This window comes from Streptococcus sp. LPB0220, from assembly GCF_008727815.1.
Taxonomy (GTDB): Bacteria; Bacillota; Bacilli; order Lactobacillales; family Streptococcaceae; genus Streptococcus.
Genome location: NZ_CP044230.1, coordinates 1,321,706 through 1,437,048, shown reverse-complemented (window position 1 = coordinate 1,437,048; position 115,343 = coordinate 1,321,706). Strand labels below are relative to the sequence as shown.

The 115,343-nt window shown below is 41.8% G+C and carries 103 protein-coding genes and 2 pseudogenes (2 of these 105 running past the window's edge); 87 read left to right on the top strand and 18 right to left on the bottom strand.

Annotated elements, in window-relative coordinates; genetic code table 11:
- From pheT to LPB220_RS07415, 14 genes are all read left to right on the top strand, one after another.
- Positions 1-2,153, top strand: the 3' portion of a protein-coding gene (gene pheT / locus LPB220_RS07495; RefSeq protein ID WP_150906833.1) for a phenylalanine--tRNA ligase subunit beta. The gene continues 253 nt to the left of window position 1, outside the view; only the last 2,153 of its 2,406 coding nucleotides appear in the window; its start codon lies off the left edge, out of view; it ends in the stop codon at positions 2,151-2,153.
- Positions 2,154-2,336: 183 nt separating this feature from the next.
- A complete protein-coding gene (locus tag LPB220_RS07490; protein WP_225305908.1) occupies positions 2,337-3,566 on the top strand; it encodes a hypothetical protein in 1,230 nt (409 codons plus the stop codon).
- Positions 3,553-5,034: a hypothetical protein gene (locus LPB220_RS07485; protein ID WP_150906352.1), complete on the top strand. Its 1,482-nt coding sequence runs from the start codon at positions 3,553-3,555 to the stop codon at positions 5,032-5,034. The genes LPB220_RS07490 and LPB220_RS07485 overlap by 14 nt, the downstream gene beginning before the upstream one ends.
- Positions 5,035-5,628: 594 nt before the next feature.
- A complete protein-coding gene (locus LPB220_RS07480) occupies positions 5,629-5,937 on the top strand; it encodes a hypothetical protein (RefSeq protein WP_150906830.1) in 309 nt (102 codons plus the stop codon).
- 13 nt (positions 5,938-5,950) lie between these two features.
- Positions 5,951-6,160, top strand: coding sequence for a helix-turn-helix transcriptional regulator (locus LPB220_RS07475; protein WP_023918610.1), 210 nt, complete (start codon positions 5,951-5,953; stop codon positions 6,158-6,160).
- A gap of 2 nt (positions 6,161-6,162) precedes the next feature.
- A complete protein-coding gene (locus LPB220_RS07470; protein ID WP_150906351.1) occupies positions 6,163-6,960 on the top strand; it encodes a DUF3169 family protein in 798 nt (265 codons plus the stop codon).
- An 11-nt stretch (positions 6,961-6,971) separates the two neighbouring features.
- Positions 6,972-7,865: an ABC transporter ATP-binding protein gene (locus LPB220_RS07465; RefSeq protein ID WP_049472352.1), complete on the top strand. Its 894-nt coding sequence runs from the start codon at positions 6,972-6,974 to the stop codon at positions 7,863-7,865.
- The gene (locus LPB220_RS07460; protein ID WP_150906350.1) at positions 7,862-9,076 is read left to right on the top strand and encodes an ABC transporter permease; all 1,215 of its coding nucleotides are present in this window, start codon (positions 7,862-7,864) and stop codon (positions 9,074-9,076) included. Before LPB220_RS07465 ends, LPB220_RS07460 begins: the two co-directional genes overlap by 4 nt.
- Positions 9,077-9,173: 97 nt before the next feature.
- Positions 9,174-10,097 carry an aldo/keto reductase gene (locus LPB220_RS07455; protein WP_150906349.1) on the top strand — a complete coding sequence of 308 codons (924 nt, stop codon included), beginning with the start codon at positions 9,174-9,176 and terminating at the stop codon, positions 10,095-10,097.
- A gap of 149 nt (positions 10,098-10,246) precedes the next feature.
- Positions 10,247-10,822, top strand: a complete 576-nt coding sequence (locus tag LPB220_RS07450) for a TetR/AcrR family transcriptional regulator (RefSeq protein WP_006597407.1) — start codon at positions 10,247-10,249, stop codon at positions 10,820-10,822.
- Positions 10,819-11,499: an ABC transporter ATP-binding protein gene (locus tag LPB220_RS07445; RefSeq protein ID WP_150906348.1), complete on the top strand. Its 681-nt coding sequence runs from the start codon at positions 10,819-10,821 to the stop codon at positions 11,497-11,499. Before LPB220_RS07450 ends, LPB220_RS07445 begins: the two co-directional genes overlap by 4 nt.
- A gap of 3 nt (positions 11,500-11,502) precedes the next feature.
- Positions 11,503-12,648, top strand: a complete 1,146-nt coding sequence (locus tag LPB220_RS07440) for an FtsX-like permease family protein (RefSeq protein WP_150906347.1) — start codon at positions 11,503-11,505, stop codon at positions 12,646-12,648.
- 386 nt (positions 12,649-13,034) lie between these two features.
- On the top strand, positions 13,035-14,780 hold the full coding sequence (locus LPB220_RS07420) for an ABC transporter ATP-binding protein (protein ID WP_150906346.1): 1,746 nt from the start codon (positions 13,035-13,037) through the stop codon (positions 14,778-14,780).
- On the top strand, positions 14,770-16,638 hold the full coding sequence (locus LPB220_RS07415; protein WP_150906345.1) for an ABC transporter ATP-binding protein: 1,869 nt from the start codon (positions 14,770-14,772) through the stop codon (positions 16,636-16,638). The genes LPB220_RS07420 and LPB220_RS07415 overlap by 11 nt, the downstream gene beginning before the upstream one ends.
- 299 nt (positions 16,639-16,937) lie before the next feature.
- On the opposite strand, the gene LPB220_RS07410 is transcribed toward LPB220_RS07415, so the two are convergent.
- Positions 16,938-17,420: a glutathione peroxidase gene (locus tag LPB220_RS07410; RefSeq protein WP_150906344.1), complete on the bottom strand. Its 483-nt coding sequence runs from the start codon at positions 17,418-17,420 to the stop codon at positions 16,938-16,940.
- A 159-nt stretch (positions 17,421-17,579) separates the two neighbouring features.
- On the opposite strand from LPB220_RS07410, the gene rexB reads away from it, so the two are divergent.
- From rexB to LPB220_RS07395, 3 genes are read left to right on the top strand one after another with little or no spacing between them, the layout of a single operon-like run.
- Entirely contained in the window at positions 17,580-20,846 is a 3,267-nt protein-coding gene (rexB, locus tag LPB220_RS07405) for an ATP-dependent nuclease subunit B (RefSeq protein WP_150906343.1), read from the top strand.
- Positions 20,843-24,508 (top strand): helicase-exonuclease AddAB subunit AddA, encoded by a 3,666-nt coding sequence (addA, locus tag LPB220_RS07400; RefSeq protein WP_150906342.1) that lies wholly within the window; start codon positions 20,843-20,845, stop codon positions 24,506-24,508. The genes rexB and addA overlap by 4 nt, the downstream gene beginning before the upstream one ends.
- Positions 24,509-24,511: 3 nt before the next feature.
- Positions 24,512-24,829: a DUF4298 domain-containing protein gene (locus LPB220_RS07395; RefSeq protein WP_150906341.1), complete on the top strand. Its 318-nt coding sequence runs from the start codon at positions 24,512-24,514 to the stop codon at positions 24,827-24,829.
- Positions 24,830-25,119: 290 nt separating this feature from the next.
- On the opposite strand, the gene LPB220_RS07390 is transcribed toward LPB220_RS07395, so the two are convergent.
- On the bottom strand, positions 25,120-25,290 hold the full coding sequence (locus LPB220_RS07390; protein WP_003002781.1) for a DUF3042 family protein: 171 nt from the start codon (positions 25,288-25,290) through the stop codon (positions 25,120-25,122).
- Between the two features lie 83 nt (positions 25,291-25,373).
- Between LPB220_RS07390 and miaA the strand changes: the two genes are divergently transcribed.
- The 9 genes from miaA to LPB220_RS10860 all read left to right on the top strand — a co-directional run bounded on the left by miaA (position 25,374) and on the right by LPB220_RS10860 (position 33,540).
- The gene (miaA, locus tag LPB220_RS07385; protein ID WP_150906340.1) at positions 25,374-26,261 is read left to right on the top strand and encodes a tRNA (adenosine(37)-N6)-dimethylallyltransferase MiaA; all 888 of its coding nucleotides are present in this window, start codon (positions 25,374-25,376) and stop codon (positions 26,259-26,261) included.
- Positions 26,254-27,501, top strand: coding sequence for a GTPase HflX (gene hflX, locus LPB220_RS07380; protein WP_049486547.1), 1,248 nt, complete (start codon positions 26,254-26,256; stop codon positions 27,499-27,501). The genes miaA and hflX overlap by 8 nt, the downstream gene beginning before the upstream one ends.
- Complete coding sequence (locus tag LPB220_RS07375; RefSeq protein ID WP_150906339.1) at positions 27,485-28,114, top strand: cystathionine beta-lyase; 630 nt, start codon at positions 27,485-27,487, stop codon at positions 28,112-28,114. The genes hflX and LPB220_RS07375 overlap by 17 nt, the downstream gene beginning before the upstream one ends.
- Positions 28,115-28,117: 3 nt before the next feature.
- Positions 28,118-29,047 carry a ribonuclease Z gene (gene rnz / locus LPB220_RS07370; RefSeq protein WP_049486549.1) on the top strand — a complete coding sequence of 310 codons (930 nt, stop codon included), beginning with the start codon at positions 28,118-28,120 and terminating at the stop codon, positions 29,045-29,047.
- Position 29,048: 1 nt separating this feature from the next.
- Positions 29,049-29,804 (top strand): SDR family NAD(P)-dependent oxidoreductase, encoded by a 756-nt coding sequence (locus LPB220_RS07365; RefSeq protein WP_150906338.1) that lies wholly within the window; start codon positions 29,049-29,051, stop codon positions 29,802-29,804.
- Positions 29,805-29,814: 10 nt separating this feature from the next.
- Entirely contained in the window at positions 29,815-30,525 is a 711-nt protein-coding gene (locus tag LPB220_RS07360) for a class I SAM-dependent methyltransferase (protein WP_150906337.1), read from the top strand.
- A gap of 1 nt (position 30,526) precedes the next feature.
- Positions 30,527-30,931, top strand: coding sequence for a GNAT family N-acetyltransferase (locus tag LPB220_RS07355; protein ID WP_150906336.1), 405 nt, complete (start codon positions 30,527-30,529; stop codon positions 30,929-30,931).
- Between the two features lie 242 nt (positions 30,932-31,173).
- On the top strand, positions 31,174-32,652 hold the full coding sequence (locus LPB220_RS07345; RefSeq protein ID WP_225305907.1) for a hypothetical protein: 1,479 nt from the start codon (positions 31,174-31,176) through the stop codon (positions 32,650-32,652).
- A 123-nt stretch (positions 32,653-32,775) separates the two neighbouring features.
- Entirely contained in the window at positions 32,776-33,540 is a 765-nt protein-coding gene (locus LPB220_RS10860) for a hypothetical protein (protein WP_225305906.1), read from the top strand.
- Positions 33,541-33,595: 55 nt separating this feature from the next.
- Here the strand turns inward: LPB220_RS10860 and LPB220_RS07335 are convergent, their stop codons facing one another.
- From LPB220_RS07335 to LPB220_RS07315, 5 genes are all read right to left on the bottom strand, one after another.
- On the bottom strand, positions 33,596-37,786 hold the full coding sequence (locus LPB220_RS07335; RefSeq protein WP_191904602.1) for a Spy0128 family protein: 4,191 nt from the start codon (positions 37,784-37,786) through the stop codon (positions 33,596-33,598).
- Positions 37,787-38,346: 560 nt separating this feature from the next.
- Positions 38,347-39,513, bottom strand: a complete 1,167-nt coding sequence (locus tag LPB220_RS07330; protein ID WP_150906334.1) for a tyrosine-type recombinase/integrase — start codon at positions 39,511-39,513, stop codon at positions 38,347-38,349.
- 315 nt (positions 39,514-39,828) lie between these two features.
- Positions 39,829-40,602: a type II toxin-antitoxin system PemK/MazF family toxin gene (locus LPB220_RS07325; RefSeq protein ID WP_061591454.1), complete on the bottom strand. Its 774-nt coding sequence runs from the start codon at positions 40,600-40,602 to the stop codon at positions 39,829-39,831.
- A gap of 354 nt (positions 40,603-40,956) precedes the next feature.
- Positions 40,957-41,772: an EbhA gene (locus tag LPB220_RS07320; RefSeq protein ID WP_150906333.1), complete on the bottom strand. Its 816-nt coding sequence runs from the start codon at positions 41,770-41,772 to the stop codon at positions 40,957-40,959.
- 128 nt (positions 41,773-41,900) lie between these two features.
- Positions 41,901-42,410, bottom strand: a complete 510-nt coding sequence (locus tag LPB220_RS07315; RefSeq protein WP_150906332.1) for a helix-turn-helix transcriptional regulator — start codon at positions 42,408-42,410, stop codon at positions 41,901-41,903.
- Between the two features lie 134 nt (positions 42,411-42,544).
- Here LPB220_RS07315 and LPB220_RS07310 point away from each other — a divergent pair, with 134 nt between their 5' ends.
- The 6 genes from LPB220_RS07310 (at position 42,545) to LPB220_RS07290 (ending at position 46,037) form a co-directional block, all read left to right on the top strand.
- The gene (locus LPB220_RS07310) at positions 42,545-42,730 is read left to right on the top strand and encodes a hypothetical protein (RefSeq protein WP_061591457.1); all 186 of its coding nucleotides are present in this window, start codon (positions 42,545-42,547) and stop codon (positions 42,728-42,730) included.
- A gap of 44 nt (positions 42,731-42,774) precedes the next feature.
- Positions 42,775-43,101, top strand: coding sequence for a hypothetical protein (locus LPB220_RS07305; protein ID WP_150906331.1), 327 nt, complete (start codon positions 42,775-42,777; stop codon positions 43,099-43,101).
- Positions 43,094-43,369, top strand: a complete 276-nt coding sequence (locus tag LPB220_RS07300) for a MerR family transcriptional regulator (protein ID WP_150906330.1) — start codon at positions 43,094-43,096, stop codon at positions 43,367-43,369. Before LPB220_RS07305 ends, LPB220_RS07300 begins: the two co-directional genes overlap by 8 nt.
- Positions 43,370-43,524: 155 nt before the next feature.
- Complete coding sequence (locus tag LPB220_RS07295; RefSeq protein ID WP_225305905.1) at positions 43,525-45,117, top strand: phage resistance protein; 1,593 nt, start codon at positions 43,525-43,527, stop codon at positions 45,115-45,117.
- Positions 45,118-45,417: 300 nt separating this feature from the next.
- Entirely contained in the window at positions 45,418-45,594 is a 177-nt protein-coding gene (locus tag LPB220_RS10790) for a hypothetical protein (RefSeq protein WP_191904601.1), read from the top strand.
- 32 nt (positions 45,595-45,626) lie between these two features.
- The gene (locus tag LPB220_RS07290) at positions 45,627-46,037 is read left to right on the top strand and encodes a DUF1492 domain-containing protein (protein WP_150906329.1); all 411 of its coding nucleotides are present in this window, start codon (positions 45,627-45,629) and stop codon (positions 46,035-46,037) included.
- A gap of 495 nt (positions 46,038-46,532) precedes the next feature.
- Here LPB220_RS07290 and LPB220_RS07285 read toward each other — a convergent pair whose 3' ends face one another.
- A complete protein-coding gene (locus LPB220_RS07285; RefSeq protein WP_150906328.1) occupies positions 46,533-47,282 on the bottom strand; it encodes an FxLYD domain-containing protein in 750 nt (249 codons plus the stop codon).
- Between the two features lie 1,069 nt (positions 47,283-48,351).
- Here LPB220_RS07285 and LPB220_RS07275 point away from each other — a divergent pair.
- The 13 genes from LPB220_RS07275 to LPB220_RS07220 all read left to right on the top strand — a co-directional run bounded on the left by LPB220_RS07275 (position 48,352) and on the right by LPB220_RS07220 (position 59,389).
- Positions 48,352-49,700 (top strand): IS3 family transposase gene (locus LPB220_RS07275; RefSeq protein ID WP_118398572.1). Its coding sequence is split into 2 segments (ribosomal slippage): positions 48,352-48,793 and positions 48,793-49,700, totalling 1,350 coding nucleotides; the frame shifts between segments, so codons are not numbered across the junction.
- Positions 49,701-49,853: 153 nt separating this feature from the next.
- Entirely contained in the window at positions 49,854-50,309 is a 456-nt protein-coding gene (locus LPB220_RS07270) for a Panacea domain-containing protein (protein WP_150906326.1), read from the top strand.
- Complete coding sequence (locus LPB220_RS07265) at positions 50,302-50,628, top strand: hypothetical protein (RefSeq protein ID WP_150906325.1); 327 nt, start codon at positions 50,302-50,304, stop codon at positions 50,626-50,628. Before LPB220_RS07270 ends, LPB220_RS07265 begins: the two co-directional genes overlap by 8 nt.
- 397 nt (positions 50,629-51,025) lie before the next feature.
- Positions 51,026-53,251, top strand: coding sequence for a single-stranded-DNA-specific exonuclease RecJ (gene recJ / locus LPB220_RS07260; RefSeq protein ID WP_150906324.1), 2,226 nt, complete (start codon positions 51,026-51,028; stop codon positions 53,249-53,251).
- Positions 53,248-53,844, top strand: coding sequence for a TipC family immunity protein (locus LPB220_RS07255; protein ID WP_031576842.1), 597 nt, complete (start codon positions 53,248-53,250; stop codon positions 53,842-53,844). The genes recJ and LPB220_RS07255 overlap by 4 nt, the downstream gene beginning before the upstream one ends.
- 205 nt (positions 53,845-54,049) lie before the next feature.
- Positions 54,050-54,322: a hypothetical protein gene (locus LPB220_RS07250; protein ID WP_009731321.1), complete on the top strand. Its 273-nt coding sequence runs from the start codon at positions 54,050-54,052 to the stop codon at positions 54,320-54,322.
- Positions 54,310-54,684 carry a hypothetical protein gene (locus LPB220_RS07245; RefSeq protein WP_031576840.1) on the top strand — a complete coding sequence of 125 codons (375 nt, stop codon included), beginning with the start codon at positions 54,310-54,312 and terminating at the stop codon, positions 54,682-54,684. Before LPB220_RS07250 ends, LPB220_RS07245 begins: the two co-directional genes overlap by 13 nt.
- A complete protein-coding gene (locus LPB220_RS07240; RefSeq protein ID WP_225305939.1) occupies positions 54,681-56,384 on the top strand; it encodes a hypothetical protein in 1,704 nt (567 codons plus the stop codon). The genes LPB220_RS07245 and LPB220_RS07240 overlap by 4 nt, the downstream gene beginning before the upstream one ends.
- A complete protein-coding gene (locus LPB220_RS07235; RefSeq protein WP_031576836.1) occupies positions 56,384-56,977 on the top strand; it encodes a TipC family immunity protein in 594 nt (197 codons plus the stop codon). Before LPB220_RS07240 ends, LPB220_RS07235 begins: the two co-directional genes overlap by 1 nt.
- Positions 56,978-56,982: 5 nt before the next feature.
- Complete coding sequence (locus LPB220_RS10785; RefSeq protein ID WP_191904600.1) at positions 56,983-57,135, top strand: hypothetical protein; 153 nt, start codon at positions 56,983-56,985, stop codon at positions 57,133-57,135.
- Positions 57,136-57,137: 2 nt separating this feature from the next.
- Positions 57,138-57,650, top strand: coding sequence for an adenine phosphoribosyltransferase (locus tag LPB220_RS07230; protein ID WP_003007878.1), 513 nt, complete (start codon positions 57,138-57,140; stop codon positions 57,648-57,650).
- 101 nt (positions 57,651-57,751) lie between these two features.
- The gene (gene metA, locus LPB220_RS07225; protein WP_021153511.1) at positions 57,752-58,696 is read left to right on the top strand and encodes a homoserine O-acetyltransferase MetA; all 945 of its coding nucleotides are present in this window, start codon (positions 57,752-57,754) and stop codon (positions 58,694-58,696) included.
- Positions 58,697-58,705: 9 nt separating this feature from the next.
- On the top strand, positions 58,706-59,389 hold the full coding sequence (locus tag LPB220_RS07220) for a DnaD domain-containing protein (protein ID WP_150906323.1): 684 nt from the start codon (positions 58,706-58,708) through the stop codon (positions 59,387-59,389).
- A gap of 317 nt (positions 59,390-59,706) precedes the next feature.
- On the opposite strand, the gene add is transcribed toward LPB220_RS07220, so the two are convergent.
- Positions 59,707-60,726, bottom strand: coding sequence for an adenosine deaminase (gene add, locus LPB220_RS07215; RefSeq protein ID WP_150906322.1), 1,020 nt, complete (start codon positions 60,724-60,726; stop codon positions 59,707-59,709).
- Between the two features lie 136 nt (positions 60,727-60,862).
- On the opposite strand from add, the gene yghU reads away from it, so the two are divergent.
- From yghU to rfbB, 9 genes and pseudogenes are all read left to right on the top strand, one after another.
- Positions 60,863-61,651, top strand: coding sequence for a glutathione-dependent disulfide-bond oxidoreductase (yghU, locus tag LPB220_RS07210; protein ID WP_150906321.1), 789 nt, complete (start codon positions 60,863-60,865; stop codon positions 61,649-61,651).
- A 270-nt stretch (positions 61,652-61,921) separates the two neighbouring features.
- A complete protein-coding gene (locus LPB220_RS07205; protein ID WP_150906320.1) occupies positions 61,922-62,611 on the top strand; it encodes a tRNA (adenine(22)-N(1))-methyltransferase in 690 nt (229 codons plus the stop codon).
- Positions 62,598-63,395: a Nif3-like dinuclear metal center hexameric protein gene (locus LPB220_RS07200; protein ID WP_049472310.1), complete on the top strand. Its 798-nt coding sequence runs from the start codon at positions 62,598-62,600 to the stop codon at positions 63,393-63,395. The genes LPB220_RS07205 and LPB220_RS07200 overlap by 14 nt, the downstream gene beginning before the upstream one ends.
- Before the next feature lie 6 nt (positions 63,396-63,401).
- Positions 63,402-64,493, top strand: coding sequence for an NAD(P)/FAD-dependent oxidoreductase (locus tag LPB220_RS07195; RefSeq protein WP_049472308.1), 1,092 nt, complete (start codon positions 63,402-63,404; stop codon positions 64,491-64,493).
- Between the two features lie 252 nt (positions 64,494-64,745).
- Positions 64,746-65,572: pseudogene (locus tag LPB220_RS07185) on the top strand (ZIP family metal transporter).
- Between the two features lie 118 nt (positions 65,573-65,690).
- Positions 65,691-66,125, top strand: a complete 435-nt coding sequence (locus LPB220_RS07180) for a hypothetical protein (RefSeq protein WP_049472464.1) — start codon at positions 65,691-65,693, stop codon at positions 66,123-66,125.
- A gap of 144 nt (positions 66,126-66,269) precedes the next feature.
- The gene (rfbA, locus tag LPB220_RS07175; RefSeq protein WP_003002772.1) at positions 66,270-67,139 is read left to right on the top strand and encodes a glucose-1-phosphate thymidylyltransferase RfbA; all 870 of its coding nucleotides are present in this window, start codon (positions 66,270-66,272) and stop codon (positions 67,137-67,139) included.
- On the top strand, positions 67,139-67,732 hold the full coding sequence (locus tag LPB220_RS07170; protein WP_049472463.1) for a dTDP-4-dehydrorhamnose 3,5-epimerase family protein: 594 nt from the start codon (positions 67,139-67,141) through the stop codon (positions 67,730-67,732). The genes rfbA and LPB220_RS07170 overlap by 1 nt, the downstream gene beginning before the upstream one ends.
- A 382-nt stretch (positions 67,733-68,114) precedes the next feature.
- Positions 68,115-69,161, top strand: a complete 1,047-nt coding sequence (gene rfbB, locus LPB220_RS07165) for a dTDP-glucose 4,6-dehydratase (RefSeq protein ID WP_150906319.1) — start codon at positions 68,115-68,117, stop codon at positions 69,159-69,161.
- A 52-nt stretch (positions 69,162-69,213) separates the two neighbouring features.
- Here rfbB and LPB220_RS07160 read toward each other — a convergent pair.
- Positions 69,214-70,562, bottom strand: a protein-coding gene (locus LPB220_RS07160) for an IS3 family transposase (protein WP_118398572.1) whose coding sequence is annotated in 2 segments (ribosomal slippage) — positions 69,214-70,121 and positions 70,121-70,562 — 1,350 coding nt in all. Because the reading frame shifts where the segments join, the coding sequence is not laid out codon by codon here.
- A 163-nt stretch (positions 70,563-70,725) separates the two neighbouring features.
- Between LPB220_RS07160 and LPB220_RS07155 the strand changes: the two genes are divergently transcribed.
- The 7 genes from LPB220_RS07155 (at position 70,726) to LPB220_RS07120 (ending at position 77,313) form a co-directional block, all read left to right on the top strand.
- Complete coding sequence (locus LPB220_RS07155; protein WP_150906318.1) at positions 70,726-71,805, top strand: hypothetical protein; 1,080 nt, start codon at positions 70,726-70,728, stop codon at positions 71,803-71,805.
- A gap of 112 nt (positions 71,806-71,917) precedes the next feature.
- Positions 71,918-73,009 (top strand): DUF1720 domain-containing protein, encoded by a 1,092-nt coding sequence (locus LPB220_RS07150; protein ID WP_150906826.1) that lies wholly within the window; start codon positions 71,918-71,920, stop codon positions 73,007-73,009.
- 141 nt (positions 73,010-73,150) lie between these two features.
- Positions 73,151-73,789 (top strand): uridine kinase, encoded by a 639-nt coding sequence (gene udk / locus LPB220_RS07145; RefSeq protein WP_003007856.1) that lies wholly within the window; start codon positions 73,151-73,153, stop codon positions 73,787-73,789.
- Positions 73,790-73,984: 195 nt separating this feature from the next.
- On the top strand, positions 73,985-74,665 hold the full coding sequence (locus tag LPB220_RS07140; RefSeq protein ID WP_049475292.1) for a YoaK family protein: 681 nt from the start codon (positions 73,985-73,987) through the stop codon (positions 74,663-74,665).
- Between the two features lie 238 nt (positions 74,666-74,903).
- A complete protein-coding gene (locus tag LPB220_RS07130; RefSeq protein WP_150906317.1) occupies positions 74,904-75,401 on the top strand; it encodes a GAF domain-containing protein in 498 nt (165 codons plus the stop codon).
- Complete coding sequence (dnaX, locus tag LPB220_RS07125; protein ID WP_150906316.1) at positions 75,401-77,077, top strand: DNA polymerase III subunit gamma/tau; 1,677 nt, start codon at positions 75,401-75,403, stop codon at positions 77,075-77,077. Before LPB220_RS07130 ends, dnaX begins: the two co-directional genes overlap by 1 nt.
- Before the next feature lie 38 nt (positions 77,078-77,115).
- Entirely contained in the window at positions 77,116-77,313 is a 198-nt protein-coding gene (locus LPB220_RS07120) for a DUF3272 family protein (protein WP_049518722.1), read from the top strand.
- Between the two features lie 43 nt (positions 77,314-77,356).
- Here the strand turns inward: LPB220_RS07120 and LPB220_RS07115 are convergent, their stop codons facing one another.
- Both LPB220_RS07115 and LPB220_RS07110 read right to left on the bottom strand, forming a co-directional pair.
- Positions 77,357-78,901 (bottom strand): helix-turn-helix domain-containing protein, encoded by a 1,545-nt coding sequence (locus LPB220_RS07115; protein WP_225305903.1) that lies wholly within the window; start codon positions 78,899-78,901, stop codon positions 77,357-77,359.
- Positions 78,882-80,549 carry a sensor histidine kinase gene (locus tag LPB220_RS07110; RefSeq protein WP_049491961.1) on the bottom strand — a complete coding sequence of 556 codons (1,668 nt, stop codon included), beginning with the start codon at positions 80,547-80,549 and terminating at the stop codon, positions 78,882-78,884. Before LPB220_RS07110 ends, LPB220_RS07115 begins: the two co-directional genes overlap by 20 nt.
- Positions 80,550-80,744: 195 nt before the next feature.
- On the opposite strand from LPB220_RS07110, the gene LPB220_RS07105 reads away from it, so the two are divergent.
- The 9 genes from LPB220_RS07105 (at position 80,745) to LPB220_RS07065 (ending at position 90,418) form a co-directional block, all read left to right on the top strand.
- Positions 80,745-81,662, top strand: coding sequence for an ABC transporter permease (locus LPB220_RS07105; protein ID WP_021153492.1), 918 nt, complete (start codon positions 80,745-80,747; stop codon positions 81,660-81,662).
- A gap of 15 nt (positions 81,663-81,677) precedes the next feature.
- Positions 81,678-82,574 carry a carbohydrate ABC transporter permease gene (locus LPB220_RS07100; RefSeq protein WP_014713543.1) on the top strand — a complete coding sequence of 299 codons (897 nt, stop codon included), beginning with the start codon at positions 81,678-81,680 and terminating at the stop codon, positions 82,572-82,574.
- A gap of 9 nt (positions 82,575-82,583) precedes the next feature.
- Complete coding sequence (locus LPB220_RS07095; RefSeq protein ID WP_150906314.1) at positions 82,584-84,146, top strand: extracellular solute-binding protein; 1,563 nt, start codon at positions 82,584-82,586, stop codon at positions 84,144-84,146.
- Positions 84,147-84,250: 104 nt separating this feature from the next.
- Positions 84,251-84,889 (top strand): YesL family protein, encoded by a 639-nt coding sequence (locus LPB220_RS07090; RefSeq protein ID WP_191904598.1) that lies wholly within the window; start codon positions 84,251-84,253, stop codon positions 84,887-84,889.
- Between the two features lie 181 nt (positions 84,890-85,070).
- Positions 85,071-86,333: an ABC transporter permease gene (locus tag LPB220_RS07085; protein WP_150906312.1), complete on the top strand. Its 1,263-nt coding sequence runs from the start codon at positions 85,071-85,073 to the stop codon at positions 86,331-86,333.
- 9 nt (positions 86,334-86,342) lie between these two features.
- On the top strand, positions 86,343-86,981 hold the full coding sequence (locus LPB220_RS07080; RefSeq protein ID WP_201037522.1) for an ABC transporter ATP-binding protein: 639 nt from the start codon (positions 86,343-86,345) through the stop codon (positions 86,979-86,981).
- Between the two features lie 12 nt (positions 86,982-86,993).
- Positions 86,994-88,370, top strand: coding sequence for an ABC transporter permease (locus tag LPB220_RS07075; protein ID WP_150906310.1), 1,377 nt, complete (start codon positions 86,994-86,996; stop codon positions 88,368-88,370).
- Positions 88,371-88,442: 72 nt separating this feature from the next.
- Positions 88,443-89,096, top strand: coding sequence for a response regulator transcription factor (locus tag LPB220_RS07070; RefSeq protein WP_013903782.1), 654 nt, complete (start codon positions 88,443-88,445; stop codon positions 89,094-89,096).
- Complete coding sequence (locus tag LPB220_RS07065) at positions 89,093-90,418, top strand: sensor histidine kinase (protein ID WP_150906309.1); 1,326 nt, start codon at positions 89,093-89,095, stop codon at positions 90,416-90,418. The genes LPB220_RS07070 and LPB220_RS07065 overlap by 4 nt, the downstream gene beginning before the upstream one ends.
- Positions 90,419-90,602: 184 nt before the next feature.
- On the opposite strand, the gene LPB220_RS07055 is transcribed toward LPB220_RS07065, so the two are convergent.
- Together LPB220_RS07055 and LPB220_RS07050 are read right to left on the bottom strand one after the other, a co-directional pair.
- The gene (locus LPB220_RS07055; protein WP_150906308.1) at positions 90,603-91,292 is read right to left on the bottom strand and encodes an ABC transporter ATP-binding protein; all 690 of its coding nucleotides are present in this window, start codon (positions 91,290-91,292) and stop codon (positions 90,603-90,605) included.
- A gap of 1 nt (position 91,293) precedes the next feature.
- Positions 91,294-92,397: an ABC transporter permease gene (locus tag LPB220_RS07050; RefSeq protein WP_150906307.1), complete on the bottom strand. Its 1,104-nt coding sequence runs from the start codon at positions 92,395-92,397 to the stop codon at positions 91,294-91,296.
- A gap of 523 nt (positions 92,398-92,920) precedes the next feature.
- Between LPB220_RS07050 and LPB220_RS07045 the strand changes: the two genes are divergently transcribed.
- The 3 genes from LPB220_RS07045 (at position 92,921) to LPB220_RS07035 (ending at position 96,063) form a co-directional block, all read left to right on the top strand.
- Entirely contained in the window at positions 92,921-93,868 is a 948-nt protein-coding gene (locus LPB220_RS07045; RefSeq protein WP_070449127.1) for an N-acetylmuramoyl-L-alanine amidase family protein, read from the top strand.
- Positions 93,869-94,249: 381 nt separating this feature from the next.
- Entirely contained in the window at positions 94,250-95,410 is a 1,161-nt protein-coding gene (locus LPB220_RS07040; protein WP_150906306.1) for an N-acetylmuramoyl-L-alanine amidase family protein, read from the top strand.
- Between the two features lie 140 nt (positions 95,411-95,550).
- A complete protein-coding gene (locus LPB220_RS07035; RefSeq protein ID WP_150906305.1) occupies positions 95,551-96,063 on the top strand; it encodes a hypothetical protein in 513 nt (170 codons plus the stop codon).
- 110 nt (positions 96,064-96,173) lie between these two features.
- On the opposite strand, the gene birA is transcribed toward LPB220_RS07035, so the two are convergent.
- From birA to LPB220_RS07020, 3 genes are all read right to left on the bottom strand, one after another.
- Positions 96,174-97,109 carry a bifunctional biotin--[acetyl-CoA-carboxylase] ligase/biotin operon repressor BirA gene (birA, locus tag LPB220_RS07030; protein ID WP_150906304.1) on the bottom strand — a complete coding sequence of 312 codons (936 nt, stop codon included), beginning with the start codon at positions 97,107-97,109 and terminating at the stop codon, positions 96,174-96,176.
- Positions 97,110-97,117: 8 nt separating this feature from the next.
- Entirely contained in the window at positions 97,118-98,125 is a 1,008-nt protein-coding gene (locus tag LPB220_RS07025; protein WP_150906303.1) for a LacI family DNA-binding transcriptional regulator, read from the bottom strand.
- Between the two features lie 67 nt (positions 98,126-98,192).
- Positions 98,193-99,026 (bottom strand): AraC family transcriptional regulator, encoded by an 834-nt coding sequence (locus LPB220_RS07020; RefSeq protein WP_150906302.1) that lies wholly within the window; start codon positions 99,024-99,026, stop codon positions 98,193-98,195.
- 161 nt (positions 99,027-99,187) lie between these two features.
- Here LPB220_RS07020 and LPB220_RS07015 point away from each other — a divergent pair, with 161 nt between their 5' ends.
- From LPB220_RS07015 to LPB220_RS06945, 14 genes and pseudogenes are all read left to right on the top strand, one after another.
- Positions 99,188-101,350 (top strand): alpha-galactosidase, encoded by a 2,163-nt coding sequence (locus LPB220_RS07015; protein WP_191904597.1) that lies wholly within the window; start codon positions 99,188-99,190, stop codon positions 101,348-101,350.
- 14 nt (positions 101,351-101,364) lie between these two features.
- Positions 101,365-102,624 carry an extracellular solute-binding protein gene (locus LPB220_RS07010; protein WP_150906301.1) on the top strand — a complete coding sequence of 420 codons (1,260 nt, stop codon included), beginning with the start codon at positions 101,365-101,367 and terminating at the stop codon, positions 102,622-102,624.
- A 13-nt stretch (positions 102,625-102,637) separates the two neighbouring features.
- Entirely contained in the window at positions 102,638-103,504 is an 867-nt protein-coding gene (locus LPB220_RS07005; RefSeq protein WP_021153464.1) for a carbohydrate ABC transporter permease, read from the top strand.
- A 13-nt stretch (positions 103,505-103,517) separates the two neighbouring features.
- Positions 103,518-104,351 (top strand): carbohydrate ABC transporter permease, encoded by an 834-nt coding sequence (locus LPB220_RS07000; protein WP_021153463.1) that lies wholly within the window; start codon positions 103,518-103,520, stop codon positions 104,349-104,351.
- 297 nt (positions 104,352-104,648) lie between these two features.
- The gene (gene gtfA / locus LPB220_RS06995) at positions 104,649-106,091 is read left to right on the top strand and encodes a sucrose phosphorylase (protein WP_150906300.1); all 1,443 of its coding nucleotides are present in this window, start codon (positions 104,649-104,651) and stop codon (positions 106,089-106,091) included.
- A gap of 241 nt (positions 106,092-106,332) precedes the next feature.
- Positions 106,333-107,511: a galactokinase gene (locus tag LPB220_RS06990; RefSeq protein WP_412180390.1), complete on the top strand. Its 1,179-nt coding sequence runs from the start codon at positions 106,333-106,335 to the stop codon at positions 107,509-107,511.
- 9 nt (positions 107,512-107,520) lie between these two features.
- Positions 107,521-108,180 carry an HAD family hydrolase gene (locus LPB220_RS06985; protein ID WP_003019011.1) on the top strand — a complete coding sequence of 220 codons (660 nt, stop codon included), beginning with the start codon at positions 107,521-107,523 and terminating at the stop codon, positions 108,178-108,180.
- Complete coding sequence (galT, locus tag LPB220_RS06980) at positions 108,177-109,649, top strand: UDP-glucose--hexose-1-phosphate uridylyltransferase (RefSeq protein ID WP_150906299.1); 1,473 nt, start codon at positions 108,177-108,179, stop codon at positions 109,647-109,649. The genes LPB220_RS06985 and galT overlap by 4 nt, the downstream gene beginning before the upstream one ends.
- A gap of 64 nt (positions 109,650-109,713) precedes the next feature.
- On the top strand, positions 109,714-110,712 hold the full coding sequence (gene galE, locus LPB220_RS06975) for a UDP-glucose 4-epimerase GalE (RefSeq protein ID WP_150906298.1): 999 nt from the start codon (positions 109,714-109,716) through the stop codon (positions 110,710-110,712).
- A gap of 127 nt (positions 110,713-110,839) precedes the next feature.
- Complete coding sequence (locus tag LPB220_RS06970; RefSeq protein WP_150906297.1) at positions 110,840-111,424, top strand: DUF1307 domain-containing protein; 585 nt, start codon at positions 110,840-110,842, stop codon at positions 111,422-111,424.
- Positions 111,425-111,581: 157 nt separating this feature from the next.
- A complete protein-coding gene (locus LPB220_RS06965; protein ID WP_150906296.1) occupies positions 111,582-111,890 on the top strand; it encodes an ABC transporter in 309 nt (102 codons plus the stop codon).
- A 104-nt stretch (positions 111,891-111,994) separates the two neighbouring features.
- Complete coding sequence (locus tag LPB220_RS06960) at positions 111,995-112,426, top strand: hypothetical protein (protein WP_150906295.1); 432 nt, start codon at positions 111,995-111,997, stop codon at positions 112,424-112,426.
- A 94-nt stretch (positions 112,427-112,520) separates the two neighbouring features.
- A complete protein-coding gene (locus LPB220_RS06955; protein WP_150906294.1) occupies positions 112,521-112,943 on the top strand; it encodes a hypothetical protein in 423 nt (140 codons plus the stop codon).
- 228 nt (positions 112,944-113,171) lie between these two features.
- Positions 113,172-113,555: pseudogene (locus LPB220_RS06945) on the top strand (ISL3 family transposase); the annotation flags it as partial.
- A 120-nt stretch (positions 113,556-113,675) separates the two neighbouring features.
- Here the strand turns inward: LPB220_RS06945 and gshAB are convergent.
- Positions 113,676-115,343, bottom strand: the 3' portion of a protein-coding gene (gshAB, locus tag LPB220_RS06940; RefSeq protein ID WP_150906293.1) for a bifunctional glutamate--cysteine ligase GshA/glutathione synthetase GshB. Its footprint extends 597 nt past the window's final position; only the last 1,668 of its 2,265 coding nucleotides appear in the window; its start codon lies beyond the right edge, outside the window; its stop codon occupies positions 113,676-113,678.

The following is a 115,343-nucleotide window of genomic DNA, read 5'->3' as shown; positions in this document are numbered from 1 at the left end:
CAGGCATCAAGGTCATGGTGGCTCTTCCAGGTGCTCGCATCGCGGACAACTACAAGATTAAAAAAGGGAAAATCCGTGGCTTGGAATCCCTTGGGATGATCTGTTCACTTGGTGAATTAGGGATTTCTGACTCTGTTGTACCAAAAGAATTCGCAGATGGCATCCAAATATTGCCTCAAGATGCTGTTCCAGGAGAAGAAGTCTTCTCTTACCTCGACTTGGATGATGAAATCATCGAACTTTCCATCACTCCAAACCGTGCAGACGCTCTTTCTATGCGTGGGGTGGCGCACGAAGTAGCAGCGATCTATGACAAGGCAGTCAATTTCAAAGACTTTACGTTGACTGAAACAGACCAAGCTGCAGCAGATGCTCTTTCTGTCAGCATTGACACTGATAAGGCACCTTACTATGCAGCCCGTATCTTGGACAATGTGACCATCGCCCCAAGTCCACAATGGTTGCAAAACCTCCTCATGAACGAAGGTATCCGTCCGATCAACAATGTGGTCGACGTGACCAACTATATCCTGCTCTACTTTGGTCAACCTATGCATGCCTTTGACTTGGATACCTTTGAAGGAACTGATATCCGTGTGCGTGAAGCGCGTGCTGGTGAAAAATTGGTAACCTTGGATGGGGAAGAGCGTGAGTTAGAAGCAAGTGACCTCGTGATTACGGTTGCGGACAAACCAGTAGCTCTTGCAGGTGTCATGGGTGGAGAAGCTACAGAAATCTCTGAAAAATCTACTCGTGTTGTTCTTGAAGCGGCTGTCTTCAATGGCAAATCGATCCGTAAGACTAGTGGTCGCCTCAACCTTCGTTCTGAATCATCTTCACGTTTTGAAAAAGGGATCAATGTGGCAACTGTCAATGAAGCCCTTGATGCGGCAGCGAGCATGATTGCAGAGCTTGCAGGTGCCACTGTTCGTAAGGGAATCGTTTCAGCAGGCCAGCTCGATACTTCTGATGTAGAAGTTTCTTCCACTCTTGCAGATGTTAACCGTGTCCTTGGCACTGATCTTACTTATGCCGATGTCGAAGATGTCTTCCGTCGCCTTGGATTTGGACTTTCTGGAAACGCTGAAGCCTTTACTGTTAGCGTACCACGTCGCCGTTGGGACATCACTATCGAAGCGGATCTTTTTGAAGAAATCGCTCGGATTTATGGTTATGATAAATTACCAGCAACCCTTCCAAAAGACGATGGGACAGCCGGTGAATTGACTGTTACTCAAAAATTGCGTCGTAAAGTTCGTACCATTGCTGAAGGGGCAGGACTGACTGAAATCATCACCTATGCTTTGACAACTCCTGAAAAAGCGATTGAATTTACGCCTACACCAAGCAACTTAACTGAGCTCATGTGGCCAATGACTGTGGATCGTTCAGTCCTCCGTCAAAATATGGTTTCAGGTATTTTAGATACAGTTGCCTACAACGTAGCGCGTAAGAACAAAGACTTGGCCCTCTACGAGATCGGAAAGGTCTTCGAGCAAACAGGAAATCCAAAAGAAGACTTGCCAAATGAAATCAACAGCTTTGCCTTTGCTTTGACTGGCTTAGTCGCTGAAAAAGACTTCCAAACACCAGCAGTCCCTGTTGACTTCTTCTATGCCAAGGGAATCTTGGAAGCCCTCTTTGCTCGCTTGGGTCTTAAAGCGACCTATACCGCAACGCAAGAGATCAAGAGTCTTCACCCAGGACGTACAGCTTTGATCTCACTCGGTGATCAAGTTATTGGTTTCCTCGGTCAAGTGCACCCGGTTACGGCTAAGGCTTATGATATTCCAGAGACTTATGTAGCTGAGCTCAACCTTTCAGCTATCGAAGCAGCCCTTCAACCAGCTGCTCCATTTGTGGAAATTACTAAGTTCCCAGCAGTGAGCCGTGATATCGCCCTTCTCCTCAAAGCAGAAGTGACTCACCAAGAGGTAGTCGATGCCATAAGAGCTGCGGGCGTGAAACGCTTGACAGACATCAAGCTATTTGACGTCTTCTCAGGCGAAAAACTGGGTGTCGGAATGAAGTCCATGGCTTATAGCTTGACCTTCCAAAATCCAGAAGATAGCTTGACAGACGAAGAAGTCGCACGCTACATGGAAAAAATTCAAGCTTCCCTTGAAGATAAAGTAGACGCAGAAGTGCGGTAAATCGTAAAAACAAGAAACAGTTGAGAATTTCTCAACTGTTTTTTTAAATCATATAATTATAATGACTATCTATTCTGAGTTTATTATTCTTTAATATATTGACTAAATAATTATTTTATTAGATAATTAGTTTATTAATAATTAGTGTTTCATAATTGATCACTACTATGAATGGAGTTTATTATGGATTTATTTAATCAAATTGGAAAGATGACATCTGATTTAGCTAATGGCATTGTTAAAGAAACAGGAAAAGTATTAAATGATGCAGGGAAAATTGCAGGTGATGTTACGAATAATGTTGCAGAAGTAACGAGTGATGTTGCTCGAAATACAGGGAAATTTGTTGGAGAAGTTTCTAATAATGTTATAAAAACATCTAGTGATGTAGTACAAAATACAGGAAAATTTGTAGGCGAGGTGACCGATAACGTGGTGAAAGTCACAGGTGATGTCGTCACTGAAACAGGAAAGATTGCAGGAAATGTAGTAAATCAAGTCGGAAAATCTGCAAATAATATAAAGGAGCAAGTTAACTCTGTTGATTTATTTAATGATAAATTACGAAGGAAAGCGGTAGATGAGTTTAATCAATCGGTTTCAAAATATGAATCAAGCTCAAAAGAGCTAATAAATTCATCGAATGAATTGTATAATGTTAGAGAAGAAGCTGTGGAAGTCGTTGGAATTCTTGAGAAGAGAATTAGTGAATTAGCTAACTCTCCGAAAGAATTTAAAACAAATTTACAAATGATAAAACATGAAATCCATAACTTTCAAGATAAGAAGGATCAGATAAAGAAAGCGGAGTTTGATGCTAAAGCTGCTGGCGGTAGTAGTGCTGCAACTGCGTCTTTAAGTGCGTTGGGAGTAGCTGTTGCAACATTAGGGCCAACTGCAGCAATGGGTATTGCAACTACTTTTGGAGTAGCTTCAACTGGTACAGCAATTTCTAGTTTATCAGGAGCGGCAGCAAGCAATGCAGCTTTAGCATGGCTAGGGGGAGGAGCATTAGCAGCTGGTGGAGGTGGAATGTCAGCAGGTAATGGTTTGCTTGCTCTAGCAGGACCAGTTGGATGGACAATTGCTGGACTAATGTTAACTGCGTCAATTGGAGCAGGTGTGTATGCAAATTTTAAAAATGATGAAGCGATTAAAGAGGCAACTGAACAAAGGAAGAAGGTTGAATTTTTAATTAAAAGCACTCAAAAATCTAATGAAGAAATAAAGAAAATGATAGAATTCACGAAAAAACAGATTTTAGAGTTAAGTGAATTAAATAAAAATTTTACTGGAAATGATTATAGTTTATTTACTGATAATGAAAAATATTTGGCAGGAATTCTAGTAAATTCAACACTTTCACTAGCCCAGTTAGTTAATAAGGAAATCGTTGTAGATGAAAATAAATAATGAATATATCCTGAATGAAGGGATAGCATATTATATTGATTTTTTAAATCATTTAAGATTAGAAGAATTATCGACATCTTTAGAAAAAATAATACAAGCCAATAAAGATGAATTATTAGAATTAGCAAAACATAATTTAAAAGCTAAAATTAGTCTAGATAAAGCTGAAGAAGAGATAAATAAGTTAATCCTCAATAATCGGGGAGGTAGTCGAGGATTACATGGATTCATTGCTGAGTTTGCGGAAGAAGGGGTCACAAATGCTTATAGAGCTTTTGAAGGAATGAGTAAATTAGCAAAAGTTTTAAATGATAATGGTCCAGCAGATTTAAATTTCGGAAAAAATCAAGTACAGATGAAATTCTACGATAATATTTGTAAAGAATTGAAACAGGCTGCAAATTATCGAAATATGAAAATGATGATTCCGAAAGATCATGTTGAATTGATAAATAAAATTATGAATGGTGATGAATATATTACTTTCAATGGTAACCGACTGACAAAAAACACTATTGATAGAATTAAACTCTTAATAAGTGAAGAAAATAAAGCTAGACATGTAACATCTCATACTAAATGGTTAAATGCATCAAAATTGGATTATAAGGAAGTGCAAACTAAAAGTATTCGAAAAACACTATCTGGAATTAGAAGAGACATTTCAAAAAAATCTGCCGAAAGAAGAGAATTAATTAATAACAATACCAATATAGGGAGAAAAAATGCCTATATAAAATCGTTGCCTAGTTTAAAAGAGGCAAATCGTGCCGCTACAATTTCTTCAATAGTACAGGGAGGATTTAGTCTAAGTTCTAAATTGATACAGAAGTATCAAGAAGGCAAAGATATTTTGACATTCACTGATGAAGATTGGATAGATTGTGGAATGAGTGCAGGGGATGGTATTATAAAAGGTGGCATCTCAGCTTATTCTATTTATGGATTAACAAATGTTTGTCGAATGTCGGCTTCTAGTGCAGGTGCTATTTCGGCTGGAACATTTGGAATCATTCGACTTATACTTGATTATAGGATAGGAAAGATTGATGATGATGACTTTATTAATTTAGCATTATTTAATGCGATTGATGCAACAGGAGCTGCTTTAGGAGCATGTTTAGGTCAAGCGATAATTCCGATTCCTGTGGTAGGACCTGTAATTGGATCTATTGCAACAAGCATTTTATTAGATATAGGTAAAAAATTTTTGAGTAATCGTGAACGTAAGATGATTGAAGAATATAACTCAAAAATGCAACTTTATCTAAATCAACTAGATTTAAAATATCAAGAAATTTTTAATGAGATAGTTGAAAAGTATAAAAAACTAGGTGAGTTACAGAACTATGCTTTCGATGTTCAATTAAATGCTTCCTTAAGACTTGAATATTCAGTTCAATTAGCGAGAGAATTGGATGTTGATGATAGTAATCTTTTACATAATATAAGTGAAATTGATGATTAGTTTTTGAGTTAGATTGTTTAATCTAATCATAAAATAGTAAGATTAACAAAGAAATTGTTTGTTTATGTTTGAAAGGTTAGTCAATGATAACTTCCATCAAGTTTTTTGAGGTTTCATACCCTGGCTTTGACAGTAGTGTAAGGCTCTCCTTTATAGTCATTCCAGAAATGGAGTATTAGGTTGTAGCAACCGATTTTCTTGGCATAGTTGACAGTGAATGAATACAATTGATTGCCAATCTTTTGCCTCGAGCTACTTGATCTACACAAAAGAGGTTTTAATCAGACGAAGAAGTCGCACGCTACATGGAGAAAATCCAAGCGTCTCTCGAAGAAAAAGTGAATGCAGAAGTGCGTTAAATCGTAAAAAGATGAAACAGTTGAGAATTTCTCAACTGTTTTTTTCTTATAGGATTTGCAAGTTATAGGGCTTGAAACCCTATTAAAATAGAGAAATTCCTTTAAGTACTCAAAATATCTATGTCAAGCATTCTTCTATTTTTGACAAATATTTTTATTTTTTTGACAAATATACTTGTCAAAAAGAAAAAGAAGTGTTACAATGATTTTAGTTGAAAGAAGAGGAGGTATTCTTATGGGAGCTATATGGATTCTATTTATCCCTTTTCTGCTTATCATTTATGGAAGCTCAGAAAAGAAGATAAAAAAGTTGAACAAACGCATTAGACGATTAGAAAAACAAGTGAAAGGAAATCAAGAAATGTCTAGACTTTTAGAAGAATTGAAGGGCCAAACGGTCACGGTCACAGTAAATGGATTTGGAACCGAGTATGAAATTATAGATATCGATGAAGATTGGGTCAAATTGAGTCGTGAGACCAATAAACAACAAAGAGAAACCAAATTAGTCCGTATCGAAGATATTCAAGATATTCAACTATAAGGGGGCGAAAGCCATGATCTTAAAAAATCGACTGAAAGAGCTGAGGGCGCGTGATGGTCTCAACCAATCTGAGCTAGCCAAGCTAGCTGGAGTCTCGCGCCAGTCTATCAGTCTCTTGGAGCGGGGTGAATACACCCCTTCGGTTATCATTGCCATCACCATCGCCCAGATTTTCAAGGAACCGGTGGAAAATGTTTTTAGTCTAGTAGAGGAAGAGGAATAACAATGAAAAAGCAACAAAAAGAACGAACCCCGCGTTACCGTTTTTGGAGAAATGTAGGGATCATTACCGTTTCTGGTTTGATCGGAGGAGTTATCGGATTTTTGACAGAAATGTTTGGATACGAAAAGCCCCTAGAAATCCAATCCTTCTTTAGTAAAGAAGTACTCCTTTTGGGCTCAGCAGTTTTATTCTTAGTCGCATTTATACTCACGATGGTCTTACTGATGTGCGCGAGAAAAGTCCATCAAAAGATGCTCCAAATAGAAGACGATGATGAAGCCTATCACTATGACATTCAAAAGAAAAAACTATATGGCTTAGCGACCATTTTTAAAGGCATCATGATCTTGCCCTACTTTTTAGTCGTCATTTTTTATAGTCAATTGGTCGACTTAGATAGACCTGGCGCTGGGGACATGGCTTTTATCTTTGGAGACTTTACCATGCTCTATCTCTTTCTTGTCTTGTTTGCCCTATTTTTCCTATCGGATATCTTCTTTCGCAATACTTTCCATCTGATTTATGGAAAACCAATTCCCCGCAATGCTAATGCCAAGGAAGTGCGTGAATTTATGATGAGTATGATGGATGAAGCAGAAAAGCAGATTAGCTACGAGGAAAACTATGAAATTATCATTAAGTTAAACAATTATATCTTGCCTTTTGCTTTAATTGGAATTTTCTTGATTGGTACCTTTTTCCATACCGATATCTTATTAGCCTTAGTAGTTGTATCACTGATTTATCTCTATATCTTGGTCTCACAATACAAGATTACCAAACGTTATTATAAAGAGTAAAGGAGTCATCCATGTTAGAAATTAGAAATTTAGAAAAAAGCTTTGGGAATAAGCAGGTTCTCTTCGGAGTAGATCTGACAGCACAACAAGGTCATATCCTTGGCTTAGTTGGGAAAAATGGTGCCGGGAAAACAACTATTTTCCACAGTATCTTGCGCTTTTTGGACTACAGTGGTGAGATTCGCCTAGGTGGCAAAGCGATTACCCAAGAAACCTACAAGGAAATTGGCTATTTGCCAGAAGAACGTAGTCTCATGCCTAAACTCACGATTTTTGAGCAGGTTCGTTATTTGGCTGCATTAAAAGGAATGAGCACTGCTGAGGTCAAGGAAAAATTACCGACCTGGATGGAAAAACTCCAAGTAAAAGGGAAATTGACCGATAAAATCAAGAGTCTCTCAAAAGGGAACCAACAGAAGGTGCAACTGATCATCACTTTGATCCATGAGCCTAAATTGATCATATTAGATGAACCCTTTAGTGGCTTGGATCCGGTCAATACAGAAGTGCTCAAGCAGGTCATCTTTGAAGAAAAAGAGCGTGGGGCAACTATTATCTTTTCTGACCACGTCATGACCAATGTCGAAGAGTTGTGTGATGATATCCTAATGATCCGTGATGGTTCAGTTGTCCTTTCAGGGCCTGTCCAAGAGGTCCGGAATAGCTATGGCAAGACTCGCCTCTTTGTCTCAAACGACTTTAGCAAAGAAGAGCTAGAAGCTCTGCCACACGTGACCAAGGTCAGCATGACCAAGCAAGGGACGTGGAAGTTGATCTTGGATGATGCATCAGCTGGTCCAGAATTATTTGACCGCTTGACCAATGGCCACTACCTAGCAACCTTTGACCACCAAGCCCCAACTATTGATGAGATCTTTAAACTTGAATCAGGAGTAGAAGTATGAAACAGATGTTTGTCGTAATGAAAGAAACCTATATCAGACAAGTGAAATCATGGAGTTTCCTCTTCATGGTCTTTGGCCCCTTCCTCTTTTTGGGATTGAGCATTGGAATCGGTTATCTGACAGGTTCTTCTACAGATGCCAAAAACCAAGTGGCCTTGGTGACAGAAGTGCCAGCTGTCAAAGAAAGCCTCAAAGGAACCGATGGCTTGACCTTGGACTACAAGGATGAAGCTGCAGCTAAAAAAGCCATCAAGGACGAGAAAGCAGCTGCTTACCTAATGGTCGATGAAAAAGATGGCCAGCTAGAAGCGACTTATGTGGGCGATCAAGCCATGAAAACAGATTTAAAATCGCTTGTCGCTGCGAAATTAAGCCAAGTCCAACAAGGGATCAATATGGCCCGTGCTAATCTAAGCAAAGAGCAACTGACAGCCTTGTCTCAACAGGTTTCTCTCAAAGAAAAAATTGACGAGAAAAAAGAAGGCTTGAAAATGGTGCAAACCATGGTTGCAGGTGGTCTGGGAATGCTGCTTTATATGATTTTGATCTTCTACTCTAGTATCACAGCCCAAGAAGTGGCCAGTGAAAAGGGAACTAAGATCATGGAAGTGGTCTTCTCTAGTATCAAAGCAACCGACTATTTCTTCGCACGCATGCTCGGACTCTTCGGAGTGATCTTTACCCATATTTTTGTCTATGTTGTTGGTCTAGTAGCGGTTTGGATCTTTAGAGCAGATATCCCAGTTGTCAAGGATTTTCTCGCTCCAAACTCTCCTATAACCCAACACCTAGCAGAAGCGATCTCGCTTAATACCGTCTTCTTCATTATCCTTGGGATCTTTATGTATGTGGTGCTCTCTGCCTTCTTAGGCTCTACAGTTGCACGACCAGAAGATTCAGGAAAAGCGATTTCACCACTGATGATGTTAGTTATCTTTAGCTTCCTTGGGGTAACCACCTTGGGAAGTGCCGGTGACGTCTTCTTATTGAAGATCGGTTCATATATTCCTTTCTTCTCAACCTTCTTCATGCCTTTCCGTACCATCAATGGCTATGCGACTGGTCTTGAATCTTGGGCTTCATTGGGAATTGCGGTTCTCTTTACCATTGTGGGAACAGTGCTCATTGCCCGTATCTATGCGAGCCTGATCCTTCAGACCGATGACCTCGGACCATGGAAGACCATCAAACGTGCTCTTAGCTATCGCTAATTAGATAGGCTCTCAGTTATCGCTGAGGGCTTTTTGATTGTAAATTGACTTTTGCAAGCCTTTTCAATACAATAGAACTACAGAAAAGGAGGCGGACATGAACTATATTGAGTTTGCTGAAAATGAGCGTCTGTCCACGATTGTCCTTGGGATGATGCGGATCAGTCAGATGAGTGAAGATGAGGTGGAGGCCTTGGTGGAGGCGGCCTTGTCGATTGGGATCAACACTTTTGATCTAGCAGATATCTATGGCGATGGCCAGTGTGAGGTCCTCCTGGGTAAGGTTCTCAAGCGTCGTCCGGATCTTCGGGACCAGATGTGGATCCAGTCCAAGTGCGGGATTCGCAAAGACGGCTTTACCTATTTTGACTTTTCTAAGGACTATATTTTGGACTCCGTCGACGGCATCCTCGAGCGTCTGCAGATCGAGCGCTTGGATAGTCTTCTCCTTCACCGACCGGATGCCCTCATGGAGCCTGAAGAAGTGGCGGCAGCTTTTGATCACTTGGAGCAAGCTGGCAAGGTCCGTCATTTTGGGGTGTCCAATCAAAATCCCATGATGATGGAATTGCTTAAGACGGCTGTCAAACAACCTCTCAAGGTCAACCAGTTGCAGTTGAGTGCAGCCTTTACACCGAGCTTTGAAGCTGGTTTTCATGTCAACATGGAAGGCCCTAAAGCAGCCGTGCGAGATGGCAGTGTCTTTGAGTATTGTCGCTTAACTGATACGGTGATTCAAGCTTGGTCTGTCCTCCAGCATGGCTATTTCAAGGGGAATTTTGTCGGCAAAGAAGAGTTTGCGGCTCTCAATCATGTCCTTACTGACTTGGCGAAGAAATATCAAGTTACACCGACAGCTATCGCCCTTGCTTGGGTCCTTCGCTATCCGGGTAAGATGCAGGCTGTCATCGGAACGACCAAGCCCCAGCATGTCCTTGAAGCAGGGAAAGCAGCAGAGGTGAATTTGACGCGCAAGGAATGGTACCAAATCTACTTAGCGGCGGGAAATGATTTGCCTTAGAATCTTGTTAGTAAACCAGATTCCACTCTTATCGGTGGACTGGTTTTTTGTTTTGTAGTATTCAGATTTATCTTGACAAGTCTTTCTATTTTATGGTATCCTTATATGCAACAAGTGTTGCGCAACGAATGTTGCGCGAAAGGAGTCTTATGCCACCAAAGGTTAAATTCAGTAAAGAGGCTATCATTGGGACAGCTTTACAATTGGTGAGAGAAGAGGGCATGGCTAGCTTGACAGCTCGAGCATTAGCGGAGAAGCTGGGAGCCACACCGAGAGTCATTTTTGGGCAATTTGCCAATATGGCTGAGTTACAAGCAGAGGTTATTGCTGCGGCGGAGATGGTCGTGGTGGAGTATATTCGCAAGGCCTTAGAAGATGAAAAGCCTTTTCGATCTGTCGGGGTTGCTTATATCCTTTTCGCCTCAAAAGAGCCCCAACTCTTTCAATTGCTTTTCCAAAATCCTAGCAAAGATCCGATTCGTCGCTTTCAAGATTTTCTTCCCATGAAGGATCATAGTTACCAATTGGTTCTGGATTCGATTGTTGCAGACTATCCTTTGACTGTAGAAGAGGCTAGTCGCTTGTACCAGCATCTATTTATCTACTCACACGGGATGGCCTCAATGGTTGCTTCTGGTATTTACCAGTTCAGCATGGAAGAAGTGATTGGATTACTGACAGAGGTTTGTCAATCTCTCATCAAAGAAATGGTAGGAAAGAAATGATTCAACTAGAAAATGTTCACAAAAGTTACGGCCAAACCAAGGTTTTAAAGGGGATTGATTTGCAGATTCAAGATCAGGATGATGTGGTTATCCTCGGTCCTTCTGGATCGGGGAAATCAACTCTCTTAAATGTGTTATCAGGCTTAGAAAAGGTAGACGAAGGGCATATTCTCATTCAAGGACAAGATTTATCACAACTCACGGATGCTCAATTGACAACTTTTAGACGGGAGAAGATTGCCTTTATTTTCCAGCAGTATTATCTATTGCCGAATCTAACGGTTAGACAAAATGTAAAGATGGGGGCAGACCTAGCAAACAATCATGATTTTTTGCAGATCATCGAGGATTTGGGGCTTGGCGATAAGCTGGACAAGTATCCGAGTGAATTGTCTGGTGGGGAACAGCAGAGAGTCTCCATTGCTCGGGCCTTGGCCAAAAAGCCAGAGATTCTTTTCTTAGATGAGCCGACGGGAGCCCTGGATGAAGAAACAGGGCGCAAGATTCTCGACTATATCTGGAAATTGAAGGAAAAGCTGGGCTTTACCCTCATCATGGTGACACACAACCAAAATATTGCGGATATGGCAAGAACCATCATTCGTGTCAATAGTGGCAAGATTATCGAAGTTGTGACCAATGATCAGCCTCAGACTGCCTATGAGATTGGATGGTAAGCTATGTTTTCAGTAAAAGATATTCGAAAATTAGTTGTCGTTAGTATCATTGGAGTCTGTGCGGTCTTTGTGGCCAATCTCTTCTTGAATTTTTACTTGGACATCGAGCAATTAGAGATTTCGAAAACCAATCCCATGATTCAGACCTACTATGATGCCCAGGTTTCGCTTTCTTGGATGGTGGCCATGGTCAGTGGGGTCGTCTTGTCCTTGACGTCGGTCCTTCTCATGTGTTTTTATATCAAACAATTTGTCGATGACCATAAGGAACAATTAGGAATTTTAAAGGCCTTGGGCTACAGCAATGGCCAGTTGGCGAAACGATTTTGGGCTTTTGGACTCAGTTTTGGGGCTGGAGCCCTTCTTGGCTATTTCGCTTCTTTTCTTATGATGGGACATTTTTACGACTTCCGTAATGAGAAGGGGATCCTGCCAGAAATCACCATTCATTTTCATTGGCAGCTCTTGCTTGCTTTGGTGATCCTGCCAACGACCTTCTTTATGCTTCTCGCGATTGGATATGCTAGAAGACAACTACAAACGCCTGCGCTTCGCTTATTGAAAAAGTCTCCAAGTCCGATCAAGGTCCAAAGGAGAAAGCGAGCTCCTAAGAAAGAGAAAGACTTCCTAAAAGAGCTATCCTCGTCACTGATATGGGGGAGAAAATCGATCTTGTTTTTTGTGGTCTTTGGCTCCATGTGTTTTGCGGCCATGGTTCAATTGTCCTTTGGCTTAAGAGATTACACAGATGACATCATCCAAACCATGATGATCATGATCGGCTTGATCCTTTCTTTCTCGATACTCTTTTTGTCATTGGGGATTGTTGTCTCAGAAAGTCGCGAAACTTTAGCTTTTATGAAGGCATTTGGCTACACCGATCGTGAATGTCAAGGTCATATTCTCGCTCCCTATCGTTTTTGGGCTTATTTAGGATTTGTTCTTGGGACGGCTTATCAATATGGTATCATGGAAATCTTGATCGGTGTGATCAAAGATACGGTTCCTGAAAAGATTGAGCATCACTTTGATGGGAATGTGTGCTTCTGGACCTTGATTGGCTTTGCTGTGGTTTACGAAAGCCTCTTTTATCTATCCAACAGAAAACTCCAAAAACAAACCATCAAAGAAGTGCTCTTAGCTGAATAAATAGAAAAGAGAGTGGGACAGAAATTGGTAATTCGTTAGAATTCGATTTCGTCGTCCCACCTCCGCACAGTTGAGTAGGGCTGTAAAAGCTGATAAAATCAGCGTAGTAGAGCCCACTCAGCCACTGCGTCTTGCTCGACAATTCAAAAACAATTGAGAGGCTAGGACTTTTGTCCCAGCCTCTTTTGCACTAGATCAACAGAAAAACGGATGCTGTCTAAAAATCTTGCATTTTTTTGTAATTTAGGTTACAATGAAGACTATAAAAAACGCGTAATCCCTAGGGTCTTTCCCTCAGGGAATTTTGTGTGTTTTGACCTATTTTTCAGTGGAAAAAAGCTTTGCTTCTACCGCAGAAAAAAGTATGAAAAACTATGGAGGTAATAATGATTCGATCCTTAATTTCCGAGATCAAAGAATTCAAGAAGCCATCGATTTTGGCTTCCTTGTTCATGGTCTTTGAAGTCATGTTTGAGATTTCGATTCCCTTTGTCATGGCGAGTCTTTTGGACCAAGGTGTTCAACAAAGAAACATGAACAATATTTTGTTTTACGGTGGGCTCATGCTGGTCTGTGCCTTTTGCTCCCTCTTTTGTGGGATGCAGTCTGCCCGTTATGGCGCCTATGCATCGGCTGGTTTTGCTAAAAACCTTCGTCGGGCCATTTTCAAAAAGGTTCAAACCTTCTCATTTGAGAATATTGATCAGTTCTCATCAGGTGGGTTAGTCACTCGGATGATGACGGACGTAACCAATGTGCAAAATGCCTATCAAATGGTCATTCGGATCTGTGTACGGGCACCGCTCAATTTGATCTTTGCCATTGTGGCTTGTTTCTTGATCAATCCAGAAATGGCCATGATCTTTGTCTATGTGACCATCTTTTTGGCAGCTGTCTTAAGCATCATCATGAAGATTGTGTATCCGCTCTTCACAGAAGTATTTGAAGCTTATGACAATCTCAACAACAGTATCCAAGAAAACATCACCAATATGCGGGTGGTCAAGTCTTACGTTAAGGAAGCAGATGAAACCGTTAAATTCAAGAAGGCTTCACGTTTGATTTATAACATGTTTATGAAGGCTATCCGTGTCGTTGTCTTGAGTAGCCCAGCTATGATGCTTTCCATGTATGCTTCTTTCCTTTTGATCTCTTGGATTGGGGCACATCTGATCGTTGGTGGCCAACTCTCTACTGGGAATTTGACCTCTATGTTTAGCTACACCATGACCATTCTCATGTCGCTCATGATGTTTATGATGATCTTTGTCATGCTGTCGATTTCTATGGCCTCTGTCGAGCGGATCAATGAAGTCTTAACGACCAAAACGACGATTGACTCTCCAGAAAATGGGATCAAAGAAGTCGCTGATGGATCCATCAACTTTGAGGATGTGACCTTTGCTTATACCGATGAAAATGGCGACAAGACCCATGTCTTACAAGGGATTAATCTTTCCATTCGTTCAGGGGAAGTGATTGGTATCTTGGGTGGAACAGGATCAGGGAAATCAAGCTTGGTTCAGTTGATTCCTCGTCTCTATGATGTTGAGTCTGGTCGAGTGACAGTAGCAGGCCACGATGTCAAAGAATACGATCTTGATTCCCTTCGTAAGCAAGTAGCCATGGTTCTTCAGACCAATGTCCTTTTCTCTGGTACGATTAAAGAAAATATGCGCTGGGGAAATAAAGATGCGACGGATGAAGAGATCATCGCAGCTTGTAAGATTGCCCAAGCCGATGAATTTATTCAAGATTTCAAAGAGGGTTATGACACTATGATTGAGCGTGGGGGATCCAATGTCTCTGGTGGTCAACGCCAGCGTCTCTGTATCGCGCGTGCCCTTCTCATGAATCCGAAGATCTTGATCTTGGATGATTCGACTTCGGCAGTCGATACCAAGACAGATAGTTTGATCCGTCAAGGATTGGCAACTAGCTTGAAAGACACTACCAAAATCATCATTGGTCAACGGATTTCCTCTATTCAAGATGCAGATCGCATCATTGTAATGAATGATGGCCAAATCGATGCGATCGGTCGTCACGAGGAATTGCTTGCGACCAATGCCATCTACCAAGAAGTATACGAAATGCAAACACAAGGGAAAGGAGAAGCAGATGAAAACTAAGAAAAAAGCAAATCTAGGCTCTATCCTTCGCCTGCTCGACTTCCTTTGGAAAAACTACAAGGTGTCCTTGATTGTTTCCTCTATCTTAATCATTCTATCGTCTCTTGCGACGGTCAATGTGACAGCTTCGATTCAGTCCCTGGTCGATGTCTATGTGGAGCCTATGCTAACGTCAAACAGCCATGATTTTGGACCGCTCTTGTCCTTCTTGACACGGGTTGGTTTGATCTGTTTGATCGGGGTACTTGCTAATTATGGCTTTACCTTGATTATGGCGACTGTTTCACAAGACTCACTTAGAAGTCTTCGAAATCAGTTGTTTGCTCGCATGCAAAAACTGCCGGTACGTTACTTTGACACCCACCAACATGGGGACATCATGTCTATCTATACCAATGATATTGATGCCCTTCGCCAAGCGATTGAACAATCCATTCCTCAACTTCTATCCTCAGCGATTACCATCCTTGGGGTAACGATTACCATGCTGACGGTTAGTCCGCTCTTGTTCTTGATTGTTCTTTTCATGGTCATCGTCATGGTCTTTATCATCAGGGATGTCTCTGGCAAGTCAGGTCGTTACTTCGGGGCCCAACAAAAGAACTTGGGGATTGAGAACGGCTTTATTGAAGAAATGATGTCTGGTCAAAAAGTGGTCAAGGCCTTTGTGCATGAAAGAGAAAGCATTGAGGATTTTGATCGGATCAATGACCAACTCTTTGAATCCTCTTACCAAGCCAACCGCTATGCCAATGTCCTCATGCCAATTCTTGGGAACTTGGGAAATGTTTCCTTTGTTCTAACAGCCTTGATCGGGGGACTCTTTGCGCTAAACGGCGTCGGTGGTTTAACCATTGGTGGTCTTATGGCCTTTCTGCAATTGAACCGTTCCTTCACAGGTCCGATTGCCCAGGTCTCTCAACAATTGAACTTTGTCCTTATGGCCTTGGCTGGTGGAGATCGTGTCTTTGATCTTTTGGATGAAGAAGAAGAAGTTGACCAAGGAAAAGTGACGTTGGTCAATTATGAACTGGTCGATGGAGAAATGGTCGAAACCGATCAGAAAACCAACAAATGGGCTTGGAAACACCCTCGTCCAAATGGGGATTACCAGCTTGTCAAGATGGTCGGAAATGTGGTCTTTGATGATGTTGATTTCTCTTATGATGGAAAAAAACAAATCCTTCATGGCATCAACTTGTATGCGGATAAGGGCCAAAAAGTGGCCTTTGTCGGAGCGACTGGTGCAGGAAAGACAACCATCACCAACTTGATCAACCGCTTCTATGACATCCAATCCGGAATGATTACTTATGATGGGATCGATATTAAATTGATTGAGAAAGATTCTCTGCGTCGTTCCCTCGGAATCGTTCTTCAAGATACCCACTTATTCACTGGTACGATTGCGGAAAACATCGCTTACGGCCGTGCTGATGCAACACGGGAAGAAATCCTTGAAGCGGCTCGGATTGCCAATGTGGATTCCTTTGTCAAGCACTTGGATCAGGGCTATGAGACAGTCTTGACAGATGATGGGGCTGGCCTATCAAATGGTCAACGACAATTGATCGCCATTGCCCGTGCAGCCCTTGCCAATGCGCCTGTCTTGATTCTGGACGAAGCGACATCTTCGATTGACTCACGGACAGAGAAGATGGTGCAAGAAGGGATGGACCGCTTGATGGAAGGTCGGACAGTCTTTGTTATCGCCCACCGTCTATCGACGATTGTCAATTCCGATGTCATCATGGTGATGGACCACGGACGTATCATCGAACGAGGCAACCATGCTTCCTTGATGGCAGAACGTGGCACCTATTACCGCTTGTACACCGGTGGACTTGAAATTGATTAATAATAAAAAAGCTTGAGCGTTGGCTCAGGCTTTTTTGGCTTATGGATAATGACTTCTTAGAAACTTTCCTTAGGTGAGTACGGACGTCAGCGAACTTCGAAGAAGTTCCATGACTAATTATTGAGCCCCTTCGCTCTTTAATTTCTGGGCTCAGGCTAAAACAGTTTCCCAAACTGTTTTACTCTCAAAATTCCTGAGTGCCTGAAACGTTATTGTTTCAGGCACTTTTCTCACAGCGGAAAGTCTCGAAAATAAATATTCATTCATCAGAAAGCTTGAGTTCACGCTCAGGCTTTTGCTTATTTCTCAAGTAATTCTTGGATCAAGTCTTCCATGGCAGCTGGTTCTGTTTTGGAGGAGAAGCGTTGGGCGACTTGGCCTTGTCGATCGATGACAAATTTTGCGAAGTTCCATTCGATGCGTTTGCCCAGTGGCCCAGCTGCTTGGCTTTTGAGCCAGTCATAAAGAGGAAGGGCTTCTTTACCATTGACCTTGGCTTTGGCGAATCGTGGGAAGGTGGTCTGGTAGTTGAGGCTGCAGAAGCTATTGATTTCTTCAGCAGTTCCTGGCGCCTGCCCCATGAATTGGTTGCAGGGGATGTCCAGGATTTCAAGCCCTTTTTCCTGGTAGCGCTGGTAGAGATCTTGCAGTCCTTGGTATTGCGGGGTCAAGCCACAGCCTGTTGCTGTATTGACTACGATGAGGACCTTACCTTGGTAGTGAGAAAGGGGAATCTCCTCCCCTTGCTGGTTTTCTAAAGAAAAATCATAAATGCTGGTCATAGGTGGTATCCTTTCTGTCTCTTCAGCTTTTATTGTAGCACAAATCTCCTAATATTGGGCCTAGAGGAGCATGACTTCTTGCTTTAGTCCCTCCTGTGAAAATGATATAATAAGAAGATAACAAGCTCTCAAGAAAATGCCAAAAGGAGAACGGATCGGATGAAATTACTCTATACGGATGTTCGGACCCCCTTGACCCAGGTCCTGACACAAGAAGCCGTAGGGTTAGTAGAACAGGGCAAGCGTGTGTTTTACATTGCGCCCAACTCTCTTTCCTTTGAAAAAGAAGCCAAGGTCTTGTCCTATTTAGAAGGTCAGGCTTCTTTTGCCATTACCGTCACGCGCTTTGCGCAAATGGCCCGTTATTTCATCCTGAATCAGGTTTTTGAGGAGCAACCCTTGGATGATATCGGTCTCGGCATGCTATTTTTTAAAGCTCTGTCCCAGATGAAGGAGCAGGATCTTAAAGTTTACGGGGCTCTGCGCAAGGATCCTCAGTTTATCCAGCAATTGGTCCAGCTCTATCATGAATTGCAGACAGCCCAGATGGATTTTACAGATTTGGAGTTGCTCGAGGAAGCTGAAAAAAGAGAGGACCTCTTGGCGATTTTTGAAGCGGTCTCTGAGATGCTGATCAAGCATCAGTATGAATCCCAGTCCAAGATGGCCTTTTTCCTCAATCAGGTCGAAGCAGGGCACTTAGAGGAGCAATTACAGGATGTAGCGATCGTCGTCGATGGCTTCACGCGTTTTTCTGCGGAAGAAGAGGCCTTGATTGGTCTCCTTCACCGAAAAGGAGTAGAGATTGTCATCGGGGTCTATGCCAGTGAAAAAGCTTATCGGGCAAGTTTTAGAGAGGGCAATCTTTACCAGGCCAGTGTTGACTTTCTCCTCCAGCTAGCAAAGACTTTTGAGGTACAGCCACAGTATTGTGGGCAAGCGATCGAAGACTCTTTTAGTCGTATTACCCGCATGTTAGAAGCGCGATACGATTTTTCACAAGTGGAAAATGAGCTGGAGGACCAAGATCGAACAGCTATCCAACTCTGGCAAACCAATACGCAAAAAGAAGAGTTGGAATTTGTTGCCAAATCCATCCGTCAGCGTCTTCATGATGGGGCACGCTATCGGGATATTCGGGTCTTGCTAGGCGATGTAGAAGCTTATCAACTGCAACTCAAGACCATTTTTGACCAGTATCAGATCCCCTTTTATTTGGGACGAAGTGAAGCTATGATTCACCATCCCTTGATTCAGGTCATTGAATCGCTAGGGCGGATCAAGCAGATCAATTACCAGACAGAAGACGTCATCAACTTGTTAAAAACGGGTCTGTATAGTGATCTGACGCAAGAAGAAGTCGATGCTTTTGAGCAATACCTTCGCTTTTCGGAAATTAAAGGTGCTACAAAATTTCATAAGCCTTTTACCAGCAATCGTCAGGGTAAGTTCAATCTGGAAGAGCTCAATACTCTCCGGGAACGCGTCGTCGAACCTCTAGTCCCTTTCTTTTCACAGCGCAAACAAAAGGTGACCCATCTCTTAACCGCCTTTACAGAATTTCTGCAAGGGGCTCAACTTTCTCAGAATCTACAAGCTTTTATCAAGGATCTAGCCTTGGAGGAGCAGGAGCGCTATGACCAGGTCTGGAAGGCCTTTCTCCATGTCTTAGAGGAGTTGAATCTGGTCTTTGAGGACCAAGAGGTGACCGTAGATGACTTTTTGGCCCTCCTCTTATCGGGGATGCAATTATCTCAATACCGGACAGTTCCTGCTACTGTCGATGCGGTGACGGTTCAGTCCTATGACTTGATTGAACCCTTGACAGCGCCTTATGTCTACGCGATCGGGCTGACCCAGGAGCGTTTTCCAAAAATTGCTCAGAACACCTCTCTGCTCAGTGAAGAAGAGCGCCAGCAGCTCAATGAGGCCACCCAAGAAGGAGCAGAACTCCAGGTGGTGACCAGCGAAAATCTCAAGAAAAATCGCTTTGTGGCAGTTTCGCTCCTCAATGCGGCGACCAACCAACTGGTCCTATCGGCCCCTAGTTTGGTCAATGAAATGGAAGATAGTGTCTCTCCTTACCTTGTCGAATTGACCAAGAAACCTATTGCCATCGAGTGGACGACCAAACAAGCCCAAGCCTCGAGTGATGATATCGGGACCTACCGAGCCCTTTTAGCGCGCGTAATCGAACTCCATCAAGAGGAGATCACGAGTGAGCTGTCTCCTGAAGAAGCCAGCTTTTGGGGTGTGGCCGTACGGGTCTTGCGCAAAAAATTAGCCGCTGAAGGCATTCAGATTCCTCAGATTTCAACGGAATTAAAGAGTCGTCAGCTTCAGTCGGATACGCTTCAAGCGCTCTATCCAGAGGGCAAAGCCTTGACCTTATCCGCTTCTGCCTTGAATGAATACTACAAGCACCAGTATGCCTTTTATCTGCGCTATGTCTTGGGCTTACAAGAGGATGAAACCATCCGGCCAGATGCTCGCAGTCATGGGAATTTCTTGCACCGGATCTTTGAAAGAGTTTTAAAAGACAGCTCCGATCAAGCGTTTGATCGGCGTTTAAACGAGGCGATTCGAGAAACCAGCCGAGAAGCAGAGTTCCAGCAATTGTATGGAGAAAGTGGAGAGACCGAGTTTATTCGTCAGTTGCTTCTTGATACCGCGAAAAAGACAGGGCGTGTCCTCGCCCAGCAAAATGGGATCGAGACCATCGGTGAGGAGACCCTCTTTGGCGGAAGCGCCCATACCTCTTATCCATTGTCCGATGGCCGTCTCCTGCAGCTACGTGGCAAGGTGGACCGGATTGATCAATTGAGGGATCGGGGAGCCCTCGGAGTCGTGGACTACAAGTCCAGTCTGACGCAGTTCCACTATGACAAGTTCTTTAATGGCCTGAATTCTCAATTGCCGACCTATCTCTCTGCGATTCAGGATTTGGAGGAATACCAAGAGGAGCAGGGGATTTTCGGGGCCATGTATTTGGAAATGGGAGATCCTGTAGTGGATCTGAAAAAGACCAAGACAGTAGAGGATGCCATTAACCAAACCATGAAAAGTCAACAGTACAAGGGACTCTTTATGGCAGATCAGGCGCCTTATCTGGGCGAGGCCTATGATAAAAACAAGGCCATGATGCTGAGTAAGGAAGAACTGGACTTGCTCCTCTTGTACAACGCTTATCTCTATAAAACAGCAGCAGAAGGGATTCTCAAGGGACAATTTGCCATCAATCCCTATAGTGAAAATGGGCGCAATATCGCACCATTCGTGGAGCAGTTTAAATCTATCACAGGATTTGAAGCCGATCGTCACCTAGGTCAGGCACGGTTCTTGACCAAACTAGACCAAAAAGGCATACGCGGTGAAAAAGTGAAAGCCGCTTGGATCGAGAAGATGAAGGAGGTCTTGAACAAATGATCAAACAAGCATTTTTGACAAGAGAAGAAATCAAGGCCCTTCAGGCCCAAGAGGCAGCTTCTACCAAAGAGCAAAAGCGAACACGAGAACAGATCGATGCCATCTATAGTTCGGGGACCAATATCCTGGTGTCAGCCTCTGCTGGATCAGGAAAGACCTTTGTCATGGTGCAAAGGATTTTGGATCAGATGCAGCGTGGCATTTCGATTAAGGAGCTCTTTATCTCGACCTTTACGGTCAAGGCAGCAGGGGAGCTCAAGGAGCGTTTGGAAAGTGAACTTGGAAAAGCCCTGCAAGCGAGTGATGATCCAGAGCTCAAGCAACACCTGGCCCGTCAAATCGCAGATGTCGCCACCAGCGATATCGGAACCATGGATTCCTTTACCCAAAAGGTCCTAACGCGCTATGGCTATTTGCTTGGGTTGGCGCCTCAGTTTCGCATTTTACAAAATGCTAGTGAGCAGCGCCTCTTACAAAATGAAGTCTTTCAAGCTGTTTTTGACCGCTATTACCAGGGGGAAAATCAAGAGGCCTTTGTCCAGATGGTCAAGAATTTCACGGGACAGCGCAAAAATTTATCCTTGTTTAAAGAACAGATCTACCAGATCTATGACTTTCTTCAGTCGACCAGTGATCCGGAGAAATGGCTGGAAGAGCATTTCCTAAAAGGTTATGAAGAGACCGATTTTGACCAGGTGGAAGCTACTCTGATGGAGAGCATCCAGCAGGCCCTTTATGAGGCAGAGAGCTTTTTTGCCTTTCATTTGTCCAATGAAGGTCAAGCATTTGGCAAGGCCAAATATTTGGAAGCTGTCGAAGAGGTGCTCGATCAGATTGGAAGCCTGACAGGTCGCACCAATAAAGAGCAATTGACCTCTGTCCTAAAGGCGGTCGTGGCGATTAGTCGGGCTTCAAATGGGGGAGCCTTGACCAACAGAGCCCGAAAAGAAGAGTTGAAAGAGTTAGTCACGGCTTATAACCAGGATAAAACCATACATATCAACCGCCTCAGAGACTTGGAAAATCAGCTCTATCAGCTGGAATTTCAACAAGCCTACCACCAAGAAGAAGGCCCCATGCTCTCCTTGCTCCGGGACTTTATCAGAGACTTTTCTCACGCTTATCTGGAACGAAAAATCCAAGAAAAAGCTTATGAATTTGGGGATATCAGTCATTTTGCGATTCAAATTTTAGAGCAATTTCCAGAGGTGAGACAAGCCTATCAAGAGCGCTATCATGAGGTCATGGTCGATGAGTACCAGGATACCAACCACACCCAAGAGCGGATGTTGGATTTGCTGTCAAATGGCCACAATCGCTTCATGGTGGGAGATATCAAGCAATCCATTTATCGCTTCCGTCAGGCAGATCCACAGATTTTCAATGATAAATTTAAAGCCTACCAAGAAGAAGGGGCGAAAGGGCGGTTGATCCTCCTCAAGGAAAATTTCCGGAGTCATGTGGAGGTATTGGACGCGACCAATGATGTCTTTCGCCATTTGATGGACGAAGAGGTAGGAGAGATTGACTACAATCAAACCCACTATCTGGTCGCAGGAAGCGACAAGCAACGGATGGCCTTGCCACAACATCGGGCAGAATTTTTGCTCTATGATGGCTCCCAAGATCAGGAAGAAAAGACCGAAGACGAGGAAGCTCCCCTTGGAGTCGAGACGATTTCCAAGGGAGAAATTCTCCTAGTCATCAAAGAAATTTTACGTCTCCATCGGGTGGAAAAAGTGCCCTTTAAAGAGATCACGCTCTTGACTGCGTCTCGAACGCGAAATGATGCGATACTGGAAGCCTTTGACCTGTACCATATTCCGATTGTGGCAGATAGCGGACAGGCGCATTATCTTGAGTCACTGGAAGTGATGGTCATGCTGGATACCTTGCGGACCATTAACAATCCCTTGCATGATTATCCCTTGGTTGCTCTCATGAAATCACCCATGTTTGACTTTGATGAAGATGAGTTAGCACGGATTTCCTTGCAGACCCTTCCAGAACAAAAGCAAATGGCCTTCTACCACAAGGTCCAGTTAGCCCTTGAAAAGACTGCAGAGCATGCAAATTTGATTGATGCCAAGCTCCTAGCTAAAATCGAGAACTTCCTCAAGGTTTTATCTACTTGGCGGGCTGCTGCCAAGACCTCTTCGCTCTATGATTTGCTGTGGAAAATCTATGAGGATCGCTATTACTATGACTATGTCGGCGCTCTTCCAAATGGGGCCCAGCGCCAGGCCAACCTCTACGCTTTGACGCTTCGGGCCAATGATTATGAGAAGGCCAGCTTCAAGGGCTTGTCGCGCTTCATTGCTATGATCGACAAGGTGATCGAAAATGAACACGATTTGGCTAGCGTCCCTCTTGTAGCACCAAAAGATGCCGTCCAGCTCATGACCGTCCATAAGAGTAAGGGGCTGGAATTCAAGTATGTCTTTATTCTCAATATGGACAAGGCCTTTAACCGTAAGGATCAATCGGGGCTGATTATCCTCAGTCGCCAAAAAGGGATTGGCTTTAAATATGTTGCGAGTCTTCCGGTTGAGACAGAGAATCCAGCTACTCCAGAAACCATTCGCCTGCAGATCGAAACGCCTTGCTACCAACGCAATGTGGAAGAAACAAAATTGGCTACAATCTCTGAGCAGATGCGTCTTCTTTATGTCGCCATGACACGGGCTGAGCTCAAGCTCTATCTGGTCGGAAAAGGCCGAGAGGACAAACTGCGTGATACCGATTGGGGGACCAGTCGCAATGGCAAGCTAGATCCAGAGAAGCGAAAAGAATGGACCTCTTATCAGGACTGGCTCTTTGCCATTCAAGATGTGTTTACCAAGAATACTCTGGCCTATGACACGCGTTTTGTGACAGACGAAGACCTGACACCAGACCAGCTGGAACCGCTAGAGAAGGAGAAGGATTCCCGCCTGGATCAGCTCAAGGATGTCCGTCAGTCCGAGGATATTCGTCGGGCCTTGGATATCTTGGAAAATGTTGATCGGATCAATCAGTTCTATGCTCCGGCCATTCATTTGCCAAGTGTCCGTACCCCTAGTCAGATCAAGAAATTCTACGAGCCAGTCATGGATGCCAATGGCGTCCAGATTATGGATGCAAAGACTGTGACGCCTGACTTTGAGCTTCCAACTTTTGGTCAAGAAAAAGCCGTGACAGGAGCCCAAGTCGGTAGTGCTGTCCATGAACTCATGCAGCGCATGCCGCTTGAAGAAGAAATCACGTTGGATACACTGCGTCAAGCCTTGGAGCAAGTTCAAGCAGAGCCAGCGGTCAAAGCCCGCATCAAGCTAGAGGCCATCCTTGCTTTCTATGAGACACCTTTGGGTACCTTGCTTCAAAAAGAAGCCCCACGAGTCCGTCGCGAAGCTCCCTTTGCCATGCTGAAGAAAGATCCAGCCAGTGGAGAGGACTTCGTCGTGCGGGGGATCTTGGATGGTTACTTGGTGCTAGAAGATCGGATCCTGCTCTTTGACTACAAGACAGATCACTACAAGGTTCCTAGCCAATTGGTCGTACGCTACCGGGATCAGCTCGATCTCTATGCAGAAGCTCTTCGTCGTTCTTATGGCAAAGAGCAAGTAGAAAAATACCTCGTGCTTCTAGGTGGCCCCCATCTAGAAGTGGTGAAAGTGGAGTAAATCATGGCAATTGCACAGGAAAACATCGAACGGATCCAAAGAATGGAAGGTTATTTGAATGACTATGCCAAAACTTTGGAAGAAACCAAAAAAGCAGTGGATCAGCTAAGAGAGCATCAAGAAAGCTATATCCAACTGCGCGATTATTATAGTAGTCAGGCCTATTTTGATGATTTAGACTTGTCCAATCAGGCTGACTTTCCAGAAGATCTTCCTTGTGGTGTCTTGTCCGAAGATGCCGTCTATGATTTGTTAGACGAGCATTTTCAGATGGGAGTGGAACTCTTGGAGATCGCAACGAAGATGATCAAAGAACGGTGAATTCATTCTTTATATTTTATCTTTCCTTAGGTGACGGCGGACGCTAGCGAACTTCTACGAAGTTCCATAGCTAATTATCGAGCCTAGGGTCTCAATAATTCCGAGTACCTGAAACAGCTCCTGTTTCAGGTACTTTTGTCACTGCGGAAAGAAAAATATATAAATGATGACATAGTGAATTGTAGGATTACTTGACTAATTCATTGGATATTTCGACTGACTTATTAAAATGTAAAAGCAACTAACAACCACACAAAAAAAGCTCCGGTTTCCCGGAGCTTTTTGAATGATTAGTGTGAGACACGGCGACGTGCTGCTTTTTTGCGGTTTTCTTCGATGAAAGCTGCTTTTTGTTCTTCTGGTTCGATTACTTTCTTCTTGAATGTGTAAACTGCACCTGCGACAGCAGCAACTGTACCAGCAACACCAGTAACAAAACCTTTACCAAATCCTTTAGCCATGAGAATTTCTCCTTTTCTGAACTTTAAATATTTATGTTATAATATATGGTAACGAAAAAACGTGAATTTTGCAAGGAAAAACGATGAAAACCAAGATAATTGTGATTGTGGGACCGACCGCGGTTGGAAAGACAGCTCTTGCGATCGATTTGGCGCAAGCCTTCAATGGTGAAATTATCAGTGGCGATAGTCAACAAGTCTATCGCAAGCTGGATATTGGAACAGCCAAGGCGACACCAGAAGAGCAAGCAGCAGCTCCCCATCATTTGATCGATGTGCGGGAGGTGACCGAGTCTTACTCGGCTTTTGATTTTGTAAGAGAAGCCAAGACTGCGATTGAAGAGATCACAGCCCGAGGCAAGCTTCCTATCATTGCAGGTGGGACAGGCCTTTACATCCAAAGTCTGCTCGAAGGTTATCATCTAGGTGGTGAAGTTCCTCATGAAGAGATTCTGGCCTATCGTGCTCAATTGGACGTGCTGTCGGACGAAGACTTGTACCAAAGGGTAGCGGAGCAAGGACTTGTGATTCCTCAGATCAATCGCCGTCGGTCCATGCGAGCTCTTGAAATTGCGCATTTTGGGCAGGACCTCGCAAACGAAGAAACCGATTATGAACCCTATCTCATCTGTCTAGATGATGACCGGTCCTTGATCTATGATCGCATCAATCGCCGAGTAGATCGCATGCTAGAGGATGGCTTGCTGAATGAAGCCCGGTGGCTCTATGATGACCATCCGGAGGTTCAGGCAGCTAAAGGCATTGGTTACAAGGAACTCTTTCCTTACTTTAAGGGAGAGCAGAGCCTTGAGGAATCCAGTGAGATCCTCAAGCGCAATACGCGGCGCTTTGCTAAACGGCAGCTGACCTGGTTTCGAAATCGAATGGAAGTGACCTTTTACGCCATTTCTGCCCCCCACTTCAAGAAGCAGGTTCTTGCAGATGTTAAGGAGTTTTTACAGCATGATTGAAACAGAAAAGAAACAAGAACGCATCCTTTTGGTCGGTGTGGAACTTCAAGGCATGGACAATTTTGACATGTCAATGGAGGAGTTGGCGAGCCTGGCTAAAACAGCTGGTGGAGATGTCCGGGGCTCCTATACACAAAAGCGGGAGAAATACGACACCAAGACCTTTGTCGGCTCAGGAAAACTAGAAGAAATCGCTCAAATGGTCGAAGCAGATGAGATTACGACCGTGGTGGTCAATAACCGCCTAACCCCCCGTCAAAATGTCAACTTAGAAGAAATCCTTGGGGTTAAGGTCATTGACCGGATGCAGTTGATTTTAGATATCTTTGCCATGCGGGCTAGGAGTCATGAAGGGAAGTTGCAGGTGCACTTGGCCCAACTCAAATACCTTTTGCCACGTCTTGTCGGTCAAGGGATCATGCTCAGCCGTCAAGCTGGGGGAATTGGTTCTCGTGGTCCAGGGGAAAGTCAGTTGGAGTTGAACCGCCGGAGCGTTCGTAATCAAATCACCGATATCGAGCGTCAGCTCAAGGCAGTTGAAAAGAACCGGGAAACCCTTCGTGAAAAACGCTTGGAATCACCTGTCTTCAAGATTGGTCTGATCGGCTATACCAATGCAGGAAAGTCGACTATTATGAATCAGTTGACCAGTAAGAGCCAGTATGAAGCCGATGAACTCTTTGCGACCTTGGACGCCACAACCAAGAGCATCCACCTAACAGGCAATCTGCAAGTGACGCTGACCGATACGGTTGGCTTTATCCAAGATCTACCAACAGAGCTGGTATCGAGCTTTAAGTCGACCTTGGAAGAAAGTAAGAATGTAGACCTTCTGGTCCATGTCATCGATGCGTCTGATCCCAATCATGAAGAACATGAAAAGACCGTGCTTTCGATCATGAAGGACCTGGATATGTTGGAGATCCCTCGCTTGACGCTTTACAACAAAGCAGATAAAGTAGCAGACTTTACTCCAACCCAGACACCGTTTAGCTTGATTTCAGCGCGCTCTGAGACAGCCCGTGAAGATCTCCAGGCGTTGCTTCTAGAAAAACTGAGAGAGCTCTTTGTTCCCTTTACCATTCGCGTTCCCTTTTCAAAATCTTATCGAACACATGATCTAGAAACAGTTGCGATCATTGACCAGCGCGAATTTGAAGAAGACATCGAGGCCATTCAAGGCTATATCGCAGAGAAAAATAAGTGGAAGTTGGAAGAATTTTATGACGGATTACGTTGATTTAGCAATAAAATATGGAGGCTATACCAGTCTCGATCAGGTCTATCTGACCAATCTTTTAAGCACGATCCCTGAGGAATTGCGTCTCCGTGTGATTACGCCTCCCCCAAGTGTGATCAACGCCTATTTCGCTGAGCTCTACCAAAAGAAGAGCCCAAAGGAGGCCATGGATTATTTCTTGGACTTGAGTCGGGCATTTGACTTATTCACAGTTCAGCAAACCTTTGATGAACGAAAGCCCTTTATCCGCCTCAACTTATCAGGTAAGTCTTATGGATTGGCTTACGTAAATGAAGAGCTAGCCTGTGTCTTTGCTGAACATCCAGCAGAGGATATCACTCCTGCCATTTTATTTGAAGTCGCAGAGATCTTTCCGCATTGTTTGGTCTTTGAAAAAGATGGCAAGATCTGTCTGCAAGAGGCCGGCCCTGAAGTGGTCACTAAAACAGAAGCCCTCTCCGCTCTGACTGACTTGATGACTTTGGAAGATGGACGCTTAAAACTGTCAGGCTATAACCAAGAAGAGCTCCTCGAGTTAGCGCAAGCCTACCCAGGCAACCTTTCTTTCCGTTCAGAGAACCGGACGGCCATGATTTATATAGATAGAAAGTAGACAATGGACATTCAATTTTTAGGAACGGGAGCTGGGCAACCCTCAAAAGCCCGTAATGTATCGAGCCTAGCGCTCAAATTGCTGGACGAGATTAATGAAGTCTGGCTCTTTGATTGTGGCGAAGCGACACAGAATCAAATTTTAGAAACGACCATTCGTCCGCGAAAGGTTAGCAAGATCTTTATCACTCACCTACACGGAGACCATATTTTTGGTTTGCCAGGTTTCCTCTCTAGTCGGGCCTTTCAGGCCAATGAAGAGCAGACGGATCTGGATATCTATGGACCAGTAGGGATCAAATCCTTTGTGATGACTAGTCTTCGCGTATCAGGCTCTCGCCTGCCTTACCGCATTCATTTTCATGAATTCGATGAGCATTCTCTGGGCAAGATTTTAGAAACTGATAAATTCACAGTTTATGCGGAAGCTTTGGACCACACCATTTTCTGCGTCGGTTACCGGATCATGCAGAAGGAACTCGAAGGAACGCTGGATGCGGACAAGCTCAAGGCAGCGGGTGTTCCCTTTGGACCGCTCTTTGGCCAGGTCAAAAATGGACAAGATGTCACCCTGGAGGATGGCACTAAGATCATTGCTGCGGATTATATTTCAGCCCCTCGGCCTGGTAAGATTATCACGATCCTTGGAGATACCAGAAAGACGGATGCCAGCGTCCGCCTTGGAGTCAATGCGGATGTCTTGGTCCATGAGTCCACCTATGGCAAGGGTGATGAGAATATTGCTCGTAAACACGGCCACTCGACCAATATGCAGGCAGCAGAAGTGGCGCGTGAAGCTGGAGCCAAGCGCCTTCTTTTGAACCATATTAGTGCTCGCTTCTTATCAAAAGACATCAGCCAATTGCGCAAGGATGCATCCAGCATTTTTGAAAATGTCTATGTCGTCAAAGATTTGGAAGAAGTGGAGATCTAAGATGCGAACCATTCTCATAACAGGAGCAAGTGGAGGCTTGGCCCAAGAAATGGTCAAGCTCCTCCCTGAAGATCGGCTGATTCTCCTTGGTAGAAATCAAGAAAAACTGGAAAAGCTCTATGCCAGTCATCCTCAAGCTGAATGCATCGGGATCAATATCACTGATTCCTCAGCCGTCCAAGATTTGGTAGAAGAGCTCTATCAGCGCTATGGACAGATTGATATCTTGGTCAACAACGCAGGCTATGGGATTTTTGAAGAGTTTGACCAGATTACCAATGAGCAGATTCATGCCATGTTTGAGGTCAATACCTTTGCCCTCATGCAGCTTTCACGCTTGATGGGTACTCACATGAAGGAAGCAGGCAAGGGACACATCGTCAACATCGTCAGCATGGCGGGGCTCGTTGCAACTGCCAAATCCAGCCTTTATTCAGCTACTAAGTTTGCAGCCATCGGCTTCTCCAATGCCCTGCGGTTAGAACTGATGCCCTTTGGTGTCCATGTGACGACGGTCAATCCAGGCCCCATTCGGACTACTTTCTTTGACCAGGAAGACCCCGATGGAAGCTATATCAAGGCTGTGGAACGCTACATTTTGGAACCCGACTTTGTAGCCAAGAAGATCGTGAAGAACTTTGGAAAAGCAAAACGCGAACTCAATCTGCCTTGGCTTTTGAACCTGACCCACAAGCTCTATACCCTTTTCCCACGCATCTCAGACAAGCTAGCCAGCAAGATGTTTAATTACAAATAGGAGGAGATCGATAGCCGCGAATATTCAAGCTTATTTAGAAAACCTCCGGCAACCCTGGGGACAGATCTATTATGATATCCTTTTTGATCAATTAAAAGACATAAAAGGTAAACGGGTGCTTGATTTCGGCAGTGGCTTCGGTCTCGTGGCCAACCACCTGGCACAAGACAATGAAGTCCTTGCTGTGGAGCCCAATGAGGAAATGGTGGCCTTGCGGGTCCAGGATCATCCTTACCAGCAACTCGTTGGGAGTCTGGACCAAATAGAGAGCTTTGAAGATGCCAGTTTTGATGTCATCCTCTGCCACAATGTCTTGGAGTATGTAGAGGATCGCAAGGTGGTTCTCAAGGCATTCACCCGTCTCTTGAAACCAGGAGGCCTGCTCTCTATCGTCAAGCACAATGAGGTTGGCCGCGTCCTGCAGACCGTCGTCTTTGAAAATGATACTCAGAAGGCGCTTGATCTCTTAGCCGGTCAAGACCTGGAAACCCACTCCATGGGCTTGGCACAGGCCTATGATCTAGATAGAGCAGTAGACGATCTAGCCCTCGAAGTTCAGGACTACCAAGGGATCCGTGTCTTTTATGCCTTGCAGGATAATCGCTTCAAGGGCCAAGAAGGCTGGCGAGAGTCTATGCTCAAAATGGAGCTGGCCGTTTGCCAAGAGTCCCCTTATCGGGATATCGCCTTCTTCCAGCACTATAGCTTAAAAAGGAGTTAAGATGTTAGATTATAAAAAAGAAATTCCAGCGATGACAGACCTACTCGCATTATACAGTTCGGTCGGCTGGACCAATTATACCAACAACCCAACCATGCTAGAAGAAGCTGTCAAAGCCAGTCTCTGGCAGTTAGCCGTCTATGATGAGGACGAGCTCGTCGCCTACATTCGCTTGGTAGGTGATGGCCACTCTGTCATTTTTGTGCAGGACCTTTTGGTACGACCAGATCACCAGCGTCAAGGTATCGGAAGGAAACTCTTAACAGAGGCTTTAGCGACCTTCCCAAATGTCTACCAACGGCTTCTTGCCACTGAACGTAGCGAGAAAAATTTAGCCTTTTACCAGTCCCTCGGCTTTGTCGAACTTTCAGAGCAAGCATGTACAGGGATGATTTATATGAAATAAAGAGAGTGGGACAGAAATTGGTAATTCGTTAGAATTCGATTTCGTCGTCCCACCTCCGCACAGTTGAGTAGGGCTGTAAAAGCTGATGAAATCAGCGTAGTAGAGCCCACTCAACCACTGCGTCTTGCTCGACAATCCAAAAATAATTGAGAGGCTAGGACTTTTGTCCCAGCCTCTTATCTATTTGACTGACAAAAGGGGGGATTGATGGTAAAATGAGGATGAGATTAGGAGGAGATGGAATGAAGAAGAAAATAAAATGGGGCCTTGTCTTATGTTCGGTACTTATACCAGTATGTTTGAGTGCCTGCAAACAAGGAACTGTAGAAAAACAAGGTTCTTCGAATAAAGAAGTACAGAAGAAAATCGATCGAAAAAACATTCATTTTGACAAGACAGGACCAGGTGCATCATTTGATTGGGATGCAAAGAACAGTATCAGATACATAACGTTTGAAAAACTTCCACAATATATGAGGTCAGATGATAGCGATGGTATTTCAATATATGGACAGCAACCGAATGAAGTCTCTCTATCTGAGGAAGGAAGAGTTCAAAAAGCTTTGCAGGTCGTTGAAGGAGTCTATGTAGATCAAAGTAGAATAGACACAGTAATCAAGGCCAATGGGGCAAAAAATCAAGAGGATATGTATACTCGACTCTGGAACGATTATATTATCCCTAAAATTGAAAAAAACAGTAGTACTTTTGATCCAAATACTTATGTGGAATATCTTGGTGAGAAGTACCCCCTCAAAATATATGGTCCCATGTATTTGAAGCTCATGACGAATGCATTGAGCTTTGGAAAAAAATATGAATTAAAGGGCTATGCAGTTAAGGGAAACAAAGTATTTATTCGCATTCAGGTACCAACGTACTTCCCAGAGCTTTTACCGAGAGGGAATAAATATTATAAAAATCCTAATGAGTCAGATTTCAATCAAGCCTTCTATGATTGGCTCGATGAATTCCATCAAAGGTATGCTGAAAAAGAAATAAATCGAGATGATCATATTTCCTATATCATGCTTTCAACAGTTTTACAACAGTTAGTTAACAAAAATTTCGAGGCAACCTCATTATCCGGTTATGCTTATAGTAAAACTTCGCCTACGGAATTCACGGTTGAAATGGAAGTGACAAATCAAGGTGATGTTCGAATTGATTTAAAAAACTTGGCTATTCTCTTACAAATCCCTCAACAAATGAAGGGGGATAATCAGTATGGTAAGCAAGATGAGAATAATATCTTTTGGACCATCCCATCTGGAAATAATAGTGATGGACAAAAGGTAAAAGAAAAATTAAAGAATTTTAACCCCAAAAATCCTGTTAAAAGCTATGCGATTGGAGAGCCAGTTCTATTTGCTAATGGCTTAGAAGTTACACTGAATAGTGTAACAGACGATCCAAATTTGGATGTTCAGGATGATCAAGACCGTATCGATACAAAGAAAAAACAACATCGATTGATCGTCGAATTCACCCTATTAAATACAACACCTCTCAGTATTGAAAATACTCCAGATTATACAAATGTAGATCTCTATGATGGCCATGGCAAATCTGCTTATATGCTGAATAATACTTTAAATTACAAACAGCCAACAGTCCTTGAAGCAGGAGAATCTGGTATATATAAAATTAACTATTTAACAGATGGGGATGGACCATTTACGGTTGTTTATGGTGATGCAAAATGGGTCGTTCAAAAATAGTCATGTCATATAATAGGAACTTCTCAATTATCATTAGAATTTTCAATCGGTTCATAGGTTGTTCAGATATGACTGCTGTAAAAAATTAATCGATTAGGTCGAATTTAGCAAGGAGGTCAGGCTATGAAGCCCAACTATTTCAAACTATTCGCAGGAATTCCACTTATTCTATGTTGCCTGTTTCTTTCCAGTTGTAAGATCATGAAACCGAGTGATTATAAAAAGGCGAAGGAAGTTGTCAGCAGTGAGCTTGCTAAGGTTGGTCTGCATGGGGATGTGACCATAAACAAACTGGATTGGACTGCTTTGGAAATCCCAACTTATCATGTGTCTTATACCTACTCTGAGAAAACCTATGATGGACAAACAGTGACATTAGAAACGGATACGGTGTTTCATAATGATTGGACAGATACAACTAGTGACCATCTTCCAGAGTATAAGGAAGCGTACTTGAAGCAGCAATCTGTCCAAAAGAAGGAGAAGGAAATTGAGGGACAATTAAAGAAGCAATCTCTAGGTCTTCCTATTAGTTTCTTTGGTTTTTTATCTAACTCTAACCGTGATGAGAAGGAGCAAATTCTAGATAGTATCGCAAGTCAAAATCTCAAAGAAGGGAAAAAGGACTTTGCCGGTTACTATCAAATCCCTTTTCAGACCTTAATCGATCAAGAGTTAATCCGTATGACTATTTATATAGAGGATGGTGTATCCGTTAAGGAAAAAGACTTAAAAGCAGCAGCCAAAAAATTAGACGCTAGCAAACTGCCGGATGGTGCCTATGATTTCTATTATTCCAAAGGTAGTTACGCCGATTCTATCAGTTACTCATTTAAAGTTAAAGATGGGAAAGTTGTTTTTTATGAAGATCAAAATATTCAGAATTGAGTAACCGAATACAAGAAAAAGATCTAGTCGTGTTTGACTAGATCTTTCATGTTTCTTAGAAGTCTTCCTTCTTCTTAAGTTTCAGAGAAGCAATAGCTGTAGCGACGAATGTCATACCAGTTACAAGAAGTCCTAAATGATCTTCCGTTCCTGTTGAAGGAAGAGATCGTTTACCTTCTTTAGGCTTGTCACTAGATTTAGGAGTTTCACTAGATTTTGGCTTGTCACCAGGCTTCGGCTTATCTCCGTTGGATGATGGAGTTTTTGGTTTGCTTGTGCTTGTTGTTGGAATATATGGTTTATCTGTTGATGGTGGAGGTGGAAGAAGTTTATTCACCACGTTTCCTTTATCAACGACAAGGTTTGTTGCAGAAGCAAAGTCGCTTGCAGAGACCTTGATGGTTGTATCTGAAAGTTGGTAACCACTTGGAGCTGAGAGCTCTTTGATGACATACTCTTTAGCTTCAAATCCAACGAAGCTTGCAAGTCCGTCTTGACCAGAAATCGCTTGTGCTTGGCCTTGACCATAAGGATTTGCAACAGGTGTCACACCATCCGCTTCAAAGAGTCCAAATACCGCACCGGCAAGGTAATCACCCTTTTCATCTACCTTACGAACTCTAAGGGTGTAAAGTTTCAATTCAGGATTATTCACTGTTGGTGGAGTTGGTGGGATGACCTTATTGATAAAGGTTTTCTTCGCACCGTATGAAACAACTGCTTGGATAGCGTTTGATGCTTCATCTTTTGTGACGGTCACTGTGACATCCACTTGACCTTCGTCATATTGGATATTTGCCTGATCAGCTGGTAGGACTTCTTTAATGGTATATTTATGAGTACCAATCATCGCTTCCGTGTAGGCGATCGCATCAAATGTCACTGTACCATCTGCAGCATTTTGTTTTGTCTGAAGAACAGTTCCATTTTCATCCAAAAGGTTAAAGCTAAATTCGCCACCTTGAAGGTCACGACCTTCTAAAATCTTACTTGTGGTAATTTGTTTTTCACTTGGAGTTGGAGGTGTCGGAGGTGTATACGTGTTGGTAAAAGTAGGGATATTCTTTTTACCGTCGTATTGCACATCCGCATTCAATTGTCCATTTGCATCCTTAGTGACAGTCACTGTTACAGTATGAACAGATTCATCATAAGTGATTGCTGATTCTGGTGTAGCTGGTTTTTGTTCAGTAATTGTGTAGGTGAACGTACCAGCTTCATTAAAGCTTACTGGACTGAAGAGAATATCCCCATTCTCACCATTTGTCTTGGTATCAACGAGCGTACCAGCTTGATCCTTGAGAAGGAAAGTAAACTCATTTGCTTTCAATGTACGATCGCTCGAACCATTGATCGCCAATACTTTTTTAGCCTTGAATTGAGCTGTCGTTGGTTTCACTGTTGGAGGAACAGGAGTTGGAGGTGTATACGTGTTAGTAAAAGTAGGAGTATCCTTTTTACCGTCGTATTGCACATCCGCATTCAATTGTCCATTTTCGTCTTTTGTAACAGTCACTGTTACAAAATGAACAGATTCATCATAAGTAATTGCTGATTCCGGTGTAGCTGGTTTTTGTTCAACAATTGTGTAGGTGAACGTACCAGCTTCATTAAAGGTTACTGGATTGAAGAGAATATCACCATTCTCACCATTTGTCTTAGTATCAACGAGCGTACCAGCTTGATCCTTGAGAAGGAAAGTAAACTCATTTGCTTTCAATGTACGATCACTCGAACCATTGATCGCCAATACTTTTTTAGCCTTGAATTGAGCTGTCGTTGGTTTCACTGTTGGAGGAACAGGCGCTGGAGGTGTTTTCGTATTTGTAAACGTATCTCCTTTTTCAGTATCCCCACCTGAGTAAGTCACAGTAGCGACGAGTTTGTCGTTTACTTTCTTCACTTCAACGGTAGCAGTGATGGTTTGTGTGCTATAGTTGATAGAAGCATCCGTACCTTTATTTTCGGTAATGGTATAAGTATGTGTTCCTTCTGCAGTATAAGAAAGTTCCTTAAAGGTTACAGTACCATTTGCTTTGTTTTTAGCAGTTTCAAGGGTATTGTCTCCTTCTTTCAAGACAAATTCAAATTGATCATCTGTCAACGGTAAGTTTGTTTCACCTTCTTTAAGAAGCTTTTTAACTTGAAGGCTAGCTGTTACACTTTCTGTTTTAGGAGCTTCTTTTTTGTTCGTGAACGTATCTGTGGCATTTTCACCATCAGAGTAAGTGACTTGTTCTACAACCAAAGCGTTGTCTTTTTCAACCACTACAACAGTAGCTGTGATGGTTTTATCACTGTAAGTAATGGTCTTGTCACTACCTTTTGTTTCAGTGATGGTATATTTGAATGTACCAGCATGGTCTACAGTGATGTTATCAAAAGTAATTGAACCATCTTTTTTGTTCTTGGTTGTGCCAACAACTTTATCGTTTGAATCTTTTGCAACAAACTCAAAGTCATCACCCTTAAGTTCGCCACCTTCAAATGCTTTTTTAAGGTTTAAGGTCACTTTAGCATTTGAAACTTTTGGTTTGTTTTGAGTATTGGTGATCGTATTTTTTTGTTCACCATCTCCACCTGAGTAAGTGACAGTAGCGACGAGTTTGTCGTTTTCTTTTTTCACATCGACAGTAGCCGTGATGCTTTGTGTACTATAGTTGATAGTAGCATCCGTACCCTTGTTTTCAGTGATAGTGTATGTATAGCTACCTTCCTTATTGAAGGTTAGAGACTTGAAGTTGACAGTGCCATCTGCTTTATTTTTAGCAGTTTCAACTACCGTATTATTTTCATCTTTCAAGACAAACTCAAATTGACCTTCTGTGATTGGAACTTGTTTATGTTCTTGATCACCGGCTACTTCGAAAGCTTTTTTAACAACAAGATTTGCAGTAGTTTCAGTTACTTTTGGTTTGTTTGAAGTGTTTACAACTTTAATAACATTCGACTCATTGATTGGTTCAACTTTTGAAGTATAACCATCAGGTGTATTCGTTTCTTCTACTGAATAAACAATCGGTTGTCCATCTTTAATCCCTGGTAATTTAGAAAATTCTGCAGTCCAACCTGAAGCCTTTGTCAAGGTCTTAGTCATACCGTCTAATTTTTTACCATCAGCTAATAATTGAACTGTGATATCTTTACGGTCAGCTTCTTCATCACCAACCCATTCTTTTTGAACAGTTATAGTTTTATCACCGGATACCCAGAAGTTTAATTCTGTGTTATTCCAGAATGCTGGGTCTTTTAATGGTGTTTTGATTTCATCAGCTGTTAACGTAGCATTGTTGTCAACGCGAACGGTTGTCTTAGGAATTAATGTTTGGTATTCAACGATCAATTCATCGCTTGATGCTGTTTTAAAGACATCACTGACATCTGATAAATTCACGGTAAATCCATTGCCGTCCGCATCGAATTTCACATGTTTCCAGAAGTCCCAACCAGAAGCTACCACTTGTCCACCTTTTCTCAAAGTGAAGGATGGTTTCAAGTAAGTTCCTACAAAGAATTCACTTGCAGCGTGGTTTGCAGCAGGAGCAAAAGTGATTTTTGAGTAATCTACAGCTGGAGCTTGGATTTTATCTGACACAACAGGGTTTGTGATGGCTTGTTTCTTACCATCTCCGTTGATACGAATGAACCAAGTAGTGAGATAATAGTCATCTCCAACATTCATCCATGCATAGTTTTCAGATGCGTCTAATTTGAATTGTTTAGAAACATAATCACCTGTACGATTATATTTATTTAAGATTGCTTCGAAAACTCCTGGCCCATCAGGACGTGTGATGACGACTGATTCTGAACCAACTTTTGAGGTAGCCGTTTTATTTCCAGGATTTCCCGGAGTGTTATCCCATTCTGCTTTGTATGAGAAACCACCCTTAACGTTTTGGTTCATGGATTCGATGGCTTTTTTAAAAGTAAAAGTAATCTTTTTGTTTGTCATCGAAATGGTTGCGACTTCAGCTCCATTTGCTTGGAGTGATTGAGTTGCAACTTCAGTGATATTGACACCTTCTGGAGCATCAATGGTAAACGTATCACCTTCTTTAACTGATTTACCAGTTAAATCCCAGTCAAATGAAAAGATAACTTTTTGTCCACTTGCCTGAGCCTTTAAATTGGTGACGGTTGGTGAAACAGTAGCCGCGCTAACAGGTTTGATCACAGACAAGCCTAAGGCTACCACGGCGATGATAGCTACAAATGCAACTATCTTTTTATATAGAAATTTCAATTGGCCTCATTTCCTTTCTTTTGCATAAATTTCGTAAAGTTTTTCTATATAGTGATATCTCCTAAAACTGAAAAACTCCTGATCTTTGCTCCATACAATCAGTTGCTTTATTTGAACATGTATTTAGAGAAGAAGGACCTTACCTCTATTGAGAAAATATGGGGGCATACCTCAATATCCTATCTTTAGTCTGTCCATACTAGAGGATTGGTTGGACCTGAAACAAACTTTCTAAAAACAATGATTCGATAGAAAAACGGAAGAAATTTACGCTTCATAATATAAAATGATAATAAGCAGTGCAAACTTAACAGAATAATCATCCCATTGCATATTTAAAAGATTATTATCAACATTATTATATTCTTTTAGTGTGATAAGTCAAGTTAAATGCAACAAAAATAACGAAAAATGTTGATTTTGGTTTTTGTATAAGTCGACCTTTTATATCCCGCCATTTTTGGCTTTCATGTTATAATATTCAGATATATTTTAAAGATACGTCAAAGCCCTGATACATAAGGGATTAACGTATCTTTAAGTGAAAAATGTTCTCCTTTTTAGGAACTTTTGATATTATTTAGTGCCGTTTCGAAGATTGAAACGGCTTTTTTTGCACTCTCTTTTGAGAGGTGACTATATATGTCCATTGTCATGGATAAGGTGGAGTGTCCTAGTCGGTGCTGGAGTTCCTTGTATGGTATTCCAGCATTTAATAACAAACTAGCGTGAGTGTGTCGAAAACCGTGAAAACCAATGTCAGGAACTTGCGCCCGATTAAAATGTATTTTTAATCTTGCTTGAAGAGTGCGGTTGTTTGGGTATTCATGGATAAAATCTGAAAAGACCACTTTTTCAGTTCTTCCAAGTATCCAAGCCTCTTTAGTTTGTCTATGTTTATATTGTTTCATCATAGAAACAGTTTTGGGGTCAATATCAATATCACGGTAGCTAGATTTTGATTTAGGACTATTAATTTCAAGTCTATAATTAAGTGTCTTTGTAATGTGAACAACAGCATTATCAAGATCAATATCAGCCCATTCCAGCGCCAAAGCTTCATTAATACGGCAACCAGTAGCAAGCAGGAACTTGTAAAGAGTGACACAGAAGAGATTTTTAAATCTTTTTTGATCCAAGCTATCCAAGTATTCGAAGAATTGTTTTAACTCAGAATCTGTAAAATGCTTGATCTTTGCTTTATCTGTCTTGACTTTGGGAACTAGTACATTCTTTGCAGGATTGGACTTTAACGCTTGTAATGAAACTCCATACTGTAATATGCGCTTATTGTAGGAATGGAGTTGCCCATATCGTTTAAAGCCCCCATCATTTTGGTTATAATCTCTAGCCCATCTATTCACTTGTTGCTGAATGATGGCAGGGGTCAATTTATCTAGTTTGTACGATCCAAAAGCAGGGCGTAAATAGTTTTCTATCTGTGACTTGATAGCGATTTGAGAGTTTGTTTTGATAGTGGGTGCGTAAGTTTCCCACCAACTATCTAGTAATTCGCTGTATGTTTCAAATTGAGTAAAAGCGGTACGAGTTGCACCATTCTTTTCAAATTCAACTTTTGCTTGTAAAGCCTTGTTCTTAATTTCTTTCTTGGTACGAGCTGAAATGGTTGTTTTAATCTTCTTACCCGTGATTGAATCAATACCAAGATATAAGCTGGTGCGGTACACTATTGTACCGTCTTTCTTTTTGTATTCTGTAATATTCATGATCTAAACCTTTCTAATTCATCAGCAGGCAAGCCGTAAAGGTTTTAGTTTGTGGTTTATATCATGCTAGGGCTTCACAGTTTGCCCTGTATTCGATTTTAAGGAGTTAGACGGTAAATTGTACCAGAATAAAAACAAGACGGATATGGGGCATATATGGGGTTTGAAAAGACACCAATATTTCAAGAGTTTTATTTATAAAATAAAAAGGAAGTAACAATTAAGCTACTTCCCTGGAGCGCTGAGGCTCAAAGTTTAAAAAATATGAGGGTAAACCTCAAAGTAACTTAATTATAGATTAAATTTAAATAACTGTCAATCTTTTAGGTAAAGTTCTTTTAATTTTGTATCAATTCTATCTAGGGTGTCATTATTGACCTTCAATTTTCCGCAAGGATCCAATTCGTTTATGTAAATGATTCTGTCTTTACTAATTGTTTTTATCTGGTCACATTTTGCGTAGGAAATTTTATTAAATCGTTGATAATGGTTAACAAGATTTTTTAATTTTTTAGTAGTGTTTTCCACTTTTTCCATCCCTGCACCGTTACCATAGATTTTTTTAGCTGATTCTGAATTGTAAACATCTCCGTATTGAATCAAAAATTCCTGATAGATTTCTTTTGCACTCCCTAAATCAAAAGGAGTAATTTCTGTAAGTGCATAATGAATAATTGAAAAATAATCAAAACCAACTTTGTCAAGAATAGGTAATAAGAATCTTTTAGATTTTTGTTGTATAACTTCGTCAATCATAACAGAAAACTTTTTTTCTTTTGAACTAATTGGAAGTACAGTCAGATTTCTTGATTTCGGAGAATCATTTTTATTTAGGACAACGGCCCAGTGTCTATTTGATAATTCAGAACCAATATTAATTCCAAAATCTACAAAAATTAAGGCACCCCGTTTGAAACTGTAATAGGATTTTTTACAATGATTTACCTCTTCTAAAAATAAATTTGATTCTTTATCTAGCCAATTTGGTAAAAAATTAAACTTATTGCTTCGTCTATTTGATTGTGATATTGAGTAGATTTGTTCAAAATTTTTAGCTGATTTTAGTATTTTTTTATTTTTGATATCCATTGTTCCTCACCTTTAAAATATCTCTTCTGTATTGTTCCATAGTCTATGGTTGCTCCTTTCTATTTGTCAATTTCGCCCAATTATTGCGCTTTAGTTTGTAAAATCAGCTTTCTATTCTTCAATTTCCCCTGTTTTTGCACAATAGGCCTATGAAAAGATGGTTGCTATTGGCGAATATGGGGCTAATATTGCCCGCTATTCCATATCATCAAAGAGCGAACAAAGAGAAAACACGTCTTTTTTGTTTAAATCGGAGTTTTCGGAGGCCTTAAAGCATAGAAGTGCTAAGGTTTGCTAAGGTTTGATATATAATCCTTGAAATTAGAATAGGCGATAATATTTATTTTATAAGAATTATTTTAGTTCAATTAGTTTATTGTAAATTTTTTCAGTTAAGGCTTTTTGTTGGCTAGCAGTGAGGTGGTATGAGGTACGAATTACGATAGTACCATACACGTAATGGGATCCAGGGTCTAATACTCCACCGTCAAATGCTGATAGGTAGGTATTTCTCTTTTCAGCTTCTTCTTTGGTCTTGTATACTTCAATAGCACCTCCTGCTTCAGTTCCCTTATCTACTAGATTAGCACCCTCAACAGGTTCAGTTACTTGGTTATCTACAAAATAGATAGAAGCAGTATAGCCTCCTTGTTTGTTTAATAAGCCGTTTGGGTCATTTTCTTCTGTAGCGTGTTGCACTTCTTGGATTGTATCGACTTCTTTCAATCGTTCCTCAATAAAAGAATCTTTGGGATTTGTAATCTGTGCTAGTTGCTTAACGCTGTTTTGGTAAGCTGTTAGTTTCTCATTGATGTTTTTTTGAGTTTCAGAATAATCGACAGGTTTTGCAATTTCTTTCGCTTGATCTTCAATTTTTTGTGTATCGCTTTCCATTTTTGGAGCTTTACGAATAGAATTTTTTGCTTCTTTGACAGCAGTTTTTAAATCTTCTAAAGTCTTTGCTCTTAATGGTTCAGCTTTTTCCTTTATGATTTTTTCAGTATCAGCAATTTGTTTTTCAATTGCTTTATTATTCTCATTAAGTGTATCAACAGACTTTTCAAAGTGACTAATTGCAGTTTGGTGAGGGGCATAAGATAAGAAATAGTAGCCCGCTCCACCAGTAGCAAGAGCTAAAACAACAGCAGTAGTAATAATTTTCTTTTTCATAATTTTTTCTCCTAAAAGTTTTAAATAATATCCTAATCTTTTATTTTTCTAGTTTCATTTTGCCATTTTTATTACCTCGTTTCTACTTTTTGCGATTATCAATATAAACCATTAGCGCGTGGGTTCATTTATTCATCTACCATGGTTTGAACTAGCTCTAGTAATAAATCCTGTTTTTGATCACTTAACAACGCAAACAAAGTTAACATTTTGCTTTCTTTATCTGGTAATGACCCTATAGCACTTAGAAGCATTGTGTAACTTTCCCAATCTGATTCAGGTCCATCCATTTTGATATATTTGTCTTTAATTTTCTCTAAATCTGTTTTAGTTACTAAGGATAAAATTTTAGATTTTGCTATATTGGCCCAATCATCCTTATTTTGCTTTCTCAATTCAGAAAATGCAAAAAATTCATCAGGATATTCACTATATCCCAATAGATAGCTAATCGGAACATCAAAAAAACTTGATAGTTGTTCAGCGTTCAATGTACTGATTGAGTGTTTTTCATTTTCCCAGTTTGAAATGTTCATTTTTGAATAAGATTTTGTGTTCTTATAAATGCTATTTAATTCGTCAGCTAGTTGTTGTTGGGTCAATCCATTTTCTTTTCGTAATTTTTTTAAATTATTCATACTTCTTTCCTCAGTATCATTATAATTATTTTTTTAGCGAAAGTAAAGTTTTTTTTTATTAACTCTTGATAAGTAAAGAAAAACTTTATAAAATAAACTTGTAAAATAAAACTTTACAGAAAGGAGGACTTATTTTGAAAGTAAGTAATTTAGAATCAAGAGCATTGAGGAGAAAACAAGCTGACAAGTTACTGACATCATTAGAAGCAAGTAAAGAGATTGGGGTAAATCCTGTAACGTATAAAAAATTAATCACTTGTGGTGAAGTGAGAACATCAATTTATAGAAAAGCCATGGAATGGCTTGCAAAAGATTATTGAAGCAACAAAAAAAAGGCCTGTAGCAACCAACTAACAAGCCTTAAATGGAATTAACTAAAACACAGGACAGCAGGCAAGCCGTAGGGGTTTTAGGAAATATTTTTATGGTTAAATTATACCATTCTTTGGTGTTTATTAAAAGTCGAATAAGACTTAGTACTGAATTATTTAAAGAACGATTGGAGAACAACATGAACAAAACAGAATTGATTAACAAGATTGATAAGGCAATGAATCGACTAGATTTCTTAGCTGAAATTATGGAGGGTGAAAAAACTCTAACCGCTGGTTTAAATAACATTTCTGACATTCTTTTTGAAATTCGTGGAGAGATTTCGCTTAACGGAATCAAGGGGGATGAAAATGTTTAGTTTGAGTAAAGAAAGTGAATTTGAATTATCACACGCACTTTTAGACCTGGTAGATAATTTTTTAAAATCTAAAAGCCAACCAGAACAAAGACTATTAGGCCTTATGACAGCAAAGCAGTTAAAAGATGAACTTAACGTAACAGACAACACACTGAAACGCTGGGAAGAAAAAGGCTTGAAACGTTACCAACCACCCTTGGAAGATACGCGCAAAGCGTACTATAAAGTGAGTGATATCTTGATCTTTTTGGGGGTGGAAAATGGGTAGATACAACGTACACCCAGCGCAAGGCAGGGGGCATTATCACGATAAAAAGAATTATAAGGATCACTCGCCAACCTTAGACCAACTGAAGGAACAAAAAAGGCTTAAAAAACTGAAGAAGAAAATGCAAAAGTACAAAGAAGGGAGGGGCGCGTGATTTGAATATAATTGATCTGTTGAAAGAAGTCGTTTCCTTGAATTGGACTGATGAAGATTATGGCCAGTCAAAGCATAAGGCTGATTATAAAAAGCAACTTTCTAATATATATCAATTAGATAGTTTTAATTATATTGAACATAATAAAACAAAGATATTAATACCTGAAAGTGAAGTGATGTATATTGCTGACAGGAATGGAGAACAGAAAAAATTTATCTCTTGTAGCAGTGTAAAAATAAAAACTAATGGCGAACTTAAAGTAACATATAAGACCACGTTCCCCACCTTTGCCAAGATGGTAATTGATTATTTATTGGGTAGGTATGTGATATTTGATAATCGTATTTACGATATAAACAACCAGCAAGCAGAACTAATAGATGAAATAACCCTTGCAAGGTTTTACGGGTTTAAAAATGATATTGGTTACGTGGTGGATATTCTAAAAGGAATTGACAAACATTTTCATGTTGAACCAGTGAGGAAGTTAGAACTTTATAAAATCGCTGGTAAAGACTTTATAATTGATTTGGAAGCCCACACCGTCACGCGCACTACAATAGATAACCAACGATCATTTTTCAAATACTATCCTGTAGAATATGAACAAGCTATAGAAAGCAAAGAAGTAGCAATGGAGTTTCTAACCTATGTTATTGATGATCCTGATAGCCTGCACAATGCACTGTTACAGACCTATTATATGGTACAGGTTGCTAGTGGTTTAAAGAGTAAGACCAATTTCTTTCTTGCAAAATCCGGAGTTAGGACAGGAAAAGGCTTGCGTCATATCGCTTTATCCGGTCTGTTTAATAAAATTGATGTAGAACTAGATAGCCTTACCGCTGGGGGATTTGAAGCCAGCAACGCCTGGGCTACGTTTTCTGGTGGAGAGATGGCCTTAGCAACTGAACAGGGCGATATTATAGGGGATAAAATAGAGCGCGTGCTAAAGATCATAGCAACCGAGAAAACCCATCTAGGGCGTAACGTGGGAGGTAACCAAGGCTTGGTATATCTAACTAGTGTTCTATGTATTGATACTAATAGGAATGTATCTCTATCTGATGAAATGAATGGGCGTAAAGTACTTATTCAATACAAGGATAGACCGAAAGGGGAGACTGATTTGGAACGTGAACAGGCCTTTGAAAAATATTGGGAAGCATTTACTAACCAAGATAAAACTCCCAAAATAGAGGGCTGTATAGGATTTTTATTGGCTAGCCTAGATTATTTCAAAGAGCAAGGGGAAAAGTTCATTTGGAAAGACGTAGAAGTATATAACGGTAATGAAACCTTAGATGACTTTCAGATGTATTTGATAAATGAATTGCAGAGTTCTGATTATGTGGTAAGGTCAAACGGAACTGATCTTATAGCCATTTGTGAAAAAACTTATGGGAAGAATAACGTCAAAATGGGCAAGGCTTTGCAAACCATAGGGGTTGAATCAGCTAAGAAGAAAATTAATGGGGAAGTAATGGCAGTTTACCGAGTTGCAAACCCAAAACGATTTAATAGTTTTATTCCACATGAGGAAGTGGAAGACAAGAAATTAAGTCTATTTGAAGATGATCCCTTTCTTTAAAAAAGGTAACGTGGTAACTAGGGGGTAACATACTACCAAGTTACCGGTTAAACCCTACTCCCCCAAGGTTTTACCCTATACGGTAACGTAGGTAACGTGGTTTAAGGGAGGTAGAATAAAATAATAAATAAAGTAAAAAAATAGTATTAGGGGTATAGGAAAACCTCGTTACCCGAGTAACCTAGTTACCAATCCAGTAATATCAAGGGTTTTGGCGGTAACGTGGTTAGAATCAACCAGGTTACCACCAAGTTACCTTTAGAAATAAGTCTAAAATTTAAAACAAAAGGAGAAAAACAAATGAAAACAAAATTATTTATCCGCCGTGGCTGTAAACAATCATTAGAAGAATTTGAGCAAGAAGTAAATGACTTTATGGCCACTGTTCAAGTGGTGGATGTGAAGATCTCAGAAGCAACGTTTGGCAGTAGTGAAGATATGGCAGTACAGACTACCTTATTAGTGATTTATCAATAAGGATAAAAAGTACTCAGAAGACAGGGGCATAAATGGAATTAGAGCAATTAATTGAAAAGCTAGAAAATATAAAATGGCTAGATAAAGAAATAAAGGAGCTTAAACTAGAAATAGAATCACTTGACAGTGGGGTATATAAGCGTAGTTATCTTTCCGCTTCACCACTTCAAAAAAGTTCTAATAATAATGCTGAAAACAAAATAGTTTCTACAATTAAGTTGAAAGAAGACTTGGAAGAACGACTAGAAAAGGTTATCAATGAACGTCTGGAAAGCGTTAGAATGATCGATAAAAACCCGTACGCGTTAGAACGTACAGTATTACACTTATACTATGTCAGAGCCTTGCCGAACTGGGATGTGGCGGAAAAAATAGATACTTCAGTACCAACAATGTACCGGATCCTAAGAAAAGGAAAAGAACGATTAGCGAAGATTTTATAGAAAAGATAATTAGTGCGCGTGATTGGCCCACTGAAAAAACAAAAAAATGCTAACATTTGCTATGGTTTTAAACACAATAGGGAAAAATGTTACTCAAAAAACTTGTTATCATTTTTAATTTTCTCTATCTTGTCAGTTTTTTCAGCTATTCGGTTTTTTTTTCTTTTAGGGCGTCCGAAAACTCCGAATACTCCCTATACTCCAATAAGATTCGGACTGTTTATAATAAAATATGCTATAATTGAATATGTGGTAGGTTTTCGAGTACCCATTGGTACGCGGACGCCTACCATTTTTGAAGATAAAAAAAGCACCCTTTGAGGGGTGCTAGATCTTGCTTGCTGAACTCGTAAAATAGTAGAGCTGAAAAGCTCTATTTTTGCTTAGATATCAAGAAAATCTAAGAGAATAGAAGAAAAAATAATTATCATAGAATCATGGATTAATGCCTTGTAAAGAACTCTTATGCCATCAAATTTTTACAATACCGGAGAATCACTTGACTTCATAATGTTTCAATGAAAATTCGTATGTTCCTTCTTTGTCATCAGTATCAAGAAACTCTAGTTTAGCCTTTGTACCTTTTTTCCAATTGTTTACATTTATATAAGTTGTATTGTATAAGACATCATTTTCATCAAACAAACTCACTTCAACAGTTAAAGCCTCTATATCATATCCAGTTGTATTTTCAACAACTGCTGAGTATTTTGGTAAATACGAATTACTATCATCTTGTTTAAAATCTGCAGAATTGATGATATTTTCTAAATCTTTACGAACTTCATTATCACGTTTTACTTCTTTTCCGCCTGCCAGTATTTCACCTAATCCATCTTTATCTTGTACAGGAATTTCAGAAATACTATTGATCTCAACCAATAATTCATAACGTTTATTTTGATGTTCACTCCACTGATCTTCAAAAGAATCTGCTCCAAAATTAGAAGCTATTTCCTTGCCCTCTTTAAGAACATTGATATATCTGATAGCTAATTCTTTCAGTTTATCATTCTTGAATTTTTTATCACCATAATCTTTAACTTCATTTAATTCATCGTTTATATATAATTTATAATTTTTTGCTGATTCATCTGGATATTTATCAGTATCCTTCCATCTTTTATCTAACCCTTTTGATAAAGAGGTAAGGAATTCACTATCATAATTTGTGTTTTTTGAGTTTGAAGAACATCCCACCAATAGAATTGTCGAAAGAACTATACATATTACCTTTTTAAACATAATTTCTCCTTAATTTCACCATTTAGTATTATTATACCAGTTAGTGAGTATTTAAAGCAAGAAATATTGTACTTTATAAAATACCTAAAATAACTTTCTAAAAACACTTATTTTCTCGAAACTTCATTTTCGATTATAATATAGTTTTAGATTATTTTTTAAAAATCAAAACATTTAAGAAAATCAAAGTATTTAAGAAAATTCACTTCTACTTTTCCGAATAGATAATTTTTTTACAGAATAGATTATTTCCAAAATCCATTCCTGATATTTTTAACAAAATAGTTTATATTTCCTACCAAATAGCTCAATCAAGACAATGAAATTATAAATTACTGTACAATTAACCTATGATTAATTTAAAAGAAGAAAAAATTAGAAAAACCATTTGGCATTTAAAACGCTATTGTGAAGAAATACTAAACTCTCAATCCAGAGAATTTATAGGAATTGAATTGTTTCACTTACAATCCTGTATTGAATGTTTAGATTTTATAATAAACAATGAAAAAATCTATCCAAATATGGATAGAGAAGACGTAAATTGAAATAAATTACCTATGTGAGAAAAAACTTATAGATTAGTCATTTATTATATTTATAATTACTAATCTTGACATGCTGAGATGATTTCAATTTCTCATAAAAAAGAGCACTTAAGCCTTTAAAGCAAAATATGGGTATAAATTTTTAATATTTTCTATTTCAAGCAGTAACTATCACAGGCGCAAGGAAAGAGCTTTACTTGAGTTTATAGATCATTGGCAATAATATAAACCCTGTTTTACATGAAAAAACGGTCAAGATATGCTATAATTTAACTATGTGGTAGGCGGTCGAGCACCCATTGGTGCGCGGTTGTCTACCATTTTTGAAAATTAAAAAAGCACCGTGTGAGGGTGCCGGATCTTGCCTTGTATCTGATTATTAAACATTTTTTTATTGGCAACTATAATAATTAAGAAATTATTATAAAAATCAAAATTGTAAAAGAAAAAACATGTGTAGTGTGTGAACTGCACCCCAAAAGTTAGACAGAAAAAAATCTAACTTTTGGGGTGTTTTTATTATGAAATTAACTTATGAAGATAAAGTTCAGATCTATGAACATAAAAAACAAGGGCGAAGCTTCAAAGAGCTTTCAAATCAATTTGGGATAAACATTTCTAATCTTAAGTACATGATTAAATTGATTGATCGTTATGGAATAGAAATCGTCAAAAAAGGAAAGAATTGTTACTATTCTCCCGAACTAAAACAAGAAATCATTGATAAAGTTCTGCTTGAAAGTCGTTCACAAATAAAGGTATCTCTAGATTATGCTCTTCCAAGTGTTGGAATGTTGCATAATTGGATAGCACAATATAAGAAAAACGGGTATACTATTGTTGAGAAAACAAGAGGAAGGATACCTAAAATGGGACGTAAGCCAAAGAAGAAACCCGAAGAGATGACAGAACTAGAACGTCTTCAAGCAGAAAATGAGTACTTGAGAGCGGAGAATGCGGTTCTAAAAAAGTTGAGAGAACTCCGATTGAGGGACGAAAAAGAGCAAGAAGAAAAACGGAAATTGTCCGAGGATTGGTAACAGAGTTTGCTTTAGAGATTCTTCTAAAGATTATTAAGCTTGCCCGTTCAACTTATTATTATCATTTAAAACAGCTCGATCAAAGCGATAAGGATTATGATGTTAAAGTTGAAATTCAATCTATTTTTACTGAGCATAAAGGGAATTACGGCTATCGTCGAATGACTCTTGAATTGAGGAATCGTGGTTTTGTAGTGAATCATAAGAAGGTCCAACGTCTGATGAAGGTCCTTGGTTTAAGTGCTCGTATTCGTCGTAAACGGAAGTATTCTTCATACCAAGGAGAGATTGGTAAGAAAGCAGATAATCTTATTCAACGCCAATTTGAAGCAACCAAGCCAATGGAAAAGTGCTACACAGATGTGACCGAGTTTGCCATTCCAGCAAGCAATCAAAAACTTTATTTATCGCCAGTTTTAGATGGTTTTAATAGCGAAATTATCGCCTATAATCTTTCGACTTCACCGAATTTAGAACAAGTGAAAGCTATGTTAGACCAGGCCTTTACTGAGAATCATTACACAAATACAATTCTTCATAGTGATCAAGGATGGCAGTATCAACACCAGTATTATCATCGTTTTTTAGAGGATAAAGGAATTCAACCGTCCATGTCACGTAAAGGAAACAGCCCAGACAACGGCATGATGGAATCCTTCTTTGGCATTTTGAAATCGGAAATGTTTTATGGTTACGAGAATACATTTAAGTCACTTAACCAATTGGAACAAGCTATTGTAAACTATATTGACTATTACAACAACAAACGAATTAAGGTAAAACTAAAAGGACTTAGTCCTGTGCAATACAGGACTAAATCCTTAACTTAAATTATTTGTCTAACTTTTTGGGGTCAGTACAGTGATATAATTACAGTGAGGGTATTTTAATTTTTTAATGTACTCATTTAACAAAAAAATGATTATAGTGAACATCGATCTCTTTGTTGAGTATTTTGATGTAATCAAAGGAGGAGGTATAAAATGATTTCAGCTTTAGATGTAGCAAATACGTTTCTTGACAGAGCAAAGTCAGAAGATATTGATATTACGCCGATGAAGTTACAGAAATTGATCTATATTTTCTACAAAGATTATTTAAAAGAGACGCAAGAAAAACTTTTTGACGAACGTTTTGAGACTTGGCAGTATGGCCCTGTTCTTAGAAGTGTTTATAACGTATTTAAAAAATATCGTGCAAATCATATCAAAGAATTTTACTATTTTGAAAATAACAAGTATAGTACTATTGCTCTCCCCGCAGGTTCAGTAGTGAAAAAGATTTTTGATAATGTTTGGAAAACTTATGGAATGATTGATGGTATAAGATTATCTGAAATGACACATCAACCAGGTACTGCGTGGTACAAAGCTAATATAAATGATGAACCATATTTAGAGGACAGTAACATATTCCAAGAGGAGCCTTATATTGCCTAACGAAGTAAATAAATTAACAACAGAAATTGATGTTCCTAATACTAAGTTTTCACAACAACAAAAAAAAGAAGCAAATGATAATTTTGCAACAAGTATACTTGAAAGAAAAATTAATAAGGAAACCTATAATACAATTAAAGGACACTGGCTACTTATTATTTGTCTTGGATTGATAATGGCAATTTATTTATTGGAAACTTTTTGTCATGGTGGAAAAATATCTGATATAGCAAGTAATGCTATAGAAGTTATTAAAGTATTAATTTTTTCATTGACAGGTTATCTTTTTGGAAAAAATGCTAACGAATCAGACAAGTAGGATAATCTTATCCTTATTTTAAAAAGAAATAGTGAGGTGAAATCACTGTTTGTTTATTGCTAATGAATTAAGTGAGCCAATAAAGCGTTTTATTATATTTTACAAATATTGAACAAACTACACTGAGAATAGGCATATGCTGGCTATGATACTTGATAAAAAAAAGCACCGTGTGAGGGTGCTAAATCTTGCCTACTGAACTCATTATTTAATAGATACCCTACGGGGTATTTTTTTGTGAACTTTTTAGGAACTTTGTGAACTGTTTAAGTCGGTATAATTGAATAGTAGATAGCCCGAAAATGCTTATTTTATGGGGTTTTTACGAATTAATTTCAACTATATTATGCAATGTGATATAATATTCAGATAAGAAAAAGAGGAGACCAAAAGCTAGATGATCACTTCAAAATACGATTGGCAGTTAGCTTCGCCAAGTGCAGATGAGGCCTTTTTAGCCCTTGCTAAAAAAGCAGGCCTAGAAGCGTCCGTAGCAACCTTACTGTATGAGCGTAGCATTCAGACCAAAGAGGATTTAGAAGACTTTTTAGAACCCAAGCTGGAAAAGCTACACGACCCTTATTTGCTCCATGATATGGACAAGGCAGTGGAGCGCATCCGACGGGCCATCGAAGATTATGAGCAGATCCTCATCTACGGAGACTATGATGCGGATGGGATGACCTCGGCCTCCATTATGAAGGAAACCTTGGAGCAGACGGGTGCAGAGGTGCAAGTCTACCTACCCAACCGCTTCACAGACGGCTACGGTCCCAATGAGAGTGTCTACAAATACTTTATCGAGCAGCAAGGTATTTCCCTGATTGTCACGGTGGACAATGGGGTCGCGGGCAATCAAGCAATTGCCATGGCCCAAGCGATGGGAGTTGATGTTATCGTGACCGACCACCACTCTATGCCAGAGGTTTTACCGGATGCTTATGCGATCATCCATCCGGAGCATCCTGATGCGGATTATCCCTTCCATTATCTAGCAGGATGTGGTGTGGCCTTTAAGTTGGCCTGTGCCCTCCTAGAGGAAGTACCAGTCGATCTCTTAGACCTGGTAGCAATTGGGACCATTGCTGACATGGTGAGCCTGACAGATGAGAATCGGATTCTGGTCAAATACGGTCTGGGTGTTCTCCAACATACCCAGCGCATGGGCTTGCAGGAGCTCTTGGAGATCGCAGGGATTCGTCCGGAGGATGTCAATGAAGAAACAGTTGGTTTTCAGATTGCTCCTCGTCTCAATGCCCTTGGACGCCTCGATGACCCTAATCCAGCTATCGAACTACTGACTGGTTTTGACGATGAAGAGGCACACGAGATTGCCCTCATGATTCATCAAAAGAATGAAGAACGAAAAGAGATCGTCCAAGCTATCTATGACGAAGCCAAAACCATGGTCGATCCAAGCTTATCCGCCCAGGTCTTAGCCAAGGAAGGCTGGAATCCAGGGGTCCTTGGTATTGTCGCCGGCCGTCTATTAGAAGAGCTTCATCAGCCAGTTGTTGTTTTAAGTATTGAAGATAGGCGGGCTAAAGGAAGCGCTCGGAGTCCTGAGTCGGTCAATATCTTTGAGGCCCTCGATCCTCACCGGTCGCTCTTTGTCGCCTTTGGAGGACATGCCGGTGCAGCAGGAATGACGCTGGAGGTGGACCAACTTCCTGCCCTGTCTCAGGCTCTTACGGATTACATTGCAGAGCAAGAGATTGATCTCAGCAGCAAGTCCACCCTAGCCATCGACGAGGAACTGCATCTAACAGAACTAACGCTTGAGACCTTGAAAAGCTTTGATCGCTTGAGTCCATTTGGCATGGACAATAAAAAGCCCGTCTTTCTAGTCCGTAATTTCAAGGTAGAAGGGGCACGCTCGATGGGAGCTGGCAATACCCACTTGAAACTCAAAATTTCTCAAGAAGATGCGACCTTTGAGGTGGTTGCCTTTGGCTTGGGAAGCTTAGAGTCAGAGTTTGCGCAAGCGCAAGACCTAGAGCTAGCTGTGCAGTTGTCGGTCAACCAATGGAATGGTCAAACGACCCTCCAGCTCATGCTGGTTGATGCGCGTGTGGATGGTGTGCAGCTCTTTAATATCCGCTCTAAAAATGCCAGCCTCCCCGCAGGTGTTCCCATTCTTGATTTTACTAAAGAACTGCCAGATTTGACAGGGACATCCGCGGTTGTAGTTGGAAATATCCCTGAGGATTTAGAACAACTACGGCAAATCTTCCAAGAGCATGATTTCCAGGCTGTCTATTTCAAAAATGAGATCGCCAAAGCCTACTATCTGACAGGCTACGGTAGCAGGGACCAGTATGCCAAACTCTATAAAACCATTTATCAATACCCAGAGTTCGATGTTCGTTACAAACTCAAAGAACTAGCAACCTATCTCAAGATCCAGCAGATCCTATTGGTCAAAATGATCCAGATCTTCCAAGAGTTGGGCTTTGTGACCATTGAAAATGGCATTATGAAGGTCAATAAAACAGCAGAAAAACGAGAAATCGCTGAAAGCACCATCTACCAAAATCTCAAACAAACGGTGAAAGAGCAGGAATTGATGGCTCTTGGGACAGTTCGTGAAATCTATGATTATCTGACAGGACAGGCCTCATGAAAAAACACCTAAAACACTTCCTCTGGCTTACTCCTATCCTACTTTTAGCTCTTTATTGGCTAGCAATCTACCTGAGTCTCAAGAACCCCATGGAGGAGATTGTTTACTCTGAAAATGGTGGGATGATGCGAAATATGATTGTCAAGTCCTACACTCAAACAATCGAAAGTGAAGCTCCTTGGAAGGAAGATGAAGGATTTCAGACTTTTCCCTATTCTGATAAAATCGTTGGTGGTCAGGAAGACCTATCCGTCATGATGTTTAGGGACAGTTCGGAATGGGTTTATAGGTATAAATATCAGTTAAAAGAAAATGTATCGGTTCGTATGATGTTCAAATACAATTCTAAAAAAAGAGCATTGATTCAAGAAGAAGTCTATCTTTATGCGGATGATCAAGAAGTAGAGGGTAGTGATTTTCTAAAGAAACTTGCCGCCTATGGCAAAGACCGTACTTGGTTGAAAAACCAAAGCAAGAAGGTCGCCGAACAATACATCCTGGGTACTTGGTTTAAAAACGGAAGCTCCCGTTATTCCCTGAAAAACTTGGGGGATATGAAAATTGAGTACAACAAATTAATAGAAGGACAGTAAAAGGCTATTCTAACAATTATTATCCCGCATCTTTTTCAGATGTGGGATTTTTTTAGTGTATATAAATATAATAGGAGATCAGTTACAATGAGGCTTAGATACTACTAACTAAGCTTTTTTTAATTATAAAAGCATGTTATAATACTTCTAACTCAAAGGAAAACTAAGAGTGATCTCTTAGTAAAAAATTATTTGGAGGAATTAAATGGCCTTAATACAATCAAATGCTATTTCAGCTGCAGATGCAATTAGTGAGCTGGTTTCAGTTGATACCAGTAATGTGCAAAATCAGCAAGTTTCATTTTCTTACACCCAAGAAATTACAGGAATGGAAAATGGAAAGGAGGTAACAAATTCAGTTCTTCAGGCTATTAGCGAATTTAGTCAAGCAGTTCTAATTCAAGCCAACAAGTTCCCTCAAATTGCTGCTGTAATTGAAAAGAGAGATATAGAGGAATCTCAAAGATGGAATCATTAAATAAAAAAATAGATAAGAGCGAAAAAGAGCGCTCTACTTTGACTCGAAAAATTATAGAACTTGAAGAAAAGGAAGATGATTTTAAATTATTACAGAAGCGCCATGAAAACAGAGTTCTTTATTTAGCTGAGCAATTTGAACAGCTGTCTTCTGGCGTGGACTCATTACTAACAGAATCGGATATGTCAACACAATTTAGAATTCAGGAGTTAGAAAATAATCAAGAACTGCGTCGTCAAATGTCCGAATATGTGCAAACCCATTTTGATGACATAGAAAAATGGAGTCAATCGATCCGTCGAAATACGGATGAACAAAGAGATAAATTAATATCAGAAAGGAATCGATTGCCTTGGGAGTGAAATATAGTTCTGCAGAATCTAGTGCATTAATTGATGCACTATCAAACAATATAGAAATTGCAAATGAAATTACAGAAAGATTATCAAATGGTTGCGCTTATTTGGTAAGTTCTTTGGATTCAGGTAAATTGCAGGGAGCTGCATATACTGCGGGTAAAGGACTTTTTACCGATATTATTATCCCTGCAATTACGAAAATCAAGGAAGCAGTGGATGATATTCAGATCGAGTTGAATTCATATAAAACAGCAAATGAACCTGTATCTCAATATGGAAATCTTGATTTAGAAGAATTAAAAGCTCTCAAAAAAAGTAAAGAAGACATGTTAACAGTTGTTAATGAACAGATTGCTGAGCATGAGAGCTTTTTTAATAAATTAACTTTTAATTCCGATGCCCATCGTGAGACTTCTCGTCAATTGACTGACTCAAAAAATAATCTAGAGTCAGAAATTCAGAGTGTGACAAAGAAAATTAATGAGTTGGAAATGTTTGTATCACAGGTAGCATCATTTTTCTCAGATAGTTTAACTGTTCTTCAACTTGCTATTCAAGGAGCAAGTCAGTTAAGTCAAGTGGTTGTTGATGCTAATGGTAATTACTATACAGATGGGCTAGATATGTCTTGGGTTGATGAATTAAAGGCTCAAAAAATAGTAAGCGAATCCCCAAGTTTACAAGATCTGTCCCCAGAAGATGCAATGTTTGCTCAGAACCTGATGGTGCAGTATGGATTTAACGAGCAGACGGCAAGGGAAATCATAAAAGTCAGAGATGGCATTGATAAAAAATTCCCAGATAAGTCTCAAGAGGAAAAAGATTACATACTTCTTAGGATTATTGGAAGCGCCTCATATACGGGATTTAAGTGGGATGAAACTGCGGGTTCTTTAGTTGATTATTTTTACTATGAAGAGTTAACAACTTATGGTGTTATGCATTTCGAGAAGAGCTTTGATGAAATTATGGATGAACTAGGATTAAGTAAAGAGGAGTCAAAACATCTTTACTATATATTAAATGTACAACATATAGTATCAGGGACAGATGAACATATTGGAAGGTATGAAGAAGATGACTTAAAGGAATACAGTAAAAGGGTTGCGGAAAAATATACAAATAATAAAATATCGTCTGAAGAAGTTTATGATGTTGCAAAAAGTATGTATCAAAAAGCTGACTTTACTCATCAGTCTATCACAATGGCCACACATCTAAATCCTAGATGGTTTGTTTTAGCTGATATTTATGGTGGAAGAAAAAATGTTAAAGACTTATCAGGCTGGGAAGGTGATACTACTAGAAATGCGACCGATAAGGAGCCAATTATTGGAATTGATGATTATCTTGCGGACTTAGATTCTGTTAATATTGTAAAACGTATGACTTCGAATACTCAATCTTATACGCAAGCGATGAATAATTACATGAGTGATCTGCAAAGCTCTCCAAATTTAAGAGAGAAAGAATTTAAACAAAATGTTGACTTGGAGGAAGTTAAATCAACTATTTTTACTAGTTTAGTACCAGATGAGATCTCTGGAAAAATAATTGCAGAAACAAGTGATGCAGTTCTTTATGAAACACCATCGGAAGAACAATCAATGGAATATCTGAAGGAACATGAAAAGTATAATTCATCCTACCTATTCATTGAAAGTTTGGAAAAAGAAGAAATGCAATATAAGAAAGATGAATAATGAAGCAAAATTTTAAATTATTTGTTTGGTTGATTCCCATCTTACTTTTTTGCCTTTATTGGCTGGGAATCTACCTGAGCCTCAAAAATCCTATGGAAGAGATCGTATACTCTGAAAATGGTGGGATGATGCGCTATGTGATGTTTAAGCCTTATACAGAAACGATTGGAAGTGATCGCATCTGGAAGGACGACGAGGGATTTCAAACTTATCCTTATTCAGATGAAACCGTTGGGGGAAAGGAGCATCTAGCTGTTACTATGTTTAGGGGCAATAAGGATTGGTTCTATATGTACAAATACAAATTAGATGAAAATACATCAGTTAATTTGATATTTGAATATAACGCCTCTAAAAAGATTTTTTACCAAAGCGACCTCTATTTGACAATTAATGAGACAAGCTACGAGGGCCAGCAACTTCTTGATCACCTTGCCACCTACGGCAAAGACCGTACTTGGTTGAAAAAGCAAAGTAAGAAGGTAGCTGAACAATACATTCTTGGCACCTGGTTCAAAAGGGGAAGCTCTCGATATTCTTTAAAAAACCTAGGTGATTTGAAAATCGAGTACGATAAATTGATAGAAGAATAGTAAGCATGTTTCCAATTCCAATCCCACATCATTTTTCGGATGTGGGATTTTTGCTTTTGACGCAGGAGCTTGGGAAAATGATTTGGCAAAAAATGATGCAAGTTAGTGGAATTCATGATATAATGGAATGTAAAAAATTTTTTATGAAAGAAAGTTAACCATGAATTTAAAAGATTACATTGCAAGTATTGAAAACTATCCACAAGAAGGAATTACCTTCCGTGATATCAGCCCTTTGATGGCAGATGGCAATGCTTATAGTTATGCGATTCGTGAAATCGTTCAATACGCAACGGATAAGAAGATCGATATGATCGTTGGTCCTGAAGCGCGTGGGTTCATCGTTGGATGTCCGGTAGCTTTTGAGTTGGGAATTGGATTTGCGCCTGTTCGTAAGCCTGGTAAATTGCCACGTGAAGTTATTTCTGCTGACTACGAAAAAGAATACGGTGTGGATACCCTCTGCATGCACGCAGATGCCATCAAACCAGGTCAACGTGTCCTCATCGTTGATGACCTCTTAGCGACTGGTGGTACGGTGAAAGCAACCATCGAAATGATCGAAAAACTCGGTGGGGTCGTTGCAGGTTGTGCCTTCTTGATCGAGTTGGATGAATTGAAAGGTCGCGAAGCGATCGGCGATTACGACTACAAAGTCTTGATGCATTACTAATATAGTCTAATGCTATAACTGGCTACAGAAAAACCATAATTGAAAACTATAAGCTCCTATCATATAATGTTAGTTAAGAACTTGCACGATGGGAGCTTTTTATGCCAATTACACTAGATAAAAAATTACCTGCAGTAGATATTCTTCGTTCAGAAAATATTTTTGTCATGGATGATGTTCGAGCAACTCACCAGGATATTCGGCCAATGAATGTTCTCATTCTTAATCTGATGCCGACCAAGGTTGCGACAGAAACCCAGCTCTTACGGCTCCTTGCCAATACTCCCTTGCAGATCAATGTAGATTTCCTCTACATGGCGAGCCATGAATCCAAGAATACAGCGGCTGAGCATTTGGAGAGCTTCTATAAGACTTTTGAGGATATCAAGGATAATTACTATGACGGCTTGATTGTGACAGGAGCACCTGTCGAAAAGATGGACTTTGAAGAAGTGGACTACTGGGAAGAATTGACTCAGGTCTTTGAATGGTCCAAGCGGCATGTCTTTTCTACTTTGCACCTTTGTTGGGGAGCCCAGGCTGGACTGTACCACCGTTACGGGATTCAAAAAGTAGAACTCTGTGACAAGCTATCGGGTATCTATGACCAAGCAGTGGTGCGTCCCGAAAGTCTGCTCATGAGAGGCTTTGACGATCGCTTCCTTGCCCCTCATTCTCGCTATACAGATATTCCTTTGAAGGAAGTCCTTGAAAAGAGCAATCTTCAAGTGATCGCTCAAGGAAATGAAGTTGGGCTTTCTATCATTGCCAGTCCAGACATGCGTGAGGTGTATAGCTTTGGCCATCTGGAGTATGATCGCGATACGCTGGCAAAAGAATACCACCGAGATGTCAAGGCGGGCTTGGATCCGGACGTTCCCAAGAATTATTTTGATGGGGATGACGCTAATACAGAGCCTCGCATTCGTTGGAATCTAGCTGCGACGACCTTCTTTAGTAATTGGATCAACTATGCGGTTTATCAAGAAACACCTTACCGCTTGGAAGAATTGGAAAAAGATATTTCATTTTATGGTTACCTATAAAGGGGAATTATGACATATTCACAAGCATTTAAGTATGGCAACTTGGTTCTTCCAAGTGCCTTGCTTTTTCATTATCATGAGTTGTTTGACCAAGCAGATGACTACTTGGTTTGGCAGTTTTTCTTCCTTCAAAATACGACTGGTCAAGAGGCCTTGACTCCTAATCAGATTGCTAATCATCTAGGAAAAACGGTGACAGAGGTCAATCGGATTATGTCCAATTTGACCACCAAGGGACTCCTTCAATACCGGACGATTGAGCTCAATGGCGAGATTGAAGCCATCTTTGATGCGACCATTGCTCTGGAGCGCTTGGATGAGATTTTAGAAGCCCAATCACAAGGGAAGGCACAAAGTGCGTCAGCTAAGGGAAATGTCATTAAGGACTTGGTGGAAACCTTCCAACAAGAACTTGGGCGACTCTTGACACCTTTTGAGATTGAAGACCTGACCAAGACTGTCCGCGAAGATCAGACAGATCCAGATGTGATCAAGGCAGCATTACGAGAAGCTGTCTTTAACGGCAAGCCTCACTGGAAATATATCCAAGCCATTTTACGCAACTGGCGCAGTGAAGGCATCAACAGTCTAGCCCAAGTAGAGGCGAAACTACAAGAACGCGAACAAGCCAACCCACGCAATGTGACCGTTTCAGACGATTTCTTGAAGGCCATGGATTTGTGGAAGGATTAAAAAAACTAGCACTTATTTGAGTGCTAGCTGCAGATGGAAGGTTAAGTCTTCCTAGAAACTTTCCTTATGTGAGTACGGACGTCAGCGAACTTCGAAGAAGTTCCATGACTTAGTTTTGAACCTAAGGTTTCAAAACTCCCGAGTGCCTGAAACAATAGTGTTTCAGGCACTTTTCTCACGGCGGAAAGTTTTTAGTTTATACTTGAATAGTTTTAAAAATAAGACATTATTTTTACTGAAAAAAATAGGTTCTTAATTGAAAAAATAATTTTTAACCATTCAAAAAACTAGTACTCATAAAGTGCTAGTTTTTTCCTTTATAAATAGTCCGCATAGGCTTTTTCTAGTTTGCTAAGGAGTTCTTGTTTTTCATCCTCACTAGCAAAGGAAGCCTGAATGGCATCGACATTGTGTTGGTAAAAGTCAGTTTCCTTGGTTTGGAAGTGCTGATGGTAGAGGGCATATTCCTTGGTAAGATCGGTATCAGATACAGTCCGGTTATCGGTATTGATACTGATCCGAGCACCGGCTGCTTTCATCTTCAGATAAGGGAAATCTTCTATAGTCGGCGCTGCTTTTGTCTGTAAGTTGCTGGTCAAGCAGAGTTCACCAGTGACCCCATTTTCAATAAAGGATTGGAGTAAGGCTGGTTCATGAGATAGAGCCGTCACGTGCCCATTGCGTTTGATGCCAAATGCAATCGATTGGGCAACAAAGTGTGGGCAATGACACTCACCTGCATGAAGCGTCATGGGCCGATGGTAACTCTTGACTTGCTCAATTAGGGGTCGAATATCTTCTGGAGAGTAGTTGTGCTCATCCCCGGCAAAGTCAAAACCAACAAAATCTTGATCGATAACTTGGTTGGCTTCTGCAAGAATGCGAGAGGTGACTTCTTGGTCTGACTGGCGCATGCCACAGACTAAGGCTTTTGCAACAATGCCAAATTCCTCCTGGGCTTGGCGTAGACCATCGCAGACTGCATCGATAGTTTCTGGGACGGTGAGGCCTTGGTCCATGGACAATTCTGGTGCAAAACGAACTTCGATGTAGACGACATTTTCCAGAGCAGCTTGCTTGGCCACATCGTAAGCAGCAAGCGTCAAGGCTTCCTTAGTTTGAAGGAGGGGCCGAATGTAGTCAAATGCCTCCAAATAGTCCAAAAGATTCTCACAGTGGGCAGGCGCAGTGACATGGTGCTTGAGCTCCTCATCGCTAGCAGGTAGGTCAATATTGGCCATAGCTGCCAATTGGCGAATGATTGGAAGCGATAAGGAACCGTCTAAGTGACAGTGAAGTTCTGTCTTTGCCAAACTATGAAAATCGATCGTGGACATGGTTTTCTCCTTAAAATTGTATTTTTTCTATACTATCATTTTGGCAAAAAAAGTCAAGTAGCCTTCGCGTAGCAGATCTTTGAAAGGGAGGCCGATATTTGATATGCTAAGAGTAGCGAAATAAAGGAGAAGAAAGATGTCAGACTATCAATTACCAGAAGTATGGAAAGCACCGAGCCAAATGGGAGGAGCCTGGGGTGGCTTGAACCAACCAACAGCAGGTGCCCGCTTTGAACAAACCCTTCCAAAAGGCGACCAGCCTTTCCAACTCTATACCCTTCCAACACCCAATGGGATCAAGGCCACCATTATGCTGGAGGAATTGAAAGAGCTGGGAGTGGATGCAGGCTATGACGCTTATCGGATCAAGATTGGTGAGGGAGATCAGTTTGGTAGTGACTTTGTAGCCATCAATCCAAACTCGAAAATTCCAGCCATGTTGGATCAATCAGGCGATCAAGCTATTCGTGTCTTTGAATCAGCTAATATTCTCTTGTATCTAGCTGAGAAATTTGGAAAATTGATCCCGACAGATCCTGCTAAACGGACAGAGGTGCTCAACTGGCTCTTCTGGCAGACAGGGGCTGCGCCATTTTTAGGTGGAGGCTTTGGGCATTTCTTCCACTATGCTCCTGAAAAAATCGAGTATGCCATCAATCGCTTTGCCATGGAAGCCAAACGCCAATTGGACCTACTGGACAAAGAATTGGCCACTAAACCTTATATCGCAGGGGATGACTATACCATTGCAGATATTGCCATCTGGTCTTGGTATGGCCGTCTCGCCCAAGACAAGGTCTGGGACCGAGCAGGAATTTTCCTAAATGTAAAGGAATACAAGCATTTGCAAGCTTGGACAGAGAAAATTGCCAATCGCCCAGCCGTGCAACGTGGCTTGGAAGTAGAATATAAGGAAATTGACTAAAGTCTAATATCGGCTTGTTGAGGATGATAGCGAGAGTTTCCGCCGTGAGTATAGCACATGAAACGTATAAGTTTCATGTGCCCGGAAGTTTTGAGACATTAGACTCAAAACTTAGTCATGGAACTTTGAAGAAGTTCGCTGACGTCCGGACTCACCTAAGGAAAGTCTAAAGTAATACCTTTCCATAATAGACAAGGCGCCGTTGCGCCTTTTTTTAATGGTGCAAACATGGTATACTATAGGATGGAATAAAAGTATAGAAAGAAGCACATGGAATTTACAAAATTATCAAATCGCTTGGACTTGGTGGCTAGCTTCGTCCCAGCTGGAGCGCGTCTGTTGGACGTGGGGAGTGACCATGCCTATCTCCCAATCGCCCTTTTACAGGAAGGTAAGATTGAGGCTGCCATTGCAGGGGAAGTGGTAGAGGGGCCCTATCAGTCTGCCCTGCAAAATGTCGCCGATAATGGTTTAGAGGACAAGATCGAGGTCCGTCTGGCCAATGGCTTGGCTGCCTTTGAACCAGCAGACGGCATTTCCTGTATCACCATTGCTGGCATGGGCGGACGCTTGATTGCAGATATCTTAGCGGCAGGTCTTGAGAAATTAGCCAATGTCTCTCGCTTGGTTCTGCAGCCCAATAATCGAGAGGATGAACTGCGGGCTTGGTTAGTCGACCATGATTTCCACATTGTTGATGAATCTATCTTGGAAGAAAATGAGAAGTTTTATGAGATCCTTGTGGTGGAACACGGTTCTCAAGAGTTGACAGCCAAGGAACTACGCTTTGGTCCCCATTTGATGCGGGAACAAGCTCCAGCCTTTGTCCAAAAGTGGTCCAAGGAAGTGGAGAAATTAGCCTTCGCCTTGGAGCAGGTCCCAGTTGAGAATCAATCTGCCAGAGCATCGTTAGAAGAGCGCATCGCTCACATCAAGGAGGTTCTACATGTTAGCAAGTGAAGTCATCAAACGCTATGAATCCTATTGTCCTCAGGAATTGTCTATGGAGGGAGATGTCCGTGGCCTACAAGTCGGCACGCTACAAAAAGACATCAAGAAGGTCATGGTAGCCCTAGATATTCGGGAGCAGACGGTGGCAGAAGCAATCGCTCATGGGGTGGACTTGATCATCGTCAAGCACGCGCCTATTTTCCGTCCCATCAAGGATTTGGTAGCTGATCGGGCCCAAAATCAGATCTATATCGATTTGATCAAGCATGATATCGCAGTCTACGTCAGCCATACTAATATTGACATTGTCCCAGATGGTCTCAACGATTGGTTTTGCCAGCTCTTGGAAATTGAAGATACAGAGCCCCTCAGTATGACAGGGGAAGGACTTGGAATCGGCCGGATCGGTCGGGTAGCTACACAAACCTTTGGACAGTTGACTAGCAAGGTTAAAGAAACCTTTGGCTTAGATGCTTTGCGCATAGTCAGTTATGATCAGGCGGATTTGGATCGGGTTATCAAGCATGTCGCAATCTGTGGAGGAAGTGGCCAGTCCTTTTACAAGGATGCTCTCGCCAAGGGAGCAGATGTTTATATCACAGGAGATATCTACTACCACACGGCTCAGGACATGCTGAGCGATGGCCTCTTGGCCTTAGATCCCGGGCACCATATCGAGGTTCTCTTTGTGTCAAAACTAGTAGAAAAGCTCAATCAGTGGAAGGCTGAGGAAGCCTGGGAGATTGAAGTGATTGGCAGTCAAGCCAGCACCAATCCTTTTTACCATATCTAAGGGGTCATGATGAAAGTTGCGATTATTGGTGCAGGGATCGTGGGATCCACTGCAGCCTATTATTTATCCAAAGAAGCACAAGTGGATGTGACTGTCTATGACCATGGAGTCGGCCAAGCAACCAAGGCGGCGGCAGGCATTATTAGCCCTTGGTTTTCTAAACGGCGTAATAAGGCTTGGTATCGCCTGGCTCGTCTGGGGGCTGATTTCTACCAAGAATTGGTAGAAGACCTGGCCAAGGACGGAATTAATACAGATTTTTACCAGCAGACCGGCGTCTATCTCCTCAAGAAAAAGGAAGAAAAATTAGACGAACTCTATCAGTTGGCGCTGAGTCGTCGGGAAGAATCTCCCTTGATCGGAGACTTAGCGATTTTAAACAAAGAAGAAGTGTGCCAACAATTCCCAGGTCTACAAGGCTTTGAACAGCTCCTTTATGCCTCAGGTGGGGCCCATGTAGAGGGAGCCCTTCTAACGGAAACTCTCCTTGAAGCCAGTGGCGCAAGACTGATTAAGGAAGAGGTTGCTTTGGCTATTACAGAGGATGGTTTTCAGATAGCAGGAGAAAGCTATGACAAAGTCATCTTGGCAACAGGAGCCTGGTTGGGTCAAATGCTCGAGCCACTTGGCTACCAAGTTGATGTCCGGCCTCAAAAAGGACAGTTGAGGGATTATCAGCTAGACCGAGATATTGCTGATTATCCAGTGGTCATGCCGGAAGGAGAGCTGGATATCATTCCCTTTCAGAAGGGCAAGATCAGTATGGGAGCCACTCATGAGAATGAGATGGGCTTTGACCTGACGGTGGATCAGGCTTTGCTGAATCAGATGGAAACAGAAGCCTTGGCCTACTATCCAGAACTCGCTCAAGCAGAAGTTATCGGGGAGCGCGTGGGAACCCGTGCCTACACCAGTGACTTTTCACCATTTTGGGGAGCTGTTCCTGATCAAGTAGGCCTCTATGTCGCCAGTGGACTTGGTTCGTCTGGCCTCACAACTGGTCCCCTCATTGGGTGGCACCTATCCCAACTCGTGGTAGGAGGAAACCTGCGCTTAGATCCAGCAGATTATCCAGTTGAACAATATGTGAAGAAGTAGGCTGGGACAAAAGTCCTAGCCTCTCAATTGTATTTGGATTGTCGAGCAAGACGCAGTGGTTGAGTGGGCTCTACTACGCTGATTTCATCAGCTTTTACAGCCCTACTCAACTTTGCGGAGGTGGGACGACGAAATCGAATTCTAACGAATTACCGATTTCTGTCCCACTCTCTTTTTTTCGAAAGACCTTCCGTAATTTGGCTAAAAATAGTAGAATAGAAGAAGTGAATCATCGAGAAAATGGGAGTTGTTATGAATTGGTTTCAATCGCAATCCGTGGTCTTACAGGCCTTTCTCGCAGGATTGTTTACATGGGGCTGTACCATTGTCGGGTCAGCCATCGTTTTTTTCTTTAAGCATATCAGTCGTAAGTTACTGGACATCATGATGGGCTTTGCGGCAGGGGTCATGATTGCGGCGTCACTTTGGTCCCTCTTGCAACCGTCGATTTAGTATGTGGAAAACTCTCCTATGGGAGCTTGGCTTGGTTGCCAGCGGCTATCGGTTTTTTAGCTGGAGGTTTTTTCCTCCGTTTGATCGACGCCATCGTCCCTCTCCTTCATATGACGAAGGAGATTGATGAGGCTGAGAGTATCCATACGCCGCGGGAGAAGAAGTTGTCTAAAACAATCCTCCTTTTTCTCGCCATTACCATCCACAATTTCCCAGAAGGCTTAGCGGTTGGGGTGGCCTTTGGAGCTCTGGCTAGCAATCCAAGTCCAGAAGCCTTTATCGGGGCGGTTGGCCTGGCCATTGGGATTGGCTTGCAAAATATCCCAGAAGGGGCTGCTCTTTCAATCCCAATCCGGACGGATGGAAAATCCCGTCTCAATGCCTTTTATTGGGGATCTATGTCAGCCATCGTCGAGCCCATCGGAGCCCTTCTAGGAGCAGTGGCCGTCTTATCCATGACGGCTATCTTGCCTTATGCTCTCTCTTTTGCGGCAGGCGCTATGATCTTCGTGGTGGTTGAAGAGTTGATCCCAGATTCCCAGACTAACGGCAACACAGATGTTGCGACCCTGGGTCTCATGGTTGGCTTTGTCATTATGATGATCCTAGACGTCGCTTTGGGATAAGGAACTGAAAAGGAGAGCATCAGGACAAGCTCTCTTTTTGATTGCTGTTATTGTCTTTGAGAAAAAAGATAGTCAGATACAGCTCAAAGGGTTCTTCATTAGTCAGGAGTATTATCTTATGGTAAAAATCAAGTTTATAAAGAAAAGCAAAAGGATGATGAGTGTCATCGCTTTGGCTCTCCTTATGGTAGTTGGGATCTTTTTGTTTCATATGAACAAAAAAATGGAAGAGAAGCGACGCAATAGAGAGTATGAAGTCAGCTTTGTAAAGACCTTGAAGCATTCTTACAAGGGAATTGAGGAAATTGAGATTAAAAACCCATCCTATAGCTCCATTACTTCAGACGCATGGGGAGCTGATGTCAAAATTACATTTGTTGATGGGACTACAAAGCAACACGAATTAGCCTATGATAAAGATGTTCATAAAATGAAGATAGGGGTCTATCATAATGAAGATGAGGAATTTCAGAGCTTTATGGATTCTAGGAAAGGCACGACCAAATCTGAAGTAAAGGTAAGGTTTTCAGACGGCTCAGTCAAGGAGCAGTAATCTATTTGAATCATGAGTAAGACCAATGCTAACAATTCTACAACACTCATCTCCTGTCATCACCTTGTAACACAAATGCAAGGTGACTTTTTTATATAAACATGATAAAATAAGGGTAATGACTACGTAGAAAGGCCTAACATTATGAAAGGTATTATTTTAGCAGGGGGCTCAGGAACTCGTTTGTATCCATTGACACGTGCGGCTTCTAAACAATTGATGCCCATTTATGACAAACCAATGATCTACTATCCGCTGTCAACGCTTATGTTGGCTGGGATCAAAGATATCCTGATCATCTCGACGCCTCAAGACCTACCTCGTTTTGAAGAGCTTCTTGGAGATGGTTCTGAACTTGGTATTTCCCTCTCTTATGCAGAGCAGCCAAGTCCAGATGGCTTGGCGCAAGCCTTCATCATAGGAGAAGACTTTATCGGTGACGATCATGTTGCCCTCATCCTTGGGGACAATATCTTCCACGGAAACGGCTTAACCAAGATGTTGCAACGGGCAGAAGCGAAGGAAAAAGGAGCGACTGTCTTTGGTTACCAAGTCAAAGATCCGGAACGCTTTGGTGTGGTAGAGTTTGACGCGGATATGAATGCCATCTCTATCGAAGAAAAACCAGAACATCCAAAATCCAACTTTGCAGTGACTGGACTTTACTTCTATGACAATGATGTGGTAGAGATTGCCAAAAACATCAAACCAAGTCCTCGTGGCGAGCTTGAAATCACAGATGTCAACAAGGCTTATTTGGAGCGTGGAGATCTCTCTGTTGAGCTCATGGGCCGTGGTTTTGCCTGGTTGGATACAGGAACTCACGAAAGTCTCTTGCAAGCATCTCAATATATCGAAACTGTTCAACGCTTGCAAAATGTCCAAGTGGCTAACCTTGAGGAAATTGCCTATCGCATGGGTTATATCACCAAAGAACAAGTCCATGAATTAGCGCAATCACTGAAGAAAAACGAATACGGACAATATTTGCTCCGTTTGATTGGAGAAGCTTAATGACGGAACAATTTTTTGATAAAGAATTAGCAGCACGCAAAATTGAAGCCATCCCAGGCTTGATGGAGTTTGATATTCCTGTGCGTGGGGACAACCGTGGTTGGTTTAAAGAAAACTTCCAAAAAGAAAAAATGCTTCCTCTTGGCTTCCCTGAAAGCTTCTTTGCGGAAGGCAAGTTGCAAAACAATATTTCATTCTCTCGTAAAAATGTTTTGCGTGGCTTGCATGCAGAGCCTTGGGACAAGTACATCTCTGTAGCAGATGAAGGCAAGGTTCTTGGAACTTGGGTAGACCTTCGTGAAGGCGATAGCTTTGGGAACACCTACCAAACTGTGATCGATGCTTCAAAAGGCATCTTCGTCCCTCGTGGTGTAGCCAATGGGTTCCAAGTTTTGACAGATAAAGTTGCTTATACATACTTAGTCAATGATTACTGGGCATTGGAACTCAAACCAAAATATGCTTTTGTCAACTACGCAGACCCAAGCCTAGACATCCAATGGGAAAACTTGGCAGAAGCAGAAGTCTCAGAAGCAGACAAGAACCACCCACTGCTCAAAGACGTCAAACCCCTAAAAGCAGAAGATTTGTAAGAATAGCTCTTTAAACAATCAAAGAAAGCATTCTATAGTTTTTAGCTTTGCTATAAACGAGCGAAGCGAGTTATATACTTAGCTTTCCGCCGTGAGAAAAGCACCTGAACTATTTTTGTTTCAGGTGCTCGGAAGTTTTGAGACATTAGGCTCAAAACTAATTGAACACGGGCTACGGATTGTGTCAAAAAGATAAGTTTTCCTAGAATCGAAAAATTCTGCGTCAAACTTCCTATTTTGACTTTATCCGCAAACGCCCTTTGTATCTTAATTTAGTCATGGAACTTCTTCGAAGTTCGCTGACGTCCGTACTCACCTAAGGAAAGCTAAAAAAAGATTGACTTAAGGAACGATTAAGAAAAAACAATTATTTGGAGAAAAAATGTCAGAATATAAACATATCATCGTAACCGGTGGAGCTGGTTTCATCGGTTCAAACTTCGTCCACTATGTCTACAACAACCATCCAGACGTGCATGTGACTGTCCTTGACAAACTCACTTACGCTGGTAACCGTGCCAATATCGAAGAAATTCTTGGAGATCGTGTCGAGTTGGTGGTGGGAGACATCGCTGATGCTGAATTAGTTGACAAATTGGCTGCCAAGGCTGATGCGATTGTTCACTATGTGGCTGAAAGCCACAATGATAACTCCCTCAAAGATCCATCTCCATTTATCTACACAAACTTTGTTGGAACTTATACACTCTTGGAAGCGGCTCGTAAATACGACATTCGTTTCCACCACGTGTCAACAGACGAAGTGTATGGAGACCTTCCATTGCGCGAAGATCTTCCTGGACATGGGGAAGGTCCTGGTGAAAAATTCACTGCTGAAACCAAATACAACCCATCATCACCTTATTCATCAACTAAGGCTGCTTCAGACTTGATTGTGAAAGCTTGGGTACGTTCATTTGGTGTCAAAGCAACGATTTCAAACTGCTCAAACAACTATGGACCATACCAACACATCGAAAAATTCATCCCACGTCAAATCACCAATATCTTGTCTGGTATCAAACCAAAACTTTATGGTGAAGGGAAGAACGTCCGTGACTGGATCCACACCAACGACCACTCAACTGGTGTTTGGGCCATTCTTACCAAGGGCCGTATCGGTGAAACTTACTTGATCGGTGCTGATGGTGAAAAGAACAACAAGGAAGTGCTTGAACTGATCCTTGAAAAAATGGGTCAACCAAAAGATGCCTACGACCGTGTAACAGACCGTGCTGGTCATGATTTGCGTTACGCCATCGATTCAACAAAATTACGTGAAGAACTTGGTTGGGAACCACAATTCACAAACTTCGAAGCAGGTTTGGAAGACACTATCAAGTGGTATACAGACCACCAAGACTGGTGGAAGGCTGAAAAAGACGCTGTTGAAGCTAACTACGCTAAGACACAAAAAGTTTTGAAATAAGGAAGAAAGTCCAAGTAGAAATGTACTGACCCCAAAAAGTTAGACAAATAATTTAAGTTAAGGATTTAGTCCTGTATTGCACAGGACTAAGTCCTTTTAGTTTTACCTTAATTCGTTTGTTGTTGTAATAGTCAATATAGTTTACAATAGCTTGTTCCAATTGGTTAAGTGACTTAAATGTATTCTCGTAACCATAAAACATTTCCGATTTCAAAATGCCAAAGAAGGATTCCATCATGCCGTTGTCTGGGCTGTTTCCTTTACGTGACATGGACGGTTGAATTCCTTTATCCTCTAAAAAACGATGATAATACTGGTGTTGATACTGCCATCCTTGATCACTATGAAGAATTGTATTTGTGTAATGATTCTCAGTAAAGGCCTGGTCTAACATAGCTTTCACTTGTTCTAAATTCGGTGAAGTCGAAAGATTATAGGCGATAATTTCGCTATTAAAACCATCTAAAACTGGCGATAAATAAAGTTTTTGATTGCTTGCTGGAATGGCAAACTCGGTCACATCTGTGTAGCACTTTTCCATTGGCTTGGTTGCTTCAAATTGGCGTTGAATAAGATTATCTGCTTTCTTACCAATCTCTCCTTGGTATGAAGAATACTTCCGTTTACGACGAATACGAGCACTTAAACCAAGGACCTTCATCAGACGTTGGACCTTCTTATGATTCACTACAAAACCACGATTCCTCAATTCAAGAGTCATTCGACGATAGCCGTAATTCCCTTTATGCTCAGTAAAAATAGATTGAATTTCAACTTTAACATCATAATCCTTATCGCTTTGATCGAGCTGTTTTAAATGATAATAATAAGTTGAACGGGCAAGCTTAATAATCTTTAGAAGAATCTCTAAAGCAAACTCTGTTACCAATCCTCGGACAATTTCCGTTTTTCTTCTTGCTCTTTTTCGTCCCTCAATCGGAGTTCTCTCAACTTTTTTAGAACCGCATTCTCCGCTCTCAAGTACTCATTTTCTGCTTGAAGACGTTCTAGTTCTGTCATCTCTTCGGGTTTCTTCTTTGGCTTACGTCCCATTTTAGGTATCCTTCCTCTTGTTTTCTCAACAATAGTATACCCGTTTTTCTTATATTGTGCTATCCAATTATGCAACATTCCAACACTTGGAAGAGCATAATCTAGAGATACCTTTATTTGTGAACGACTTTCAAGCAGAACTTTATCAATGATTTCTTGTTTTAGTTCGGGAGAATAGTAACAATTCTTTCCTTTTTTGACGATTTCTATTCCATAACGATCAATCAATTTAATCATGTACTTAAGATTAGAAATGTTTATCCCAAATTGATTTGAAAGCTCTTTGAAGCTTCGCCCTTGTTTTTTATGTTCATAGATCTGAACTTTATCTTCATAAGTTAATTTCATAATAAAAACACCCCAAAAGTTAGATTTTTTTCTGTCTAACTTTTGGGGTGCAGTTCAAAAATTGCTTGGACTTTTTCTTTTATTTTCTGAAAATGAGTGAGGGATCTGCCATGTATGGTATAATAGGATCAGTTTGAAAACAGTTATCGATTAGGAGGAATAGATGAATCAAAAAGATTGGGTTGACTATTTTGAAGCACTCCATAACCGGAAGCCGAGTTTACAAGAGTTTCAAGATGCGCGAGCAAATGGTGAGTTTGTAGTGGAACGAAAAGAGACCGTTCCTGAAGCACCAGTTCCATCAGCAGGAGCCTCACCAGAGAAAAATGAGAAGGTTCAAATGTCGTTACAAGTTGAGTCAAGGCCTGAGGCTCCAGCTTTCAAACGCCTTAATGTGAAATGGAATAAGCAAACAAAATGGGCTTTATCAGGTGTAGGAATACTAGCCTTTATTGTACTGGCTTACTTCTTTTTCTTCCAACCGACTCCAAGTTTGGAAGGAATCTGGATTGGACCTGCTGATTCAACAGCAGTCGTTTATGAATTAAATCAAGAAGAGCCACGATCGAATGGTAAGTATAAGATTGAAAAAGTTTATAAGGGGAAGGAAGCGAGTCAAGAGTTTCAGAAAGCTTTAAACCAGTTAAACTACTCCAAGCTGAAGACCTTAGCTGATGTTGATAGAAAATTTGACCTCCACACGAGGGAAGTTGTCATCATTAAAGACGAGCATGGGCTTGTTTATAATCTACTCCAAAGCAATGGGACCAATGTGATTTTAGCCAATGACTTGATGGATTTGGTTACCTATAGTGATCATTCAGAGAGCTTTAAGAAGAATGCTGTTTTTCATAAGACTGAAATTCCAAAAGTGCTCCTTGGAAAATGGAAAATTGAGCGTTCTTACGATGACGAAACCAATTATCTTGAATTAAATGATCGTGGTATTCTGACTTATAGTGAATTTGATAGTAGCGAAGGTACGGCTTTTTATACCCTAGAAGAGCTTCAAAAAATGCCTTCCAGTAAGTTTGATCAAGAAAAGTCAGCTGACAAAGTGAATGAGGTCTTTGAGGATCTTCAAGATGCGGTGGATTCCCAAGATTACCAGCTAACTAGTATGAAAGACGTGTACAAGCAACTAGGATCTGATTTTTATTATGTCCCTGTAAATGGAGGGAAGACAGTCCTTGTTTTCACAGAGGGCTATCATCTATTCGAAAAATTGGAAAAAGTGAAATAAATCAGATGGACCAAAAGGTCCTTTTCTTTTATTTTCTGAAAATCACGAAATGGACCATGAATTTGTGGTATAATATGGTTAGTTTTTATGATGAATCAATAAGGGGGATATGATGAATCAAAATGATTGGGTTGAATACTTTGAAGCGATCAATGGTCGTAAGCCAAGTATGCAAGAATTTCAAGAAGCGCGTGAAAAAGGGGAGTTTGTCGTAGAGCGAAAAGAAACACCGACACCAATAACTGAAGCGCAGGTTCCTGCTCAAGAAGCACCTGTTGCACCTAGTGCACCTCTTTCACAAGAGCAGACGGGTTTTGTCCAACCACAACCATCTGCGAAAACCTTGCAACCTGTGCCAAGACCGAAAAAATTGACATTTTCTTTCAATAAACAAACAAAGATTGGGGTCGCAGTTGCGGGACTTGTCGCAGTGATTGCTCTTGCTTGGTTCTTTTTCTTTTCAGGTGGACCAAGTCTAGATGGGGTTTGGTTGAGAAATACGGATTCTAGTCCGGTTACTTATGAACTAAGTGGAAAGAAACAAAAAGTCAATGGTGGTGAGACCATCAAAAAGGTTCTCAAGGGGAATGAAGCGAAAAAAGAATTTAATACAGCACTTTCTTTGTTAAATGCAACAGACTTGCATTCACTTGCGGATGTCGATAAGAAATTTAACCTGAAGACGACAGAAATTGTTGTGATTAAGTCTGGTGGGAACACACGCTATAACTTGCTCCAAAAAGACGGAAGCAATATTATTTTAAGAAATGATTTATTCGACTTGAAAACTTATAAGTCATACAAAGGAAACTTTGAAGATAATTTGGTCTATCACAAGGTTGAAACACCAAAGGCCATGGTTGGAAAATGGAAGAATGTGACAGAAGGAGATAATACAACTGTTCAGATTTCAGATCATGGAATTATAAGTGATAAGTATTACGATAACAAGGCTTACGCATTCTATTCTCTAGCTGATCAAGAAAAGTATGATGGAGACACGACTTCTAAAGAAGAGATTGAACACACATTTGACGTAATTCAAGAAGCGGTGAAATCAGAAGGCTATCAAGTGAAGAGCGCTAAGGAAGTCTATATACAAGCTAATTCAAATTATTGTTTCGTACCTGTCAATGGTGGAAAAAATATACTCGTCTTACGTGGTGGGAATGAATTTGCTGCAAAACTAGAAAAAGTGAAATAATCAAAGGACCGCAAGGTCCTTTTTGTTTCCAAATTTCTGACTGAAAAACTATTCATGTCTAGGAAAAAATATGGTAAAATGGATAAGATATGTCTGAGATGTCTATTTCTTCTCAGGCGACTACAGGTAATGGAGTAGAAAATGCAAAATAGACCTATTATTATTGGTGTTACTGGTGGCTCTGGTGGTGGAAAGACCAGTGTGTCTCGTGCCATTTTGGCCAATTTCCCGAATGAAAAGATTGCCATGATTGAGCATGATTCTTATTACAAGGACCAAAGTCATTTGACCTTTGAGGAGCGGATCAAGACCAACTATGACCATCCTTTTGCCTTTGATACGGATTTGATGATTGCGCAGATCAATGAACTCTTGGCAGGTCGTCCAGTGGATATCCCAACCTATGACTATGCGGAACATACGCGCAGCAGCAAGACCTATCGTCAGGAACCACAGGATGTCTTCATCGTGGAAGGGATCTTAGTTCTTGAAGACAAGCGCCTTCGGGACCTGATGGACATCAAGATTTTCGTTGATACGGATGATGATGTGCGGATCATTCGCCGGATCAAGCGCGATATGGAGGAGCGTGGCCGGAGTCTGGATAGTGTCATTGAGCAATACCTTGGTGTAGTAAAACCGATGTACCACCAGTTCATCGAGCCAACCAAGCGTTATGCGGACGTGATCATTCCTGAGGGCGTGACCAACACAGTTGCGATTGACTTGATCACAACCAAGATTGAAAAAATCCTCAACGAAGCGCGTGAAGGAAAATAAAGATAGGGAGCAAGAGGGCAATCGCTCTCCAATCCTATAACAATAGTTGGAATTACGGAATGTCTCAGTAGTTGGTGAGACTCTTCATTCGCTAAAAGACTCAGAAGAGTTCTCGATCAACTTTGTGGGGGTGGTATGGGAAATGTTTATTTAAATATTTTCTACCACTCCCTCTTTTTCCTAAGGAGAATGAAAATGAAAAGGGAGTTTCATTCGCGGACTAAGGCGTTCGCTTGTTTATTGACCATGTGTGCTGGTTTTTCAGATGCTTATACCTTTATTTGTCGGGGTGGGACCTTGGCGGCAGGCCAGACGGGAAATGTGGTCTTTCTATCGGTTGGTTTGATCGGCCAGCAGATCTCAGATGTAGAAGTGAAGTTAGCCACGATGCTGGCCTTTATGCTGGGGATCTTTTTAATGACGGTCTTGCGTCGCTTGATTGATAATTCAGTCTGGCGCTTGAGTACCCTAGTGCCCTATATCCTCACAACTTTGGTGACGGGATTTTTGCCAGCATCGGTAAAAAATGTCTTCATCGTGCCTTTTTTTGGACTGAGTTTGGGAATCGTAGCGACCTCATTTGGAGAAGTAGGTAGCTATGCCTACAACCACTCTTTTATGACCGGAAATCTCAAGAAAACCATGGTAGCTTATGGAAATTTTGTTAGAGACAGGGAGATGAAATTCCTCTGGGAAGCCATCTTTATGACCTGCCTGATCGGGAGTTTCATCTGTGGGGCCATCTTTTCGACCTACTTGATCCAGTTTTATGGACTAAAGACGATTTGGCTGGTGGCCATCATCTTGACCATCTTTTTAATCTATCGGGCCATTCAATATTTTGAAGTCTTTCACTTCAATCGGCGGCATGAATAGATAATGGAGGCTGGGACAAAAGTCCTAGCCTCTCAATTATTTTTGGATTGTCGAGCAAGACGCAGTGGTTGAGTGGGCTCTACTACGCTGAATTCATCAGCTTTTACAGCCCTACTCAATTGTGCGGAGGTGGGACAACGAAATCGAATTCTAACGAATTACCGATTTCTGTCCCACTCTCTTTTCTTTCGCTGTTTGAAGCTTAATTTTTGGGCAAAGATTTGGTATAATGGAAGGTATGAAACATTCGGAAAAAGAATCACAATACCAGCTCTTGCTGGCTCAATTAGATGCTCTCTTAATGGGAGAAACCAATGCCTTGGCTAATCTGTCCAATGCCAGTGCGCTCTTAAATCAAGCCCTGCCTCGTTCGGTCTTTGCGGGTTTTTATTTGTATGACCAAACGGAATTGATCTTGGGACCTTTTCAGGGAGGTGTTTCTTGTGTCCATATCGCTCTCGGAAAGGGTGTCTGTGGAGAAGCAGCTCAAGAGCAGAAAACCATGATTGTCGATGATGTCCGCCAACATGCCAACTATATTTCCTGTGATAGTCGGGCTATGAGTGAGATTGTGGTGCCTATGGTCAAGGACGGTCAGCTCCTTGGAGTATTAGACCTGGACTCAGAATGTGTCTCTGACTACGATCAGCTGGATCAGGAGTATTTGGAAGAGTTTGTCGCTCTCTTGATCGATAAGACAAACTGGGACTTTAAGATGTTTGGAGTTAAGAACTAATGTATCAAGCTTTATATCGGAAATACCGTAGCCAGACCTTTGGCCAATTGGTCGGCCAGCAAGTAGTGGCACGGACATTGAGACAGGCAGTGGAGCAGGAGAAGATCAGCCACGCCTATCTCTTTTCGGGTCCTCGTGGTACTGGGAAAACCAGTGTGGCCAAGATCTTTGCTAAGGCTATGAACTGTCCTAATCAAGTCAATGGGGAGCCTTGTAACGACTGCTATATCTGTGAATCCATCACCAATGGGAGTCTAGAAGATGTTATCGAAATCGATGCAGCCTCCAACAATGGGGTCGATGAAATTCGCGATATTCGCGACAAGTCGACCTATGCTCCAAGTCTAGCCAAGCACAAGGTCTACATTATCGATGAGGTCCATATGCTCTCAACAGGGGCCTTTAATGCCTTGTTGAAGACGCTGGAAGAGCCAACGGAAAACGTGGTCTTTATCCTTGCAACAACGGAGTTACACAAGATTCCAGCCACTATTCTGTCACGGGTGCAACGCTTTGAATTCAAATCCATCAAACTGCCGGATATCGTTCACCATTTGGAAAATATCCTAGCTACTGAAGAGATTGCCTATGAAGCAGATGCTGTGCAGATCATCGCACGGCGCGCTGAAGGTGGGATGCGGGATGCCTTGTCCTTTTTGGATCAAGCCCTGAGTCTGACTGCGGGTAGTGAGTTGACGACAGCAATCGCTGAAGAGATTACTGGCTCAATCAGCCTAGCTGCGCTCGATCAGTATGTGGCTGCCATCCTGGCTCATGATGCGACAGCGGCGCTGGATCAGCTAGCGATTATCTTTGATAACGGAAAGAATATGGCCCGCTTTGTCACGGACTTACTTCAATATCTGAGAGATCTCTTGATTGTCCAGACAGGTGGAGAAAATACCCACAATAGTGACTTGTTTGCGGCGAATCTTGAAGCCGATCAAGCCCGTCTTTTTGCCCTGATTGACCAGGCGACGACCAGTCTGGCGGACATCAAAAATAGTCTGCAACCGCGTATCTACACTGAAATGATGACCATTAAATTGGCTGAAAGCACGGGCCAAGTTTCTAAATCAGCGGCTGTGGAGGTTCCTTCCAACGTCCTGGCTCAGCTGGAAGACTTGAAGACGGAAGTCGCTCAGCTCAAGCAACAGTTAGCGCAAGCAGGTAGCAGTCTTCCTGCTTCAAAACCAGCTGTAACTCGTCCAACCAAGTCGAGCAAGGGCTATCGGGCAGATCGAAACAAGGTCAACGCGATTTTACAAGAGGCGGTCGAAAACCCAGAGTTGGCACGGACCAACTTGATCCGTCTTCAAAACGCTTGGGGGGAAATCATCGAGAGCTTGGCAGGTGCGGATAAGGCTCTCTTAATCGGATCCCAGCCGGTTGCTGCCAATGAAAATCACGCTATTTTAGCCTTTGAGTCTGCCTTTAATGCTGAACAGACCATGAAGCGGGACAACCTCAATACCATGTTTGGAAATATCCTCAGCAATGCAGCCGGTTTCTCGCCAGAGATTTTAGCGGTTTCGATGGAAGAATGGACCCAAATTCGGGCAGAGTTTTCGGCTAAGGCGCGTGGACAAAAAGCAGAAGTGGTAGAAGAAGAGGAAAGTGTCATCCCTGAGGAATTTCACTTTTTATCCGATAAAATCACCCTGCAAGACGATTAATACATGAATTTTTTACTGAATCATGGTAAAATAATTTTATGAATAGAAAACAATTTGCAGTGATAGCAGTCTTTACTGCTATGGAGACTTATTTTTTCAATGAAGCGACCATGGCGGGTCAAATGCTCTTTGCATGTTTTTGGGCCCTCTTGATATTGCGCAATCTCCAGACGGCCTATATGGTGGAGAAGATTGCTAGTGCCATTGAAAAAGAAATCAATAAGAAAAGAAAATAAAACCTTTGAAAAGAAATCTTTTTTCAAAGGTTTTTTTCTTGTTTTAAAAGGCTTCTTGGCATTGCTTGCGGTAATCTCCTGGGGAGAGGCCGACCTTTTGTTTAAAAGCCTTTGTAAAGTAGGAGTAGTTGTCATAGCCCACCTGGAGAGCGACTTGGTAAATGGGGGTATCGCTTTGCGATAGCATCTCTTTTGCGGCGGCCATCCGTTTATCGGTGATGTATTTCACCAGGGTTTCGCCGGTGTCGCGCTTAAACATCCGTGCTAGATGATCTGGACTAAGAAAAACCATCTCTGCCAGCTTGGTGCGACTGATATCCTCCTTGTAATGGTGATCGATGTAGTCAGTGATCCGCTGGATGAGATTGGATTGGTGTTCTAGATCGATCACATAATGGCGAGCAGAGCTCCAGTAATCCCCGATATAGGCTTCAAAAGCTTCGATGGCATGAAACCGCCGTTCGAATAGAAATTGATGGTGTTTGTTTTGAAATAACTTGTGGGCGAGAATGCCGTTCTTATCCAGATAAATCCCAATTTGCTGGGTCCAGTCTAGCTGGAGTTCACTCAGAGCTGAAAGCGGGATGCGATCTTGAGTCTCTAAGCTATGGATAATTTGGAGGAGCTGTTCTGTCTCTAGTTGATTTGTAAAAGTGAGCGATGTCCGATGAGCAGGCTTTTGAAGTGCTGGACCCAAAGAAGCATAGGAGTGGATACTCTTCCAATGGAAGACTTGTTCTTCACTGTATTGGCAGAGTTGCAGAGCCTTTATCAAGAGCGTCTCAAGGGAAATGGCGTCTGAATAGAGAAGGATAGAGGATCGGTCTAAGTCTTGCTGGATCTTCTGCTGGATAGCCTTTAGGAAGTCTGCACACTCTGTAGTCTGATTCTTTTTGAAGAGGCAGAGGTAGCGATCGGTCTGGCTTTCGATTTTACTGAGGGCGCAGTAGTGGACAGGGAAATCTAGGGAGAGATCCTTGATACAATGGCGGAGTTGCAAGCGCCAAGAAGGGACACTGGGGTGAAAGTCTTCTTCAACTAAGTGGAGAGTGATGAGGACCAAGAGGTAGCCTTCATGTGGTTTGGGACTATAACCCCGTTTTGTCACTTCTTGAAGGAGCTGTTCTGCTTGAGATGGACGCGGTTTTCGCAAGTAGTCATGCCAAAATTCAGCTTCTTTTTGCCCTTGCTGGGCTAATTGGGTCGCACTCTTGTGGCGCTTGATCTTATTGAGGGCTTTTTGAATGATAAATTCTAAGCGGTCGGGGTCAATCGGTTTAAGGTAGTATTCAAAACTTTGGAGTTCAATGGCTTTTTGAGCATAATTGAAATCAGCATAATTTGTGAGGAAGATCGTTTGAATATCATATTTTTCTGACCGGACCCAGGCTAAGAGATCTAGCCCACTGCCTTGTGGCATCTCGATATCACTGATCATGAGCGCGATTGGGTGACTTTGAATGATGGCTTGGGCTTGGCTCAGACTGGAGGCAGTATATACCTGCTCAATGCCCAAGGCTTCCCAATGGATGGTTTCCTGTAGGGCTTTAATGATAAAACGATCATCGTCAACGAGTAGGATATTCATGTGTGTCTCCTTTGTAGGGTTCATAAGGAAGGCTCAGTTGGATGCGGGCACCTCCTTGGGATCCATTTGAAAATTGAAGCGTGTAGTGATCTGGATAGAGGAGATCTAGTCGCTCCCGTGCATTGGTCAAACCAATGTGGTGGCCATCTTCAGTGACTAAGGATTTTTTCTCTTCTAGATCTTGTAAGATAGCGGAGCTAAAACCAGGACCATTATCCTGAAGAGAAATGGCAAGATGTTGGTTTGCTTCTTCATGAATGGAAAGCTGAATGTGGAAGGAATCTTGGAAAGAAAAGCCGTGTTTGATGGCATTTTCCACAAAGGTTTGTAAAAGCAGAGGGGGAATAGCCGCATCTTTCAGATGAGGATCCCAGTCCAGGTCAAAGTGGATGCTGTCCCCATAGCGGATTTTTTGGATTTCTAGGTAATTTCGGATATGTTGGATTTCATCTACTAAGCGATTGAAATCTTGGTTAGCTTGAAAGAGGTGACGCAAGTAGTTGGAAGTCACCTTGGTCAACTCCTCGATTTCCTTATAGTCCTTGGTCTGCAGCATGCTGTGAATCATGGAAAGCATGTTGAGGTAAAAATGGGGTCGAACTTGATTTTTGAGGTAATTGAGTTCGACTTTTTTGAGGTTGAGTTGCGCGTGGTAGGCTCGAATTTGAAGGTCTTTCATATGGATCAGGACCTGATTGAGCTTGTGATTGGCCTGATCGATCTCTAAGATCCCTTGGTCTTCGATCACATCTAGCTTGGTGGAAGCAGCGTCTAGCTGAGAAAGGCGTTGGGTGAGTCGTTTCATCGGTTGGATCATCCGTTGACGAATATAAAGGATCAGAATGGTAGAGAGAACGGCGATGATCAAAGGGACCAAGGAGAGAAGGGTTTCAAGTACGATATTTGTACGGAAAACGTCCCCGTAATCGACCGTCACATACAGATCAAAAGGCAGGTGGGTTTGATTGCTACCGGCTTGAATAACGGAATCTGTAGCATGGATCTGATTGGGGCGTTCGATGGATAAGCGCCCTTTTTTTCCAATATTGAGCTTTTGCAAGGGTCTTAAAATATCCTGGGTAGAAATGATGGCATAGATAGCCTTGCCCTTGTAATGAAGGGATTTCAAGAGATAATCATGCTGGTTCAGGCTGATTCGTTGCCATTTTTGACGGGTCTTGTCTGTTTCTTTGTCATAGGTTTTAAGATGATCTTTCAATTGTACATAGTCCAGGTAGGGCAGTTGAAGACTGGAAGCGTTGAAAAAATGTGGGATATCTTTTGTCTCTATGAAAAAGGTAATGGGGCTATCCATCTGGTACTGAAACTCCGTGAAATCAATCCGCAGTTTTTTTAGATTTTCATGAAAATTTGTGAAATCAAGCGGAGTATTGAGCTCTGTCAAATAGTCGTTGTGACTAATGGTACTGTACATAAAACGCTCAACGGAGTGAAGCTCTGTATTTAAGGAATCCGCATAGATATGAATCGAGTCCTCTAAATGGAGCATATTTTGGTGTTTAATAAAATTTCGGCTAATCCCACCAATCAAAAGGTTGATCAAGGTATTGACAACTAAGAGGAGAAAGAGTAGGCGCGAAAAAAATTGAATCGAGTGATCTCGTGTACTTCTGTGAATAGCTTTCATAATGAGCACCTCACATATATTATAGCACTATTTGAAAACGGATTCATGAACAAAACCGATAGTAAAGTAAAAAAAATCGGGAAAGTGCATGTTTTTGTGTGGAGAAAACGGAAAAGTGAATGAAGATGCACGAAAAAGTTCTATAAAGATGGAAAGGATTCCTATAAAATAGAGGAGAAAGAAAAGGAGGGCCTTATGAAAAGCGAAGTAAATGCGAAGCAGAGCAAATTTAAGAAAAATATTCCTTTATATGTGCTGCTCCTGCCATCGATTATTTTATTGATTTTATTTGCCTATATCCCTATGGCGGGTCTAGTCATCGCTTTTAAAGATTACTCTCCCGCTACTGGGATATTTGGAAGTCCTTGGGCTGGTCTCAAGTATTTTAACCAGTTCTTCTCATCCTTCCAATTTGCAACAACCATGAAGAATACCTTGAAAATTTCTATTTACAGTATTCTGGTTGGTTTTCCCTTGCCGATTGTTCTAGCCATCATTTGCAACCAGATTCGTGTGGGCAAGTTCAAAAAAATCTTTCAAGTAACAACTTATTTGCCTCATTTTATCTCGACCATGGTCATGTGTGGGATGATTATTCTTTTTCTCTCTCCAAGTAGTGGACTGTTAGCCAATGTCCTCAAATTGGTCGGCTTAAAGATGCCTGCTCTCTTATCCAAACCGGGTAGCTTTGCAGGTGTCTATGTCTGGAGTGATGTCTGGCAACATATCGGTTGGGATAGTATCATCTATCTAGCCGCTTTATCAGCCATTGATCCGACCTTTTATGAAGCAGCGACTATGGACGGGGCGAGTCGATTGCAAAAGATCCGTCATATTGACTTACCCTTACTGTTACCAACGGCGATGATTCTCTTGATTCTCAGAGCAGGAAGCCTACTCAGTGTTGGTTTTGAAAAGGTCTTGCTCTTGCAAAATCCACTCAATCTGGCAGGAAGTGAAATCATTTCGACCTATGTCTACAAAGTGGGGATGATTAATTTTCAATATAGTTACTCGACAGCGATCGGTCTCTTTAATACCTTGGTTAACTTGATCATCTTACTGTCGGTCAACTGGTTTGCGAAACGCTATACCAAGACGGGATTGTTCTAGGAAGGAGGAGAAATTGTGAAATTATTTCAACATGCGAGAAAGACCAAGTCAGAAATCCTCTTTGATATTTTTATCTATGGTCTAGCGATTTGCTTGATTCTGTTGATTGTCTACCCTTTGTGGTTTGTCATTATTGCCTCCTTCAGTAATCCGTCTGATGTAGCAACTGGTAAGGTTTGGTTTATCCCGAGGGAATGGCGACTAGACGGCTATCAACGCTTGATTGAGCAGCCTTTGTTTCTAAAGAGCTATCTCAACACCATCCTCTACACGGTTGTAGGGACCATCGTTGCCCTGGTCATTAATATCCCGGCTGGTTACGCCTTGTCGCGAAAGGACCTCTTTGCTAAGAAATGGGTCAGTGTTTTCTTTATCGTTCCCATGTTTGTCTCTGGGGGCTTGATTCCCATTTATTTGACAGTGAAACAATTGGGTTTGGTCGACACCTTCTGGGTAATGGTCGTACCGTTTGCAGTATCTCCTTACAATATCGTTGTAGCTCGAACTTTCTTTAACAATAGTATTCCAGAAGGGATGTGGGAAGCCGCCCAGATCGATGGTTGCGGAACCATTCATTACTTCAGAAAGATCGTGCTCCCCTTGTCCAAGGCTATTATTGCCGTTATTGGACTTTGGACAGCAGTAGGGATCTGGAATTCTTGGTTCAATGCCCTGATTTATTTGACCAATGAAAATCTTCAACCCCTACAACTGATCCTGCGCCGTCTCTTAATTAGTAATCAAATGTTGCAATCGCAAGCAACAGGGGAGGTAGCTTCTGACCTCCGTATTAAGGCTGATATGATGAAATATGCAGCCATCGTTATCTCAACAGCACCGATTATGATGCTGTATCCATTCGTCCAAAAATACTTTAATCAAGGTGTCATGATAGGGGCCTTGAAAGAATAGGAGAAGATCATGAAAAACAGGAAATTTGCCTATCTGCTCCTTGGAGCAGCTGCTTTAGCTGGCTTGACGGCTTGTGGAGCTTCCACAAATAAATCAAGCAATGACAAGAATGATGGAAACATCTTCAAGATCACGACCGTTCGTTGGTCGGATTGGGGGGAAGACTATCACAAAGGTTTTCTAGATGATTCAGCCAAGGAATCAGGTATCAAGATCAAATGGGATACCATGGTGGCTGCAGACTGGTCGGATAAGAAATCTGTTCTTGTTGCCAGTGGAGATTTACCAGACGCATTCTTGGGATCCAATGCCTTCACAGATTCTGAAATTGCTCAGAATCAAAACATGTTCATTCCATTGGAAGACTTGATCAAGGATAATATGCCAAACTTGAACAAGGCCTTTGAAAAAGAACCGAAATTAAAAGCCATGGTGACCAACCCAGATGGTCATATTTACAGCCTGCCTAAGAAATTGCCAATGCGGCCAATCGTCGGCAACCAACTCTTTATTAATAAGAAATGGTTGGATAATCTTGGCTTGAAGATGCCCGAAACCTATGACGAATTGGTGACTGTTTTACAAGCCTTCAAGGACAAGGATGCCAATGGCAACGGCGATGTCAATGATGAAATTCCATTTGGCTCAGGTAACTTTGACCCGACCTTCTCTTATATCTTGCCATTCAACAACCGTCTTGGTGGAGATAATACCTATGAAATGTCCGTCAAAGATGGCAAACCGGTCTACCTCCGGACGGAAGAAAGTTATAAACAAGGGATAGCGGCGATGCATGAAGCCTACAAGAAAGGCTTGATCGACCCTGAACTCTTTACAGAAGATACCTCCATGTCTGTTGCCAAACGGATGGACAAGGGTGTGGCGCGTGTCGGTGTATCAAGTGGTTGGACAGCAGATGCAACCTTTGGCCAACATGCCAGCGAATATGCTCCTCTCCCAGCATTAAAAGGCCCTGATGGCAAACAATATGTCATTTCTGACCCAGATCATTTGAACTATGGACGCAATGAAATCCTGATCACGAATAAGTGCAAGGACCCTGCAAAATTGCTCAAATGGTTGGATAAATTCTACACGGATGATGCCAGCATCCAAAACTTCTATGGCTCCTTTGGTATTGCGACTGAAAAAGATGGCGACAAGTACAAGGTTTTGGCTCCAAAAGATGGTAAATCAGCCGATGAATGGGCTTGGATCAATTCCCTTCGTGACTTTGGACCAAAATATGTGTCTGATGATATCAATAGTCATGTCGACATCGACCAAACACAAGGTGATGGCCTCAAATTGAAGATGGACAAAGAATTGAAACAATACGCTTTGCCAGCCTATCCAAATGTTATCTACTCTCAAGAAGAATTGAACAAATTGTCCTCTATTTATGTCGATATCAACTCCTATGTTACCCAACAAGCTTCTAAATGGGTTGTCGAAGGGGGCGTCGAAAAGGATTGGGATGATTACAAAGCAACCTTGAAGAAGATGGGCATTGATGACTTTATGAAGATTCAACAGGATGCCTATGATCGTTACCAAAAAGAAGTGAAGTAATAGGGGTCTAAAGTGATTCAAGTAAGTAACTCAGGGGCCTAAGGCCCCTGAGTGCTTCCTTGGAGGAACTAGCAGAAATTGAGATGAAGAACAAGGAGAAGAAGATGCAAAAATTATTTTCATTGAATGGACGCTTGGTCAAGACCTTGACCCGGTTGACAGACATTATTATCTTGAACACCTTGTTTATCGTTTGCTGCCTTCCGATTCTCACGATCGGTGTATCGCTTACGGCTTTAGCAACCATGTGGCACCGCTTGTTGAAAGGGGAAGATTCGGATCTCGTCTTTCATTTTTTCCGTCTCTTTCGCGCCAATTTCAAGCAAGCGACAGTGATTTGGCTGACTTGTCTAGGACTATCAGTGCTACTTTATCTGGATTACTGTCTTTTTTCAAATACGGCCTTCTTAAGTGAGTATGGCATTTGGATCTTGCTTCCCTTTATCGTTCTTCTATGTGGAGGGATGACCTTGATCTTCCCTTATATCGGCCTCTTTGAAGATCCTACAAGAAAGGTCTGTCTGAATAGTTTCCTCATTGCTCTCTTAAATCCTATTCAAACCATCTTTCTTGTCTTCTTCAATCTAGCAGTAGTTTATATCAGTCTTAGTAGTCCTGAACGGTTACTGACAGCTATTTATCTCTTTACCTTTGGTGGTTTTGCTCTTTGGAGCTTCTTGAATGTCCGACTGACCGATCAGATCTTTTCAAGGATCCAAGAAGGAGAAATCTTTGAAAAATAAGGTCAAGCAAGTGGGAAGTATATTTTTCTAATATTATTTAAATCGAATAAAGTTTCCTAGAAAATCTAGGAAACTTTTTTTATTTCATAAACATTTCACATTTCTTTTCTATAATAACTATAACAAATGATGAAAGCGTCCACATTGTATTGTCGTGGACCTTGAAATGGAGGGTGAGATCATGCTCTTACAACAGGCAATAGCCTATATTTCTCGAAAAAGAACGAGGAATCTGGTCCTCTTTCTGATTCTCCTCTTGATCCTCTCTTGCTTGTATTTCTGTTTTTCACTGATGCAAGTAGGAGGAAGACTGGAGGAACATATCAAGCAGTCGGCTGGGACCAGCTTTGCCCTGACCAGTAAGCAGGGGGATAGGCCCTTTGCTCTGAAGGAGGCTGAAAAGGTGCAGCAGATAGCTGGGGTAGGAACCATGGTTCCTCAATATGAAAGTCCCGTTCGCATTCTTGGTAAAGAAGCGGTGACTGGGCAGCAGTCGGTAGAGCGGGATGATTTGGGTCAGGAAGCCAAACAAGCGCTAGGTGCTGTCTTTACCCAGAAGACAGACCAGCACCTGGATTTCCGCAGTAGCAGTTTCCAACTGGTGCAAGGCAAACACTTATCCGACAAGGCTCGTGGCCAGATCTTGATCCACCAAGAGTTGGCTAAGAAGAACAAGCTTAAGGTCGGAGATTCCTTGACCTTATCCAGCTTTCAGATGGGAGAGACTCCTGCCAAAGAGCAAACCTTTAAAATCGTAGGGATCTTTTCAGGTAAGAAACAGGAAAAATTCACAGGAATGACCTCTGATTTGAGTGAAAACCAAGTCTACCTCCCTTATGAGGATGCGACTAAGCTCCTTGGTCTCAGTCAGCAAGAAGTGACGCAGGTCACCTTTGGCGTCAAAGATCCTGAGAAAATCGATGCCCTCTTGAAGCAAGTTAAAAGCTTGGATCTGGATTGGCAGTCTCTACGCGTGGTCGAAGATCGCAAGGCCTTTGACCAGATGAAGGAATCCTCTCAGACCCTAGAAGGCCTGGTGCGGATCATGATGATCGTCCTCCTGGTGACGGGAGCCGGTGCTCTATCGCTCTTACTCAGTCTCTGGACACGGGAGCGGATCCATGAAATCGGCGTCCTCTTATCCATTGGGAAGAGTAAGGGCCGGATCTTTAGACAGTTCCTCTTGGAGGTGGTGCTGGTATCCTTACTAGCGGTGATCCCAGCATTTCTCATCGGGCGGATGGTCAGCCATCGTTTCTTAGAGCAGTTTGTCGGACAGACCGGTCAACAGCAGACCCTAGACTTGCTCAACCAAGTCCCTCAAGGCCTTTCCTTAGGAATCGCCTATGCTAGCCTCTTGTGCTTGATCCTTTTGTCGCTCGGTGTAACTACCAGCATGATCTGGCGCAAGAGCCCAAAAGAAATATTAACAAAAATGAGTTAAGGAGAAATGATACTTATGTTAGAACTCAAACATGTATCCTATAGTTACCAAAGCTACCAAGAAGAGATCTTCTCAGACGTGAACTATCAGTTCGCAAATGGGACATTTTACAGCATTATCGGTCAGTCTGGAGCAGGGAAATCGACCCTCCTCTCCCTCTTGGCTGGTCTGGACAATCCCAAGAAGGGACAGGTTCTCTTTGATGGGGAGGACATCCAGACCAAAGGGTCTAGCTACCACCGCAAGCACCATGTCTCCCTGGTCTTTCAGAATTACAATCTGATTGATTATTTGACGCCACTTGAAAATGTCCGCCTGGTCAACAAACAAGCTGGGAAAGACATTCTCTTGGAATTGGGATTGGACGAAACGCAAATCAAACGCAATGTCCTGCAATTATCTGGAGGGCAGCAACAGCGGGTAGCCATTGCGCGTGCGCTCGTTTCAGAAGCACCTGTCATCTTGGCGGATGAGCCGACTGGAAACCTTGACGAACAGACAGCTGGTGACATCATTGCCATTTTGAAGAAGTTGGCCAAGGAACGCCAAAAATGTGTCATCGTCGTCACCCACAGTAAGGAAGTGGCAGAGGCCTCCGATGTGGTCTTGGAATTGAGTCGCCGTAGCCTCGTTGAGAAGAGCAAGTAAGGAGGGAATGCTATGTTGCGCAATGCTTTTGCTTATATCACACGGAAATGGCCCAAGTCTCTCCTGCTCTTTGCCATCATTCTCCTCATGGGGACCTTGAGCTTGATCGGACTCTCCATGAAGGGGGCAACCCAAAAAGCTTCATCGGAAAGCCTGGGATCCATCACCAATAGCTTCTCCATGCAGATCAACCGCAGGACCAATCCGGGAACCCCTCGGGGAGCTGGGAATCTCAGAGGAGAAGATATCGAAAAAATCAGCCAGGTAGAGGGGATCACCTCCTCTATCAAGCGGATCAATGCCATCGCAGATATCCTAGATCACGAGATCATTGAGACTGAAGAAACCCTGCAAAATCAATCTCCAGAGCGGGCCAAATACTTCAAGAACACCTTGATGGTGACGGGGGTCAATGACTCTTCAAAAGAAGATAAATTTGTCTCTGGAGCCTACAAGCTGGTCCAAGGGGAGCACCTGACGGATAAGGATAAAAACCAAATCCTCATGCACGAAGATTTGGCGAAAAAGAATGGCCTCAAGGTGGGCGATAAGGTGCGTCTCAAGTCCAATCTCTATGATGCTGACAATGAAAAAGGGGCCAATGAAACCGTCGAAGTGACCATTAAGGGTCTGTTCTCAGGGAAGAACCAAGCTCCTCTGACTTACGCCCAAGAGTTGTATGAAGATACGCTCATTTCTGACCTAGATACAGCTGCCAAGCTCTATGGCAATACTGTTCAAACAGCTACCTATGAGGATGCGACCTTCTTTGCCAAGGGGGATCAGGACCTGGATGCCTTGATCGAAAAAATCAAAGCACTCGACATTGACTGGAACCTCTATGACTTGGTTAAGAGCTCTTCCAACTACCCGGCCTTGCAAAAATCGATCAGCAGCATGTTCCAAGTGGCGGACTACTTGTTTATCGGTAGCCTCGTCTTTGCTAGCTTGCTTCTCACCCTTCTCCTCGTCTTGTGGCTCAATGCCCGTCGCAGAGAAGTGGGAATCTTATTGGCTCTAGGACTCTCTAAGGTACAGATTGCGGGACAATTCGTAGCAGAATTGGTCATGATTTCCATCCCAGCCTTCCTCCTTTCCTATGGAGTTGCAGGACTTCTTGCCAAAGCTGTGGGAGATACGGTGCTTAAGAACGTAACCAGTGGCATTGCCAAACAAATGGCTCAAGAATCCTCTGCAGCCAACCTTGGTGGTGGAGCTGAGGCAGAAAGCTTCAGTAAGACCCTGACAGACCTCCATATGGACATCCAACCGAGCCAATTGCTGGTGATTGTTTTGGTTGGCGGCCTCCTCTTGATTCTGGTATCCATCCTTTCTTCTCAATGGCTCTTGCATAAGAAACCAAAAGATCTCTTGGTGGATGTCGAATAAGAGATTGTTTCCTAAAATAGAAATAGGGTATAATAGGAGGTAGAAGAAGTTTCTTAGATAAAAGGAAAGTGTATGAAGATACTAATCGTAGAAGATGAAGTCCTGATTCGCGAAGGGATGAGCGACTATCTCATGGAATGTGGCTATGAGATCTTTGAAGCAGGCGATGGGCAGGAGGCCCTAGACCTCTTTCACAGAGAAGCGCCAGATCTGGTCTTGCTGGATATCCAGCTCCCTATCCTCAATGGCTTGGAGGTCCTTAAGACCATCCGGAAGACCAGCTCGGTCCCTGTCCTCATGCTGACGGCCTTCCATGACGAAGACTATAAGTTGACGGCCTTTGGAGAGTTGGCGGACGGCTACCTGGAAAAACCCTTTTCCTTGTCCCTCTTGAAGGTCCGTATCGAAGCTATTTTTAAAAAGCTCCAGCCTTCCCGGGTCTTCACCTATGGAGAGGCACGGGTGGATTTTGAGAGCTATACAGCCAGTCTAGCTGGGCAAGCCATCTCCATGAATGCCAAGGAGTTGGAAATCTTGGAATACTTGCTCCAGCATGAAGGCAAGGCCCGGACCCGCTCTCAGATCCTCGATGCCGTCTGGAAGGAGACGGAGGAGATTCCTTTTGACCGGGTGATCGATGTCTATATCAAGGAACTACGAAAAAAACTAGAGCTGGACTGTATCGTAACGGTACGCAATGTCGGCTATAAATTGGAGAGACCATGACCAAACGGAGTATCTTTGCAAAGATCTTTCTGATCACCTTTGCCCTATTTAGTGGCTTAGTCATCCTTCTACATGCTTCGGTTTACTTTATTTTCCCGTCGACCTATATCGAGTCCCAGCGCCAGACGATTTTGAAGAAATCGCAGGCCCTGGCCAAGAGTTTCCAAGGGCAGGAAGAAGGAACCATTGAGTCGGTCATCGACCTTTATTCCAAGACCAATGATATCAAGGTCTCGATCAAGGGCAAGGAAAAACAGAATGCCCTAGAGGTCAAGGATGACCTGCTCCTGAACCCTGATAGCCAGAACAATTCCCTGGTCATTGAAGAGCGAAAAATCCAGACCAAAGAGGGAAAGGACTTGACCTTGCAATTCTTAGCGACCGTCGATTCGCAAAAGGAAGCGCGGGACATCAGTCTGGGCTTTCTTCCCTATAGTCTTCTTGCTTCCTTTGTCCTGTCAGTGATTGCTTCCTATCTCTATGCCCGCCTGATTTCTGCTCCGATCCTGGAGATCAAGCAGATGACCAAGCGGATGAAGCGCTTGGATCGGACAGCCAGTCTTCCCATTCATTCGCAGGATGAGATTGGCGTCCTCAAGCAACAGATCAACGATCTCTATCACCATCTCCTAGAAGTGATCGACAATCTAGAACAGCAAAAACAGGAAAATCTGAGGTTGGAGCAGATGAAGGTTGAATTCCTACGGGGAGCCTCGCATGAGCTCAAGACGCCGCTAGCCAGCTTGAAGATTATCCTTGAAAATATGCGGGATAAGATCGGCCGCTACAAGGACCGGGACCGCTATCTGTCGGTCTCCCTCGATATCGTCGATGAGATGAACCAGATCGTCCTAGAAATCCTGTCTCTCTCCTCTTTCCAAGAATTGGCCGGAGATAAGGAGTGGATCCAGTTGGATCAGGTCGTAGAGCAGATCCTCGACCAGTATAAGGTCTTGGCTCAATCTCGCTCGCTCACGATTGACAATCAGATCCCAGCCAAACCAGTCTATATGGACCCAGCGATTCTGAAATTGGTCCTCTCAAATGTCATCAGTAATGCCGTCAAGCATTCGGATGCCGGAGGAGAGATCCAGCTCCGACTCGAAGGGGAAGGGACGAACTTGGCTGTTGAAAATACCAGCCAGGAAATGGTAGAGACCGCTGAGCTGCCAATGACCGCTAGCCGTCAGAAGAAGGAAGGCGGCTTGGGACTCTTTGTGGTCCAACACTTGCTAGACCATGAAGAACTGGCCTACCAATTTGATAAAACAGCTATGGGCTTGCGCTTCCGTATGGAACTGCCCAAAGATCCACAAGAATAAAAAGAGGCTAGGACAAAAGTCCTAGCCTCTCAATTATTTTTGGATTGTCGAGCAAGACGCAGTGGTTGAGTGGGCTCTACTACGCTGATTTCATCAGCTTTTACAGCCCTACTCAACTGTGCGGAGGTGGGACGACGAAATCGAATTCTAACGAATTACCGATTTCTGTCCCACTCTCTTGTATTTAATCAACCTTTTCTACCTTTAGCAGTTGGCCATGTTTTAATTCATAAATGGTATCCACATAGGTCAGGATGGAGCGGTCATGGGTCACCATGATGGCGCTCTTGTTTTTGGATTTGACTTCTTTCTGGATCAACTGGGCGATTTCTTGCCCTCGATCTGGGTCTAGGCTAGCCGTTGGTTCATCGGCTAAAATGACCTGTGGATTTCCGATGAAGGCCCGAGCGATGGCTGCCCGTTGTTTTTGCCCACCGGACATCTGATTCGGGTATTGGTGGTAACAAGCTTCGATGCCTAGATCTGCCAACAAGGCTTTGACTTCCTCTTGGCGTTTTTTCTTGTCCTTCTCCCCTTTTAATTTGGCCACCAGTTCTAACTGGTCACCGATTTTCATATAGGAGAGGAGCTGGTGATCTTGAAAGATAAAGCCGAGCAATTCCAGCCGTTTTTGCGTCCACTGGCCTTGGTTGAGGCCGGTCAAGTCTTGGCCAACGATAGAAATCCGCCCCTCGTCCGCTGATAAAAGCAAACCAGCGATAGCTAAGAGAGTGGATTTACCGGATCCTGAAGGGCCCAAGATCGCGACAAATTCGTTGGGTTCGACGTTTAAATTCAGCTGGTTTAGGACATGGTGCATCTGGCTACCATCGGCGTAGGATTTTCTGATATTTTCTAATGCAATAATGGCCATCTTATTCTCCATTTCCACCAATGACTTCGATTGGATCTACTTTTTTTATTTTGACAAGGGACAAGGCACCACACAAAATAGAAGTTAGGATAAAGCTAACCGAGATGGTGAGGTTGTCTTTCAGGGTCATAAAGGAAGGGACGCTATTGGGTAAAAATGGCGCCATTATGGTTGCCAAGCCAAGTCCCAGCAGCACTCCGATGAGGGAGATAATGGTGAGCTGGGATAGTTGGACATAGGTAATCTGGCTCATGGACATGCCAATGGCCTTCAAGACGCCGAACTGTTTCAACTTCTGCAGGGTGAGGATATAGAAGAAAACCCCAAGGATAGCAGAAGAAGCGAGTAAGAGCACCCACGTGATCATCCGTAGCGTCAGATTTTGAGCCTTGTAGCCAGGGATTTTATCGATCACCTGCTTCTTATCCGCCACCATTAAGTTGCTGGCTAGATCGCTAGAAGGGATGTTTTTCTTAGTCACTAGGGTTTGGGCTTGCCATTGATAGCTTGGATCTGTTTTTTGCCGCATACCTGTGTAGGTTTCAGAGCTGATAAAGCCAATCTCGCTGTAGCCGTATTTGGCATTTTTCGCGAAGGCCACGACCTTGAGTTTTTGCTTAGAGGTTTTATCGATCACTTGATCACCGACTTGGATCCCCTCATCCTCTTTGAAAGAACTGTCCAAAATGACCTCGTTTTTCTTTAAGTCGGAGATCTTGAGGTCTGTATCTTCCATGATTGGATTGAGGATCTCTTTTTCATTGTGATCGGTTGCGAAGTAGGTGATATCCAGAGTGTTGGAATCCTCTGATTTTGAGACGGTTGCCCGCTGGATGGACAAGCCAGAATAGTCCACCCCCTCTATCTTTTGGACCTCATCTACATCTTTCGCCGTAATAGTTGAAAAGGGGATAATCCCTTCTGAATCTGTTGAAAGGATGTAATGTAGCGACCCATAGTTATCGATTTGGGCCGATACCGACCGGCCCAGTCCATTTGTCAGACCGGACAAGAATACCACCATAAACATGAGGATGGTAATGAGGAGTTCAATCAGGATAAACTTCTTGGGTTGGTATTTCATTTCATTCCATGCGATTTTCATATTCGTTCTCCTTTTAGCACGGAGGTGCTCAAGTAGCTTGGCACCTAAACATACTCTACCATCATACCACAAGTGGGGGGATAATAGGGGGATGGTGTTTGGGGAAGTATGAAGGTATCAAAAATTATTGAATGATAAATAATGAAATTATATTTTTCTAAAAAAAGAAACGATTTCCGAAAAGTTGAGAGTTTGTTATGATGAATATTCAAGACTTAATTTAAGATTTTTAAAATTTTATTATTTTTCAAATTACTAGTTTTAGGGAATTTCGCAATCGATAAATAAACAATTGATAGATAAGTCAGATTGTATTTGACATTAAATGGACATTGGCAATGTTTTGGAAGAAAATAAGTAGAGGAGTAAGTGCCTCTGTTGTTATAAAAAAATGTGAGAATTTTTTTAGTTTGTCCTTAAATTCATTGATAGTAGCTCTCCTTATATTCACACATTATTTGATTTAGAGAAATAAACATGCTACAATGAAAGCGTATACAAAAAACATAAGGAGGAAATGAAAATGAAAAAAACAACTAAGTTTTTGCTAGGTGGTTCATTAGTAATATTGTTTTTAACTCCAGTATCTCAAGTTAAGGCTGATTGGCATCAAGATAATGTTGGTTGGTGGTATTCACTAAACGATGGTTCTTATTATAAAAACACGGAAGCTAAGATTAACGAGAAGTGGTATAAATTTGATGATAGAGGCTATATGATGACCGGCTGGCAGCTAATATGGGAGCGTAATGATAGTAATTATGGGATTATCAAAAACTGGTCTTATTTTGATCCAGTAAATGGTGATAAAAAACTGGGCTGGCAAAATATAGATGGAAAGTGGTATTATCTTACTAAAGACGGGGCACTTATGGGTGATCAAAACATAGATGGGAAAAAATATTATTTTGATCCTGTTAATGGTGATATGAAAACGGGTTGGCGATCCGAACAACAAAATTCAAATACAATTTGGAATTATTTTGACCCTGAAAGTGGAGCCAAAGTAGAAGGTTGGAAAAATATAGATGGTAAATGGTATTACTTTCCTAAATATTACCATGCAGTAACTGGTTTCTGGAGTATAGATGGAAAAGATTATTATTTCGACCCGATTAATTGTGATATGCAAACAGGATGGGTATCTAAACAATACCATTATGGGACAGAAAAGTTGTATTTCGACCCTGTAAGTGGAGCCAAAGTAGAAGGTTGGCAAGAAATAGATGGGAAAAAGTATTACTTTGGTTGGAATGGGGCATTGAGAAATCATAGAAAAATAGATGGAAAAGATTATTATTTTGATCCAGATACTTGTGAATTGAAGATAGGCTGGTTTGAGGCGTTGGGAAACAAATATTATGCAGATCCTAACGATGGTGGGGCACTTGCATCAAATAAAACTTTAATTATAGATGGTATTTCATACACATTCGATTACAATTGCATTCTTATCAATAATGCGCCTTAAATGGTCAACACCTCAAAAGTCAATTTTTTCTAACTTTTGAGGTGTTTTTAACTATGAAAAAGAATTACGTTATACAATAGAGTGAGTTATTTGGTAGTTAAGAAGCTTCATTTAGATCCTTACTTATAGCTAGTTTTTGATAAAACTAGTTGCTAAACTTTTGATAATTTCTAAATACGTAGGGAACGTTATTTTTTAAACTAACTTTTGAGTTCTATTCCAGATGACATTTTCTCTTGTTTTATTTAAAAACGTACAGTGACAGACTTTATATTTTATTTTGGTGATTATGACCTCACTCTATCCACACATTATTTGATTTAAAGTAATAAAGATGCTACAATGAAAGCGTATACATCTGGTGATATAAGGAGGAAAAAAATGAAAAAAATAACTAAGCTTTTGTTAGGTGGTGCATTAGTAATATTGCTTTTAGCTCTACCATCTCAAGTTAAGGCTGATTGGCATCAAGATAATATTGGTTGGTGGTATTCAACAAATAATGGATCTTATTATAAAGATACATTAGCTTATATTGACAACAATATTTATAGATTTGATGAAAGAGGTTATATGATAACCGGCTGGTATTTAGAGGAGCATAGGAATACTAATGGTAGTCTATACAAAGAATGGTCTTATTTTGATCCAGTGAGTGGAGCCCGATTAGAGGGGTGGCAACAGATAGATGGAAAATGGTATTATTTTAATTCAGGTTGGATGGCTCAAGGTAAGCAAAATATTGATGGAAAAGATTATTATTTTGACCTAGTTAATGGTGATATGAAAACAGGTTGGATATCTACGCCAGGACTTAATGGTACAGATTGGTCTTATTACGATCCTGTAAGTGGAGCCCGATTAAAGGGGTGGCAACAGATAGATGGTAAATGGTATTACTTTATAGACTATTCTACTTATAATTATGCATTAAAAGGTTTCAATAAGATAGATGGAAAAGAATATTATTTCGACCCAGTTAATGCCGATATGAAGACAGGTTGGATATCTACGCCAGGACTTAATGGTACAGATTGGTCTTATTACGATCCTGTAAGTGGAGCCCGATTAAAGGGGTGGCAACAGATAGATGGTAAATGGTATTACTTTATAGACTATTCTACTTATAATTATGCATTAAAAGGTTTCAATAAGATAGATGGAAAAGAATATTATTTCGACCCAGTTAATGCCGATATGAAGACAGGTTGGATATCCCAACAAGTTGATGTTAAAAAATGGTATTATTATGATCCAAAAAGTGGAGAACGACTGTTAGGTTGGCAAGACATAGATGGGAAGAAGTATTACCTTACATCAGAAGGGGCATATTGTGGTTATACTTATACTATAGATGGAAAAGAATATTATTTCGATCCAGTTACTTGTGAATTAATAACAGGATGGTTTGAATATAACGGAACAAAACGTTATGCAGACCCAAATGATGGTGGAGCACTTGCATTAAATAAAACTTTAATAATAAACGGTGTTTCATACTCTTTCTCTGATAATGGGGCACTTATTACTAATAAGCCTTAATATATCAACACCCCAAAAGCTAAATTTTTCTAACTTTTGGGGTGTTTTTAATTATGATAATAACAGACCACCCTCGCGGTGGTTTGTTCTATACTAGACATACATCGAAGCGGAGCTAGAAAAGAAGTGAGGAAAGGAGGATGTCTGTGCTAAAAAAAGGATTGATCTTTCTATTATTAGGAATGACTGTGTTAGTAGCTTGGCTTCTCTTTGTTCCGGATGAACAACCAACTCCAAATTTTTCATCTAAAAATAAAATTGAATTGCTGGCAAGAATACTTGATCATCGTAATGCCAATACCATTAGAGAAGCTGGCTATGGGATTCCTTCAGACGCAGAGATCAGACGTGTGGGTGGCATAGACCAACTGGAAATGGATGGGGATTTGAAATGGATGGTACGAGTTCCTAGTCCAGATGACAATAAAATCTTGATTACCTCTTCAACGATCATTGAGGGTGAAAAAATAGATGTAGCCTTTTCATTAGATAAAAAGTGGGTATTACTACATGCTAGTTATTTCCATACGGAGAAAGATGGGATCACTAACCAAGTTGAGGTCAGTGATTCTCAGCAAACAGAGCTCCTAGAAAAAGTGCAAACAGCATTAAATCGCTTTGTAGAAAAAATGGAGCAAGAGCTAAAGACGTAACAAGTTTTGGATATCTTAAAAAGAATGAAGTTCCGTAGTCTTTGGTTAGAAGGAGCTTTCAAAATAGATCAAAAAAACCACCTTCGGGTGGCTTTTTTCTATACTCGTTCTCACCATTTCGTCAAAGAGATTTCTCCGCTATTGAGCCAGATTTCTTCCTGATTGTCTAATTGGACCAAGAGTTGGCCGGTATCAGAGATATCTTTGGCGAGGCCTTGATAGGTCTGTTGGTTCTGATCAAAAGTAACGGTTCGTCCTAGGACCAGGGAGCGCTCTTTGTAGAGGTAGACCAGTTCATCGACATCTGTTTGGAAGAATTCCTTCCAGATCTCACTGATGAGGTCATTGCGGGTGATGGGACAAGGCCCTTCAAATAAGGAACCTGCCTTACTTTCTAGCTCTTCTGGGAAAGTAGGAATGGCTAAATTGAGACCGACTCCGATAATGACATCCGTGACGAGACCAGTCTCAATCGAGGTGATAGCTTCGGTGAGGATTCCCCCAATTTTTTTATGGCGGTAGTAAATATCGTTGACCCACTTGATATCGATATCGATCAGGGTCAGGTTTTTAATAGCCTTGAAGATGGCTCCAGCGACCATGAGGGTATAAGGGGGGAGCTCCGCAGGGGGCAGTTGAGGCTTGAGATGAAGGGACATGTAGATGCCCCCTTGATCGGGACAGTAGTAGTCACGACCAAAGCGACCTTTTCCAGCAGCCTGCGAATTAGCTAGGTAGAGGGCCTTGCCTTCTTGATGGCTTTCTATGCCTAATTTGGCGTCCAATTGGGTGGAGCTACATTGTTCGTTTAAGGAAACGGTCAATTGGGTATTTTTTGCGATCACATCAGGTAGCAGAATATCGCCTGAGACCAGTTTGTAGCCCTTCTTTTTGAGGGATTCGATAACGACCCCATCTTTTTCTAGCCGTTGGATAGCCTTCCAGATAGAGGTGCGGGAAACACCTAGTTCTTTTGCCAGCTGCTCCCCGTTGACATAATCATCTGCCTGAGAAAGGGTTTGAAAGAGGATTTCGTGTGTTTTCATAAGACCTCCTAACGACTGCTATCTCGAATCGTCAGTTTGGTGGCTAATTTAACCATATAGGGAACACTTGGTTGAGATACCTGAAAGGTCTGACGCAACATCTGAATGGCTTGCTTGCCCATTTCTTCTGTGTAGACGGTCACTGTAGAGAGGGCAGGAAAGACATACTTGGCGATGGAAGTATCATTGAAGGAAATGAGACTGACGCGATCAGGAACTGCGATTTGGTGCTCCTGAAGGGACCGCAGAGCCCCGACAGCCAAGGCATCACTGGCCATGAAAAAGGCAGTTGGCAAGTCGTCGCCCAATGCTTGAATCAGTTGCTCCATCATCTGATAACCTGACTCAGTTGAAAATTGACCAACAGAGACAAAGCGCTCCTCATAAAGTCCTTTCTCCGTGAGATACTGTTGAAAGGTCCGTTGACGGGGATCCATCTGAAGTGGTGTCGCATCTGCTGTCTCTTCCTGCCCGACCAAGAGCCCAATCTCCTTGTGACCATGCTCAAGGAAATGCTTGAGAGCGGTGATGACAGAATCTTCTAGATCGGTCGTCACACAGGAATGCCCTAAATAGAGGGTATTGCTATCGACAAAGATCAGGGGTTTGCCATAGCTTTCTAGATCTCGAATGGTCTTGGGACTGAATTTCCCAAGAGCGATAATGCCGTCTGCTTCTTGAATCAAGGACCAATCGTCATTATTAAAGATACGAAAGATCTCATAGCCTAATTCCTGGGCTTGTTTTTCTAACCCCATCCGAATGGCATAGTAGTAGAGGTCATCTAATTCTTCTTCGCGCCTGTACCATTCAAAAATGACGATTTTATGAAAATCCTCAACTGGTTGAGGCGCTGTTTTTCGGCTCTTCTTTTGGTAATGCAGGTCCTCAGCGATGCGAAGAATCCGATTGCGCGTGTTTTCGCCGACCGATAAGCTCGCATCCTGGTTGAGGACGCGAGATACCGTTGCCTGAGAAACGCCTGCTTTTTCTGCAATGTCTTTAATCGTTGCCATAGTTCTTCCTTTATTGATTTCTACTTCCAGTATACTCTAAAAACTAGTAAAAAGAAATAAAATTTTACTAAATTTTATGTTTGCTACGATATTGGCTAGGAGTCAGTTGGCTATAGGCCTTAAAAGCCTTTGAAAAATAGAGGGGATCTGAAAAGCCCACCGAGTAAGCTACAATCTTAATGCTTTCGTCTGTGTTGGTCAGTAACTGCTGGGCACGCTGCATGCGGACCGAGTGCAAGAATTCCTTGGGAGAGATCTGGTGAAACTCCTTAAAGACAGTTGTCAGATAGGAGCGATGGACATTGAGGTCATCGGCGATCTCTTGAATACTCAAGTGTTCTTTAGCGTAGTGCGTCTCAATCACATGCTTACAGGTCAGATAGAGCTGATAGGTGGGAGATGGATGACTCCGATGGATATCGGGAGCCACTTCACTGATTAGAAATAGTAGTTCATAGATCTGCGAGAGGAGATGGAGTTGGTAGTGAGAAGTCATTTTCGAAGCCTCTGCCTTGTGGACGAGTCGCTCCATAAACTGGCCGATCTTTTCTGTTTCCACTTCTGTTTTCTTTAAAAAGCCTTTTTCATGCAGGGTTGAAAAACGCATGAAATCACTCACCTTGGTGCCACTGATGCCAATCCAGTAGTAGGACCAAGGTTCTTCGGCATCGGCCTTGTAGTAGGTCACTTTATTTTTGGGGAGAAGAAAGAGATCCCCGGCCTCTAGGTGGATTTCTTTTTTATTGAAGTGGAAGACTCCCTTTCCCTTGGTAACAAAATGCAGTACAAAATTATCTCGGACGCTAGGACCAAATTCATAATTCTTCGGACAATCTTCGTAGCCATAAAAATCAAGGGCTAGGTCAATAGTGTCGGTTTGGTATTCAGAAAAGACTGACATGGTTGAACCTCCTACCTAACATTTTACCATATATGTGCAACAAAATTCTATTTTCGGAAGCGTTTACAATGAGTAAAATAAAGACATGCTAAAAAAGAAAGTTATTGGAACCGAATTTAAAAATACATAGTGATATTATTTCGGGCCCAATGGAGGAAGATATGGCAATTCGTATTGAACAGAATTTGTTCTATGTAGAAAGTAAGGGACTGAGCCTGATCCTTGAAAATCGAGATGGCTACCTGATGCTTAAGCATCTGGGGCGTCCGATCCCGTCTTATCATTTTTCCAATACCGTGCATGAGAAGGATCATGCTTTCTCTGGAAATCCAACACCTGACAATCGAACCTTCAGCTTGGATACCCAGCGTCAGATCCTAGGACAGCACGGGCTTGGAGATTTCCGAAAGCCGTCTATTCAAATCCAGCACGGCGCCACAGAGGTGACGGATTTCCTCTATGTCGGAGCCAATATCTACTCTGGCAGTGTCGAGGCAACTGGTCTTCCCAATCCACATACAGTAGATAGTACTGAAACCTTGGCCTTGGTCTTTGAAGATGATCAAGCGGCCCTGCGTTTGACCCTCTATTACACAGCCTACGAGGATCGGGCAACCATCACCAGCTTTTCAAAAATTGAAAACTGTAGTGATGAAACCGTCGTGATCCACAAGGCTCTTAGTGTGTTGGCCGATGTCCCAGCAGGTGACTATGATGTCATCACCCTTCAAGGGGCCTATGCGAGAGAAAAAACAGTCCGCCGTCAACAAGTGGAACAAGGAATCTTCTCCATCAGCTCCAACCGTGGTGCTTCTGGACACGCCCAGACTCCTGCTCTTATCCTAGCAGATCATGAAGTGACCGAAGATGCCGGTTCAGCCCTTGCCTTCCAACTGCTCTACAGTGGGAATTTTGAAGGATTTATTCAAAAGAATCAAATCAATGAAATTCGGGTTGGATTGGGAATCAATCCAGAAAACTTCTCCTGGGAGTTGGCACCGAATCAGAGCTTTGATACGCCGGTAGCAATGATCAGCTACTCACATGAGGGATTGACCGGTATCAGTCAAGAGAGTCAAGCATTTGTCCAAGACCATATCATTCCTAGCCAGTTTGCCCATAAAGAACGTCCAATTCTTATCAACAACTGGGAAGCAACCTACTTTGATTTCAAGAAAGAAAAATTATTGGAGCTAGCAGACGAAGCTCAAAAAGTGGGGATCGAACTCTTTGTTCTGGATGATGGCTGGTTTGGCAATCGTTATGATGACAATCGGGCCCTTGGTGATTGGACTGTCAATGAAGAAAAATTAGGTGGAAGTCTAGCAGAATTGATCCAAGGCATCCATGACAAGGGACTTCAATTTGGCCTTTGGGTGGAGCCAGAAATGATTTCTGTAGATAGTGACCTCTATCGGGCTCATCCGGACTGGGCTATTCAAGTCCCAGGTTACGAACACACCTATTCACGGAATCAACTGGTACTCGATTTCTCAAATAGAGAAGTAGTGGACTATATCAAGCAGGTCTTGGATGACTTACTTGGAAAGCATGAGATCGACTATATCAAATGGGATATGAACCGCAATATCACCAAGCTTGGAAATGGGAAAACCTACCTGGAAACCAAGATGCAATCCCATGCTTATATCTTGGGTCTCTATGAAGTGGTTTCTTCCTTAACAGAGAAGTACGAGAACATCCTCTTTGAGTCTTGCTCCGGTGGTGGTGGTCGTAATGACCTGGGGATGATGCGTTACTTCCCGCAGGTCTGGGCAAGTGATAATACGGACGCCATGGCCAGACTTCCGATCCAGTATGGATCTAGTTATCTCTATCCAACTATTTCCATGGGCGCTCACGTATCAGCGGTGCCAAATCACCAGATGGGACGGATCACACCACTAGAAACGCGTGGACATGTAGCCATGATGGGAAATCTAGGCTATGAATTGGATTTGACTAGTCTTTCTCAAGAAGAGTTGGATCGGATCGCAGACCAAGTCGCTCATTACAAAACGATTCGACCACTTGTTCAATTCGGAAAACACTACCGCTTGATCAATCCAAGCCAAGGTAGCAATCAAGCAGCCGTCCAGTTCACTTATCAAGATCGCACGGTGGTAACTTATGTACGGGTCTTATCAACGGTTGAGGAGATCGAGCCGACCCTGAAACTCAAAGGATTGGAAGAAGATGCGCTCTATCGCTTAGAAGGGACGGACCAAGTCTATTCAGGAGCTGAGCTCATGTATGCCGGCTTAACCGTCGTTCTTCCTCAGGGAGATTTCCTCAGCAAACAATATGTTTTTGTCAAAAAATAAAAGGAGACAGCCAAATGAAATGGTATAAAAAAATCGGACTTCTTGCGACTACAGGCCTAGCCTTGTTTGGGCTCGGTGCTTGCTCCAACGATGGAAAATCTGCGGATGGTACAGTGACCATCGAGTATTTCAACCAGAAAAAAGAAATGACCAAAACCTTGGAAGAAATCGCGCGTGATTTTGAAAAGGAAAATCCAAAGGTCAAGGTCAAAGTTGTCAATGTACCAAACGCTGGTGAGGTGTTGAAGACACGTATCCTCGCAGGAGATGTGCCAGATGTGGTCAATATTTACCCACAGTCCATCGAATTGCAAGAATGGGCAAAAGCGGGTGTCTTCGAAGATTTAAGCAATAAAGACTATCTCAAACGCGTGAAAAACGGCTACGCTGAAAAATATGCCGTAAATGGAAAAGTCTACAACGTTCCTTTCACAGCCAATGCTTACGGAATCTACTACAACAAAGATAAATTCGAAGAATTGGGCTTGAAGGTTCCTGAAACTTGGGACGAATTTGAACAGTTAGTAAAAGACATCGTTGCCAAAGGACAAACCCCATTTGGGATTGCAGGAGCAGAAGCTTGGACCCTCAATGGTTACAATCAATTGGCCTTTGCGACAGCAGCAGGTGGAGGAAAAGAAGCCAACCAATACCTTCGTTATTCTAAGCCAAATTCCATTAAATTGTCTGATCCGATTATGAAAGATGACATCAAGGTGATGGATATCCTTCGCATTAAAGGTTCGAAGCAAAAGAACTGGGAAGGTGCAGGTTATACAGACGTTATCGGAGCCTTCGCGCGTGGGGATGTCCTCATGACACCAAATGGATCTTGGGCTATCACCGCGATCAATGAACAAAAACCGAATTTTAAGATTGGGACCTTCATGATTCCAGGGAAAGAAAAAGGACAAAGCTTAACCGTTGGTGCGGGAGACTTAGCATGGTCTATCTCTGCTACTACCAAACATCCAAAAGAAGCCAATGCCTTTGTGGAATACATGACCCGTCCAGAAGTCATGCAAAAGTACTATGATGTGGACGGATCTCCAACAGCGATCGAAGGGGTCAAACAAGCAGGAGAGGATTCACCGCTTGCTGGGATGACCAAATATGCCTTTACGGATCGTCACTTGGTGTGGTTGCAACAATACTGGACCAGTGAAGCAGACTTCCATACCTTGACGATGAACTATGTCTTGACAGGTGATAAACAAGGAATGGTCAATGATTTGAATGCCTTCTTTAACCCGATGAAAGCGGATGTGGATTAGGAGTAGAGAGACAATGAAAAAAGTATTACAAAAATATTGGGCATGGGCTTTTGTGGTCATTCCCCTCTTATTACAAGCAATTTTCTTCTATGTGCCAATGTTCCAAGGAGCCTTTTACAGTTTTACCAACTGGACAGGTTTGACCTATAACTACAAGTTTGTCGGCTTGAACAACTTTAAGCTCCTCTTTATGGATCCAAAATTCATGAATGCTATTGGCTTTACTGCAATCATCACGATTGCTATGGTAGTTGGTGAGATTGCCCTTGGGATCTTCATTGCGCGTGTCTTGAACTCTAAGATCAAAGGCCAAACCTTCTTTCGTGCTTGGTTCTTCTTCCCAGCAGTTTTGTCTGGTTTGACAGTGGCTCTGATTTTCAAACAAGTCTTCAACTACGGTCTTCCAGCAATTGGGAATGCCCTTCATATCGAGTTTCTTCAAACCAGTCTTTTAGGGACTAAGTGGGGAGCGATCTTCGCGGCTGTCTTTGTCCTTCTTTGGCAAGGAGTAGCTATGCCCATCATTATCTTCCTAGCTGGTCTGCAATCTATCCCATCTGAAATTACAGAAGCAGCAAGAATCGATGGTGCGACGAGCAAGCAAGTCTTCTGGAATGTTGAATTGCCTTACTTACTACCAAGTGTCTCTATGGTCTTTATCCTAGCCCTAAAAGGTGGGCTTACCGCCTTTGACCAAGTCTTTGCCATGACTGGTGGGGGTCCAAACAATGCCACAACCTCACTTGGACTCTTGGTTTATAACTATGCCTTTAAAAATAACCAATTCGGTTATGCCAATGCCATTGCCGTAATCTTGTTCTTCTTGATTGTAGTGATTTCGATCATCCAATTGAGAGTATCTAAGAAATTTGAAATTTAAGAGGAGAAGCACGATGAAACAAGATGAAAGAAAAGCCTTGATTGGCAAATACATTCTATTGATTCTAGGATCGGTTCTGATTTTAGTGCCACTCCTTGCCACCCTCTTTAGTTCCTTCAAACCAACCAAGGATATCGTAGACAATTTCTTTGGATTTCCAACCAACTTCACATGGGACAACTTCAGCCGTCTCTTGGCTGATGGGATCGGAGGCTATTATTGGAACTCTGTCGTCATCACTGTCTTGTCTTTACTTGCAGTAATGATCTTTATCCCCATGGCAGCCTACTCCATCGCACGTAATATGAGTAAGAGAAAAGCCTTTACCATCATGTACACCCTCTTGATTCTTGGGATTTTCGTACCTTTCCAAGTCATCATGATTCCGATTACGGTTATGATGAGTAAACTCGGTTTGGCTAACACCTTTGGTTTGATCTTGCTCTACTTGACCTATGCGATTCCACAGACCCTCTTTCTCTATGTGGGGTATATCAAAATCTCTATCCCAGAAAGTTTGGATGAAGCAGCAGAGATCGATGGGGCTAATAAATTCACAACCTATTTCCGCATCATCTTCCCAATGATGAAACCCATGCATGCGACAACCATGATCATCAATGCCCTTTGGTTCTGGAATGACTTCATGTTGCCACTCCTTGTCTTGAACCGGGATTCCAAAATGTGGACCCTGCCTTTGTTCCAATACAACTACGCAGGCCAATATTTCAACGACTACGGACCAAGCTTTGCTTCCTACGTTGTCGGCATTATCAGTATTACTATTGTCTATCTCTTCTTCCAACGCCATATCATCGCAGGAATGAGCAACGGCGCAGTGAAATAAGATACAAAGGGACGATTCAGCTTGCTGAAAATTTCTGTAGTACCCTAGGGCATCCACATCTGTAGACTACTGAAGTAGCAACGGCTGTGGAAAACCAGGGAATCTGAATAAGAAGCCTTGGCTTCTTTGAAGATTCATCTTTTTCACACAGAGCTTAGGGCGTGTTCAATTCCAGATACAAAGGGACGATTCAGCTTGCTGATTTCAATCGTATCCTATGAAGCAATTCTAAAATAGAAAAACTCATGAAAGCCAGGTCCTCAAAGACTTGGCTTTCAAAAAAGAAAGGGAACCATTATGCCAATTCAAAACAAAACAATGTTAATTACTTACTCAGATAGCTTAGGAAATAACCTGAAGGATCTCTATGAAAATCTGGAGAAGCACTTTGGGGATGCAGTAGGTGGGGTTCACCTCTTGCCATTTTTCCCATCAACTGGTGACCGTGGCTTTGCGCCTGTCGACTATGACCAAGTGGATCCAGCCTTTGGAGATTGGGAAGATGTCAAACGCTTGGGCGACAAGTACTATCTTATGTTTGACTTTATGATCAATCACATTTCTCGTCAGTCTAAATACTACAAGGACTACCAAGAAAAGCACGACCAAAGTGCCTACAAGGACCTCTTTCTCAACTGGGACAAGTTCTGGCCGGAGAATCGTCCTACTCAAGCAGATGTAGATTTGATTTATAAGCGCAAAGACCGAGCTCCCAAGCAAGAAATCACTTTTGCGGATGGGACGACCGAGCATCTCTGGAATACTTTCGGGGAAGAGCAGATTGACCTAGACGTGACCAAGGACGTGACCATGGACTTTATTCGCAAGACCATCGAACACCTGGCAAGTAATGGCTGTGACCTCATTCGTTTGGACGCCTTTGCCTATGCGGTCAAGAAATTGGATACCAATGATTTCTTTGTGGAACCAGACATTTGGGATTTGTTGGATAAGGTGCGCGATATGGCGGCAGGCTACGGTGCTGAGCTTCTTCCAGAGATTCATGAGCACTATTCCATCCAATTTAAGATTGCCGATCACGACTATTATGTCTATGACTTCGCGCTACCCATGGTAACCCTCTATACCCTCTATAGTTCAAAAGTGGATCGCCTTGCCAAGTGGTTGAAGATGAGTCCGATGAAGCAGTTCACGACGCTGGACACCCATGACGGGATTGGGGTGGTCGATGTCAAGGATATCTTGACTGATGAAGAGATTGACTATGCTTCAAATGAGCTTTATAAGGTTGGGGCAAATGTTAAACGCAAATATTCCACAGCAGAGTACAACAACTTGGATATCTACCAAATCAATTCGACCTACTATTCTGCGCTTGGAGATGACGATCGTAAGTACTTCCTAGCCCGTTTAATTCAAGCCTTTGCACCAGGTATTCCACAAGTTTATTATGTTGGATTCCTAGCTGGGAAGAATGATTTGGAACTCTTAGAAAACACCAAAGAAGGCCGCAATATCAACCGTCATTACTACAGCAACGAAGAAATTGCTCAAGAAGTAGAGCGTCCAGTCGTGAAATCCCTTCTCAAGCTCTTTAGCTTCCGGAATAACTCGCAAGCTTTTGACCTAGAAGGAAGCATTGAGGTGGAAACACCAGATGATCATACCATTGTCATCACGCGCCAAAATAAAGACCAGACTGTCACAGCAGTAGCCCGAATTGATCTTGCTGAGGGCACTTACCAAGTGACAGAAAACGGTCAAGAAATGGTGTTTTAAAACCTTTAAGAATCTCAATTGGGTAATCTCCCAATTGAGATTTTTTGGTAAAAATTTACTAAAATTAACTCGAAATAGCAAGAGTGGAATAGAAGTTATAATCGGAGGAAAACCCTTTGTTATAGCCTTTTCGGACACAAAATAAAAAATTAATAAAATTTTACTAAAAACACTTGAAGTTTTACTTGTGATCAGATATAATACAAGTATAAAAACGTTTACAAAACTAAAGGAGTTTCTCATGACGACAACAATCACATCTCAAGATTTACAAGCAAAATTCCAGGCTGTCTTTGGGGAAAAGGCTGACCACACTTTCTTTTCACCAGGACGGATTAATCTGATCGGTGAACACACGGACTATAATGGAGGCCATGTCTTCCCAGCAGCTATCACACTCGGCACTTACGGAGCTGCAAGAAAGCGTGAGGATAAGGTCTTGCGTTTCTTCTCAGGAAACTTTGAAGACAAGGGGATCATTGAAGTTCCTCTTGAAAACCTTCAGTTTGAAAAAGAGCACAACTGGACCAACTATCCAAAAGGCGTGCTCCATTTCTTGCAAGAAGCGGGTCATGTCATTGATAGCGGAATGGACGTCTATGTCTATGGCAATATTCCAAATGGATCTGGTCTTTCTTCTTCAGCTTCTCTTGAGCTCTTGATTGGCGTCATCGCTGAGAAACTATATGATCTTCACTTAGATCGTCTAGATCTGGTCAAGATCGGGAAACAAACCGAAAATCACTTCATCGGAGTCAACTCTGGGATCATGGACCAATTTGCCATCGGTATGGGAGCGGATCAACGGGCTATTTATCTCGATACCAATACCCTAGAATATGATCTGGTACCGCTGGACCTTAAAGACAATGTCGTGGTGATTATGAACACCAACAAACGCCGTGAATTGGCTGATTCCAAATACAATGAACGCCGTGCAGAATGTGAAACAGCCGTTTCTGAACTTCAAGAAAAACTAGATATCCAAACCTTAGGGGAATTGGATCTCTGGGCCTTTGATGCCTACAGCTACTTGATCAAGGATGAAAACCGCATTAAACGGGCTCGCCATGCAGTTCTTGAAAATCAACGGACCCTCCAAGCACGTAAGGCTCTTGAAGCAGGTGATTTGGAAGGCTTTGGTCGTCTCATGAATGCTTCTCACGTATCATTGGAGCATGACTACGAAGTGACTGGTCTAGAATTAGATACCTTGGTGCATACAGCCTGGGAACAAGAAGGCGTCTTGGGCGCTCGTATGACAGGAGCAGGCTTTGGTGGTTGCGCCATCGCCCTTGTAAACAAAGATAAAGTTGAAGCCTTTAAAGAAGCTGTTGGCAAACGCTATGAAGAAGTCGTTGGCTATGCGCCAAGCTTTTATATTGCAGAAGTTGCGGCAGGGACACGAGTTTTAGACTAGGTGATAATAATGGAAGCTGTAATATTTGATTTAGATGGCTTATTAGCCGATACTGAAATCATTTCTCTAAAAGTTTATCAAGAATTACTTAGAGATTTTGGAATTCCTTTCACAGAAGAAACTTATTCTAGAGACTACAGTGGACACAGAGAAGAGGAAAATGTTCAACGATTTTTGGATACCTATGATTTACCTTGGAACTTTGACCAAACCTTGGCTAAAGTTTATGAACTAGAAGGTCGAATCTTAGCCCAAGGTGTTCATTTAAAAAAAGGTGCTAAGAATTTACTTACTTTTTTGAAAACAGAGGGCATTCCAATCGCCCTAGCAACTTCAAGTGTTGAATCTCGAGCTAGAATGATCTTGGATAGCAATGGGGTTCTGTCCCTATTTGACCATTTAGTTTTTGCAAAAGATGTCAAACGAAGTAAACCTTACCCAGATATATTTTTAAAGGCTTGTAGTGATTTGAATGCTTTACCAGAGAATTGCTTAGTACTAGAGGATAGTGAGGCAGGGATTGAAGCAGCCTATCGGGCTGGAATCCCAGTCATATGTGTTCCAGATTTAAAAGTACCAGCACAGTCTTTCTTAACTAAAGCAGAACAAGTTTTCCAGGATTTGGATGCTGTCAGAGACTATTTAAAACGTAAGAAGGAGAATCAATGAATCAGGGAATTTTAGACGCATTTGTCACAGCCGTCATTGCGGCGAGTGACTACGAAGAGATGGATCGGATTTATCTAAAAAATCGCGTCATGAGTCGCGTTGGAGAAGAAGGGCTAGATGCCCCAGCCAAAAAAGAAGACTTGATTGCACTCAAAGATCAGTTGGTGGAGATTGCGGTTGCGAATAGCAAGATCCAGGACAGTATGGCCGCCAAGGACAGCTTGGGTGCGGAGTTGATGGATTGGATTACCCCTAGCCCTAGTCAGGTCAACCATCGCTTTTGGGAGACCTACCGTCAGTCCAAGGAAGACGCGATTGCTGATTTCTATGACCTCTCTAAGCGCAATGATTACATCAAGGTCAAAGCCATTGCGCAAAACATTGCCTTTGAGGCTGAAACTCCCTACGGTTCTCTTGAAATCACCATCAATCTGTCAAAACCTGAAAAAGATCCTAAAGACATTGCAGCGGCCAAGCTTGCCAAAGCCAGTCATTATCCAGCCTGCCAATTGTGCTTTGAAAATGAAGGCTATCAAGGTCGCCTAGACCATCCAGCCCGGGCCAATCATCGGATTATCCGTTTTGACATGGACGGTCATGACTGGGGCTTTCAGTATTCCCCTTATGCCTACTTCAATGAACACTGCATTTTCCTCGATAGCCAGCATGTGCCCATGGCCATTAGTCGCAAGACCTTTGAGCGACTCTTGACCATTGTCGAGACTTTTCCAGGCTATTTTGCAGGGTCTAATGCAGATCTGCCCATTGTAGGGGGATCTATCCTGACTCATGACCATTACCAAGGCGGACGGCACACCTTCCCTATGGAGCTAGCTCCTGTTGAGGAAAGCTTTAGCGTTGAGGGATTTGAGGCTGTATCGGTAGGAATTGTCAACTGGCCCATGTCGGTTCTCCGCTTGCAATCGGACGACAAGGCGCAATTGATTGCCCTGGCAGACCATATCCTAACAGCCTGGCGAGGCTACTCGGATCCAGCTGTGCAAGTCTTAGCCACATCTGACGGTCAACCCCATCATACCATTACCCCCATTGCACGAATCCGCGATGGGCATTATGAACTGGACTTGGTGCTCCGTGACAACCAAACCTCACCAGAGCATCCAGATGGTATTTATCACCCACATGCGGATGTGCAACACATCAAAAAAGAAAACATCGGCCTGATCGAAGTCATGGGCTTGGCGATATTGCCACCTCGACTCAAGAAAGAGCTCAAGCAAGTCCAAGATTATCTACTTGGACGAGAAAGCAGTGTGGCTAGTTACCACCAGGACTGGGTTACTGACTTGAAAGCCACTCACCCATTCCTCACAGACGAAGCAGAAGCGGAAGCTATTGTTCGTGAATCAGTCGGCCAGATCTTTGCGCGCGTGCTCGAAGATGCCGGTGTCTACAAGCGAACAGCAGAAGGCCAAGCAGCCTTTAGACGCTTTGTCGCGACACTTTAAGTGTGGAGAAGAGGCAGAAATTTGGTACAATAAGAGAGAAGACAAAGAAGCGAAAGGAAAACAAATGGCAATACTCGTACTCGGAGGAGCTGGCTATATCGGTTCCCACATGGTGGACCGCTTGGTCAATGAAGGACAGGAAAAAGTCGTCGTGGTCGATAGCCTGGTCACAGGCCACCGTGCAGCGGTGCATCCAGATGCCGTCTTTTACCAAGGAGACCTGGCGGATCAAGACTTTATGCGCACTGTTTTTAAGGAACATGCAGATATCGATGCGGTCATCCACTTTGCTGCCTACTCACTGGTCGCTGAATCCATGGCCGATCCATTGAAATATTTTGATAACAATACAGCAGGCATGGTCAAGCTCTTGGAAGTCATGCATGAATGTGGAGTGCACTACATCGTCTTTTCTTCAACTGCTGCCACCTACGGCATTCCAGAAGAAATTCCGATTCTTGAAACCACTCCACAAAAACCAATCAATCCTTATGGCGAAAGCAAGCTCATGATGGAAACCATTATGCGCTGGGCCGATCAAGCCTACGGGATCAAGTACGTGCCCCTTCGTTACTTTAATGTTGCGGGTGCTAAGCCAGATGGATCCATCGGAGAAGACCATGGACCAGAGACCCATCTCTTGCCGATCGTCTTACAAGTAGCCCAAGGCAAACGCGAGAAGATCTCTATTTTTGGAGATGACTACCAGACACCAGATGGGACCAATGTTCGGGACTACGTCCATCCATTTGACTTGGCAGATGCCCATCTTTTAGCAGTGGAGTATCTGCGTAATGGCAACCCTTCTACCGCCTTTAATCTGGGCTCATCGACAGGATTCTCTAATCTTCAAATCGTTGATGCGGCCCGCAAGGTGACGGGTCATCCGATTCCACTGGAGCTGGCCGATCGCAGACCAGGAGATCCAGATACCCTGATCGCATCCTCTGAGAAGGCGCGTGCCATCCTCGGCTGGCAACCCAAATTTGACAATATCGAAACCATCATCCAAACAGCCTGGGCTTGGCATTCCAGCCACCCAGATGGCTACAATGATCGATAAGGAGGGACTGCGGACATCATTTTTGAGACTTTTCTAATAACATTTAAAACAACAGTTGATCTTGCTAAATGACTCGTTTCAGACGTCAGTCATTTTCTTAACCATCATAAAAAGTGAGGTATTCAAAATGAATAAAACCACAAAAATGTTAGCCGTCTTCTTGACAGCGGGTCTTCTTTTAGCTGGTTGCGCCCAAAAAGAGAGTACAAAATCTACTAGTCCATCGTCTACTAAGGCGACCAGTAAAGCTACAACCAAATCATCCGCTAAAGAGAAGACAAAAGAGTCATCAACTGATGAAAGCAAAAAAGAAGATGCACTAGCAGGTGCTCAAAAAACTGTTCTTGAAACGAGTGATGAAGCAGGTAAGTCCACTGTAACCTTGTATTACAAGGGAGATACCTTGTTGTTACAAGAAAAAGTTGATGATTACGACGTCTCAAAAGTGCCTGGTGAGAACCCTCTTGAAACCATGAAAGAAGCCGTCGCCAAGAGCCAAGAAAAATTCAAAGATCTGATGGGCCATGGATTTGAACTAACATCAGAATACAAAGACGGAATCTTTTATATCCGCAATACCATTGATTACACAAAAATCGATTTTAATAAATTAAAAGAAATCGTCCCAGGCTTTAATCCCCTAGATGACAAAACAGTCAGTTATTCAGTAACGAAAGACAGTCTTATCAAGGGCGGAATGGTCGAAAAATAAACCAAATGGAGAGTAGCTCAGTTTGCTGCTCTCTTTTTGTTTTAGAATGAATTCATGGGTATATTCTGGTAGAATAGGATTTAAGGAAAAGTGAGTTTAAAGAAATTTAACTTAACTGTTGTATGAAAAAATAGCAGTAGTTAATGAGGTTTTTCTAATGATGAACAGTAGTATGAAAGAAACTTTTTTAGAAGCCATCGATCATTTGTTGTCTATCATTGACAAATATAATATTAAAAATATTGGTCCACAAGTGGATGAGCTACATATTTTGAAAGAATATGCAAATACTAATAAGGGAATGAGTTTAAGAGATAAATTGACAATATATCAAGCACTTTTCCCACCGCAAGGGGGATTAACTGACATTTACTATTGGAATAATGATGTTGAAATAAGAAAAGTAACGAATGAGACTATTACCGAATTAAAATTGGTTATTGCTAATTATTTATTGGAAAGGTAACCTTTGCTGATATTAACGAATTATGTAAAGCCATTAAAATTAAAACTCGATTGATGAATTAGAAAAAGGTAGATTTTTACTTAGTTTGTAATAGGAATAATAAAATGCTAATAAAATTAAAAAACAAAATTGAATCCGAAGTTGCAAAAATTGGAAATTTAAAATTAGATGAATTTGGAATTTATTTTTCAAAACAACCTCCCTACTTTCCAGAGGGAATTTCTGTAATAGAGGATGGAAATGGAAGATATAATCTGGCTTTTACTGAACGAGGGGAAATAAGATCCGAGATTTCTAAATTAGATGATAATGAGGTAACTTATCAAATTTTAAAGATAATCATTAAAAATATTTCCTCACATACCATTGATAAAAAGGATGTAGACTTAATTGAAAAATTGATCAGAAATAATGAATTTGAAAAAGTTAGTCAATTAGTTGAGAAAGTCCAAGTGAATAGATTTAGATATGAAATGGAATTATTTGAAAAGATCAGTCCATTATATACTTCATGGTACAAAAGAGAGCATGAATAATTCGTATAATTCCCATTGCTGAGAAGCAGTGGATTGAATCTGAAGGAGAACTTCCAAATGATTATGTATCACCACTTAAGTAAGGAATGTATAAATGAAACCAACAAAACTTGAATGGGAAGATGTTACCCAATTTGAGGAAATTGAAGGATATGGAAAATCCATTTGGAAAAATGAGGACAAATATTATTTAGTTTTAGAAGAAGGCACCGTGGCTTCTTGGTTAGTGGTCTATGAACTCCCACAAGAATTATTTGCTCTATTAGAGAGTGGAGAGAGAACGTTCCAAGAAGTTTCCTGGAAAGTTCAAAATGACTGTTGGCCACCGACGGAAGAAGAAAAGAAAGCTAGTGAGAAACGATTCATAGAAGAGAGTCCCACATCATTAATTGATATACCTGAAACTAGAGAATTATTTACTCAGGAAGAGCTTAAAAGATTAATTCCGATTGCTGAGCAAATGTGGATTGACTGGAGAGGGAAACTTCCAGATGATTATGTATCACCGCTTAAATAAGGAAGGTATAAAATGAAACCAACAAGACTACAATGAGAAGAAGTTAGTAAGTTTGAGGAAATAAAAGGTTATGGACAACATATTTGGCGACATCATGAGAAATATTTTTTTGTTACTGATGAAGGAGGAATAGCTGAACAGAGGATAGTCTATGAATTACCATTAGAACTATTTCAATCACCCTACCAAGTTTTTCTGAGTTACTTGAAAAGTCTAACTTAATTTGACAATTTAGGCAATAAAGAAATCCTAGACAAGCTTTTGAGCTATTCAGAAGACTTGAAATACCACTATAATCTCTATCAGCTCTTGCTTTTTCACCTTCAGAATAAGGAACCAGAGAAATTTTTTGGACTCATTGAAGACAATATAAAGAAGGTTCATTCTCTTTTTCAGACTGTCTTTAAAACATTTCTAAAGGACAAAGGGAAAATCATCAATGACCTTCAGTTATCCTATTCCAACGCAAAATTGGAAGCGACTAATAATCTCATCAAACTTATCAAACGCAATGCCTTTGGTTTTCGGAACTTTGAAAACTTCAAGAAGCGAATTTTCATCGCTCTGAATATCAAAAAAGAAAGGACGAAATTTGTCCTTTCTCGAGCTTAGCTTTTCTTCAACCCACTAAAGTTGACAAAAAGCCGTAGATTTTAGGTATTTACCTTGTCTACTTAAGAGGTATCATATCATCGAGATAAAGGTGATTTGTTTGTTCCTAAGAATGAGGTTTTAGGTTTGACTTGTGGCAACTTCTGGAAAAAGCTTGTCTAGAATTTTTGGAGTGATAGCTTGTCCAGAACCTTCAGCACAATAGGTGTGAATATACATAGCGGGATTGAAGTTGAGCTCGATACAAGTGAAATGAGGTTTTTCCTTGCTAGCAGGCTGAGTTTTATCTGGAATGATGAGGTCAACCCCGCAAGCCCAGGCCCCCATGCTAGTTGCCATAGCTGCTGCCAATTCTTGGTAAGAGGAATCTATTGTCTCAGTGACATCAATAGAGTCACCACCCGTAGAAATGTTGGAGTTACGGCGGAGATTGACCTTTTTCCCTTCTGGGAGAATATCATCAGGTGCATAACCTTGCTGAGTCAACATCAATTGTTCGATGTCTCCTAGCTTAATGATTTCCAGAGGTGAGCGGTGGTCACGGCCTCGCAATGGATTGGCATTTTTCTGAGCGACTAATTCACGAATGGTGTGTTTGCCATCACCGACAACATTAGCAGCGACACGAAGGAGGACAGACTCACAACGCCCGTCCAGAATGAAGAAACGGTATTCGGTTCCTGGGATAAATTCTTCAACAAGAACAGCTGTATCTTCTTCAAAGGCAATCTCGAGAGCTTTCTTATAGTTATCAAGGCTGGCAGGCTTTTGGAAAATGGAAATGCCCAGCCCGAAGTTGGTTGATTTTGGTTTAACCACAATTTGCTTGCCCTTGATAAGAGGATAGTAGGCTAGACCTTGTTCTAGACTGGTAAATTCGTCGCCGGCAGGGACAGGGAAGCCAGCATCAGCCAGGATTTTTTTGGTCACGGTTTTATTAGCCATGGCAAGAGGAACTACATAGTTGTCTTTTGAGGTCATGTTACCATTTTTGACGTACTCAACATGATCTTTATGCCAGAGTTTAAGGAATTGATCCTGCTCATCTAGGATTTCAAAATGAAGCCCTTTTTGAATGGCATCAAAGAGCAGCATCTGGGTAGAAAGTTCCATCTCCTCATAACCCTTAAGGGCATAGTGGGCAGTCCAGTCGTAATCATGATAGGCAAGCGCCTTGTCAAGGGCAAAGTCAGAAAGGGACTTGTCTTTGATATGAGGAAGAAGTTGAGCAGCTAGTGTCTGACTGGAATCTGCAAAGGCATCTTTAACTTGTTTGACCAGCCCTTGATGATAGTCACCAAGCCCAAAATGTTGCACCAGTTGGTCTAGAGCTGTCGTAATGTTCTGAGTTTCAGCTTCAGAAGGTAGAGGTTCTAAAGGATGAGAGAGGGCAATTTTTTCATTCAGCGCGTGACCTTGAGCCAGAGCCTGATCAACATTTTCAGGGGCATCCAGCCAGAGGAAGGCTAGAAGGAGTAGGTGTACGGTATCCATGGTAGTTTGGCTAATACCGATACGCTCAAAGGGGTTGAGGTCGAAGTTACGGAATTCTAGGTAGGTGATTCCCTTGTCAAGGAAGGAGCGATTAACCTTTTGTCCACGGAAACGAACAGCCGAGTAAAATTCCTTTTCCGCAATCAAATCACCTTGTTCGATATAGTTTTCGATGGCAGAGACATAGTCTTCTAGGCTTGCAAAAGATACTTGTATTTCTTCCTTATTGACATAACCATGGTCGCTGTTTCGGAAGGAACGCACGAGTTCTGGCACTTCTTGGTCGAAGAAGCC

Excerpts from the sequence above, each read along its gene's own strand:
- LPB220_RS07465 (WP_049472352.1), top strand. The coding sequence starts at position 6,972 with ATGTTAGAAATTAGAAATTTAGAAAAAAGCTTTGGGAATAAGCAGGTT.
- LPB220_RS07255 (WP_031576842.1), top strand. The coding sequence starts at position 53,248 with ATGAAAAAACACCTAAAACACTTCCTCTGGCTTACTCCTATCCTACTT.
- galE (WP_150906298.1), top strand. The coding sequence starts at position 109,714 with ATGGCAATACTCGTACTCGGAGGAGCTGGCTATATCGGTTCCCACATG.
- LPB220_RS07070 (WP_013903782.1), top strand. The coding sequence starts at position 88,443 with ATGAAGATACTAATCGTAGAAGATGAAGTCCTGATTCGCGAAGGGATG.
- yghU (WP_150906321.1), top strand. The coding sequence starts at position 60,863 with ATGTCAGACTATCAATTACCAGAAGTATGGAAAGCACCGAGCCAAATG.
- LPB220_RS07355 (WP_150906336.1), top strand. The coding sequence starts at position 30,527 with ATGTTAGATTATAAAAAAGAAATTCCAGCGATGACAGACCTACTCGCA.
- LPB220_RS07270 (WP_150906326.1), top strand. The coding sequence starts at position 49,854 with ATGATTTCAGCTTTAGATGTAGCAAATACGTTTCTTGACAGAGCAAAG.
- recJ (WP_150906324.1), top strand. The coding sequence starts at position 51,026 with ATGATCACTTCAAAATACGATTGGCAGTTAGCTTCGCCAAGTGCAGAT.
- LPB220_RS07410 (WP_150906344.1), bottom strand. The coding sequence starts at position 17,420 with ATGACCAGCATTTATGATTTTTCTTTAGAAAACCAGCAAGGGGAGGAG.
- LPB220_RS07345 (WP_225305907.1), top strand. The coding sequence starts at position 31,174 with ATGAAGAAGAAAATAAAATGGGGCCTTGTCTTATGTTCGGTACTTATA.
- LPB220_RS07480 (WP_150906830.1), top strand. The coding sequence starts at position 5,629 with ATGGGAGCTATATGGATTCTATTTATCCCTTTTCTGCTTATCATTTAT.
- rfbB (WP_150906319.1), top strand. The coding sequence starts at position 68,115 with ATGTCAGAATATAAACATATCATCGTAACCGGTGGAGCTGGTTTCATC.
- LPB220_RS10860 (WP_225305906.1), top strand. The coding sequence starts at position 32,776 with ATGAAGCCCAACTATTTCAAACTATTCGCAGGAATTCCACTTATTCTA.
- LPB220_RS06990 (WP_412180390.1), top strand. The coding sequence starts at position 106,333 with ATGACGACAACAATCACATCTCAAGATTTACAAGCAAAATTCCAGGCT.
- LPB220_RS07090 (WP_191904598.1), top strand. The coding sequence starts at position 84,251 with ATGCAAAAATTATTTTCATTGAATGGACGCTTGGTCAAGACCTTGACC.
- LPB220_RS07420 (WP_150906346.1), top strand. The coding sequence starts at position 13,035 with ATGATTCGATCCTTAATTTCCGAGATCAAAGAATTCAAGAAGCCATCG.
- galT (WP_150906299.1), top strand. The coding sequence starts at position 108,177 with ATGAATCAGGGAATTTTAGACGCATTTGTCACAGCCGTCATTGCGGCG.
- LPB220_RS07460 (WP_150906350.1), top strand. The coding sequence starts at position 7,862 with ATGAAACAGATGTTTGTCGTAATGAAAGAAACCTATATCAGACAAGTG.
- LPB220_RS07180 (WP_049472464.1), top strand. The coding sequence starts at position 65,691 with ATGGTAAAAATCAAGTTTATAAAGAAAAGCAAAAGGATGATGAGTGTC.
- LPB220_RS07475 (WP_023918610.1), top strand. The coding sequence starts at position 5,951 with ATGATCTTAAAAAATCGACTGAAAGAGCTGAGGGCGCGTGATGGTCTC.
- LPB220_RS07235 (WP_031576836.1), top strand. The coding sequence starts at position 56,384 with ATGAAGCAAAATTTTAAATTATTTGTTTGGTTGATTCCCATCTTACTT.
- LPB220_RS07105 (WP_021153492.1), top strand. The coding sequence starts at position 80,745 with ATGAAAAGCGAAGTAAATGCGAAGCAGAGCAAATTTAAGAAAAATATT.
- LPB220_RS07115 (WP_225305903.1), bottom strand. The coding sequence starts at position 78,901 with ATGAATATCCTACTCGTTGACGATGATCGTTTTATCATTAAAGCCCTA.
- LPB220_RS07445 (WP_150906348.1), top strand. The coding sequence starts at position 10,819 with ATGATTCAACTAGAAAATGTTCACAAAAGTTACGGCCAAACCAAGGTT.
- LPB220_RS07010 (WP_150906301.1), top strand. The coding sequence starts at position 101,365 with ATGAAATGGTATAAAAAAATCGGACTTCTTGCGACTACAGGCCTAGCC.
- LPB220_RS10785 (WP_191904600.1), top strand. The coding sequence starts at position 56,983 with ATGTTTCCAATTCCAATCCCACATCATTTTTCGGATGTGGGATTTTTG.
- LPB220_RS07110 (WP_049491961.1), bottom strand. The coding sequence starts at position 80,549 with ATGAAAGCTATTCACAGAAGTACACGAGATCACTCGATTCAATTTTTT.
- LPB220_RS06985 (WP_003019011.1), top strand. The coding sequence starts at position 107,521 with ATGGAAGCTGTAATATTTGATTTAGATGGCTTATTAGCCGATACTGAA.
- LPB220_RS07375 (WP_150906339.1), top strand. The coding sequence starts at position 27,485 with ATGACGGATTACGTTGATTTAGCAATAAAATATGGAGGCTATACCAGT.
- dnaX (WP_150906316.1), top strand. The coding sequence starts at position 75,401 with ATGTATCAAGCTTTATATCGGAAATACCGTAGCCAGACCTTTGGCCAA.
- LPB220_RS06960 (WP_150906295.1), top strand. The coding sequence starts at position 111,995 with ATGCTAATAAAATTAAAAAACAAAATTGAATCCGAAGTTGCAAAAATT.
- LPB220_RS07085 (WP_150906312.1), top strand. The coding sequence starts at position 85,071 with ATGCTCTTACAACAGGCAATAGCCTATATTTCTCGAAAAAGAACGAGG.
- LPB220_RS07170 (WP_049472463.1), top strand. The coding sequence starts at position 67,139 with ATGACGGAACAATTTTTTGATAAAGAATTAGCAGCACGCAAAATTGAA.
- hflX (WP_049486547.1), top strand. The coding sequence starts at position 26,254 with ATGATTGAAACAGAAAAGAAACAAGAACGCATCCTTTTGGTCGGTGTG.
- birA (WP_150906304.1), bottom strand. The coding sequence starts at position 97,109 with ATGAAAACACACGAAATCCTCTTTCAAACCCTTTCTCAGGCAGATGAT.
- LPB220_RS07325 (WP_061591454.1), bottom strand. The coding sequence starts at position 40,602 with ATGGATATCAAAAATAAAAAAATACTAAAATCAGCTAAAAATTTTGAA.
- LPB220_RS07395 (WP_150906341.1), top strand. The coding sequence starts at position 24,512 with ATGGCAATTGCACAGGAAAACATCGAACGGATCCAAAGAATGGAAGGT.
- LPB220_RS07250 (WP_009731321.1), top strand. The coding sequence starts at position 54,050 with ATGGCCTTAATACAATCAAATGCTATTTCAGCTGCAGATGCAATTAGT.
- LPB220_RS07040 (WP_150906306.1), top strand. The coding sequence starts at position 94,250 with ATGAAAAAAATAACTAAGCTTTTGTTAGGTGGTGCATTAGTAATATTG.
- gtfA (WP_150906300.1), top strand. The coding sequence starts at position 104,649 with ATGCCAATTCAAAACAAAACAATGTTAATTACTTACTCAGATAGCTTA.
- LPB220_RS07015 (WP_191904597.1), top strand. The coding sequence starts at position 99,188 with ATGGCAATTCGTATTGAACAGAATTTGTTCTATGTAGAAAGTAAGGGA.
- LPB220_RS07320 (WP_150906333.1), bottom strand. The coding sequence starts at position 41,772 with ATGAAAAAGAAAATTATTACTACTGCTGTTGTTTTAGCTCTTGCTACT.
- LPB220_RS07450 (WP_006597407.1), top strand. The coding sequence starts at position 10,247 with ATGCCACCAAAGGTTAAATTCAGTAAAGAGGCTATCATTGGGACAGCT.
- LPB220_RS07120 (WP_049518722.1), top strand. The coding sequence starts at position 77,116 with ATGAATAGAAAACAATTTGCAGTGATAGCAGTCTTTACTGCTATGGAG.
- LPB220_RS06955 (WP_150906294.1), top strand. The coding sequence starts at position 112,521 with ATGAAACCAACAAAACTTGAATGGGAAGATGTTACCCAATTTGAGGAA.
- LPB220_RS07000 (WP_021153463.1), top strand. The coding sequence starts at position 103,518 with ATGAAACAAGATGAAAGAAAAGCCTTGATTGGCAAATACATTCTATTG.
- LPB220_RS07455 (WP_150906349.1), top strand. The coding sequence starts at position 9,174 with ATGAACTATATTGAGTTTGCTGAAAATGAGCGTCTGTCCACGATTGTC.
- LPB220_RS07390 (WP_003002781.1), bottom strand. The coding sequence starts at position 25,290 with ATGGCTAAAGGATTTGGTAAAGGTTTTGTTACTGGTGTTGCTGGTACA.
- LPB220_RS07055 (WP_150906308.1), bottom strand. The coding sequence starts at position 91,292 with ATGGCCATTATTGCATTAGAAAATATCAGAAAATCCTACGCCGATGGT.
- addA (WP_150906342.1), top strand. The coding sequence starts at position 20,843 with ATGATCAAACAAGCATTTTTGACAAGAGAAGAAATCAAGGCCCTTCAG.
- LPB220_RS07155 (WP_150906318.1), top strand. The coding sequence starts at position 70,726 with ATGAATCAAAAAGATTGGGTTGACTATTTTGAAGCACTCCATAACCGG.
- LPB220_RS07095 (WP_150906314.1), top strand. The coding sequence starts at position 82,584 with ATGAAAAACAGGAAATTTGCCTATCTGCTCCTTGGAGCAGCTGCTTTA.
- LPB220_RS06965 (WP_150906296.1), top strand. The coding sequence starts at position 111,582 with ATGATGAACAGTAGTATGAAAGAAACTTTTTTAGAAGCCATCGATCAT.
- LPB220_RS07315 (WP_150906332.1), bottom strand. The coding sequence starts at position 42,410 with ATGAATAATTTAAAAAAATTACGAAAAGAAAATGGATTGACCCAACAA.
- LPB220_RS07230 (WP_003007878.1), top strand. The coding sequence starts at position 57,138 with ATGAATTTAAAAGATTACATTGCAAGTATTGAAAACTATCCACAAGAA.
- LPB220_RS07025 (WP_150906303.1), bottom strand. The coding sequence starts at position 98,125 with ATGGCAACGATTAAAGACATTGCAGAAAAAGCAGGCGTTTCTCAGGCA.
- LPB220_RS07050 (WP_150906307.1), bottom strand. The coding sequence starts at position 92,397 with ATGAAAATCGCATGGAATGAAATGAAATACCAACCCAAGAAGTTTATC.
- LPB220_RS07415 (WP_150906345.1), top strand. The coding sequence starts at position 14,770 with ATGAAAACTAAGAAAAAAGCAAATCTAGGCTCTATCCTTCGCCTGCTC.
- metA (WP_021153511.1), top strand. The coding sequence starts at position 57,752 with ATGCCAATTACACTAGATAAAAAATTACCTGCAGTAGATATTCTTCGT.
- LPB220_RS07035 (WP_150906305.1), top strand. The coding sequence starts at position 95,551 with ATGTCTGTGCTAAAAAAAGGATTGATCTTTCTATTATTAGGAATGACT.
- LPB220_RS07285 (WP_150906328.1), bottom strand. The coding sequence starts at position 47,282 with ATGTTTAAAAAGGTAATATGTATAGTTCTTTCGACAATTCTATTGGTG.
- LPB220_RS07045 (WP_070449127.1), top strand. The coding sequence starts at position 92,921 with ATGAAAAAAACAACTAAGTTTTTGCTAGGTGGTTCATTAGTAATATTG.
- LPB220_RS07075 (WP_150906310.1), top strand. The coding sequence starts at position 86,994 with ATGTTGCGCAATGCTTTTGCTTATATCACACGGAAATGGCCCAAGTCT.
- LPB220_RS07305 (WP_150906331.1), top strand. The coding sequence starts at position 42,775 with ATGGAATTAACTAAAACACAGGACAGCAGGCAAGCCGTAGGGGTTTTA.
- miaA (WP_150906340.1), top strand. The coding sequence starts at position 25,374 with ATGAAAACCAAGATAATTGTGATTGTGGGACCGACCGCGGTTGGAAAG.
- LPB220_RS07150 (WP_150906826.1), top strand. The coding sequence starts at position 71,918 with ATGAATCAAAATGATTGGGTTGAATACTTTGAAGCGATCAATGGTCGT.
- LPB220_RS07005 (WP_021153464.1), top strand. The coding sequence starts at position 102,638 with ATGAAAAAAGTATTACAAAAATATTGGGCATGGGCTTTTGTGGTCATT.
- LPB220_RS07440 (WP_150906347.1), top strand. The coding sequence starts at position 11,503 with ATGTTTTCAGTAAAAGATATTCGAAAATTAGTTGTCGTTAGTATCATT.
- LPB220_RS07245 (WP_031576840.1), top strand. The coding sequence starts at position 54,310 with ATGGAATCATTAAATAAAAAAATAGATAAGAGCGAAAAAGAGCGCTCT.
- LPB220_RS07200 (WP_049472310.1), top strand. The coding sequence starts at position 62,598 with ATGTTAGCAAGTGAAGTCATCAAACGCTATGAATCCTATTGTCCTCAG.
- add (WP_150906322.1), bottom strand. The coding sequence starts at position 60,726 with ATGTCCACGATCGATTTTCATAGTTTGGCAAAGACAGAACTTCACTGT.
- LPB220_RS10790 (WP_191904601.1), top strand. The coding sequence starts at position 45,418 with ATGAAAACAAAATTATTTATCCGCCGTGGCTGTAAACAATCATTAGAA.
- LPB220_RS07365 (WP_150906338.1), top strand. The coding sequence starts at position 29,049 with ATGCGAACCATTCTCATAACAGGAGCAAGTGGAGGCTTGGCCCAAGAA.
- LPB220_RS07490 (WP_225305908.1), top strand. The coding sequence starts at position 2,337 with ATGGATTTATTTAATCAAATTGGAAAGATGACATCTGATTTAGCTAAT.
- udk (WP_003007856.1), top strand. The coding sequence starts at position 73,151 with ATGCAAAATAGACCTATTATTATTGGTGTTACTGGTGGCTCTGGTGGT.
- LPB220_RS07205 (WP_150906320.1), top strand. The coding sequence starts at position 61,922 with ATGGAATTTACAAAATTATCAAATCGCTTGGACTTGGTGGCTAGCTTC.
- LPB220_RS07130 (WP_150906317.1), top strand. The coding sequence starts at position 74,904 with ATGAAACATTCGGAAAAAGAATCACAATACCAGCTCTTGCTGGCTCAA.
- LPB220_RS07300 (WP_150906330.1), top strand. The coding sequence starts at position 43,094 with ATGTTTAGTTTGAGTAAAGAAAGTGAATTTGAATTATCACACGCACTT.
- LPB220_RS07290 (WP_150906329.1), top strand. The coding sequence starts at position 45,627 with ATGGAATTAGAGCAATTAATTGAAAAGCTAGAAAATATAAAATGGCTA.
- LPB220_RS06970 (WP_150906297.1), top strand. The coding sequence starts at position 110,840 with ATGAATAAAACCACAAAAATGTTAGCCGTCTTCTTGACAGCGGGTCTT.
- rexB (WP_150906343.1), top strand. The coding sequence starts at position 17,580 with ATGAAATTACTCTATACGGATGTTCGGACCCCCTTGACCCAGGTCCTG.
- LPB220_RS07470 (WP_150906351.1), top strand. The coding sequence starts at position 6,163 with ATGAAAAAGCAACAAAAAGAACGAACCCCGCGTTACCGTTTTTGGAGA.
- rfbA (WP_003002772.1), top strand. The coding sequence starts at position 66,270 with ATGAAAGGTATTATTTTAGCAGGGGGCTCAGGAACTCGTTTGTATCCA.
- LPB220_RS07485 (WP_150906352.1), top strand. The coding sequence starts at position 3,553 with ATGAAAATAAATAATGAATATATCCTGAATGAAGGGATAGCATATTAT.
- LPB220_RS07195 (WP_049472308.1), top strand. The coding sequence starts at position 63,402 with ATGATGAAAGTTGCGATTATTGGTGCAGGGATCGTGGGATCCACTGCA.
- rnz (WP_049486549.1), top strand. The coding sequence starts at position 28,118 with ATGGACATTCAATTTTTAGGAACGGGAGCTGGGCAACCCTCAAAAGCC.
- LPB220_RS07065 (WP_150906309.1), top strand. The coding sequence starts at position 89,093 with ATGACCAAACGGAGTATCTTTGCAAAGATCTTTCTGATCACCTTTGCC.
- LPB220_RS07140 (WP_049475292.1), top strand. The coding sequence starts at position 73,985 with ATGAAAAGGGAGTTTCATTCGCGGACTAAGGCGTTCGCTTGTTTATTG.
- LPB220_RS07220 (WP_150906323.1), top strand. The coding sequence starts at position 58,706 with ATGACATATTCACAAGCATTTAAGTATGGCAACTTGGTTCTTCCAAGT.
- LPB220_RS07020 (WP_150906302.1), bottom strand. The coding sequence starts at position 99,026 with ATGTCAGTCTTTTCTGAATACCAAACCGACACTATTGACCTAGCCCTT.
- LPB220_RS07330 (WP_150906334.1), bottom strand. The coding sequence starts at position 39,513 with ATGAATATTACAGAATACAAAAAGAAAGACGGTACAATAGTGTACCGC.